This is a genomic window from Trinickia soli (assembly GCF_002879855.1).
In the GTDB taxonomy this organism is placed as follows: domain Bacteria; phylum Pseudomonadota; class Gammaproteobacteria; order Burkholderiales; family Burkholderiaceae; genus Trinickia; species Trinickia soli.
Map to the genome: position 1 here is coordinate 1 of NZ_PNYB01000005.1, position 115343 is coordinate 115343.

A 115343-nucleotide genomic window follows, 5' to 3' on the forward strand; every position below is an offset into this window, starting at 1 on the left:
TGATCAGCTTGACGATGATGTTGGACAGGAAGCCCTTGAAGACTTCGAAGCTCAGTTCGGAAGTAAGGCTCTGACTGAAGAGGTACAGCAGGAACGGAAGGAAAAGAAACAATGCAGCACCGCTGACACGATGCAGAATGGACACCTTCGCCGCCAACGGTAGGCGATATGTCATCGTAATGTCGCCAATTCCGATGTTCCGGAACTCCGGCCTCGGTTTTTTTACGGCTTCTGCCATGCTAGACCCCTACTATGTAGTCACACTAACCCGCGATTTTAGCGCCTTTTCATTCCGCGGCGCAGCGAAAACCCGAGAACACCGTTGCATTACGTGCAACGAACGCGCCCATTCCGAACGGGTTCGGCGCCGCCCGAGGGGCGCCCGCCCGCATCAGCTCAAGTCGTTCTGATAGTAGTACCCGGTTGTGACATACCAACCGCGGCGCACTTCGACCGGTCTATCGCCGTAGGTAAAGGACACGCGCTCGACCGACAGCAACGGAAATCCAGGGGGCACGCCAAGCAATTCCGCCACCGAAGGCTCGGCCGCGACTGCCCGTATCTTTTCGGAGGCCCGAATCATGCGCGTGCCGAATTCGGCTTCGAACATGGCGTAGAGCGGACCCTTGTAGTCGCTCAAACGCTCGAGCGTCAGCCCGCGGAACACCGCTCCGGGCAGCCAGATCTCGTCGAGCACCGTGCTGACGCCGTCGAACTGCAGCAAGCGCTTGATCAACACGACCGGGTCCGCCGGCTTCAGATCGAGTTGGCGCGCAATCTCGGCGGGCGCTCGCAGGCGCCGGCATTCGAGCAGTTTGCTGATGTGGGGATGTTCGGCGCCGTCGTCGGCCAGAAGGCGCAAGAAGCGAAACTGCGCGCGGTCCTCATTGTGCGTCGCAACGAACGTGCCCTTGCCCTGGCGGCGCACGAGCAGGTTTTCGGCAGCCAGTTCGTCGATGGCTTTCCTGACAGTTCCCTGACTAACCTTGTAGCGCGCGGCCAGCTCGACTTCGCTCGGGATGATTTCGCCGGGCTTCCATTCGCCGGATTCGAGGCTTTGCGTAATGAGCCCCTTGATCTGCTGGTACAGCGGGCTGAACGTAGGCGAAGCGCCGCCTGCAGCCGCGCCGTCGCCGGACGGGCCGTTCGGATTGCTTGCGCTTGCCTGGTTTGCATTCATGCGCGCATTTCAACACAAAGGGCCCGCGCCCGTCCAGGTTTACGTCTACGTATCATATGTCTTATATAAGACATATGATACGGTTGACTTGGAGGAATCGCGCTCCTACACTCCGTCGCGGGCACGGGTGGAGTGTCTTTGGACACTACGCCTACACGCTTCGCGTAACGCGCATAAAATAGCGTTTTTCCCAAGCGTAGTCGCACCAAACGCACCAACGCATCCCTGGAGAGTTTTCAATGGCTAAGTCCGCAAAGCGCGTTGCCGTCACCGGCGCCGCAGGTCAAATCGGTTACTCGCTGCTGTTTCGTATCGCCAACGGCGATCTGCTCGGCAAGGACCAGCCCGTCATCCTGCAACTGCTCGATCTCCCGCAAGCGCAAGCCGCGGTCAAGGGCGTCGTGATGGAGCTCGAAGACTGCGCGTTCCCGCTGCTGGCGGGCGTGGTCGTGACGGACGATCCGAAGGTCGCGTTCAAGGACGCCGACATCGCGCTGCTCGTGGGCGCCCGTCCGCGGTCGAAGGGCATGGAGCGCAAGGATCTGCTCTCGGCCAACGCCGAAATCTTCACGGTTCAGGGCCGCGCACTCAATGAAGTCGCGAGCCGCGATGTGAAGGTGCTCGTCGTGGGCAATCCGGCGAACACGAACGCTTACATCGCCATGAAATCGGCGCCGGATCTGCCCAAGAAGAACTTCACGGCCATGTTGCGCCTGGACCACAATCGCGCGCTCTCGCAGCTGGCCGCGAAGTCGGGCAAACCCGTTGCGTCGCTCGAAAAGGTCGCCGTCTGGGGCAACCACTCGCCGACGATGTATGCCGACTACCGCTTCGCGACGGCCGACGGCCAGCCGGTGAAGGCGCTCATCAACGACGAAGAATGGAACCGCAACGTGTTCCAACCGACCGTGGGCAAGCGCGGCGCGGCGATCATCGAAGCGCGCGGCCTTTCGTCGGCGGCGTCCGCTGCGAATGCGGCAATCGACCACGTGCGCGACTGGGTGCTCGGCACGAACGGCAAGTGGGTCACGATGGGCATTCCGTCGGACGGCTCGTACGGCATCCCTGAAGACATCATCTACGGCGTGCCTGTCACCTGCGAAAACGGCGAGTACAAGCGTGTGGAAGGCCTCGAAATCGACGCCTTCTCGCGCGAAAAAATGGACTTCACGCTGAACGAGCTCCTGGAAGAGCGCGACGGCGTGCAGCACCTGCTCGGCTAGTTGCCGCGCTCGGGGCGGCCCGCGTGAGCGGGCGCGCCCCATGCATGCATTCCGGGTCCGGCGCGGCGCACCGTGTGTCTGACACGTGGGCAGTCGGCGCCGGCCTCTTGCGCGGATTCGCGCGCGCTTTGCTTTTCCGCTGACAGCTCGACTTTTGGCGCCGCAGAGTCCGCTCGAATCCGGCTTTCACGTAACGACTGAAGCTCCTGACGCCGACGATGCGCGCCCTCACTCCCACGGAAGTGCTGTTTGACGGCGAAGCGCCCCCCGCGCTCCTGCCCGTGTGCGATCACTACGCGGGCAGCGAAAAGCTGATGCTGAAGTCGCTCGCGCTGCAAGCGCAGCTCGGCCCCGTGTTCGACGTGACGCTCGATTGCGAGGACGGCGCGGCGATCGGCCATGAAGCCGAACATGCCGAGCTCGTCGCTTCGTTGATCGGCGGCGAGCACGATCGCTTTGGGCGCGTCGGCGTGCGCATTCACGATTTCGCGCATCCTCATTGGCGCGACGACGTGCGTCGCATACTGCGCTCGGCGAGGCAGGCGCCCGCCTATGTGACCTTGCCGAAGGTGCGCAGCGTCGCCGATGCCGCCGAAATGTGCGCGTTCGTCGAAGCGACGCGCCGCGAATACGGCATTGCGAAACCCGTTCCCATCCAGCTTCTCATTGAAACGCACGGCGCACTGGCCGACGTGTTCCGCCTCGCGTCCTTGCCGACCGTCGAGTCGCTCTCGTTCGGGTTGATGGATTTCGTGTCGGCGCACGACGGCGCAATCCCCGATTCCGCCATGCGCTCGCCGGGCCAGTTCGATCATCCGCTCGTGCGCCGCGCGAAGCTCGAAATCTCCGCGGCCTGCCACGCCCACGGGCGCGTACCATCGCACAACGTCAGCACGGAGATTCGCGACATGTCGGTCGTGGCCGCTGATGCGGCGCGCGCACGCGAGGAGTTCGGCTACACCCGCATGTGGAGCATTCATCCCGAGCAGGTGCCGGTTATCGTTGCCGCATTCGCGCCGCGCGACGAAGCCATCGCGACCGCAGCCGACATTCTGTTGGCCGCCCAAGCTGCCCAATGGGGACCGACGCGCCACGGCGATACGCTGCATGACCGCGCGAGCTACCGCTTCTACTGGTCGGTGCTACGCCGGGCTCGCGCGACGGGACGGCCGCTGCCGCCCGAGACGGCGCCGCTGTTCGCGGTTTCAAAGTGATGGCGCTTGGACGGTCGGCTGGAGCGCGAACGGCAAGGAGCCTGAAAATCTGAAGTTTGTGCCGCCAAATAGGAGAAAATAGCGACCGCCGCGCGAAGACTACGCGCGCGCAGCCGGCGCCAGCTATTCCGCCCGCCGCGCCGTTCGAGTTCCATTTGTCTGATCGTCACCCAAAAGGTCTAGATTCCATGAAGAAACTGCTGATCGCCGCCGTCGTCGCCTCGTTGTCCGCCACGGCGCTCGTTAGCGCGAATAACGCGTTTGCACAAGATGGCAGCACGGCCACCAAGAAGAAGGCCGTCAAGGCGCCGGCGCCGAAGCACCGTCTCGTCAAGCGCAAGTCGACGAAATCGGTCGAGAAGACGGATCCGGTGCCGGAAGGCTCGGTGGTCTGGTCCTGCAACGAAGGCCATTCGTTCGATCTGAAGGGCGACATGAAGCGCGACCAGGTCGTTACGGTTCACTGGGGCACGAAGAATTACAACCTGCCGCGCGAAGCCACGACCACGGGCGCGGACCGTTTCCACGACCTGGCCACGGGTCTGGATCTCGTCGTGATCCCGACCAAGGCGATGCTGTTCTCGGATCACGACGGTTCGCGCCTCGCCGATGAATGCAAGACGGCCGAGATGATGCAGGGCGCACCGGCGCCGACGCAGTCGAACGCGCTGCAAAAGTCGACCAACTGATTTTCGGCCAGGAAGCCTCGCCCCATGGCTGCTCCGATCGTCAATGTCCGGCCCGCGCCGGACCAGGTGCTGGTCGATATCGTCGACTATGTCATGGACTACCGCATCGACAGCGCGCTCGCGCTCGAGACGGCGCGTCATTGCCTGATCGACACGCTCGGCTGCGGGCTCGAGGCGCTCTCCTACCCGGCCTGCACGAAGCTGATGGGGCCCATCGTGCCGGGCACGACCGTGCCCAACGGCGCAAAGGTACCCGGCACGCAGTTCCAACTCGACCCTGTGCAGGCGGCCTTCAATATCGGCGCGATGATTCGTTGGCTCGACTTCAACGACACATGGCTCGCCGCCGAATGGGGGCATCCTTCCGACAATCTCGGCGGGATTCTCGCCACGGCCGATTGGCTGTCACGCACGGCCGTGGCCACCGGCAAAGAGCCGCTCGTGATGAAGGACGTGCTTGTCGCCATGATCAAGGCGCACGAGATCCAAGGCGTCATTGCGCTCGAGAACTCGTTCAACAAGGTCGGGCTCGACCACGTTCTGCTCGTCAAGCTGGCCTCGACGGCCGTTGTCGGTCAACTCCTGGGCCTATCGCGCGACGAGCTCGTCAACGCCGTCTCGCTCGCATTCGTCGACGGACACGCACTGCGTACCTACCGTCATGCCCCCAATACGGGCTCGCGCAAGTCGTGGGCAGCCGGCGACGCCACTTCGCGCGCCGTCCGGCTCGCACTGATCGCCAGGACAGGCGAGATGGGCTACCCATCGGTGCTGACGGCCAAGACGTGGGGCTTTTACGACGTATCGTTCAAGGGCAACGCGTTCAGGTTCCAACGTCCGTACGGCTCGTATGTGATGGAGAACGTGCTGTTCAAGATTGCGTTTCCGGCCGAGTTCCACGCTCAAACCGCGGTCGAAGCGGCGATGACGCTGCACGGTCGACTGCAGGCGCAGGGCAAGCGCATCGACGACATCGCGAGGGTGACGATTTGCACGCATGAAGCCGCAATCCGCATCATCGATAAATCCGGCCCGCTCGCCAATCCGGCCGATCGCGACCATTGCATCCAGTACATGGTGGCGGTGCCGCTGATTTTCGGCCGCTTGACGGCTGCCGATTATGAGGACGACATCGCGGCCGATCCGCGCATCGACGTATTGCGTGCGAAGATCGTCTGCGTCGAAGATCCCAGCTTCACCGTCGATTACCATGATCCGGGCAAGCGCTCGATCGCCAACGCATTGACGGTCGAATTCAACGACGGTTCGAAGCTCGACGAAGTCGTCGTCGAATATCCGATCGGACACAAGCGGCGCCGTGCCGAAGGCATCCCCCTGCTCGTGGAGAAGTTCAAAACCAACCTCGCGCGGCGCTTCCCCGAAAAGCAGTGCCGCGCGATTCTCGATGTCTCGCTCGATCAGGCGCGTCTGGAACAGATGCCGGTCAACGAGTACGTCGATATGTACGTGATCTGAATGCTTCAGGCAATTTCGATTCAGGCAGGATTCAAGCAGGTCCGAACGATGTTCCAGGTTCAATAAAAACGCAGCAACGTCATTTCCTCGATCTAACCTAGGAAAAACCATGGCCCACAATCTGCACAACACGCTCAAGGAATTCGACAGCGGAGCCGGTACAGGCAAGTACTACTCGCTGCCCCAGCTCGGCAAGGCGCTGAACGTCAAGATCGACCGGCTGCCGGTCTCGATCCGTATCGTCTTGGAATCGGTGCTGCGCAACTTCGACGACAAGAAGGTCTCGGAAGAGCACATCAAGCAGCTTGTCAACTGGAAGCCGACCGCCGCGCGCGTCGACGAAATCCCGTTCGTGGTCGCGCGGGTCGTGCTGCAGGATTTCACGGGCGTGCCGCTTTTGGCCGATATCGCAGCCATGCGCGGCGTGGCCCAGCGCGCCGGCAAGAACCCGAAGACGATCGAGCCGCTCGTGCCGGTCGATCTCGTGGTCGACCACTCGGTGCAGATCGACTACTTCCGCCGGGCGGATGCGCTCGATCTGAACATGAAGCTCGAGTTCCAACGCAACAACGAGCGTTATCAGTTCATGAAGTGGGGCATGCAGGCGTTCGATACGTTCAAGGTCGTGCCGCCCGGCGTCGGCATCGTTCACCAGGTGAACCTCGAATACCTTGCGCGCGGCGTGCATAAGAAGACTGACGGCGACGACACGATCTACTACCCCGACACGCTCGTCGGCACCGACAGCCATACGACGATGATCAACGGCATCGGCGTCGTGGGTTGGGGCGTGGGCGGTATCGAAGCCGAAGCGGGCATGCTCGGCCAGCCGGTGTACTTCCTCACGCCTGACGTCGTCGGCGTCGAACTCAAAGGCAAGCTGCGCGAAGGCGTGACGGCGACGGACCTCGTACTGACGATCACCGAAATGCTGCGCAAGGAAAAGGTCGTGGGCAAGTTCGTCGAGTTCTTCGGCGACGGCACCGCATCGCTGGCGCTGCCCGACCGTGCGACGATCGGCAACATGGCACCCGAGTACGGCGCGACGATGGGCTTCTTCCCCGTCGACGAAAAGACGATCGACTACTTCAGGGGCACGGGCCGCACCGATGCCGAGATCGCCGCCTTCGAAAACTACTTCAAGGCGCAGGGGCTCTTCGGTATTCCGAAGGCCGGCCAGATCGACTACACGAAGGTTGTCACGCTCGATCTCGGCACGGTGGCGCCGTCGCTGGCCGGTCCGAAGCGTCCGCAAGACCGCATCGAAATCGGCAATGTCAAGTCGACGTTCGCCGATCTGTTCAGCAAGCCTGTCGGCGAGAACGGCTTTGCCAAGAAGCCGGCCGATCTCGACGCCGAGTACACGACGTCGAACGGCGTCAAGCTCAAGAACGGCGACATTCTCATCGCGGCAATCACGTCCTGCACGAACACGTCGAACCCGAGCGTGCTGCTGGCCGCGGGCCTGCTCGCGAAGAAGGCCGTCGAAGCCGGCATGTCGGTGGCGCCTCACATCAAGACTTCGCTGGCTCCCGGGTCGCGTATCGTCACGGAGTACCTGACGAAGACGGGCCTGCTGCCGTATCTGTCGCAACTCGGCTTCGAACTCGCCGCGTATGGCTGCACGACCTGTATCGGCAACGCCGGCGATCTGACGCCCGAACTGAATGAAGCGATCACGAAGAACGACGTCGTTGCGGCCGCCGTGCTGTCCGGCAACCGCAATTTCGAAGCGCGCATTCACCCGAACATTCGCGCGAACTTTCTTGCATCGCCGCCGCTCGTCGTCGCTTACGCGCTCGCCGGCACGGTCACACGCGACTTGATGACCGAACCGGTCGGCAAGGGCAACGGTGGCAGGGACATTTACCTCGGCGACATTTGGCCGTCGAGCGAAGAAGTCCACGCGCTGCTCAGGTTCGCGCTCGACGCCGATGCGTTCCGCACGAACTATGCGCAGCTCACGAAGCCGGGCGACCTGTGGAGCAAGATCGAGGGCGAAGAAGGTCAGGTTTACGATTGGCCGAAGTCGACGTATATCGCCGAGCCGCCGTTCTTCGGCCACGACTTCTCGATGAAGCCGTCCGATTCGATTCCGGCAATCAGAGGCGCGCGTGCGCTCGGCATCTTCGGCGATTCCGTGACGACGGACCACATCAGTCCTGCAGGCTCGATCAAGGAGGATTCGCCGGCTGGCAAGTGGCTGAAGGAGAACGGCGTGCAGAAGGCCGACTTCAACAGCTACGGTTCGCGTCGCGGCAATCATGATGTGATGATGCGCGGCACGTTCGCGAACGTGCGCATCAAGAATCTGATGATTCCGGTGAAGGCGGACGGCACGCGCGTGGAAGGCGGGCTGACGATTCATCAGCCGAGCGGCGAGCAGTTGCCGATCTATGACGCCGCGATGAAGTACATCGACGCGGGCACGCCGACGATGATCTTCGCGGGCGAAGAGTACGGCACGGGTTCGTCGCGCGACTGGGCGGCCAAGGGTACGCAGCTCTTGGGCGTGAAGGCGGTTGTGGCGCGCAGCTTCGAGCGGATCCACCGTTCGAATCTGGTCGGCATGGGCGTGCTGCCGCTGCAGTTCAAGGGTACGGACAGCGTGCAATCGCTCGGTATTACGGGCGATGAAACATACGATATCGAAGGCCTGGGCGATCACTTCAAGCCGCAACAGGAAGTCACGCTCGTGATCCATCGCAAGGACGGCAGCACGCAACGCGTGCCCGTGCTGCTTCGTATCGATACGCCGATCGAAGTCGACTATTACAAGCACGGCGGGATTCTGCCGTTCGTGCTGCGCTCGCTTCTCGCGGCGTAAAGCCACGCATTCAGCGTACGGCTGATTTGCAGGCGCCGCGCTTCTTCGTTGTTTGGGCGCGCGGTGGATTCAAGCCCGGCTTGGCCGGGCTTTTTTTATGGCTTTTCATCGACGAGCGGCACGACAGCACCGCACTACATTTTTTCCGTCCTTTACAAAACATCAACAAAACGATTTGTCGGAGTCTTCTATCGACACATTCCCCATGCGCATACGAATAAGTTCTAAAGAATTGCGCGTCGGCGGCCGTAAACCAGAAGCGGCGGAAGCAAGCGAAATCCGAGGTTCGCTCCGCCGCACACGTTTCTGTTTTGGTTAAGTGTCTAAGGAGACCTTTAAATGAAGAAGCTCTTTCGAGCGCTGTTGATTTCCGCCGGTGCAGCACTAGTGGCGACCGGCTGTGCGTCGGGGCCGCAGTATAAGGACGTGGCATCCGCCATCCCGACGCTCGCCGCCGATCATGGTCGAATCTATTTCTTCCGCTCGAGCAATTTCGGTGGTGCGGCAATTCAGCCTGAAATCAAGCTCAACGACAAAGTCGTCGGACGTTCGGTACCGGGTGGCTTCTTCTTCATCGATGAGATGCCGGGCGAATATACCGTATCGACTTCCACCGAAGTGAAGCGCAATATCAAATTCATGCTGCACGCCGGCGATACAAAATACGTGCGTACGTCCGTCAGCATGGGATTACTGGTAGGCCGTGTCACGCCGACACTGGATGATCCGGAAACTGCACCGCAGGAAGTCGAGCAACTCACCTATACGGGCACACCGATTAGTCCCGCGGCGAAATAAGAAGTTGACGCTGCCGATCGGTTCGAATGGGTCCAGCCACCGGTCGGCCGCGCGGGACGGATTGAATGCCCGCGCGAAACACTGCCGGTAAGTTGGCACCGCTCATCGCCGCACCGCTGCCCCGTCGTCCCGCATCAACCATTCGTCATCCGCCTGAGCAATTGCAACCCTTCGGTCCAATCGCCCAGGTTGCTGTCCGCGTTGAGATGGCCCTTCGCCCCGACCTCGACGAGTTCGCTGCCCCACGCAGCTGCGCATGCACGTGCATGTGGCGCGCTGCCATAGGGATCGTTGCTGCTCGATACGATCGTCGTCGGGAACGGCAAACGCTCGGCCGGCAGTGGCTCGAAGCCCCTGGCCGCGTTGCGCGGAAATGCAGGCGAGGTCGGATCGGGCACGGCCACGAGCAGCGCCCCGCGAATCTTCCTGCCGCATCGACGAGCCCAGTGCGCCACGGCCAAACATCCGAGGCTGTGTGCGATGACGATGGTTTCGTTCGCGGCTGCCGGTAATTGCCGATCGATAGCCGAGACCCACTCATCGCACGCCACGCGATCCCAATCCTCTACGGTAAGGCGATGCCAGTCCCGATGGGCGGCCTGCCATAGACTTTGCCAATGCGATGGACCGGAGTTGCCGATGCCGGGAACGATAAAAACGGGGCAATCCATCTGCTCGATCTCCGTGTGGGAACAGGCATCCAGTGTAAAAGCGCTTGAACTCAGGCAACATCGCAAATCGAATGTATTGATGCGCATGCACTAACGAATCAACCGAATTGGCCGGTGCTCACGAATGAAAACCAAGGCAATTGCGTTAGACAAACTTGACTGGCGGATTCTCGAGGCGCTGCAGAGCAACGCACGCGTCACCAACACGGAGCTCGGAAAGCAGATCGGGCTGTCTCAACCCGCTGTCACCGCCCGCATCCGGCGGCTCGAGGAACAAGGCGTCATCGAAGGCTATGCAGCCCGGATCAATCCCGGCCTCGTTGGCCGGCGCATTGCCGCCGTCGTGCGAATCTGCACGACCCACGCCGAGATCAAGCATTGTCTGAGCGCCTTCGCGGCGATGCCCGAAATCATCGAGGCGCATAGGATCACCGGGGAAGACTGCTTCCTCGTTCGCATCGTGGTCGAAGAAATGAGCCAGCTCGAAAGCGCAATCGACGCACTCGCCAGATTCGGGCCGGTCACGACGTCTATCGTACTGGCGAGCTATCCACCGAAGATCATCCGCGCCGGATAAATGAGAAGTCGTCCACTGCTCTGCGCGTACGCGCCATCACCCGAGCCCCGCGAACTGCATTCGCGCGGGCACATCGCCGTGAGACATCGATTCGCGCACACATCGGGCGAATTCCAGCGCAGTGGGCTGTGCCGTCGCGGGCAAGCGCAGGCAAATCGCGAACGGCGGCAACGCCGGCAACCCCATTGCATGCTGCGCGAGCGTTTCCAGGTCGGCCGGCACCGTCGACGCAAGCCAAGCCGTGACAGCAAGGCCGGCACGCACGGTCGCGGCGGTCGCCTCGATATTGCCGCTTTCAAAGACAGTACGCCAGGCAATGCCCTCCTGCGCGAGCGCGTCGAGCACGGCGTGCCGGAACGCACAGCGTTCGTCCACCATCGATAACGGCAGCGGCCGCTTCTGCCCAGCATCGCTATCGCGGCCCTTGACCCACACGAGCGGCTCGACGCGGATCACCTCGTCCTCGGCCTCGTCCACCACATATTCGACCAACGATAAATCGACGCGGCCGCCGTCCACCGCCTCTCTAAGCTCGGGCGATGTCGCGCACACGAGTGAAATGTCCACGCGCGGGTGAGCTTCGGCAAATGCTTTCATCGCCGGGGCGAGCGGCGTAACGAGATCGTAAGGCACGCCGACGCGCAAGCTGCCTTGCAACGTCTGCGATGCCACATCAGCCCAGATTTCATCGTTCAAGCGCAGCAGTTGGCGCGCCTTGACGAGAAACTGCTCACCTTGGCGCGTCAACTCCAACCTGCGCGCTTTTCGCACGAGCAGAGGGCTGCTCAACGCCTCTTCAAGGCGTTTCGTTTGCTGGCTCACGGCGCCTTGCGTCATATGCAGCCGATGTGCAGCGACCGTCATGCTGCCGCTGTCCACGACGGTGACAAAGGTGCGGATCAAAGCGAGGTCGAGGTTTCGGTTCATTGCCGCATTATGGTTCGTAATGGACGGCATCAATATTATTGGTTTTGCTGATTCGTCCGCTTTTCGTAAAGTGGAGCACTCACGCGCTGCTCGCCGCACGATCGCCCGTCCATTTTCCGGAGATATGCATGCCTGTCCCCCCCTTTGCCGAATCGTTCGACATCGAATCCGCGTTCGACGACATTGTCGAATACTGGTCGCCGAAAGTGGTCGCCCAGGTCAACGATCAATATGTGAAAGTCGCGAAAGTGCGCGGTCAACTGGTATGGCATGATCACGCGAACGAGGACGAGCTGTTCTTTGTCGTGCGCGGTCGTCTGAAGATCGAATACGAGGGCGGACGTTACGTCGATCTGCCGGCGGGGTCGATGCACGTCGTGCCACGCGGCACGTTGCATAATCCCGTCGCCGACGAGGAATGTTGGATTGTCTTGATCGAGCCCGTGCAAACGAAGCACACGGGTGATGTCGATTCACCGTTGACGAGGACGATCGACGAGCAGCTGAGCCGATTGCGCGGATAACCGCGGCCGCGGATCGTCGGGCCGGGTGTCGGCCGCTCAGTCCTGTGGCCCCGGATCGACGGATATGCCCAGTTCGCCCGCCATCCGTTCGACGAACGCGCGCAAGCGCGCGACTTCGTCTGCCAAGCGCTTTTGTTCCGCTTTCAGTGTCTCCCATTCCGAGGAAGCCACAGATCCTTCCGCGGGTTCGCGCGCCGCGGCCATCTGCTCGACGCTCACTTCGCCGCACATCAGATGCATCCAGCGGTTTTCTCGTTCGCCCGGGCTGCATGCCAACTTGATTGCCAGCGCAGGCGTGCGCGCGGCCAATTCGTCGAGAAAAGCTTCGACGGACGAGTTATCGGCAAAACTGTGCAGACGCGCGGCGTTCAGGCGCAATTCCGCAACCGTCTGCGGGCCTCTGAGCAGTAGCACGGTCAACAATGCAGCAGACTGGCTCGGAATGCCGAGCACGCGATTCATATTGTGCTCGTAACGCGTGACGCGACTACTGCTCGCTTCCATCACGAGACTGAGCCGCTTCAAACCATCGATTGCGGTTTGCACATCCGACTCGGTGACACTCATCACCGGATAGCGTGCGGTCTTCTGATTGCAGCCCGCCGCCAAGGCATTCAGCGAAAGCGGGTAGGTATCGGGCACGGTACGTTGCTTCTCGACCAGTACGCCGAGAACGCGGGCTTCGAGCGGAGTAAGGTCGCGCAGGGATTGGGTCATGGCCAGCGACTTGCTGTGAAGTGGGGTGCATATGATAAACGGCGACGAGCGTTTCGACGGGCTGCTCATGCCGTGCCGACATGGCATCGCGCCGGGACGTGCATCGCGCTGGCCTACGCTGGCGAAGCGATAGAAACGAAGGGGCGTGATCAGATTCCGGCTTTCGGCGCGGTCAGGATCAAGCGCAAGCCCAGCGCCGTAATGGCCCCGGCTGCAATGCGATCGACCCATTTCCTGGCACGCAGATACACCTCGCGCGGGCGCTTGCTCGAAAAGCAGAGCGCGACGATCGTGTACCAGCCGAACTCCACCGAAAACACGAGAGGGGGCAGCGCAAAGTAGCACCAAAGCGGCGGATGCTGCGGCAGCAGCGCGGCGAAGATACTGCCGTACCAGATGGCCGTCTTCGGGTTGCTCAACTGCGTGGTCAATCCGACCCAGAACGACTTGCGCGGGCTGCTCGCGGCTACGCCCGTTGCGTCCTGCATCGCGATCGGGCGATCGGCGCCACGCCAGATTTTCGACGCGACGAAGATCAGATAGGCGCCACCCGCGACCTTGAGGCCGATATACAACCATTCGACGGCCTGCAAAAGCGTGTAAAGCCCGGCTAATGCAATGCTGCCGAAAAAGATGCCGCCGGCGCCCATGCCGAGCGCGGTTGCAAGGCCATCCCTACGAGAAAGCCCAATCGCGTTACGAGCGACGAGAACAAAGCTGGGCCCCGGAATCATGGCGCCTAGCCAAAGCGAAGCCAGAATGGCGAAAATCGCGGCCGTTGCGGTCATTGGCATCTCCTCACGGTTAACGTTGGGATTCTGCATTCGAACGCGGATTTTCGCATAACGGTGTTACCGGCGCAGCGACGCAATGCTTGCCGCCCTACGTTTCCAAGGCCGTGCGTTCCTCACGCCACCGCACGCGCCGCATTCCTCCCGCGCAACCACTCGAGGGCGAGCAGCAATGTGGTCGAGAACACGATGAGGATCGTGGCAAGCGCCGCAATGGTCGGCGTGATGTTCTCGCGGATACCCGTGAACATCTGGCGCGGCAGCGTCGTCTGATCGGCGCCCGCGAGGAACAGCGTCACGACCACTTCGTCGAACGAAGTCGCGAACGCGAACAAGGCACCCGAAATGACACCGGGCGCAATCACCGGCAACGTGATTCGAAAGAACGTGCGCGCCGGATTGGCGCCGAGCGACAGGCTCGCGCGAACGAGGTTTCCGTCGAAGCCTTGCAACGTCGCGCCCACCGTCGTCACGACGAACGGCACGCCGAGCGCAGCATGCGCCATGATGAGCCCGATATAGGTATTCGCCAATCCAAGCGGTGCGAAGAACAAATACATGCCCACACCGACGACGATCACCGGCACGATCATCGGCGAAATCAACACGGCCATGACGATCGCCTTGCCTCGGAAGTTCGCCTTCGCCAACCCCAGCGCCGCAAGCGTGCCGAGCACCGTGGCCAAGGCTGTCGCCGAGGGCGCCACGATGAAGCTGTTCTTCGCGGCGAGGCGCCACTCGTCGGACGTGACGAGGTTGTGATACCAACGTAGCGACCAGCCCGGAATCGGATAGACGAGAAACGTGCTCGACGAAAACGACAATGGCACGATCGCAAGCACCGGCAGAATGAGGTACAGCAGCGTCAGCACGGCCAAGCCGCGCAAGAGGAAATACCATGCACGTTCGACGAGCGAGGTATGCGGCGCGAACAACGGTTTCGACAATTTCATGCTCGGCTCCGACTATAGGCTCGGTTGTGCGCGCGTAAAGCGACCGTACACCGCGTACAACACGAGCGTCGCCGCCAGCAGCAGGCCGCCGAGTGCGCAGGCCATGCCCCAGTTGATCGTCACGTTCGTGAAATAAGCGACGTAGTAGCTCACCATCTGATCGTTAGGACCGCCAAGCAATGCGGGCGTGATGTAGTAGCCGATGGCGAGAATGAAGACGAGCAGCGCGCCGGCTCCGACACCTGGGTACGTTTGCGGCACGTACACGCGCCAGAATGCCGCGAACGGATGACTGCCGAGCGAAATAGCCGCGCGTTGATACGTGGGCGGGATCGACTTCATCACGCTGTACAGCGGCAGAATCATGAACGGCAGCAGAATGTGCGTCATCGAGATATAAACGCCCATCCGGTTGAACAGCAGCTCAAGCGGCGCGTGAATCAGCCCGATCCCGCGCAACGCATGATTCACCAGGCCTTCGGTCTGCAGAATCACGATCCACGCGGCGACGCGCACCAGGATCGACGTCCAGAACGGAATCAGCACGAGGATCATCGCGAGGTTTGCGCGGCGCTCGCTCAACGTCGAAATCCAATAGGCCAGCGGGTAACCGAGCAGCAACGCAGCCAATGTCACCACGGCGCCGATCACGAACGTGCGCCCGAACACGCTCAGATAAATGCGTTGGTCGGGATCGGTCCGCTCGATGTGGCCGAAAGCATCTTGACGATGATCGAGTGCGGCCAGGAGATAGAACGGCGAATAACGCGAGCCGTTTTTGGCGATCGCGCGCCAATAGCGCGCTTCGCCCCAGCGCGGATCGAGCTCGATCAGCTTCGCGCGCACCTGGTCGGGCGACAGCGCGAGCGCGTGGCCCGCATCGTCGGCGAACGGTAATGCGCGCGCCGTCTTCGCCACGAGCGAACGAAAGCCCGGGATCTCGACATTGAGCCGCCGCGCGAGGCTCCCCATGACCTCGCCGTCTTGCGTGGCGGCCAGGTCGGTCGTCAGCGCTGCATAGGCGGCAGCCGGCGGTTCGCTCTTGCGGTCCCATGCATGGAGCTGCACGACGGTCTTGGGCAACGCGTCGGCCACCTCGGGATTCTGCACGGCGCGCGTCAACAGCGCCGCGATCGGCACGACGAAAATCAACAACAGGAAGATGGCCAGCGGTGCGATCAACAGCAACGCCGCCGCCCGTTTGCGCGCCTGCGCGGCCTTCAATTCCCGCTTCAGCGTCGCGCTCGTCGCGCCGCCGGGCTCGCTTGGGATCGTCATCGTTTGCACGCTTTTCTCCTGCCTCGCTTCCTGCTTCGTGCTGCTTGCTTGCTCTCGCCGCCCAATCGGGCAGATGCCTTTGCTGATCGGGCGGCGCAACGCTTGGTCGTCAGGCGACACCGTTTATACCGGTGCCGCCGTCAGCGCTTCCTGACTTACTTCGATGCCCACGAGGCGAAACGCTGCTCGAGTTCGTCGCCGTAATCGGTCCAGAAGGCGGCGTCCTGCAACACCGCGTTCTTGCCGTTCGCCGGCGAGTTCGGCAGCTTGGCCAGCGTTTTGGCATCGAGCGACTTGATCGCATCGCGATTCGCAGGGCCGTATGCGATGTGCTGCGCATACATCTGTTGCGGCTTCGACGACAGCGAGTAAGCGATGAACTGCTCGGCCAGCGCCTTGTTCGGAGAGCCCTTCGGGATCACCCAATAGTCCAGGTCGTAGATGCTGCCGTTCCAGACCACTTTCAGGTTCTTGCCTTCACGCTGCGCGGCATCGATGCGGCCGTTGAACGCAGAAGACATCACGACATCGCCCGCGACGAGGAATTGCGGCGGCTGCGCGCCCGCCTCCCACCACTGGATGTTCGGCTTCAATTCGTCGAGCTTCTTGAACGCGCGGTCTTGACCGGCTTTCGTCGCCAACACTTTGTAGACATCCTTCGGTGCAACGCCGTCGGCCATCAATGCAAATTCGAGGTTGCCGCGCGCACCCTTGCGCAGCGCACGCTTGCCGGGGAATTTCTTGACGTCCCAGAAGTCGGCCCAGCCCGTCGGCGCGGTTTTCAGTTTGTCGGCGTTATAGGCGATGGCCGTCGACCAAACGAAAAAGCCCACGCCGCAGGTGCTCGGCGCTTCGGGGATCAAGTCGGACTTCTTCGCGATCTTCGACCAGTCGAGCTTTTCATACAGACCTTCGTCGCAGCCGCGGCCCAGATCGCCCGATTCGACTTCGACGACGTCCCAGTTCACATGCTTGGCTTCGACCATGGCCTTGATCTTGGCCGTTTCGCCGTTGTATTCGACGGCCGTCACCTTGTCGCCCGTCTTCTTCTCGAACGGTTGGTAGTAAGCGACTTTCTGCGCATCGGCGTTCGCGCCGCCGAAATTGACGACGGTCAACTCGGCGGCCGCGGCGCCGGCCGTGCCGAGCATCGTGGAAAGACAGGCGACGGCCAGCGTCGTCGCCGTGCGGCGCGTCATGATGGTATTCGTCTTCATCTGGGTTCTCCTCTACGTGGTCTTTCGTGGATGCGTCCGCCGAACCGGGGACGGGGGCGATGCTGCGCTGCTCTTCGGAATCACAGTACCGGTTGACGCCGATCGATTACGCGAAAACGCGCAAATGCTCGGCGGCGAACTCGAGTGCAACGGGGGCGCCGGGCACGAACGCGTCGAGCGCTTCGGTGCCGAGCGGGACTTTGACGAAGCATTCGTCCTGCTCGGGCACGGCGCAGCGCATGCGGACGTGGTCGCCGAAGTAAATGAGGCCGCGCACTTCGCTCGCCAGTGCGTTGCCGCTTTGGCGTGCGCCCGCATGCGAGACCAGGCGAAGCCGCTCGGGCCGAATGCAGGCGACCGCAGGCGCGCCGGCTCTCGCGTTCGCGACGTTGCGACCCGTGACGTGCGTGCCGTCGCGCAGACGCAGCCGGCAAAACTCGCCGTCGACGTCGGAAATCGTGCCTTGCAGGCGGTTGCTGTCGCCGATGAAATTCGCCACGAACTCGTTGCAGGGCGTTTCATAGAGACGGTCGACGGTATCGAGTTGCTGGACGATGCCTTTATCGAAGACTGCGACGCGATCGGACATCGTCAACGCCTCCCCCTGATCGTGCGTGACATAGACGAAGGTCACCCCGAGCTTCTCGTGCAGTGCTTTGAGTTCGTACTGCATGTGCTCGCGCAGTTGCTTGTCGAGTGCGCCGAGCGGTTCGTCCATCAGCACGAGCCGCGGGGAGAACACGAGCGCCCGCGCCAACGCGATACGCTGCTGCTGGCCGCCCGAGAGCTGCGACGGGTAACGCTTGGCGAAGCTTTCCATGCGCACCATCTTGAGCGCCTCGGCCACGCGGTCGGCCCGCTCGGCGCCGTCCATCTTGCGTACCGTCAACGGGTAGGCGACGTTCTGCGCGACCGTCATGTGAGGAAACAGCGCGTAGTTCTGGAACACCATGCCGATGTTGCGCTTATGCGGCGGCACCGTGTTGAGCAGCTGCCCATCGAGCCGGATTTCGCCGCCGGTCGGAAATTCGAAGCCGGCCAGCATCATCAGACAAGTTGTCTTGCCGGAGCCCGACGGGCCCAGCAGCGTCAGGAACTCACCCTGGTAAATGTCGAGGTCGAGCGACTTCACGACGAGCGTCTCGCCGTCGTACGTCTTGCGCACGCCGCGAAAGCTCACGATCACTTGATCCGATTTCATCGTCTCTCCTCCAATTGGCTCCATCCACATGCGTGTACCGCATTGCATTTGCAATCCAATATAATCGTTTACGGTTCCACTGAACGGAACCATTTCATTATTCCGAAGGGAACCACTTTGGATACGATCATTTTGTCGGACTGGCTCGGGACCCGGCTCGAACGCGACGCGGCCGAGCCGATGTACCGCCAGGTACTGCGCCTCGTCCAGCATGCCATCCTGACGGGCCAGCTCGCCCCCGGCACGAAGCTGCCGAGTTCCCGAACGCTGGCGGACGATCTCGATATTGCCCGCAATACCGTCCTGCGCGTCTACGATCAGCTGACGGCCGAAGGCTATGTCCTGTCGACCACCGGCAGCGGCACCTACGTCGCCGACACGCGACCGGATACCGCAGCCGTGCGCCCGCGAGTCTTCACGCGTGCGAGCGAGGCCGGCGCGCCGGAGGAAAGCCGCGCGCATCGAAGCCTGTCGACGCGCGGCCGGCGTCTGATCGGCCGCGCCGGCGTGGCGCCAAAGCAATGGGGCGCCTTCATGCCCGGCGTACCCGACGTCACCGAGTTTCCCTCGCGCACATGGAGCCGCTTGCAGGCGCGGCTTTGGAAGGAAGCCAATCCCGACCTGCTGACCTACGCACCCGGCGGCGGCTATCGACCGCTGCGGCGCGCCTTGTCGGATTATCTGCGCGTTGCGCGTTCGGTCAAATGCTCCCCCGATCAAATCATCATCACTACGGGTATTCATCAGTCGATGGACCTCGCCGTCAGGCTTTTGACCGACGTCGGCGATCGCGCGTGGGTCGAGGAGCCCTGCTATTGGGGCGCGCGCAGCGTGCTGCAATCGGCCGGGCTCGAGCTCGAACCGATTCCCGTGGACAGCGAAGGACTGAACCCGCGCGAACTTGCGCAGGCCGCGCCGCACGCGCCGCCGCGTCTTGCGGTCGTCACGCCATCGCACCAGTATCCGCTCGGCATGGTGATGAGCTTGGCGCGACGGCGCACATTGCTCGAATACGCCCGTCAGCATGACGTCTGGATCGTCGAGGATGACTACGACAGCGAGTTTCGCTACGGCAGCCGGCCGATCGCATCGCTGCAAGGGCTCGACGACGCAGGGCGCGTCATCTATGTCGGCAGCCTCGGCAAGATCCTGTATCCCGGGCTGCGGATCGGCTACATGGTCGCGCCCGAGCATCTCGTCGATACGTTTCGCACGGGCGTAGCCGAGCTGTATCGCGAAGGTCAGTTGATGCACCAGGCGGTGCTTGCGGAATTCATCCTCGGCGGCTATCTGACCTCGCATGTGCGGCGCATGCGCGCGCTATACGGCGAGCGTCGGCAGATGCTGATCGATGCGATCACCTCGCGCTTCGGGGACGCGCTTCCCGTAATGGGGGACGAAGCCGGCCTGCACCTCGTGCTCGGTCTACCGGATTCTGCCGACGACCGCGCGGTAACCGCGGCTGCATTCGAAGCCGGCGTGATCGTGCGGCCGCTCGCGGCCTATTACAGCAGTGAGGAGGTGGCGCGCCGCGGCTTGCTGCTCGGCTATGCGTGCGTACCAAACGACAGGATCGGGCCGGCGTTCGAGACGCTTGCGCGCGTCATCGAACAGCACCTGAGCGCCGGGGCCATGCACGCGGCTTGAGCGGCGGCGCGAAACCGTTTCGAGAACCGGTCGATGCGACGAGGCCGCGCGTCGCCACCGCTGCTCGCCGCCGGCGCTGTCCGTAGTTGCCATTGTTCGCAGTTTCGCTCGAGCCCGCCGGCCAGCGACCCCGTGGGCGACATGCTTGCAAGATCGTCCAAGCCGTCGGCCCGCGTTGGCGTGGAAGCCCACTTTCAGATCAACCGGCGCGGCAACCACACGGCCATTCCGGAAACATTCGTCAAGGCCCTGCCGCCCGTCACGAAGCGGACCGTCGCCATTGCAACGCGGCTCGCCGAGGTCGGGATCCGCCTCGACAGCGGACTCTCGCAGGCGGTGCTGAAATACCTGTGAGGCGACCTGCGTCACGTCGACAACAGCATCGGCAGCGCGATCGAAGCACAGCCAGGCGGATCGCTTATCGTCCGTGCGGCTGTGCTTCGCCATCGCATTCAATGGGCCGATCCAAGATCGAGCGATGCCGCACGCAGCCGTTCCCCCACGTTCGCGAACGCGTGCTCTCGCAATTGCGCGATCTGCGCATCGCGCTCGGCCGCCGTCAATCCCATCGCTTCGATGCGCGCACGCTGCGACGCATAATCAGCGTACTTTGCACGCCACGCGTCCTCGTCTTGCTGCATCTTCACGATGCGCTCGGCCGCTTGCGGCCCCCACTCCTGCGTCGCTTTTGCACGCAACTGGTCCGTCGACATGCCTTGCTGGCGCAGCCGTGCGATAGCATCGACGGTTGCGCGAGAGCGCTCGCCGCGTTCGATGACGCCGCGCTCCTGCGCCGGCATCTGCGTATCGAGCGCCTGCAGGCGGGCAGCCTTCTGCGCGTCGGACAACGCGGGATCGCGCACGATTCGCAACCGCTCGATCGCGTAATGCGCGCGGCGCCAATCAGATCCGAAGAACGCTTCGCTCCAATCCGCCCCGAGCGTTCGGCTCGCCAGCGACACGCGTTCGTCGAGCGAGGATTGCATCGCATCGAGATCCAGCTGACTCGCGCGGCTGCCATCGCTCGCGGCGATCGGCGCAGCTATCGGGGCTGCAAGCGGCGCGAGCCGGGCCAGCGCCTGCCGATAGGACTGGTACCGCTGCCATACATCCAGCGTTTCGGCTTGCGCAACCGTGCCGTCGAGCTGCGCGGCAATCCGTTTGCGCACGAGCGCATCCAGTGCGTCGGGCGGCAACTCGTTTTGCGCGGTCAGGAAATAGTCGAAGAAGTCACGCACGCCGCGTACTTTGGCCAAGTGCCCGCGCGCATCGAGCGGCAGCCGCGGCGGCATCGAACCCGTCAGCGATACCGGCAGCGAGCCGGGCCGCGCGGCCGAAGCGGAGTCCGGCGCCGCCACTTCGACGGCCGGCAGCGCCATCGCGCTGACGGCCGGCCGCGCGGCAGCCTGCGGCGCCCGGGCCGGCGCAACGAAATGCCAGACCGCGGCTACTGCGGCAACGCCTGCGAGCCCGAATAGCGCGTACGTGACGACGGTCTGCTTTGCATCGGCTGGGCGCATCATCATTACAGCCCCTGGAGTTTCAAACGATTGGCATGCGTGCGAATGACGGCAACGGGATCTTCCGCGTCTTGCCCCAGCACACCGAACACCTGGTTGATCTCATCGACGTGATCCCAGTGATAGCTCGTACTGAGCACCTGGCCGAACAGCGCACTGCAGACCGAGACGAGCCCATCGTTCGGACCTGAATTGCGATTGATCATGACGGCGCCCGAGCCCAGCAGCGTCAGCGTGGACGGGTCCAGGACATTCGCCGCGTCGAACGGCCCCGATACGCTCGTATCGGCTGCGCCGCGCAGTCCGAGCGCCGACCACCTCGGTTCGATCGCGCTGCCCGCCCACGAGTAAAGGTAGTGCGTGTTGCCGTCGACCGTCTCCGTCGGCGCGCCCGTCTGGCACGAGCCGGGTGCGCCGAGCCCGGCGCTCGGCACCGCGTCGTTGAATTGCGCCGCGCCCGTGGTGGTCAGCGCGGTCAACGCGGCGATCGCATCCTGGTTCGTATTGAAGTTGCTGCTGAACAGCGTGCCGAGCAGGTTGGCGAACTTGCCGATCAACGGCTCCGCCAAGCCCGTGGGGTCTTTTGCGAGCACCTGTGCGACGTAATCGGCGAACTCGGAACCGCGGTGCGGCGTGCCGATCGTCGTCACCGACGCGACGAGGTCTGGCGCCGCCGCAGCCACGTAACGCGCACTAAGGCCGCCCTGGCTGTGGCCGATGAGATTGACCTTGCGAGCGCCCGTCGCGGCGAGCACCTGCCTGACATAGGCGAGCAACTGCTCGCCGCGCCCGTTCGGGCCCAGATCGCTCTGGAAGCCGGACAAGTTGGCGACGTAGACGTTCGCACCGTGCACTTCGAGATCGGACGCGATGCCGTACCAGTAGTCGAGCACGTTGGCATAGCGATCCGTGCCCGACAAGCCATGCACGAGCACGATCGGATACTGCGTCGAGGCGTAGTTGTCGAGCGACGGCGCGGTATCGGCCAAGGCGAGATTCGGCTCTGCGAGCGAAAGAAATGCGGCCAACCCGGTAAAGCCAGTGAAGCTCGCGCTACCGATCGCGAGTGCCGTCAAACTCGTCAACATTTTTTTCTTTAACGATCTGGACATACCGTTTCCTCCAATTCCATTTCGGCAAACTGCCGGTTGGATTCATACGTCGTTTTAAACAGAACCGCGACAAAACCACGTGCACACGGGTCGTGCGGCGCATTGGAGTGAAGCAGCAAATGCCGCTTTGCGTAAGAGGATTAATCCCAAATTAGACGGGTATAACTAATCGATTTATCGCGTCAGGTATGAATATTTTCAGAAAGATTACAAATTACGCCAATAACACAAAGCCCGTTCTTATTCATCAATGAAAGATTCGCATATCGGTGCAACTACCATTTTTCCGAGTCCCGAAAAAAAAGGCCGACGCAAGCGTCGGCCCTCGGATACGGGGGTAAGAGCGGTTACGCCGCCATCGCCGATCAGGCCTCGGCGGTGCTCGAAGCATCTCGCCGTGGCTCGCTAAGCGGTGCGTCGGCAAGCAGGCCTTTGGTCAGCTCGAGCGCCTGGCGTTCGAACAGGCGCCGATACAGCCCATGCTCGAGCCGGATCAACGCATCGTGATCGCCCTCTTCGACAACGTGCCCCTTATCGAGCACGAGCAGACGATCGAGCGAGCGCACCGTCGACAAGCGATGTGCGACGACGAGCGTGGTCCGACCCACCATGAGCCGCTCCATCGCTTCCTGGATCGATGCCTCGCTCTCGCTGTCGAGGCTCGAAGTGGCTTCGTCGAAGATGAGGACGGGCGCATCGGCCAGGAACGCGCGGGCGATGGCCACCCGTTGCCGCTCGCCGCCCGACAGCTTTACGCCGCGCTCGCCGACGAGCGTGTCGTAGCCGCGCGGCAGCGCCGCGATGAACTCATGCGCGTTGGCCAGTTGTGCCGCGCGTTCGATGTCGGCACGCGATGCGCCGGGCCGGGCATAGGCGATGTTCTCGGCCAGCGAGCGGTGAAACAACAGCGGCTCCTGCTGGACGATCGCAATCTGAGCGCGCAGCGACGCCTGACGAACGCCCGCAATGTCTTGTCCGTCGATCGTGATCCTGCCTTCCGTCACGTCGTACAGCCGTTGGATCAATTTGATGAACGTCGTCTTGCCGGACCCTGAATGGCCGATCAACCCCACGCGCTCGCCGGGCGCAATGCGGACCGAGAAGTCCGAATACAACGGCGTCGCGTGCGCGTCATAGCGGAAAGTCACGTGCTCGAAGCGGATCTCGCCGTGCTCGACGACCAGCGTGGCCGCGCCGGGTTTGTCGTCGATGCCGAGCGGCTGGCTTGTCAATTGAACGAGCTCTTCCATGTCGTTGACCGAGCGCTGCAACTGCCGCACCAGCATGCCGACGTCGCGCAAATACCCTTGCAGCACCAGGAACATCGTCAAAGCGAAGGCGATGTCGCCCACGCCCGCTCGATCGTTCAGCCACAGCACGATGGCAACGCCGAGCATCGCCGCTTGCATCGCGGCGAGCATGACGTTTTGCAGGCTACCGTTGAATGTGCCGCGCAGCCATGCTCGGCGCGTGCGGTGGCTCCATTTTCCGATCACGCGCGACAAGCGCTGCTCCTCGCGCATTTCGGCGCCGAACGCCTTGACGACGGAGTTGCAGGTGACGGCATCGGCCAGCGCGCCGCCCAACCGCGTATCCCAGGCGTTGCCCAAGCGCGCCGCGGGCGCGACGAGGCTGAGCGTCAAGGTAATCGTCACGGCGATGTAGAGCACCGCACCGGTGCCGACGACGACGCCCATGACCGGCCAGCGCGCGCCGAGCAGCGCCGTCGCTCCGACGAGCATGATGAACGACGGCAGCAGCCCGATCAGCAGCGTGTCGTTGAGCAGGTCGACCGCCCAGATGCCGCGCGTGATCTTGCGCACGGTCGAGCCCGCGAAACTGTTCGCGTGCCAATCGGTCGACAACCTCTGCACGCGGTGGAACGCGTCGCCCGCGATGTCGCTCATCATCTTCAGAGTCAGGCCGGTGATGCTGAAGTACGTGAAGTAACGCAGCAACGCGCCGGCCAGCGCCAGAGCGATCAACGATACGAACGGCGCGAGCACCGCATGTAAAGCGCTCGTTTTATCGTGGCTGCCGCTGGCCAGCGCGTCGACGAGGTGGCCGGCGAACCACGGCGTCATGATGTCGGCGAATGCGGTCAATAGCGCGACGAGGACGATCGCGGCAATGCGCGGACGCTGCCGGATCCAATGCGTGAAGGCGAAGCCGAAGACGTCCTTGAACGTCTGCCCGCCAAGATCGATTTTTGTGTGATTCATAGGCGTTCTGCCCCGAACGCATCGCGCTCAGGGTCCTGAAAATTGAAAGAAAAAGCTTCGCGGCGCGAACCGAACGGTCCGGCGCCGACGAGAGGCCGCTTACCGCGGCGGAATGACTTAGAAAATGCGAGAGCCGGTTTGCACGCCAGGGAGGCCCTGGCCGAACACGGCGAGAATCGAAGCTTCGGCAGCTACGGCGACGTCAAGGTCGCCGTTCGCCCTTGCGAGCAGATGCCACGTTCGGGACGGCTGTAAGCGTGGTGATAGACATCGAACGCCTCCCTTGGTGGTTAAGTGAATTGAACGGGAAACTAGTCTAACAGTATCTCAAAATGGGCGTGCGAAACCCGACACAGGCAACGAGGGATCGCCCGCGTTGCCCATTGCACCTTCGGCGCACCGCATGATGCGTTTCGAGTTGTTCGTTTCTTTCCTCAGTTCGTGGGCGTCAAATCCACACGCGTCGACGGGCCGTTGTCCTTCATCCCTTCCGTGCCGAAATGCGGCGCCACAATCGCGATCCGGCTGGCGTCGATTTTCTGGCTCAAATACTGGCGCACGCTCTGGGCGCGCTGCTCGGCAAGCGCGTGCAGGCTCGTGTCGTCGACGGGCGCGTGGTAAGCCAGCGAGCGTTTCATATCCTCGTCGGGCAACGTTTTGGTCAGGCCGATGAAGTTGCGAGGCTTCTTGAAATCGGCGTCGTCGTACGCCTTTTTCAAATAACGGCTGTACTCGTCGGGGGTCAACGTCACGGTGGACAAGTCGACACGTTGCCCGCCGCTCGTCGTCGCCTTCGCTTTCTCCTGCTTCACGAGGTCGTCGACGTAGGCGAAACGCAATCCCGACGTATCGACGTCCGCGTCCGCTCGTCCGCTCAACTCGAGCTTCACCTCCGTTTTATCCGTCATCAGCCTCGCAAGCGTATCGAGCTTCTCGCGTGCGCTGTCCGTCAATGCCGCAGAACCGGGCGCAAACGCGATGTATTGCAAGTGCTCCGCGCTGGGCTGACCGCTCGCGCCGCCGCCGAACGCGTTCGCCAACAGCGAGAACGGCGCCGTGACCGCGCGCTCGATAAGATGCGTGACCGCGCTCCAGATCAGGCTGCCCAAGCTGAATTGCGGATTCGACAGCGATCCCGAAACGGGAATGTTGACGTCGATCTGGCCGCGGGAGTTCTTCAGCAGGGCAATGGCGAGGCGGACCGGCAAGTGCGTTTCCGTATCGTTTTGGACATGCTCGCCGAATGTCAGCTGGTCGATGAAAAGATGATTTTCCGCGGTCAGTTGGTCGTTTGCGAGCTTGTAATGCAGATCGACGTTCAGCGTGCCCTTCAGGATCGGATAGCCCGCGTATTTCAGCGAATAAGGCGTCAGGTTCTTCAGCCCGATATCGTGCGCACTCGCGCTCAAGTCGAGCGTCGGTTTCGGCGCGAGCGGGTTGGCCGTGCCGCGAATAGCGACCGGGCCGTTATGGGCCAGGCTTGCGTTGATGTTGACCGGCGCCGGAGTCGCGACGTCGGTCCCGAACGTGCCGATCGTCCCGGTGATATCGACGAGGTCGGCTGTGTAGTTCGGTTTGACAAAGTCGTCGGTGTAGTTCACATGGCCCTGTTGCAGCACCACTTGGCCGATGCGGGCGCGCAGCGGGGTCGAGGCCGTGCCCGGCGGCGCCGTTTCGACGTGCGCCGTGCTCGTCGCCGCCTTCTGCTTGCCGGTGCCCGACGCGTCGGCGGCCGCACGCTGCTGGGCCAGCACGTCGTTCAGGTTCAGCTTGCCCTGAGCGTCAAGCACCACACGCCCGAAAAAGCGTGCGAACGTGACGCGCGCAATCTCCAGGTCGACGCCGTGTTCGTCGTAGCGGGCGTTGATGCCGCCGAGGCCAAGGGTTCCCCAGCCTGCAAGCGGCGCCGACGTCGTGCGATCGAGCAGACGCACGTCGACGAGCGCCGCCCCGCCCCGGTACGAATACGACGCGGCGCCATTCTTCGATATCGCAGCCTTGATTTGTCCTCGGGCGTTCAATTGAGCGCCCGCGATCTTCGCGTGCAGCCCGCTGCCGAAATAAGGCTCGACGGCCGAAAGATCGAGCCGGTTCGCCTGCACGTTCAGCGTGGCATCGAGCGGCGCCGGTACGATCGCGCCCTCGGCGTCGAGCGTGCCCTTGCCGTTAAGCGACGCCTCCAACTTGACCGCAAGCGGCCGGCTCATGTCTTCAGAAATGTTGCGCACGTCAAGTTGGACCGGCGCGAAGTGCAGCGTCGCGGGGCTGGGTGCGGCTTCATCGGTGATGTCCGCCGAGGCGTCGCGCAAAACGAGTTCGCCGATTCGATAGCGCCAGCCCGGTTGCGTTTCGTGCGTGGCTGTCTGGTTGCTTCGAGCCGGCTCATGAGTCCGGCGTTCGCGGGCAGGCTCGCGCGCCGTTTCGGCTCGCACCGCGCGCGATCGTTCGGGCGTCGACTGGCCCGGCGGCTGCGCCAGCTGCGTCAGGCTGATGCGGCCATCTTTGTCGCGCGTACCCGTCACCGACAACCCCGTGGCTTCGATCCGGTCGATATCGGCCGAATGCGCCGCCACGTCGATGCTTTTGATGGCGACGCGGCCTTGCGCGAGCGCGATGTCCGGCGCACCGCCTTTCGCCGCAGCGAGCCCGCTGATTTTCAATGACGTCAGCGTCAGATCGCCGTCGCCGACGCGCATTTGCATGCTTGGGTGCGACCAATCGGCATCGAGCGAGAGCGTCGCGCCGAGCGCGCCTTCGATGATCCGAGCCCGCGTCGCGCCATCCAGATACGGTTGTGCGACCGGCAAGGCGAAATGGTCGATCGTCACTTTGGCGTCGGCACGCTGGGCCGCCATCGCGAGCGCGCCCGTTGCTGCGATGGTCCCGCCTTGCTTCAGCGTCGTTTGGATCGCGTAGCGCGATTTCGCGGCGCCGCGCGTCGAAAAGTCGTCCAACGACGCTTGGAGGTTCGACAGGTCGACGGCGACCGGACGGTCCGGCACGCGGTCTTCGAACGCGACGGTGCCGTCGCTCAGCGCGAAATGCTTGATCGATACATCTATAGGGGCGGGCTTTGCTGCTACGGTCCCAGCGGGCGAAGCAGCAGCGGACGCCGAGGAGGCCGCAGAGGCCGAGACTGCGCTCGCCGCGTCCATCGCGCTCGCGCCCGCTGTCCGAGACGCTGTCGAGGACGCTGGCGTCGGGGCCGCGGCGGGCGACGCAAACGCGTGGGCAATACTGAGTTCGCCCGTATGCTCGCGCGTCAGATGCAGCGCGGGCTGGTCCAGGCGGATTTCGTCAAAGCGATAAACGCCCGCAAGCGGCTGGAGCCCTGCCGCTGCGACGTGCAGCGCGTGCGCCGCGAAAAGCGGTGCATGCGCCGCATCGACGATGCGCGCATCGGTCAGGTCCGCAGTGCCGGAAACGGTCAATGTCGGCTTGTCGGCCGAGATCAGGAAGCGCAGCTTCAGATCGCCGGCCAGCCTGCCGCTTTGCACCTCGAGCGGAAGCTTCGTCGGCACGTAAGACAACAGGCGCGGCACGTCGAGATCATTGAACGTCAAGGTGACGTCCGATTCCCGCGATTGCGCAAATGGCTTCGTTCTGCCACGGATCTCGAGGGGGCTGCCATCGACTCGCGCCGAAAACCGTGGATCGACGAAGATGTCGGTCTGCGCGGGCAGCGTCGCGATAAACGGCACGCCGAGCGACAACTGATCGACGACATGGCGCGCGCCGAGCAAGCGGTCGTCGAAATCGATGCGGCCGTTTTCGACGGCGATATTCGAGACCGAGAACAGCGTCGGGCCCGCTTGCGGCTTCGAAGGTTTGGCGAACTTCTCGGCGATGTCGCTGAAATTGAAGCGCTGCGCGTCATACCGCACCAGGTTGATGCGGGGCGAATCGATGCGCAGCTCGCTCACCATTGGCGCGAATCGTAGCAACGTGATCCACGACGCCCGCACGACCAGGCGTTCGACTGTCGCGAAATCGCCCGTGCCGCCGCGCTCGCCGACACGCAAACCGTCGACTTCGAGTCGAAGCGTGTAGGGATTGAGGGTGACGCGGCGAATCGATGCGGGCCGGTCGAGCGCCTGCCCGAGCTGCCGCTCGGCGATGTGTCGAATCAACGGCGGCGCGGCAAAAAAACCAATCAGTCCGTACAGCACCACGGCAAACACCGCGCCGATCGCCGCGCGCCGCGCACCGCGAGACCGCATCTTCTCCCTGAGACGGGACAGCGCGCCGCCTTTCGGTTCATCCGTCATCGCGCTGCTCCGCTCACGCTTGCTCGCTCCGCTCGATTCATTCGACGTCTTCGCCCTCGGCTACCGAGGCTCGATCTTGGGCGGCAGCCAGCTGCCGTCGGTCGCATTCGGTTGCGGCGCGTACAGCCGCATCACGAGTTCGAACGGACCCGCCGGCACGGGCAGCCAGTTCGATTGATGCACGCGGCCCGGCGATTTCGCCGACACGTAAATGTCGATGGAGCCGTCGCGATTGCGGCGCACGCGGTCGTGCGAGTCGATCGTATAGTGCGGGACGTGGCCCGGCACCAGCTCGCCGCTCGGCGTGTAGGCCGTAATCGTCCAATAGGCGCGCACGGGCGGCAACGCCTTCGGCGCAAAGTGCATCACGTAAGCATGACTGCCGTCGAGCGGCTGGCCCGCAGCGTCCACCAGGGCGGTCGGGAATGCTTCGTCCTGTTTCGTCGCTATACCCGGATGGGCATAGGCCGCATAGGCGCGCAGCGCATAGTCGTCACCGAATAAGCCGACGCCATCGCCAACCCAATTCCAGCCGTTGCCCGAAATGGCGTTGACGGGCGGCGTCATCGCGCGCCTAAGGCCCTCGGCCACGCCCGCAGCGATGGCATCGGCCGAGCCGTCGGGGAAGTGGACCGCTTCGCCGGGCTTCACGCCGATATCGGCCAGCACCTTGACCGCATGGGCATCGGCGGGCGCCGGGGGATTGTCGCGCAACGCATCCGCCAATCTGCCGAAGAACGCGTTGGCGTCGAGCTGAGCGACGGCCCCAGCGTTCGCGGCCAGCCCCGTCGTGGCCTCGGCCACGCTTTCGCTCGGATCGCTGCCGGCCCTCGCGACGTGCTGGCCCCGCTTCGCGTGCTTGCCGCGGACGGCATGCCGCTGGTGCTCTTCGGCGAGATAGGCCGAGAGCGGCGCGACGCGCACTTCGCTTTCGAGTCGCCGCGCCCACGGCACGGCGCGCGCGTCGAGCGCCGCGATCCGCACACCCAGCCACAGGTTGTTGCCCGGCGCATCGACGCGCTCGACGCCCGACGGCAGTTGCCCGTCCCAGCCCGGCGCAACGAACGCGATCGTCTGCGGCTTCGGCGCGCCGGTCCGCGCATTGGCGGTCGGTCCCGTCGACCAGACGACGTTCGTCCACATATCGAGCACGCGCGCGTCGAGAAAGCGGCCATGCGTCTCCGGCAAGGAGACGATGACGGGCTCTTGCGACAGATCGAGCCAGGCGTTGGCCGATAACGTGTCGACGTCGGCCAACGGCGGCGGCGTGTCGCCTTCGGGGTGGATCACGGGCACCGGACGCAATGTGTTCAGCACCGCGCCCGCGTCAGGCCCCGCGCCAGCCCCCGCCAGCGCCGCCGCACGCGCCGTGGACATCACGACGAGCGGATAGCCGAACACATATGAATCGACGACCCGGTCCTGAGTCCACCCACTCGCCTTCGGTGGAGGCGGCGCCTTGACCTGTGCGGCACACCCCGCAAGAACAATGGCGACACAGGCCAGCCAGGAACGCGTCCCCGCGGGCAACAGCAATGTTCGAGTTGTTGTTTTCATGTATGTGTACGGTCTGTTTGCGCGGCATCGGGCGGCCCACTCCGCCTTCGCCATTGTGTTGCGTCCGCCCCGGCCAGGGTCTCGCGCGACGTCGATTCTCTCGATAATCGCGAAAGCGTTGTATCGTATCCTCGGCCACGAAGCAAGGATGAACGAAAACTCCAGCATCAGGCGCGCAACGCTCGCGCCCGCCGCGACGACTTTCTGCGCCGAGCCGTCCGGTCTCACAGTCTGCCTGCCCGCGCCGTTGCCTGGGTGCTGGCGATCGGTCGAACACGACGCTTGACCTTCCCATGATGGGAAGGTCGATAGTACGTTGACAGTACGTTCTGTCGCAGCCTCGCCTGCCGTTTTCGTCGTTAGAGCCATCATGACCGAACTCGCTTCTTCCACTTCTTCCCGGGCCGCCGACGCGCCGAGCGCCGAGCTCGATATTCGAGGCATGACCTGCGCTTCGTGCGCCGCGCGGGTCGAAAAGGCGTTGGCGCGTGTTCCCGGCGTAACCGCCGCCTCCGTCAATCTCGCGACCGAGCGGGCATCCGTGCGCGCCTCGGTGCCGCTCACGCCGGCGGAGGTCGAGCGGCTCGTCAAGGCGGTCGTCGATGCCGGCTATGAAGCACAGCCTATCGTCGACGAACCGCAAGCCGCGGAGGCGGAAGCGGCGGCGAACGCTACGCCCGCCACCGCGGGGCGCGAGCGGCAGGCGCGGCGCGAGTTGGTCGCCGTGGCGCTATCGGCGCTGCTCAGCGCGCCGTTGATGCTGCCGATGCTGACCGCACCGTTCGGCGTCGAGGTCGCACTACCCGCGTGGCTGCAGCTCGCACTGGCGAGCATCGTCCAATTCGTCTTCGGCGCCCGCTTCTACAACAGCGCCTATCGGGCCGTACGCGCACGCTCGGGCAATATGGATCTGCTGGTTGCGCTCGGCACCTCGGCGGCATACGGGCTAAGCGTTTGGCAGACGATCGCCCAACCGGGCGACACCATGCATTTGTATTTCGAAGCTTCGGCGGTCGTCATCACGCTCGTGCGGCTCGGTAAGTGGCTCGAAGCCCGGGCCAAACGCGAAACGACCGACGCCATTCGCGCGCTGAGCGCGCTGCGGCCAGACCGGGCGCAAGTCAAAGACGAACGCGGCAACGAGCGCGAGGTGCCGCTCACTCAGGTACGCGTCGGCATGGTGGTCGTCGTCAGGCCCGGCGAGCGCGTGCCCGTCGATGGCACGATCGCGGCGGGCCGCACGCATGTCGACGAATCGCTGATTACCGGCGAAAGCCTGCCCGTGGCAAAAGGGCCGGGCGAGCGGGTCACGGCCGGCTCGATCAACGGCGAAGGGGCGCTCGAGGTAACGACGACAGCCACCGGCGCCGAAACGACGCTCGCGCGCATCATCCGGCTCGTCGAAAGCGCGCAGGCGGAGAAAGCGCCCATTCAACGGCTCGTCGATCGGGTCAGCACTGTCTTCGTGCCGACGATTCTCGTGCTCGCGGCGGCGACCTTCGGGCTTTGGCTGCTGGCCGGCGCATCGGCGCAAACGGCGATTCTCAACGCCGTATCGGTGCTCGTCATCGCCTGCCCATGCGCGCTCGGGCTCGCGACGCCTGCCGCGATCATGGCCGGCACGGGTGTCGCGGCCCGGCGCGGCGTGCTCATCAAGGATGCGGAGGCGCTGGAGCTGGCGCAGCGCGTGTCGATCGTCGCATTCGACAAAACCGGCACGCTGACCGTAGGCAAGCCGCAACTCGTGGCTTTCGAAGCGTTCGGGATGGCAGACGACGACGCCTTGGCACTCGCCGCCGCCGTCGAGCGCAGCAGCGACCATCCGCTCGCGCGCGCCCTGTTGGCCGAGTACGACGCCCGCGCCGTCGCAACGAAGGCCCCGGCAACGATCGGCGGCGCCGACGATAGCGGCCCGCGCGTGCCCGCCGCGGTCAACGCCAAAGCCGTGGCCGGGCGCGGCATGCGGGCCGAAATCGACGGCGCCGCCGTGTGCGTGGGCAACGCGCGCTGGCTCGACGAGCTCGGCGCCGAGCCGCCGGCCGCGGCACGCGCCCGCGCGGACGAACTCGAAAACGCCGGCAATACGATCTCGTGGCTGATGCGCCCGGCCTCGGGGCAGGCGCCTGCTCAAGTGCTCGCACTGATCGCGTTCGGCGACAGCATCAAGCCGAGCGCACGCATTGCCGTCGAGCAGTTGGCGGCGCGCGGCATCAAGAGCGTGCTCATCACCGGCGACAATCGGGGCGCCGCAGCGACCGTCGCGGCCGCGCTGGGTATCGACGAGTTTTACGGACAGGTGCTGCCGGAGGACAAAGCCGCTATCGTCGCGCAATTGAAGGCGCGCACGGGACAAATCGTCGCGATGGCCGGCGATGGCATCAACGACGCCCCGGCCCTCGCCGCGGCCGACATCGGCATCGCCATGGCGACGGGTACCGACGTCGCCATGCATGCGGCCGGCATCACGCTGATGCGAGGCGATCCGGCGCTCGTGGCCGATGCGATCGACATCTCCCGGCGGACCTATCGGAAGATCCAGCAGAACCTGTTTTGGGCTTTCGTGTACAACCTGATCGGGATCCCGCTTGCAGCGCTCGGGTGGCTCAATCCGATGCTCGCCGGCGCCGCCATGGCGTTTTCCAGCGTCAGCGTAGTGACGAACGCACTGCTGCTCAAACGGTGGAAGGGGGTCGAGAGGGGGTGACAGGCGGTCGAACGCCGCTTGTCAGCGCCCCCTGCGTCGGCCAGGCGGCTTCAGCAGGCGGCTTCGCGGCGGCTCAGTTGGCGGCCGCTGGTTTGACCTTTTCCCTGGCATGCCGGGCATGGGTGGCCTTGACACGCTTCATCGGTTCCTGCGCGGACTTTGCCAAGGCGTTCGCATTGCCCATCGCGGTGGACGCTGGCGCTGGCCGCGCGGCGGCCGATGCGGACAACGCCGAAGTGGCGCTTGCCAGATTGGCCAATGCGGCCTGCTGCTCGGACAGAGCCGCTTGCGCTTGCTGGCGCTCGGCCTGCGCACGATGGGCGAATGCGATCAGCGCCACCATCTGAGCGACCGACACGACGAGCAACAGTGCAAGACCGGCCAACGCGAGGGCAAACCAGCGCTGCGTCTGTCGCCAGCGCTCCTGGGCCGCGTGACGTTCCCCGGCAATCGTTTCTTGTAGCGACGCGACGGTCCGCGCAAGCTCGCTCGGTTCGGCGGTGCGAGCGGCGTCGGCTGAAGCCATAGGCTTCGGTTCGAACCGCTCGACAAGCGCCTCGGGCGCTATCGCTTGAAATTTCGTAGGGGCGACGGCTTTTTTGGGGCTCGCCGCCCTCCGAGGGGCGGCCTTTCGGGCGGCAGCCGGCTTTGCGCCACCCACCGATTGACCCGCAGAGGCCGACCGCGCTTTGATCGCGGGCGTCCGCGTCGCATCCGGCCCCTCCGCGGGAGTTGGCGTCTCCGGTACGGCCGAGATCTCTGCGACGGGCGACGCTTCCGTCACGGCCGCCTTCTTCGAGACGACCGGGGCATATACCGCAGCCGGCGCTTCCTCGACCGCCGCAGCCGCTCCCATCGAAACGCCGCTTGCCTCCAACACCGCAGACTCGGTATCACCCCGCGCGCCCGCGCCCGCTATCGACGCGAACACGTCCGCCGGCAACTCGAAGCCGACCAACGTGCCCTGACGCGGATCGAAGAGCGGCAGAGGCGCCTCCTCGCCCGCGTCGGTCGCATCGCCCCGCGACAGCCGCGGCTCGGGTTCGACCGCAGTGCGCGCCGAAAGGCGCTCGTCGCCCGACGAAGCGGCGCGCGTGCGCGCTTTCACAGTTGAGCCGCCTTGGGCACGGAGGGAAAAGGATGCTGCGGAATCTGCCATGGCGTGTGGTGACGGCCGCGGCCAAGCGCGGCGCATGCAATCGTGGTCGAGCGTGTTGCAAACGCGGCATTGTCTCACGATCGGTCCTTGCTGCGTCCCTCCAGCGAGGCCTCAACGCGCCGGCCCCGCCTGACGCGCAAGCTCAACGGCCATCCGGCCCCGTCTCGACATGGCCATTTGCGACGCCCTCACCGTTTTCGCTTTCCTCACGCAGCGAGTTCGACGTTGCTCAGCATGGTGCAGCCCTCCTTTCGTATCGGCCGGCATGCCTCGCAGCGCGCCTTTGCATTATCCTTTGCGCTTCGCACGGCAATTGAGCCGGCGCTCGGCCAGAGCGCCGGCGGCATGCGCCGTCCCGTCGTCAAGCCTATTCGCATCATGTCCAGTTCGATCGCCCGTTCGATCGCGGCGGAAGCCGCCGCCCTGCGCACGCACTATGCGCAAACCGTCCTGCCCATCTGGCGCGGGCCCGGATTCAACGGTACGTTGCAATTACCGTACGAGGCCGTTGCCGCCGACAACCACGCGCCGCTGCCCGTCGCTCGCTACCGCGCGATGGCCTGCGCACGGCAGTTGTTCGTGTTTTCGCACGCGGGCGAGGCGGCCCATGCCGGGCAACTCTTTCATGCGATGTGTCGTTATTTCCATGACGAAAAGCACGGAGGGTGGTTTTACAGCATCGACGCGCAAGGCGCCCCGCTCGACACAAGCAAGGATCTCTACACCCACGCGTTCGTGATTTTTGCGTGCGCGCACTATGCGTTCGCAACGGGCGATCGCGATGCATTGCGTGTCGTCGCGGAAACAGCTTCGCTCGTGCAGGAGCGCTTCGGCAGCGCGGCAGGGCTGCTGCACGCCGCGCTCGAGCGCGACTTCTCCACCGTGCGCACCGGGCCGCTGCAGAACCCGCTCATGCATCTGACCGAAGCCTTACTCGCTGCGTACGAGACGACGGGCGAGCCGGCCTATGAGTCGACGCTCGCACAGTTGGCCGACGCAGTGGCCGGCAGCTTCGTGCATGCCCCGACGGGCGCGATCGCCGAGTTGCCGCTCGGCAGCGCCGCTAACCGGCTCGAGCCCGGTCATCAGTTCGAGTGGTTTTATCTGGTGAAGCGCGCGGGGCCCGTCGTCGCGGCGTCGGGGCTCGAAGGCCATCTATCGCGAGCATTCGATTTCGCGCAGCGATATGGGATCGACCGAACGACAGGCGGCGTATGCGCCGCGCTCGACGAAAACGGCGGCGTCAAGGACCCGACGCAGCGAATCTGGGCGCAGACCGAATATCTGCGCGCGCTCGCCACGCGCGGTCGCGATGAAGATCTCGAAACGCTTGCGCTGCAGATTCCGCGCTTTCAGGCGCGCTTTCTACATGCGCGCGGTTGGTACGAATGCGTTACGCCGGCGGGCGACGTGGCGCGCGCCGACATGCCATCGACGACGCCCTATCACCTCGCCACCGCCTACGCCGCGTTACCGGCCAGCCCTCAATAAGCCAGGACCGGCTCGCAGACGGCCGCGTGGGCCGCGGCCGCAAGGCGCGAGTCGTGGAGCACGGCCGGTGAAATCTCGAAGACCGACACCGCCTCCTTGGGCTGGCGCGTTTGATCGTGCAGCGAAGAGGCGGCCGCGGCGGCCTCTTCGACGAGCGCCGCGTTTTGCTGCGTCAGCCGACCTGGTCGAGCTAAATGGCGGTCATCCGGGTTTACGGCAGTTGATGTTTTTGCTTGAGCACAATCGTAGATATCGACGAAGCCCGGTTTTCAGGCATCGAGCCCCCTTTGCAGCGGGCTTGCGGGTGCGGGCCCGCTGATACTTCCTTGACGCGGTCCGGCTTCCCTTCCTAGAGTGGTACGCGACAAGACACGGGGCCGTGCCCCGAAGGGGCTCCTGCATGACCGATCTATTCGATCTCGCGCGCGGCGCGCTGCACGCGCAACCGTTCAGCACCTTGCTCGGCACGGAACTCGTGAAAATCGGCGAGCGCGAGGTGACGCTTCGGCTTTGCATCCGCGATGAACTGCGCCAGCAGCACGGGTTCGTTCACGGCGGAGTCGTAAGCTATCTGGCCGACAACGCGCTGACGTTCGCCGGCGCGCTGGCGCTGGGGCCACGCGTCGTCACGGGCGAATACAAGATCAATTACCTGCGTCCCGCGGTGCGCGGCACGCTGCTCGCGCAGGCAGAACTCATCTATGCCGGCCGCGGCCATGCGATCTGCCAATGCCGCATCTACGTGATCGACGGCGAAAAGGAAACGCTCGTCGCACTGGCGCAGGGCACGATCAATCGTGTCGGCGACGGGCCAAACGCTTCGCTGCCGCATCACGAAGAACACGAAGCGCCGCACGGAGACGAGGGCGCGTAATGCGTCGCCGGCACTATCGGCAGGCTAAAGATCCGTGCGGGGTGGATCGCAAGCGCGAGGGGCGCTAGAATGGCGGCCCCTCAAAAAAGCGCGCGCGACCCCTGCCGTGCGCGCCGTCGTTCGAACTCATGGCAAAACTTCTGACCGATCCCGAATTCCAGCGCTTTTCCGAACTCCAGCAAAAGCAAGCCAGCTTCACCATCACGAGCGAAGAAGCCGACGAGCTGCGCGCCATCGTCGAACGTGCGCAGCAAAAGCGCGACGATCGCGCCGCGGCGATGCAGGCGATCGAGGCCTACATCGCTCAATTCGAAATCACGCCCGACGAGCTCTTTTCGCCCGATCAGATCGGCGAAGCGGCACGCGCTTACGGGCTCATCGCCGCAACCAAGAAGGAGCGCGTGCTGCCGCCCGCGCTGACGTTTGGCGGCAAGACCTACCAATGGACGCGCGCATTGCCCGACGATATCCGCGTGCCGCTGTTCGATGCATTCAAGGCGGGCCAGTCGGTCAAGCCGTTCCTCGCCACGCCCAAAGACACGGCGCGCAACGCGGCGACGATCGCGCGCCTCGAGCGCGAAACGGGTAGCGTCTATGCCGATGCCTGGCTCGAAGAGCTGTCGATTTCACGCACGCAGATCGACGAAGCCGCCGCGAAGCTGGCGGCCTGAAGCGATAGGGCGTCCCGGCGCGGCCGGCCTACGGCCGCGCCGTTTCGCAACCGATCGTCCCGCCCCATTGCCAAGGCGCGCTGCCTTCGCCAGAAAAGCAAAGGGAATCCCTATCGCTTTGATCGATCGGCCTGCAAAGGCATCTTCACTTCGACGACTGCAGGGTCCGCTGTCGGCCCGATCGTGAAGCCGCATGCCTTCACGAGTCCCAGCATCGGCGCGTTCTCGCGCAATACTTCTCCGACGATCCACCGCGTGCCGCGTGCGCGAACGTACGCCACCATCCGCTCCATCAGCATCCGGCCAAGTCCTCTTCCCTTGAGGTCCGACCGCACGGCCACGGCGAACTCGGCGTTCTCGTTGTCGGGGTCGGTAATCGTGCGCACGACGCCGAGCGTACGAGCGTGACTGCCTTCGCCCATCGTTGCGATCAAAGCCATCTCGCGGTCATAGTCGATCTGCGTCATGCGCGCGAGCTGCGTATGATCGAATCCGCTGATCGCGCCGAAGAACCGCAATCGCAAATCGTCGGGCGTCATCGCGGCGATGAAGGCGCTATGCGCGGGCTCGTCTTCGGGACGAATCGGCCGTATCGTCAATCTTTCGCCGTGCCAATCGAGCGTCTCTTCGAGCTGCCGCGGGTAAGGCACGATAGCGAGCCGGCCGCGCGTGCGTCCAAGCGTGATCCGCGGCGCAATCAACCGCGCATGAATCCGCGTCACCCTCAGCACCGCAGTCAGGCCGACGATCAACTCGATGCAGCAGACGGCCTCCGATAGCGAGGTCAACGCATCGAGCACAGGCCCGACCGGCGCACGGCGCGCATACGGCGAATGCGAGACGATTTCGCGCGCGAGTATCGGGTTCAGCGGCGGCAAGCCGTAAGCGCTAAAGGGCGCCGACACGCCGTCCGCCGAGGGCGCCGCGAATTCGAACACGGGGCCGAAGTCCGCATCGTCACGCAACGTCACGGTCACATCGACGACATGTTCGTCCCCTTCGGCCACCGTCGCCGCCGCTTCTGCATCGACGACCACATCGAGCCCGAAGCAGCCGAGCAACGAAGCGGCTTCGTCACCGCCCACGCTCGATTGCCCCTTATCGAGCGTGGCTTTCGCCTTGCGTTGCGCCGCCTCGATTTCAGCCGGTATTTGAGCGGGCAACCCTTGCGGCGTTTGCATGAGCAATTCACGCGAGAGCCGATAGTCGACGAGGCGCGCAAATGCGCGCGCCAACCGGTGCGGCGTCGAATGCAGCGCGATGCCGTGCGCACGCAGCGCATCGCGGGTCTCCTCATCGACCCCGCCGAAAAAGCAGGCGAGCAAACCGCGGTAGGCGAAGCGCTGACGCTCGATCAATACCTGTGCGACCTCTGCAACCGGTGCGCTCAACGTCGACGCATGAACGACGAACGCGGTCCCCGTCTCACGATGCGGCGCCAGCGCTTCCAACGCCAAGCCGAAGTGTTCGGGCTTGGCGTCATCGCCGAGCACGAGCGGATTGCCCGCCGTCACGCGCGGTAGCGCCGAGGCAATTGCAACGCCCGCGGCGGCGGGCCAATGCGCGAGCGCCGTATTGGCCGCAGCGAACGCATCGGCCGCCAGCGCGGCGACACCGCGATCGCTGGTGACGAGCGTGGCAGACGAGCTCGCCGCAATGCGCCCCACCCCGAGGGTTTCGATCTCGTCGAGCAGATCGTCGAGCGAATCGACGCGCACCATGCCCGCGCGCCGAAACGCCGACGCGTACAACGCACCGGCGGGATCGGATCGCCCCGTGCGCAGCACGAGCACGGGCTTGTTGCGCGCGGCTGCGCGCGCCGCCGACATGAACTTGCGCGCGGCGCGCACGGTGGACAGTTCGAGCAAAATCGCGCGCGTGTTGGGATCGCTCGCAAGATAGTCGAGCACATCGCCCGTATCGACGTCCGCTTCGCCGCCCAGCGCAATCGCGTGCGAGAACCCGAGCCCGCGCGCCGACGCCCATCCGAGCACCGCGTTCGTCAGCGCGTTCGACTGCGATACCCACGCCACGCCGCCCGTCTTCACCATCGACGACGATGCGCCGAAGTGGGCCCGCAGCGCCGGCGTGATGACGCCGAGGCTGCCGGGCCCGACAATGCGCAGCAAGTGCGGCTTGGCCGCAGCGAGCGTCTGCGAAATAACCCGCGGCACGACAGGTTTCGCCGAATCGCTGACGATCACGGCTGCGCGTGTGCCAAGCCGCCCGAGCTTACCGACGACGTCCACCCACGTCTCGCCCGGCGTGCAGATCAGCGCGACGCTCGGCGCTTCAGGTAAGTCGGCAGCATCGGAGAACGCGACGCACCCGTCGAGTTCGGTGTACTTGGGATTCACCGGCCAGATCGGGCCTTCAAAGCCGCCCTCGCGCACGCGCCGCCAGACCTTGGCGCCCACGCTGTCCGGGCGAAGCGATGCACCGATGACGGCGACGGATTTCGGTTGGAACAGCGCATCGAGATTGCGGACAGTCATAGCAGCACGCACCTGACGAACGTGAAGACGAAGGTGAAAGGAAAGGCGCCCTTGATCGGCAGCGGCGCCGCGATCCATGCCGCTTCCGACTTCGTTAGCATAGGCGATGCCGCGGCGATTGCGTGGACATCTCTTCAATCGAGCGATTTTCGAAACCGCATCACACTCGCGCCCAGCATGGCGACGGCCAATACGGCCATGGCCGCGAGCTGCGGCCAAAGCGCCGCGAAGCCAACGCCCTTCAGAAACACCGCACGCATCACGACGAGAAAATAGCGCAGTGGATTGAGGTATGTCAGCCATTGCAGCACGGGCGGCATCGACGAAATCGGAAATGCGAAGCCCGACAAAATGAAGATCGGGTTCAAGAGAATGAAATTGAGGGCGAATGCCTGCTGCTGCGTCCGTGAAAACGTCGAGAGCAATAAGCCGAGTCCGATCACGGCGAGCAGAAACAGCATGACCCCGGCCATCATGACGAGCCAGCTGCCGACCAAAGGCACGTGAAACCAGGCAATGCCGAGCGAGGTCACGATTGCCACGTCGCACAGGCCGATCAATAACGACGGCGCCGTCTTGCCGAGTATGAATTCGACCGGGCGAATCGGGCTCACCATGATTTGTTCGAGCGTGCCGACCTCGCGCTCACGCACGACGGCGAATGCGGTCAGGCTGACCACCTGCAGCAACGTGAGCGTACCTATCACGCCGGGGATGAAGAACCACCTGTCGTCGAGTCCCTCATTGAACCACGGCCGCTCTTGCAAGGCGACGGCGATCGTCGGCTGAGCGGCGCCCGCGTGCGTGGGCCACGCGCCCCGCCGCCAGTCGTTCTGATATTGCGCCACGATTTTGCTGATGTAACCCAATGCGATCAAAGCCGTATTCGAATTCGTCCCGTCAACGAGCACCTGCAGCGGCGCGCCGCTTCCTTGGCCGAGCGCCTGCGCAAAACCGGCCTGCACGACGACGGCCACTTCCGCGCGGCCCGCATCGAGTTCATGCGCAATCTCCCGTTGCGAATGCGCGAAATTGACGATATCGAAGCGGCCATTTGCCGTGAAGCGCGCAATCAGGTCGCGGCTCGCCTGGCTGCCGTCGAGATCGAGCACGGCCGTCGACACATGGCTGACCGTGAACGTCGCCGCGTAACCGTAGATGAGTACCTGCAGCACGAGCGGCACGACGATCCGAAACATCGCCCACGGGTCTCGTTTCAGTTCGATAAACTCTTTGACGAGCATGGCGAGCACGCGGTCGAACATCGTCGGCTCCTGGTTGCTTCGTTGTCCTAAACACGTTGACGCCGCGCTCGATTGTCTCAATCGAGGTATTTGCGAAATGCGCGAACGCTCAGCCAGCCGATCGCGAAGGCATAAAACGCCAAGGCGGCGAACGGAATCGCAAGATCGGCCAACGTGCTGCCTTTCAGAAAAACCGAGCGCAGGATCGTCACGTAATAGCGCGCATAAACGAGCAGCGTGACGGCGCGGATCGGCGCCGGCATCTGCTCGATCGCGAACGTATAGCCCGATAGCATCGTCGTCGGCAGCATCGTCAGCAGCAAAGCCACCTGGCTTGCACCCAATTGGCTTCGAATGCGCACCGACATCAAATAGCCGATGCCGAGCACCACCAGCATAAACATCGCCGTCGTCACGGCAAGCGTCAGCAGGCTGCCGCGAAACGGCACATCGAACCAGTAGACCGTGCCCACGAGACAGAACACGGCATCGACGAAACCGATTGCGAAATAGGGGATCAGCTTGCCGACCATCAGTTCGAGCGCGGTCACCGGCGTCGAAATCAGTTGCTCCATCGTGCCGCGCTCCCATTCTCGCGCGACAGTCAGCGAAGTGAGCTGCGCGCCTACGAGCGCAAGGATCACCGCCACCACGCCGGGGATGATGAAGTTGCGGCTGTCCAGACCTTCGTTGTACCAAACGCGCGGTTCGAGATCGACCGTCCCCACCTTGGACGGGGCTGCACCATGATCGGCCGCCCAACGGGCCTCGAAGGCGGCGGTGGTTTGCGCGATCACGCCCTGGGCATAGCCGATCGCAATGTTCGTCGTGTTTGTATCGGTCGCGTCGAACACGGTCTGCAGTTGCGCAACGCCTGTCGCGGTCAGCACGCGAGCGAAGTCCACGGGGATCGTCACGACGCCGGCGCACCGCCGCTGGTCGATTGCCTCGCGCACGGCCTGCTCGCTATCGAGCGCGCGCTGTGGCGCGAACCAGCCCGACGCGACGAAGCGCTCCACAAGCTCGCGGCTCACCTGGCTGTGAGCCTCGTCGCGCACGCAAAGCGGCACGCCCCGAATGTCGAGGCTGACGCCGTAGCCGAGCAACAACATCTGCATCAACGGCATCAGCAATGCGATGGCGAGGCTGCGCGGGTCGCGCCAGATCTGCAACGTTTCCTTGCGCGCGATGGCGAGCAGACGGCGCAGTTTCATGCGGTTGCTCCCCGAGCGCGCCCGGCCTCGACGCGCCGGTTCTCGCGCGTGACAAGCTGCACGAATACGTCTTCGAGACCGGGACGAATCGGCACCGGCGCGGGCGCGTCAATACCCGCTTGCGCGAGCCGGGCCGGCAACGATGCCGCCACCGAAGCGGCCGAAGCGGCCGAAGCGGCCGCGTCGCCCGGCTGATCGGCCACGAGCACATGCAGCTTGTCGCCGAAGATTGCGGCGTCGAGCACGGCCGGCGTCGCACGCAAGACCGTGACGGCCTCGGAGAGCGCCGCGCATCCAAGCTCGAACAGCTGCCCGCCCAATTGCTCGCCGCGCAACTCGCTTGGGCTGCCGACCGTGATCAAACGGCCCGCGTCGATCAGCGCAATGCGGTTGCAATATTCCGCTTCATCCATGTAGTGCGTGGAGACGAGCACCGTCACGCCATCGCCGGCGAGTCGATGAATGAGATCCCAAAACCGCCGGCGCGCTTGCGGTTCGACGCCCGATGTTGGCTCATCGAGAAACAACACGGGCGGGCGATGCAGAATGGCGCACCCGAGCGCGAGCCGTTGACGCCACCCGCCGGCCAGCGTCTTGACGAGCGCATCCTCACGCCCTTCGATGCCGGCCATGGCGATCGCAAAGCGCAGGCGCTCGTCGAGCAACGCGCGCGGCACGCGGTAAATGCCCGCAAAGAACCGCAGATTTTCACGGCAGGTCAGATCGTCGTATAAAGAAAACTTCTGCGACATATAACCGATGTGAGCGCGCACCGACTCGGGTTCGCGCGCCACGTCGAACCCCGCCACGGTGGCGATGCCGGCACTCGGCGCGAGCAATGCACAGAACATGCGGATCGCCGTCGACTTGCCGGCGCCGTTCGGGCCGATGAAGCCGACGACTTCGCCCTTGCCGATCGTCAGATCGAGTCGATCGACCGCCGTGAATGTGCCGAAGCGTTTCGTCAGCCCGCGCGCAACCACGACGGGCTCGCGAGCGTCCGTCGGCGTCGACGGTGAGAACACGCTCATGACGATTGCCCCACGAGCGCAACGAATACGTCTTCGATTCCGGGTTCCACCGTCTCGATCGGCGCATGTGCGATCGCGTGCGCGGCCAACCTCGCTTCGAGCTCCGGGGCGCGTCGTGCGCCGTCGTCGACGTGGACATGCACGCGATCGCCCATCAGCAACGTGCCTTGTACGCCGGGCGCCGACGCCAACGCTTCACGAATCGCGCGCGGATCCGTGCCGGCGATGGCAAGCAGCGCGCCTTGCAGGCTTTGCTTGAGCACAGCAGGCGTTGCGCATTCGCGCACCTCCCCCGCGTGCAACAGCGCAAGCCGGGTGCAGCGCTGCGCCTCGTCCATGTAAGCCGTCGACATGACGATCGTCACGCCCTCGTCGCGCAGCCGATACAGGATCGCCCAAAAATCGCGCCTCGAAACGGGATCGACGCCTGTCGTCGGCTCATCGAGCAACAACACCTTCGGCGTATGGATCAGCGCACAGACGAGACCGAGTTTTTGCTTCATGCCGCCCGAGAGCTGTCCGGCCCGGCGGTGTTCGAACGGCGCCAGCCCCGCCGCATCGAGCAGCTGCGCGACGCGTTCGCGATACCGCGCGCGCGGCACCTCGAAAACCTCTCCGTAGAAGAAGGCATTTTCGGCGACGGTCAGATCCTCATACAAGCCAAACCGTTGCGGCATGTAGCCTAGTACCGTCTTCGCCTGCTCCGGGTTTGCCGCCACGTCGATGCCTTCGAGCACGATACGCCCGCTATCGGGGCGCAATATACCGGCCAGCATGCGCATCAACGTCGTCTTGCCCGCGCCGTCGGGTCCCACGAGCCCGAAGATTTCACCGCGCTCGATCGCCAGCGTAACGCCACGCACGGCATCGATCGCGCCGAAGCGCCGACCGACCCCCTCGGCAGTGACGGCGGCATCGCTCATTGCCCGCTCGCGCGCGCAACGATCGACGCATCCGCAGGCATACCGGGCAGCAGTTCGTGCGTCGGATTGTCGATGTCGACTCGAATGCGATAAACGAGCGTGACGCGTTGCGCGTGCGTCTCGACGGTCTTCGGCGTGAATTCGGCCTGCGGCGAAATGAAGCTGACCCGTCCGCGATAAACCCTCGACGGATAGGCGTCAGTTTTCACATCGACGCTGTCCCCAAGCCGCACGCGGCCCACATCGGGCTCGTTCAGGTAAGCGCGCAACCAGACGTGATCGAGCTCGTCGATCGTGAAGATCGCGACGCCGGGACCCGCAAGCTGGCCGAGCTCGGCTTCCCGGACCGCAATGACGCCGTCGAACGGCGCGCGCACCTCCGTGTAGGACAGCGTGGTCTCGTCGAGCGCGAGTTTGGCGCGCGCCGCTTCGACATTCGCCGTCGCCAACGTCACGGCGTTGCGCGCGACCTCGACGAGCGCACGATCGTGCGCGAGCAAAGCAGCCGATTGGTTCTTTGCCGTCAACGCAAGATCGCGCGCTTGTTGCGACACGGCGTCGTGCCTGGCCAGCGTATCGGCCCGCGAGAAGTCGAGCTGCTTTTGCGCCAGGTCGAATCGATCGCTCTCGACACTGCTCGACGTGGCTTCGAGCGTGCTGCGATTGGCGCTCACTTGCGCCGCCTGCACGTCCAGATTCGCGCGGTCGATGTCGACCTGCCGTCGATAGAGCCGATCGTCCAGGCGCGCGAGCACCGTCCCTCGCGTGACGTGCGCGCCTTCATCAAACGGAAGAAAGACGATCGGCGCCTGTACCTGCGTCACACTGAGCACGCTTGCATGCGCCTCGATGTTCCCCGACACGACGATCAGGCCTGCCGTATCCGCGGGCCTGAAGATCGGCGACCAACGCCATAGCGCGTACGCGCCGATTGCCAGCGCGAGCGTAACCAACACGAGCATCGAAACCCGCGTCGAACGCGAACCGAGCCGCGCGCGCCAGCGCGCCAAAAGGTCGAGAGCCATTTCAGCACTTTACGCAGATGAGAACAGCAATCGTTTGATAAGCATCAAGCCGCGCAAGCATAGGCGAGTCGAACATGTCCGTATCGGGCCGCGGAGCCTCGCCCGGCCATCGACGTCGGCTCCTTCCGGACCGGACCCTCGCCAATCAGGAGCAAACGCGTGCCGAAGCTGTACCCCTCCATCGTGGCTTATCTGGCTGCCGCCGCAGCGGTGGTCGCGTTGGGGCTCGTCAGTTGGCGGCATTTCACGCGCCCTGCCGCGCCGCACTATGTGACGCAGAAGGTCGATCGCGGCGACATCGTTCATTCGATCATCGCGACGGGCACGGTCAATCCCGTGCTGACGATCATCGTCGGAACCTACGTATCGGGCGTGATCCAGCAACAGTATTGCGACTTCAATACGCGCGTGAGCAAAGGGCAACTGTGCGCGAAGATCGACCCGCGCCCCTATCAAACCCTCGTCGATCAGGCACGCGCCGAACTCGACAATGCGCGTGCGCAGCTCGGCAAAGATCGTGCAGCGCTCGTCTATGCCAAGAGCGCTTTCGAGCGCAGCACTACGTTGCTGCAACACGGCATCATGTCCCAGGATGCCGCCGACAACGCCCGCAGCGCATACGATCAGGCGCGTGCGCAGGTGGCCGTCGATGCAGCCGCCATCGAGCAGCGAAGCGCTGCGCTGAGGACAGCCGAGGTCAACCTCGGTTACACGAACATCGTGTCGCCCGTCGACGGCACCGTCGTGTCGCGCAACGTGACGATCGGGCAAACGGTCGCGGCCAGTTTTCAAACGCCGACGCTGTTTCTGATCGCCGCCGACCTCACGCAAATGCAGGTCGATACCAACGTCAGCGAAAGCGACATCGGCGGCTTGCATGAAAACACCGAAGCCACCTTTACCGTCGAAGCATTCCCGAAGCGGCAGTTCGCGGGGCGCGTCATGCAGGTTCGCCAAGCGCCGCAGACGGTGCAAAACGTCGTCACCTACGATGTCGTGATCAGTGCGCGAAATGCCGACCTGAGCCTGAAGCCCGGCATGACAGCCACGGCACGCATCGTGATCGAAACACGTCGGCGGGTGTTGCGCGTGCCGGACCAGGCGCTGCGCTTCAACCCGTCAGGTCTGCCTGCCCAGCCGCAGGTCGCGGCCGGCTCCGCTCGCGTCTGGGTAGAGCGCAATGACCATCTCGTCGCGGTGACCGTGACAACGGGCCTCGACGATGATTCGTACTCCGAAATAACGAGCGGCGACGTACGCGAAGGTGACGCGGTCGTAATCGCCGAAACAACCGCCAGCGCCAGGGCGACCTCGGTCGCCGCGCCGCGCCTGCGTATGTAATCGCAGCGAGGCCGACCATGCGCGACACGGTAGTCGATCTGAGCAACGTAACAAAGGTCTACGCGGCTGGCGGCGCGGAGCTGCGCGCGCTCGACGACGTCAGCCTGACGATCGAACGCGGCGAGTTCGTCGCGATCATGGGCTCGTCGGGCTCGGGCAAATCGACGTTGATGAACGTCCTGGGCTGCCTTGACCGGCCCACGGCCGGGCGCTACGTGCTGGAGGGCGCGGACACCGCGCGTCTGACCGAACCGGAACTCGCGCGGATCCGCAGCAGCCGTATCGGCTTCGTCTTCCAGAGCTTCAATCTGCTGGCCCGCACGAGCGCGCTCGAAAACGTTGCGCTGCCGCTGTTCTACAGCGTCGACGGCCCCGTCAATCACGTCGAAAGGCTTTCTCGCGCGCGCGAGGCGCTGCGCTTCGTTGGACTGGCGGAACGCGAAAGCAATTGGCCGAGCCAGTTGTCGGGCGGTCAGCAGCAACGCGTGGCGATCGCTCGCGCGCTGATCGGGCAACCGGCCATCGTGCTTGCCGACGAACCGACCGGCAATCTCGATTCGCGCACCTCGCACGAAATCATGGTCATGCTGCAAACGCTCAATCGCGAACAAGGCGTCACCATCGTCGTCGTGACGCACGAGCCCGATATCGCGCCGTACATGGACCGGATCGTGACGATGCGCGATGGTCGCATCGTCTCCGACGAGCACCGCACGCCGTCGCAAGGCGAACCGACCCAGCACGGCACCGCGCCATCTCCATCGCCGCCTTCACCGGTGAAGAGCGGGCAGCGCACCGCGCCGACATTGCCTCCCGCTTCCGCGGCCCACGCAGGCTTCGCGAAGATGACGCTCTCGGCCGCGGCCCTCGCGCTATGGCGCAACAAGATGCGTTCCGCGCTGACCGTGCTTGGCGTGTTCATCGGCGTCGCGGCGTTGATTGCCATGGTGGCGATCGGCCAGGGCGCGAATGAAGCCGTGCGCAAGCAGATCGAAAGCCTTGGCACGAACCTGCTCGTCGTCGTCCCCGGCGCAACGACCTCGACCGGCGTGCGGGCGGGTTCGGGCAGCGCATCGACGCTGACCGTCGACGACGCGCGCGCGCTCAAGCGCGAAGATCCGGCCGTCGGCGCGGTCAGCTATCTGATCAGGCAATTGGGGCAAGTCGAGTACGGCGGACACAACTGGTCGACGAGCATTCAAGGCATTGCCCCGGCCTACCTCGATACGACAGGCTGGCATATCGCATCGGGCCGCGCCGTCAATGAGAACGACGACCGCGACGGCGCCATGGTCGTTCTGATCGGACAGACCGTTTATCAACAGCTCTTTTCCGTCGGCGAAAACCCCATTGGCGCGACGATTCTCGTCAAAGGCAAGGCGCTGCGCGTGGTGGGCCTGCTTGCCGCCAAAGGACAAACGGCGTTCGGGCAAGATCAGGACGACGTGGTCATCATTCCGTTCAGTAGCGCCGAGCGCAAAGTCCTCGGTGTGGCCGTCCCCAGTCAGGCGCAGTCGAGTGCGAACCCTTACTTCCCGCCGGTCCCGAATCCCTACGGCACGCCGCCGCGCCTGACGGGCTACGTCAATCAGATTTACGTCGAAGCCGCCGCCCCCCAACTCGTGCAGGCAGCCATCGCGCAGGTGACGCAGACGCTGCGCCGACGCCACCGCCTGCGCCCGTCCGACGACAACGATTTCGCCGTGCGCAATCTGAGCCAGATCGCGCAAACGGCCGCGGGCAGCAGCCGCATCCTGGCGCTGTTGCTGGCCGCAATCGCCTCGATTTCGCTGCTCGTCGGCGGCATCGGCATCATGAACATCCTGCTCGTATCGGTGACCGAACGGACGCGCGAGATCGGCTTGCGCATGGCAGTCGGCGCGCGGCGGCTCCATGTCCTTCTCCAGTTTCTCGTCGAAGCCGTGTTCTTGAGCGTGAGCGGCGGCATCGGCGGCATTGTGTTCGGCATCGCCGCCTCGAAGCTCGTGACCGTCATCGCCCACTGGCCCACGCTGCTTTCGCCCGCCGCCATCGTCGGCGGCTTTGCGTTTTCCGCGGCCGTCGGCGTCTTCTTTGGCTACTACCCTGCCAAGAAGGCTTCGCGGCTCGACCCCATCGAGGCCCTGCGCTATGAATGATCCCGCTATGCTCACGATGGCTCGCGCCGTGGCGCCAACGGCTCGCGCGGTATTGGCCGCCTGGCTGGCCGCTGCTTTGGCTGCGCTCGCAGGATGCGCCGTCGGCCCGGATTTCGCGCGGCCGTCGAGGCCTGCCGTCACCGATTATGTGGCTCAACCCGCGGTATTGCCGACGGCCGGTCCGACCGACGTCGGGCAGCATCTTCAATGGGGCGCCAACCTCGACCAACATTGGTGGACGGCATTCCATTCGTCGGATCTCGATGACACCGTATCGCGCGCCATCGCCGGCAGCCCGACGCTCGATACCGCGCGCGCGACGCTGGCTCAGGCGCAGCAGGCGATCCTCATCGCGCGGGGCGGGCTCTATCCGCAGATCGACGCAGGCGCGAGCGCGCAGCGCGATCGAGCGCGTGGCGCGAGAGGCGGCGACGCGGGCCTTGCCACGACGAACCTGCTGACGGTCGGCCCGACGGTCAGCTACACGCTCGACTTGTTCGGCGGCACACGCCGCGCAATCGAAGCGCAGACGGCAACGGCAGACTATCAACGCTATCAACTCGCCGCGGCCTATCTGACATTGACGGGCAACACGGTGACGCAGGCGCTGACGGCAGCCAGCGCGCGCGAGCAACTGCGTGCGGTCCAGGACATCATTGCACTCGACAAACGCAACGTCGAACTCGTTTCGATCGAACGCGAGGTCGGCAAAGCGGCGTTGAGCGATGTGCTCGCAGCGCGTAGCCAGCTCGCGGCCGATCTCGCGCTATCGCCTGCGCTTGCGCAGCAACTCAGCGCCGCCGATCACGCGTTGGCCGTGTTGGTTGGACAAACACCCGCACAATGGCAGGCGCCGCCGTTCGACTTCTCCATGCTGACGCTGCCGGCCGACATTCCTATCGCATTGCCCTCCGTATGGCTGGAGCAGCGCCCCGATATCAAAGCCGCCGAAGCGCAGCTCCATGCGGCCAGCGCGGCGATCGGCGTCGCGACTGCGCAGCTGTATCCTCACGTCACGCTGAGCGCCGCATGGACGCAAGCCGCTGCATCGATGGGACCGCTGTTCCAATCGTCGAACGGCTTATGGACCGTGGCCGCTGCATTGACCGCTCCGCTATTTCACGGTGGCGCACTGACCGCACAGAAGCAGGCAGCCGTCGACGCATTCGACGCGCAACTCGGCATTTACCGACAAACGGTCTTGCAAGCGTTCGGGCAAGTGGCCGATACGCTGCGGGCGTTGGAGCACGATGCCGACGAACTGGCCGCGCAGCGCGCGGCGTTGGATGCGGCGCAAACCTCGCTCTCGCTGTTGCAGGAAAGCTATCGCGTCGGAACGGCAAGCCTCGTCGATCTGCTGTTTGCGCAACGCTTGTTTGCTCAAGCGCGTCTCGGTTACGCAAAGGCGAAAGGCCAGCGTTACGTCGATACGGCACAGTGGTTCGCCGCCATGGGCGGCTCGGCGCAAGCGTGGGTCCAGGAATCGGGCAGCCGATAGCCGCTCTCGCTGCCTGACGGTGACACGGTGCACCCTCACACCGTCACGACGATCGTCCCCAACTGCTCGTTCGATTCCAGAAAGCGGTGAGCGGCGACGATATCGTCGAATTCGAACGTCTTGGCGATGACCGGCCGCAGTGTGCCCGCTGCGAGCCCATCGAGGATGAACGCTTTTGCGGCCGCCAGTCGTGTATCTCACGGCAGAAAACGGCGCCAAAAACCAACCCGCAAAGGCGCCCCGTTACATGTTCTTCCGGAACGGCGCGCCCGAATGTTCGCGCAACTCGTTGAAGACGATGTTGGGCCATGCCTTTTGCGCGACCTCGATCTCCGAGATATGGGAGGCCAGGTACGTCGGCGCATTGGCGGCGTCGAGCGCCATCCGCGCAGCGTAGGCGTCCGTGAAGCGGCGCAGCTCCGCGGGGTCGCTGCAGGTGATCCAACGCGACATCCGATAGCGGGCCGGCATGATGCGCACGTCGACCTTGTACTCGGCCGAAAGCCGGTGCGATACGACTTCGAATTGAAGTTGCCCCACTGCACCGAGAATCATCGAGCCGCCGTGCGCAGGTCGAAACACCTGAATCGCGCCTTCTTCGCCGAGTTGCTTCAACGCTTCCCCAAGCTGCTTGGCGCGCATCGGGTCGACGACTTCGACGGTCTGAAAGATCTCGGGTGCGAAGAACGGCAGGCCCACGAATTGCAGCAGCTCGCCTTCGGTCAGCGTATCGCCGAGGCTCAGCGTCCCATGGTTCGGAATGCCGATGATGTCGCCGGGATAGGCTTCGCTGACGGTCTCGCGCCGTTGCGACAGAAACGTCACGACGTTGTTCGCGCGGAACGTCTTGCCCGAACGCGTGACCTTCAGCGCCATGCCACGCTCGAAGCGGCCCGAGCAGACGCGAATGAACGCGACGCGATCGCGGTGCGCGAGGTCCATGTTCGCTTGCACCTTGAACACGACGCCCGTGAACTTCGGCTCGTCGGGCTGCACGGGGCGCTGCACGGCCATACGCATCGACGGCGGCGGCGCCAGTTCGACGAGCGCATCGAGAATTTCCTTCACGCCGAAGTTGTTGATGGCCGATCCGAACAGCACCGGCGATTGCTGGCCCGCCAGGAATGCTTCGCGATCGAACGAAGGCGTCGCCGCGCAAATGAGGTCGATCTCTTCCTTGGCCTTCTTCCAGGCGAAACCAAAGCGCCGTTCGCCTTGCTCATTGTCGGGTGCCGATAACGTCTCGACCTCGCCGCCGGCCGTATCCTGCCCCGCGCGAAACACACGCACCTGATCGCGAATGATGTCGTAGACACCCTGAAATTCTTTGCCCATCCCGATGGGCCACGTAAACGGCACAGCCGACACGCCCAGATGCTGCTCGATTTCGTCGAGCAGATCGAGCGGTGCGCGCACTTCGCGATCGAGCTTGTTGATGAAAGTGACGATCGGCGTGCGACGGCTGCGGCAGACTTCGAGCAGCTTCAACGTCTGCGCCTCGACGCCGTTTGCGCCGTCAATCACCATGACGGCCGCGTCGACGGCCGTCAGCACACGATACGTATCCTCAGAGAAATCCTCGTGGCCCGGCGTATCGAGCAGATTGATGACGGCGTCGCCGTATTCGAACTGCATGACGGAGCTGGCCACCGAGATACCGCGCTGCTTCTCGATTTCCATCCAATCGGAAGTCGCATAGCGATTGCTCTTCCGACCCTTGACGGTGCCCGCAATCTGGATTGCGCCCGAAAACAGCAGCAGCTTTTCGGTGAGCGTGGTTTTACCCGCGTCGGGGTGCGAAATGACCGCAAACGTGCGGCGGCGCTTGAGTTCGGCGACTGACATCGTAATTGGGGGGCGTATCGGGATTAGAGCGGTGCGGGGGCGATGATACACGGTCCCCCGCCCATGCGCCCAGTCGCATGCGGCAGCGGCGGTTTCTTGCTGAACGAAACCGCCGCTGCGATCATCTGCTCCCGAAAACGCTCACCCGTCAAAACAATGCGACGGTCGCTCCCTGCGGGCGGATCGCATCCTCGGCAATCGAGACCGCGCCACGCGGGCGGCCGATCGAGTAGTACTCGATGCCGAGCTCTTCCATCGCGATCGGCTCATACAGATTGCGTCCGTCAAACACGATCGGCTGCTTCAGACGGGCTTTGAGGCTGTCGAAGTCGGGGCTCTTGAACGCTTTCCATTCGGTCATGACGATGAGCGCATCTGCGCCGGCCACCACGTCCATCTGATCCTCGACGAACGAGAGTCGCGCACGGGCTTCGGGTTCGCCCCGCAAATCGGCCGCAAACGCGCGTTTGGCTTCCTTCATGGCCACCGGATCGAACGCGACCACGCGTGCGCCGCGTTCGAGCAGCGCAGCCACGACGACCCGGCTCGGCGCTTCGCGCATATCGTCCGTGCCCGGCTTGAACGCCAGGCCCCAGACGCCGAATACGCAGTCACTCAAATCATCGCCGAAGCGCTCGACGATCTTGTTGACGAGCACCTGCTTCTGCGCGGCATTGACCGACGAAACCGCATCGAGAATGCGCAGCGTATCCCCATACTCATGCGCGGTCTGCATCAGCGCGCGCACGTCCTTCGGGAAACACGAGCCGCCGTAACCGCACCCCGCATAAAGAAAGTGATACCCGATGCGGGGATCGGAACCGATGCCGCGCCGCACGGCCTCGATGTCGGCGCCGACGCGCTCCGCCAGATTTGCGAGCTCGTTCATGAACGAGATTCGCGTCGCCAGCATTGCGTTTGCGGCGTACTTCGTGAACTCGGCCGAGCGCACATCCATGAAGAGCATGCGCTCTCGATTGCGGTTGTACGGCGCGTACAGGCGCTTCATCGTCTCGCGTGCGCGTTCGCCGGGTACGTCGTCATCGCATCCCACGACGATCCGTTCAGGCCGCGTGAAATCTTCGATAGCGGCGCCTTCCTTCAGGAACTCGGGATTCGATACGACCGAGAACATGCAGTCGAGGCCGCGCTGCGCCACCTGTTCGGCAATGGCTTCGCGCACACGTCGCGCAGTGCCGACCGGCACCGTCGACTTATCGACGACAACCGTGAAGGTTTCGATGTGGCGACCGATCTCGCTTGCAGCCGCAAGCACGTACTGGAGATCGGCGGAGCCGTCCTCGCCGCTGGGCGTGCCGACGGCAATGAAAATGGCTTCGCGCTGTGTCATTGCGCGATGCGGATCGGTCGTAAACGACAGCCGACCCGCAGCCTTGTTACGCGCCACGATTTCGTGCAGGCCGGGCTCGTGAATCGGAATGCCCCCCGATTCGAGGACGTCGATCTTGTCCCGATCGACGTCGAAGCAGCAGACATCGTTACCGACGTCCGCCAGACAAGCCGCCGTCACGAGGCCGACGTAGCCGCAGCCGATGATGGTCACATTCATGGTGGTGGCCCTTCAAGAAACAACGAGAATAGGGATAGCGATGTTGATCGGGGCGGCGCAGGGAGGCGACAAACACGAAGGAGGAAGACGCGCCCGCCCACCGGCAGAATGCTTATCAGGCAATAACAAAAAGCCGACGGCAAGCGAGGCAAAATTGCGAAAAATTCTGGAAGCTCGCATGCCCCGATAATTTTTCTGATTTTTTTGTGGCAGGCGCAAGGAACGGTGCGCATGCGCATGACGCATGCACCGTAAGAAGCAGGTGGCGGTTTTTTGTCGATTTACTTCTTGTCACACTCTGATCGTGCTCACTGCTACCGGCTAAGCCCTCGATCGAGACTGTGACTACCGCGCTCTCCCCGTCGCCGCTCCGAACCCCGCGCCGACCTCAGATATACCTGGGACACCTGGATCGCCGCGCTCGCACGCGGCGATCCGAACGCCGAAGGTCGTATGCACCGCTCACTGGCGCGCACGACCCGGGGACACGCTCGAATGGTGAAGCGCGCGAATCGCGGCCGGCGCGATTCAGGCGTGATACAGCACCTCGGGCGGCTTCGAATCGCTGCGGCCATCCGGCGCGTGGCGCAGCCAATCAGGGGTGCGGCTGCGGATCACGCCAGCTTCGATCGCGCGCTGCGCGCTCTGCGCGGACGATGCAGCAGCCACCACCGCCGCAGCAGTGTCGACTGTCGGCTGAACGTCAGCGGGCTGATCGGCCATCGCCTCTTCGGCGAGCTCGGGGCGAGGCTGGGCAGCGGCCTCGTGCCGGTCGATCCAATCGCGCGCCCAGTCGAGCGCAAAGCGCACGGCGCTATCGCTATCGGCAAAGCGTGGGCCGATCAGACCGGACCGCTCGACACGCCGGCCGTCCTTGACGATTTCGGCCGACGCGCGGTAACTGAGTTGCGATTGCTTTGCGACCGGCTGCGCAGACGCGTGAATCGTATGGTCAAGATAGTCTTCTGAACGTTTCGTCTCTGTCATCGAATCAACCGGTTGCATCTCATGCGAATAGTCTCCGTTGGCGCGCATCGGGACGCCGGGCGTCGGCGCGCGCCGCGATGAGGCCACAGGGGCATCGCCGCGCACGATATGCGTGCAAAGGGGCGCATTCATCGCGCTCACGGCTTCGCTTGCGCCGTCCTGATCGGCGCACCCGTTCGTCGATTGCCACGATTCGGGGTTGGTCCAAAACACACCGCGCAAACGCGGCGATTCGGGCGCAGGTACCGGCGCGGCTTTCGGGGCGGGTTGAGCGGCCGCTTCCGGTTGCGGCACATAAGCAAACGTCCGACCGAACTCCGACAGCACCTTCACGATCTCAGTCAGGGTGCCATCGGCCAGCCAGTCGTCGAAGCGGCGCCGGCAGGTGGGTCCCGACGGATACCGCGCCGGCAGTTTCGACCAGCGTTCGCCCGTGGTCAGAATCCAGAGCACCGCGTTCGCGACGACACGCGGCTCGGCGCGCGGCCGGCCCCGGCGGTGCGGATGAATGGGTTCGTCGGCCGCTAACGGCGCAAGGCGTGCCCATTCGTCGTCAGTCAATTCCTCAAAGAACATGTTTTTCTCCACGCAGCCTGGCCCGGCTGCGACACTTGGTCGACGGAAATGGCCCACTCCCGACGACCGCCAGGTTGCACACATTGTTTTGTTCTCGTGTTACTGCGAATCAAAGCCGCACACAGGTCGTGCGACTTTGCCCTCGGTCGACGCAAAAATCGCGTCCGCGCTCGTGCATGGGAAAATAGAGCAGAAAGCATACCATCGCGAAAGCGTAACAAAAATTGTGCCACGCCTAAATGTCGCGCATAACAATCACCCGAGCGAGGGTACACGCTCCGATGTAAACTCCTGAGAGAGGTCACAATATTAGAATATTTTTTGCGGACCGCCATCGGGCGATATGTAACGAAGTGATTCTGAAACGATTTCAACCTACATAATCGCGTGTGAATCTGTCATCTTGCGCAATAAGTCGATTGCGCAATCGTTTGCGCGATGCAAACGCGCCCTAGTTCCAACGCAGGTCCGCCAGCAGGGATCGGACCACCGGCTCGGGCACCGGACAAGGCGGGACGGGGTACTGCGGGTGATCGCAGCCGAGCAGCAACGGCGTGCCGGCTCTCAGAGCCTGTTTCATCGAATCGGTCAATTCGAAACGCAGGAAATGGACAGCGGAAGTTTTTTCACTATTTTCCCGCGGCAGATCCTCGTCGGCGACAGCGTAGACCGGCGTCTCATAGCCGATCAGCATAAATATCCGATCTTCAATGCCAATCAGGCGTGACAAGGCAGCACGGCGTTCCACCTCCTTCTCGTACTCAATTTGCATGGTCGCCTTGAAATTATTACCGTCTGGCACCAGCGGTAAATATGCCGCCAGCTCGGCATCAATTCCCTCCTCATCGAAAATTTTTTCTATATGAAGCATTTCCTGTATCTGATACCGAATGGTCGTTTCATCTTCGAACAAAATCGTCAGATGATTACCGAGCTGGACACAACGCTTCTTCTTATGCTCGATAACTTCGCTTCGTGTGACGTTACGAACTTTCGCATACGCCTCAAGCGTCAAAAGGGAATTGCGTGAGATGGTCATTTACATTTCCTCGCAAATGCATAAAACCATGGCGGCTAAATTCCATATGCCTTACGCAGAAGCGTCAACGGATGCGCCAGCTCGGCATGGGGAAGCCCCGCTTCTTCGATGCCCTGAGCAATGTGATGCCCCGCGAGTTGGCAATCCGAGGCGATATAGGCCGGTGACGGCTCGGACATCGCCTTGAAGACCGGTTTGCCGATCCGCATCGCCGTTTCATGAAACTCTTTCTTCACACCAAACGTTCCCGCGTGCCCCGAACAGCGCTCCACGACCTTGAGCACGGTGCCTGGAACGAGCGACAGCGCGTCGTATGTTTTGCGGCCGAGGTTCTGCACGCGCCCGTGACAGGGCACGTGATACGACACGGTGCCGAGCGCCTGCGTGAAGTCCGTTCTCAAAAGGCCGTCCTTGTGGCGCGAAACGAAGTACTCGAACGGATCCCAGAACGCCTCGGCTACTGCGCGAACATCGGCATCGTCGGGGAACATCAGCGGCAACTCCTGCTTGTACATCAGCACGCAGCTCGGTATCGCGGCCATCAGCGCGAACCCTTCGCGCGCATAGCGCACGAGCGTGGGAATGTTCTTCTCTTTCTTCGCGGCTACGCCTGCGAGGTTGCCCTGTTCGAGCAGCGGCATGCCGCAGCACGCTTCTTTCTCGACGAGTTCATAGGGAATGCCGTTGTGCTCGAGCACGGCGAGCAGGTCATGGCCGATGCCGGGCTCGTTGAAATTGACGTAGCAGGTCGCGTAAACGGCGACCTTCCCGGGCGTGCGCTCACCCTCTCGCACCGGCGCCTCGGGAGAACGCTTCGCATGCGGGCGGAATTTGCGCGCCGCGAATGACGGCAACCAGGCATTGCGGTCGACGCCGAGCGCGCGCTCCATGGCGGCGCGTGCCGGCTTCGTCTCGTTCACGGCATTGACGGCTTGCGTGACGATCGGAATCCCGGCGAAGTGCCCGAGCGCATCGGTGTTGGACAGCAATCTGTCGCGCAGGGCCACCTCGCCGCGTTGATAACGCGCCGCCTTCGCGCGCAGCATCAGATGCGGAAAATCCACGTTCCAAGGATGCGGCGGAACGTAAGGACATTTCGTCATATAGCAAAGATCGCAGAGATAACACTGATCGACGACCTTCGGAAAGGCGCTATGGTCGACATCGTGCGCTTCGCCGCTGTCGGTCGCGTCGACGAGATCGAACAACGTCGGAAATGCGCCGCACAACGCCACGCAGCGGCGGCACCCTGCGCAAATGTCGAAGACGCGAGACAACTCGGCGTCGATCGCCGTTTGATCGTAGAAATCGGGATCCCGCCAATCGAGCGGGTGACGCGTGGGCGCCTCAAGACTGCCTTCTTTGTGGGGCATGGATGACGCTCCGTAACGGTCAGGCGCGGCTCATCGCGCACCAAACAGCCCATGGCGGCGCCGCAGGCGCGCACGCCTCGCCGCGTGATTCGTGCGCGCCGCCGGCCGAACGAACGGCGCGCGTTCGAGCGACGGGCTGGCCGACCCTCAATCCGACAACGCCTCGAGCGCTTTGGTATAGCGATTCGCGTGACTGCGCTCGGCTTTCGCGAGCGTTTCGAACCAGTTTGCGATTTCGTCGAATCCTTCGTCGCGCGCCGTTTTAGCCATACCGGGGTACATGTCCGTGTATTCGTGCGTTTCACCCGCGATCGCCGACTGCAGATTTTGTCGCGACGACCCAAACGGCAGCCCGGTAGCGGGGTCGCCTACGGCTTCGAGGTATTCGAGGTGACCATGTGCGTGTCCCGTCTCGCCTTCGGCCGTCGAGCGAAACAGTGCGGCGACATCGTTTTGACCTTCGACGTCGGCCTTTGCCGCGAAATACAGGTAGCGCCGATTCGCTTGCGATTCCCCTGCGAAAGCAGCCTTGAGGTTGTCTTCCGTCTTGGAGCCTTTCAACTGAGCCATTGTGAGCCTCCTTCGTGGACTGGACCGGCATTGCGCGCGGCCGATATCTTCTACGGTGTGTGGGGCGCGCACAAATGCGCGGCGAGCCGCAGCCCTGTGCGTCGCGTTTTCAAATCTAGGATGTCCGCGAACCCTTCCCCAATTGGCATTTTCTATGTGGGCGATAGGCTTGGACTCTTTCCCGCAGGCACACGCTCGCAAGCGAGGTCCCAGCACGTCGTGGCACGGCAAATGGCTTCCAGCGACAGTCACACGGCTGACATTCCTGCCAGTTTCACCCGGCGATCGTCACGCATACAGTGCACGCATTCAACCCCGTTTGACGCCTTGCGCGGATCTGCCATGGACTTCGCCTATACCGAACGCCAGACGAAACAGAGCCATCGCTTCCGCGAAATCGGCCTGGAGCACGCTCGATACACGGACAGCGCAGGCTTCAATTGGCGCGCGTGGCAGGCGGTGACAGACGCCGGGCTCTGGCACCTGACGCTCGCCGAAGGAGACCCTTTCGAATTCGTCGCGGCGTTTGAAGCCCTATCGAGCACGATGCGCTCGGTCGGCTTCGCGATGGCCGTCGCCAATCAAGCCTCTTTGATCGACAGCGTCGGAGCGATCGGAACGTCGGCGCAGCAGGCCGCTCTGTTGCCGCGGCTACTCAATGGCGAGCCGGGCGCCACGGCTATTTCCGAACCCGGTACCGGCACCGAGATTCGCGCGCTGCAAACGCGTCTGGTCGACACGGATAGCGGCTATCGGCTTGACGGCCACAAGTACAACATCAGCCTTGCGCCGCACGCATCGCTCGTGCTCGTCGCCGCGCGCTACGACGCCGAAGCGCAACCTCAAACGGCGCTCGCGCTGATCGACCCGGCGACGGCCGGCGTTGCCCGGAGCAAGCCGCAGAGCACGCTCGGCGTTCGCGACTTGCCGATCGGCGAACTTCGGTTCGACGCCGTCCGCCTCAGCCCCGGCCAGCTGCTCGGTGCGCCGCGCGATGGGCTTCGTTCGCTGATGCGTATCGCCTCGATGAATCGTGCCTATTTCGCGCTGATGTGTGCGAATGTCGTGCAGCCCTTCCTGACCGACGCGCTGATCTATGCAGCCGGGCGCAAGATACTCGACGTGGCGATCGATACGCACCAACACGTGCAGCGCAGGCTCGTCGACGTGCGCATGCGTGCGGAACGATCGCGTTGGCTGGCGCTCGCGGCGCTCGGCCAACTTTTCAGCGCGCAACCGGAAGCGCTCGAGCGCTGCTCGATCGCGAAGATCACGGCCGCGCAAGACCTGACGCAATCGGCGCTCGACCTGATGGCGATCCATGGGAGCGACGGCTACCGCAGCGGCATACTCTCGGCCTTCGTGGCCGATGCACTGGCCATGATCAGTGCGGGCGGGACCGAAGAAATGCACCGCAAGCATATCTTCGCGCACATGCAACGATACCGCGAGCGCGCGACACACGATGCGCACATGCCTGCGGATGCAATCAAGACGGCCGAGCGAGAGTCCCTCGATCGGCCGTCGGCCGCCGCGACAAGCGCGGCGCATTGATTAGGACTCCTTGACGATCTGCTATTGCTCGAGCCGGATATCGCGCGAGGACGCGCCGACGTAGAACCGACCGCCCTTCGCGATCCGCCAACCGTTCTGGCTCGTATCCCAGATGCGCCGCATCTGCGCCGGCACGAGCACGCGCACGCGCCGCGTTTCGCCCGGGTTCAGGCTCACCTTCTCCCAACCGACGAGACGCTTGGGCGGCTCGACCGGATCGTTGAGACCGGCAAGGTAGATCTGCGGCACTTCGGCGCCGGCTACGGAGCCGTCGTTACGCAGCGAGAACGACACGATCGTCGACCCGTCGAATTTCGGGCGAACGCGTAGATCCGAATACGCGAAGTGCGTATACGACAGACCATGCCCGAACGGGAACATCGGTTGGATGTTGTTCGCGTCGTACCAGCGATAGCCCATCTTGAGCCCTTCCGCATACACCGGATTTTGTGCGGGCGTGCCGTTGTTCCAGGTAGGGGTGTCCGCATCGCGCAGCGGGAACGTCACGGGCAGCTTGCCCGACGGATTGACCTTGCCGAAGAGCACGTTGGCGATCGCATTGCCGCCACCTTCGCCCGGATACCATGCTTCGACGATGGACGCGACCTGATCCTTCCACGGCATCAGCACAGGATTGCCGTTTTCGAGAACGACGACGACATGCGGATTGACCTGGGCCACGGCCTCGACGAGGGCGTCCTGGTTCGACGGATTGGAAAGACCGAGGCTATAGAGTTCGCCGAAGTCTTCACCCGACGGTTGCGTCACGACCACGATGGCGACGTCCGATTGTCGCGCGAGATTCACGGCCGCGTCGATTTCCTGCTGCGTGTAGGCTCTGAACGGCGATTGCAAGTCTTCGCTGCCTGCGAAGGTGACCGTCGCACCCGGTGCGAGGTTCTTGATGGCTGCCGTAAGCGGCGTCGGCACCTTGATCCAGGGATTCGGCCACCAGCTGCAGCCCGTCGAAGTCGGGAACGTCAGACCTCCGCAGCCGGGGAACGCGCCCGTCACGGGATCGCGCGTATCGCCAGAGCCGCCGCCCGTGATAACACCGACATCCGCGTGGCCGCCGATGACGGCGATCTTCTTCACGCTCGACGCATCGAGCGGCAACTGACGATCCTGATTCTTCAGGAGCACGATCGATTGCTCCTCGGCGTGCTGCGCGAAACTGCGGGCCGCGCTGAAATCGATCGGCTCGCCGCCTTTCGCGGGATCGTCCATGACACCGGTGCGGATCATGACGTAAAGCTTACGCCGGACCATGTCGTCCAAACGGGCCTGCGTGATCTGATTGCTGCTGAGCGCCTGCTTGACGAGATCCGGCGTGAGGAACACCGTCGGACCGACGTCTTCTTCCTCGTCGAGGCCCGCGTTGATCGCCTTGGCCGTGCTGTGCGCGGCGCCCCAATCCGACTGGACCTGGCCGGGGAAATGCCAATCGCCCTTCAAGACGTCATTGAGCACGTGGGAGTTCTCGCACGCATAGTCGCCGTTGATCTTGTTGTAGCTGCACATGACGCTACCGGGCCGGCCCTGTTCCACGGCGATTTCGAACGGCAGCAGATAGAGCTCGCGTAACGTGCGCTCGTCGATCGTGTCGTTGCCGCCCATCCGATTCGTTTCCTGCTCATTGCCGACGTAGTGCTTGATCGTCGCGATGACGTGACGATCCTGCGTCGCGCGCGTGCGTGCCGCGAGCATCTCGCCGGCAAGCACGGGATCCTCGCCGAGGTATTCGAACATGCGGCCGCCGCGCGGATCGCGCGCGAGGTTCGTCCCGCCGCCGAGCCCCATCGAAAAACCTTGCGCACGGAGCTGATCCGCGATGGTGCGGCCGAAGCGATAGGCCAAGAACCGGTCCCAGCTTGCCGCGAGCGCGATCGTCGCGGGAAAGGTCGTACTCGGTTGCACGGTGCTGCCCGAGCCCGTGGCGGAATCGACCATGTTGATATCGGGGATGTGCAGACGCGGCACGCCCTGGATGTAACCGGCCCCGCCGCCGGGCACGTCGCTCATCTGGTATTTCGAGTGAATCAGTTGCAGCTTCTCGTCGAGCGTCAACTGCTTGACGAGCATGTCGGCCCGGCGGTGCGCCATGTCGTCCATGAACGGACTGTCGGCGACAGGCGAGACCGCGTGTGCCGCCGATTGCGCGAAGAGGCACAGGGCCGCGGATGCGACAGCGAGGGATAGTCGTTTTGCCTGCATGGGGCTTGTCTCCGTGATTAATGCGTGATTAATGCCTTGATCCATGGCTCGGTCATGCACCGCTTTGCGACGGGCGCAATTCGCCGCGAGCGCGAGCGAACGCACGGGACTGAAATCCCGGCACAAAGCGTCTTACGGATGAAACTGGGTCATGCGGCGCGGGCCGCCATTGAAGCCGACGGAATAGACCGGCGACAACGGCTTACCGCGGGATGTAGCGAAACTCCGGGTCTAGTAATAGCGCATAAGTAGCCTGACTACAAGAAGGATTTCGAATTATTTCGAATAGTGTCGAATGCCGCGATGAAATAGGCATTCTTTACTGATAAGCCACGAAAATCTGGGACGCATAAAATCCCGTCGGAAAAATTTATAGCGAAGGGATCCGATGCAAGCGCGGTCCGGGCGGCAGCAGCCTTGTGCGGCGGGCCGCACCCGTTTCTGAGGGAGCCTGGGCATGCGCCTCCTGGTGGAGGGCAACTGTAAGGTCGTGGCTTGCGACGGCTTGAAATTGTTTTGTAGTCGCTTTATATGGTCGGACTTTATGTTGTTACTGAAGAGCTGTTTTGTGAAATCGGCTACATGAGGAATCGATAAGGATGGCGATCTGTCACCTCGACTGTGGAGCGCCCTTCACTTCTTGTCTCTCTCATACAGTTTGTTCTTGTAAGCGTCGTCAACCGATTTATTTTCATCCCACTTTTTATACAGGCAGCACCATGGCCTTTGATATTGGTGTTCGTTTCGGACTCAACGCCCTTGATTGGACGATGAACTGTTGCGAGCGTCAGATTGACGTTTTCGCTAAACGACAGATGAGGGTGATTGCGCAAAACATCAGTTCACCCGGGATGACACCTGAAGGCGCCGTCGGCCGATGCGACCGCCTGCCCCCCCGCCGCGGCAACGGCGGCAGGGAGGCTCGTCTACGTTTTACCAACCGGACTTACTGGCAGGCAAACACGATGACTCCGTTGATATCGCCCGTGTTCGTCAGCTTCGTGCCGTAAGCGAGTGCGATCAGCGGCTTCGATGCGTCGTTGCCCATCGGCTCGGCCATCGCGGTGAAGCCGTTGCTGAATTGCATGCCCTTCGCCGTCACGCTCGATTGCGCGATCGTCGCGTTGACGTCGCTGCCGATGGTGACCGTTGCCGACAGGTTGCTCAATTTCATCGTCGACAGATCGAGCGTGGCCGTTGCGGCCGAGAGCTTGCCCGGCGCAACGCTGCCGGTGACGGCAGTGGGCGACGTCGACATCAACGCCGAGCATGAGAGCGTGCCCGAGGTCGCGGTCAAGGTCAGCGGGTTGCCGACGACGTACGTGCCACCCTGATTGGCAGTGTAGTTGCCGCCGCTCGAATCCGAACCCTGGGTCCAGCGGCCAATGGCGACGTAACCACCGGCGCCATTGATATCGGCAATCGTGCCGCCCTTTGTCAACGTGACCGCGCCATTGGCCACGCCGCTGTTCACCGTCGTAAATGCGCCACCGTATGCTGCTTGCTGGGTGAACGTGGACAGCGACACGCTCGGCGCTGAGAACGACGTGCCCGTCATCCCGTTGGACCGCAGAGCGTTGGCCGAAAAGAGAACCGAAACCGAGCCATTGACGCCCGTCACCGTCGGGGCAGAACCGACAGCCACATAATCGGTGCCCGCCTGCGTGCTCGTGCCTTGGCCATTCGTCGACGTCTGCGTGCTCGTGCCCGAACCGCCGCCCCCGCCCCCGCAGGCCGCCAGCGTCAAAGTCAGAATGGCCGCGGCAATGGCTTGATATTTAGGAGTACTCATTATTTTGATTCCTCGATGAACTACGTTGTATGACTCCGGAATTCGTTGTTCCGAGAGCGTGGTGAAAACGCTTTGTTGCCCGCTTGGCCATTGGCGACCGCCGACGGCTCGCGTCGGCGATTGGTTTGGTCGCGTTAGGAAGCGGCAAACGCGCCGCGATCAACGATGCCTGGCGGTCACTTCCGGCGGGGAGAGCGTTAACGCATCGACACGTCGGACGACAGCCCAGGAGAGCGTGTGCGTAGCGTGCGCGAACGGTGAGAAAGCGGGCGGACATGCCCGGCTTGGCGGCGTTGCATGGAGATGCGAAAGCAGCGGAGACGTCGGCTTTGATCCGACGGTGCTATCCGTAGACCCCGCACGGGATATCAGCACATTCATTGGTCTTGTCTGGCCGAGGCGCGGGCGCGGTGATATGGCGCTCTCTCGCTCGACGTTTTATTTGTTGGTTCATCTTGCCTCGCCGTTCAATGAGTGAATAGCGGAGCAGCCCTTGGAAACTCGTTCGGAATGCTAGCAAGAATCCGCAGACTTTTCGATTCGAAAATGCGTTCGACGCGACGGATGTCGGCGTGTGGGGGCCTGATTGGCGCGATCGCGTAAGGGAATGAAAGGGGCGGCGAAGTATGCGCAGAATCCGCGCTTTGGCTTGCTGCCGCGCGGTTTCGTAGGGGACAAACGGTGGTCGGATGGTAAGCGGCGCAGAGCAGCATGCGCGGCAGTCTTTCTGTTTTCTTTCAATTTCCAGGGCGGCTGCCGCGCTGAGAGCTGTTGCAAAACGTCAACGGTTTTCGAAGTTTTCGAAGGTGATAGGGCCGGGCGTTTCAGGGGCACATGCGCGAAATCGTTTGCCCCTTTCGCTATGTCGTTTCACGGACGAGGCGCATCGCATGCAATGCGCCTCGACATCCGCAATCCGCGCATCGCTATCGCCTACGCGTTGTTCGGTACCGTGTTGCCGGCCGCACGCTTGAGGGTTTCCTGCATCATTCCCGACGACTCCATCAACGCGCGGACTGAGGACTGCATCGCAGTGTAGGCGGCGTCGGAACCGAAGGGAGCGGCCTGCCCAAAGTTGGCCGACCACTGGTCGCGGATGGCGTTGCATTGGCGATGCACGTTTTCGCCCGCTTGTGTCACGGCTTCCATGTACCGCGATTCGATCTGTCGGACCTGCTCACCATACGACTGAGCGTGCTCGATGAATTGCTGCGACTGATCGACCGCGCCAACCGAAGCCGGTAGTCCGGAAGGCAAAGCGGAGAACGCAGCCTGTCCCTCCGCCAGCATTGCCTTGAACGCGGCGAGATTGAGTTCGGTCAGCTTTTGAAAGCGCTCGAACCCGGCACTCTGCAAGCCAAAAAACGCCGGCAAGGTGCGCAGGCCGAACTCAGCGGATTGCTCAAAAACAGTGGTGTTCATTAAATTCTCCTGTATCGACCCGGGACGCGCGTCCAAAGGATTTCGGAGGCGAGAGTCTTGCTAATAAAACAGCAGGTCGGAGCGACCCGCATCTTCAATGCTGCGCCGCAACAATATGCACTGTATACCCTTCCGCTCAGATGTACAGCGATTTCGGAAAAGTGCTGCAGGGCGACCAGGACAAGATGCCGCCGCCGACTTGCGCCGGCCAGATCGCTAGCGCTTTGCATCGGAAATGAGCGCATACTGCCTGCACGCTCTCGCTATTTTGGCGAGCATCGATACCACCGGAGCAGTGTCATGGCAAAAGGTCAGTTGCGAGGCAATCGCGAAGCAAAGAAACCAAAGCAGCCGAAGAAGCCGCCGCCGGTTTCCACACCGTCCAGATCGGCTCCGCCCATCGTACGGTCGAATGCCGAGGAAGCGCTGAAAAAGCGTTGAAGATGAGTTTGGCGAGGCAGGCCGTCGGCATCGCATCGATGCCCGACGACGTTGTCGCGCGTTCGCCCGTTCGCGCCCTGCGACACGCCGCGAACGTGTCAGGTTGCCCCACCCTTCGGCCGTAACGAGCCGGAGCACGTCGATGAGTACACCTGTCGGAAGCTTGGCGAACTGCCAGCCAGGCAAGACAAGGCGCACGCTGGCCATGTTGGTGGCGGGCTGCCTGCTGTGCGCAGGACCGGCGGCGAAGGGCGCGGATGGTGCGGCTGACTTGCTCAACGCGTACCAAAGCCTGCTGCCCAGGCTCGAGCACAACCCGTTCCGGCGCGAACTGTACCTTGATTCGCAGGAATCGCCTTCGATGGTCAAGGGCGAGGTGTATGCCGTGATGGCCTACCCGTTCGCGACCGTTCACGACGTATTCACTGACTCATCTCGCGGCCCGGCCAACTGGTGCGATGTATTGATCCTGCACCCGAACATCAAGTACTGTCGTGCCACCAGCGGCAGCGATCACAACACGCTGCTCGTGAAGGTCAGTAAGAAGGAGGCGGCCGAAGAACCCGGCGCCACATACCGGGTGCAATTCCAGTACGCCGCAGCCACCACGGGCCCAGGATATTTGCAGGTGAAACTGCACGCCGACCGCGGGCCGTTGGGCACGCGCGATTATCGGATCGCTCTGGAGGCGGCGGCGCTGGGTGACGGCCGGACGTTCCTGCATCTGACCTATTCGTATGGCTACAGCACGATCGGGCGTCTTGCCATGAAAGCGTATCTGGCCACCTTCGGTCGCGGCAAGGTTGGGTTCACCGATGTTGCGGATCCGTCAGCGACACGTCCCGAGTATGTCGGCGGGATGCGAGGCCTCATGGAGCGCAACACGATGCGCTATTACCTGGCTATCGATGCCTATCTCGGTGCGCTGTCGAGCCCGCCCGACCAGCAGCTGGCGCGGCGCCTGAACAACTGGTTCGACGCCAGCGAGCAATACCCGCGGCAACTGCACGAACTGGATCGGCAGCAGTATCTGCAGATGAAAGGCGACGAGTATCGGCGTCAGCAGGCAATGCAGTAGCTGAGGGCGCGATGCAGTCGAGCTGCCGCAAGAGATCAGCGGCAGCCTGTTCACGGTCGTAACAAGGCTCGCCCATTCAGCAACGCTCGACGTATCCCCTCTGCATTCGCTCAATCAGTGCGAGCACTTCGGGCCGGCTCTCCCCCTTCGCATGCACGAGGTAAAACCGAACCGGTGATGCCACTGCGTGGCGGCTCACACGGACGAGTCCGCTGCGCCTCAGATACGAATCAGCCAGCGGCGTGCGCGCCAGCGCCGCACCCAATCCTGCCTCCGCAGCGGCCAACACGACCGTGTAGTCTTCGGAACGGCGATCCTGTGTGCGCGGCTTGAGCTGCACGTTCAGCGCTTCGAACCAGGCCCGCCAGCCGGTCGCGTCGGAGTCGTGCAGCAGTGGCACGTCGCCACCAAGCTCGGATCGCAGACTCATGGCAGCCGTCTGGCATCGGCGTTTCCAGAGAATCCGCTGGCTACAACGACATTTTATTCAGCACTCCCATTTCCTCGCGAATGACCGGGCGCGCTATCTGTGCAAACGCACTGACCAGGCGCGTCTGAGTCTGGTAGGGCGGGAAGAGCAGCGCAACCTCGCTCGGTATATTCACCGCAAACGGCCGCATTTCGATTCCTCCATTAAGAATTTCATCGCGCGCTGCCAGCGGGTTTACCAGACTTATGCCCATACCTGTGCGCACCAACGCGCAAACTGATGAACCAAGACTCGCCTCGGCGACGATCTGGCGCGGCACATGCTCGGCCGCAAATACATCGTCAATTGTGGATCTAAGCGCACTTTCTCCGGTGGGCGCTATGAATCGCTGATTTGCGAAGTGCGCGGGCTTCAGCCTGCGCAGACGGCAGAGCGGGTGCCCCTTTGGCAGCACCGCCACGCACCGTAGGGTCGCAATCGTCTCACGGCGGATGCGAGGTGCATCCCCAGTCAACAGGGCCAAGCCTGTATCGCAGAAACCGGAACGGACCCACTCCTCCACATTCACCGCGTTGCCAGAGTGAATTGACACCAGGACGTCCGGGTGCGCAGAGTGGAATTCTGCAACGATCTTAACGAGCAGATCGCCTGCCAGCCGCGGCATCGCGGCGATGCTCAGCCGCGCGGCGCTGAACGAACGGATATTGGCAGCCACCGATTCGAGTTCCGCCAGCCCGGCGAAGGTACGCTCCACTTCGCGATGGAAACGCAATCCATCCTGGGTTGGAGTGAGCCTGCTACCGTTCCGTTCGAAAAGCGGAAATGCCGTGATCGTTTCGAGCTGCGATATCAAGCGGCTCACCTGCGGCTGCGATGTGTGCATCGCGCAAGCGGCGCGAGTCATCGAGTTTGACGACATGACAGCACGGAAAGCCTCAACGTGGCGAAACCCTAACTTTAGCTTCTGCATATCAATTGTGTATCGAACGATGCGAGAGACGCATTGGACTTTAGCATAGTGGTGACCGATATTTGTTCGCAGTTCAGCCAGTTCCGTTGTTTTGAATCGCACCACGCCTGTTCGAAATCGCGGTCAAAAATTCTCATTGAGGGACGCAACATGAAAGTTTCTTCTATCCTGACCGCTGCGATGACGCTCGCCGGTGTTTACGCAGGACTTGGCCTGACAACCGTAGCTTCCGCGGATACCGCCAGCCGGCTGGACCGGATCAAGGAAACCCGCACGATAACGCTTGGCTATCCGACCACGTCGCTGCCCTTCGCGTATCTCGACAATGCACATCAGCCGGTCGGTTACTCGGTCGAAATATGTCAACGTATAGCTGCACGTCTGAAGAGCGCGCTCGGCCTTGCCGATCTGAAAATCCGCTATCTGCCCGTGACGTCGGCCACGCGTCTGCCGCTATTGGCGAATGGGACAATCGATCTGGAATGCGGCAACACGACGAACACGGTCGAGCGCCAAAAGCTCGTGTCGTTCGCGCCGACCACGTACATCGCGAAGGTCGTGCTCATGGCCCGGAAGGACAGCGGGCTTGACGTGAACGTGCCCGCTGCGTTCAGCGGCAAGACCGTAACGAGCCTTGCGGGTGGCCTGGATCTGCAGGTCATCCAGCAGATCAGCTCGCAACAGCATCTGAACATTTCGGTGCTGCCAGTCAACGACGCGGCCGCCTCTTTCATTGCAGTCAAGACCGGCCGCGCGATGGCTGTCTCGACGGACGACGGACTCGCCTACGGTCTCGTTGCAACTGCAGACCGACCACAGGACTATGTGATCGGCACAAAGGCGATGCTCCTCGCGCCTTATGGCATCGTCGAGCCCAAGGACGATCCCCGTTTCAAGAAGGTCGTGGACGGCGCAGTGCTCGACCTCATGAAGTCCCGACAGATCTATACGATCTACGACAAATGGTTCAACGCGCCGGTGCCGCCAAATGGCATCAATCTGAAGTATCCGATGAGCGCCGAACTCAAACGTGCCATCGAGCATCCCTCCGATTCGGGCGATCCTGCGGCTTATCAGTAAGCCACCTGAGCAACCACACTTCGAGCCTGCGCAGTCATGAACTATCAGTGGAACTGGACAAGTTTCAACGACCTGTCGCCTGACGGTGTCCACACCTATCTGCAGACACTGCAGATAGGCGCATGCTGGACCATCGCACTCGCGTTGAGCGCTTATGTCATCGCACTGCTCCTTGGCTCGATGATCGGCGTAATGCGCACGGTCGATTCGAAGATCGCGCGCGCTATTGCGGCAACGTATGTCGAGTTGTTCCGCAACGTGCCTCTGCTGGTGCAGATGTTTCTCTGGTATTTCGTGCTGCCCGAGTTGCTTCCCAAGCCACTCGGCGCCGCAATCAAACAAATCCAGCAGCCGTGGGGCCAGTTTTTTCCCGCGCTGCTCTGCCTCGGCTTCTACGGCACTGCGCGTATCGCGGAGACCTTGCGCTCCGGTATCCGGTCGCTGCGCGCAGGCCAGCGGCAGGCGGCGCTCGCGCTCGGCCTATCCGGCTTCCAGGTGTACCGCTTCGTGATCCTGCCGCAGGCATTTCGGGTCGTCGTGCCGCCGCTCACCTCTGAGTTAATGGCGACGATCAAATACTCCTCAGTCGCGATGACGATCGGCTTGCTTGAACTCACAGGTGCAGCGCGATCCATGCAGGAGTTCAGTTTTCACACCTTCGAAGCGTTCAGCGCCGCGACGATCGTCTACTTCGCAATCAACAGCGTGGTCGTCTATGGATTGATGCTCGTCGAACGCAAGCTGGCCGCGTCATCGTCCAGACCGCGCAAGGCACCATCCGCGTTGCCACTGTCCGAAGTCGAACAATCTTAGGAGCGACACGATGACCTTCCTCGGACTGAAAGAGATTGTCGCTTCGTTGCCATATCTGCTGAAAGTCGGCCTGACTTTTTCCGTGACGCTCACCGCACTCGCTGCCGTGTTCGGCCTGATGCTCGGCACGCTGCTCGCGCTCTGTCGCATGTCTCCCTCCAGGCTGCTATCCGTTCCCGCAACGCTATTTGTGAACGGCATGCGCTCAGTGCCGCTGCTGCTGGTTATCTTCTGGTTCTATTTCCTCGCGCCCTACGTCGGCGCCTGGATCATGCATTCGCCTACGCCTGTCGAGGTGGGTGCCTATCGTTCCGCCGTCATCACGTTCACGCTTTTCGAGTCGGCGTACTTTTGCGAGATCATGCGCGCCGGCATCGCGTCCATTGCAAGGGGACAGGTGGAGGCGGGTCTCGCGCTCGGCCTTACTTATCGACAGACGATGATTACGGTAGTGCTGCCTCAAGCGGTGCGCAATATGGCGCCGGCATTGTTGACTCGCGTGATTACGCTGTTCCAGGACACATCGCTCGTTTATGTGCTTTCGATGACTGATTTCTTCGGCGCAGCTTCCGAGATCGCCGCTCGCGACGGCAGCACCGTGCAAATGTATGTGTTCGCCGCAGTCGTCTATTTCGTTATCTGCTTCGGCGCATCCCGCTTCGTCAAGCGTTCCGAAACCGCGCGGCACGCGCACTGATCCGGCCGAGGAATCCCAATGATCCAGATTGAAAATGTCAGTAAGTGGTACGGCACCTTTCGCGTGCTGACCGACTGCAGCACACAGGTGGCCGTAGGCGAGGTGGTCGTCGTGTGCGGTCCGTCCGGTTCGGGAAAATCGACGCTTATCAAAACCGTCAATGGACTCGAAACTGTCCAGCGAGGCGAAATCCACATCGATGGAATCGGAGTCACGGGACCGCGCGTCGATCTCGGCAAGATCCGCTCGCGCGCAGGCATGGTCTTCCAGGGTTTCGAACTGTTTCCGCATCTAAGCGTCCTCGATAACCTGTGCCTTGCTCAAACCCGCGTACTTAAACGGGATCGCGGCACGGCGCAGAAGCGGGCCATGCAGCTTCTCGAGCGGGTCGGTCTCGCGGCGCATCGGGACAAATATCCTGCAGCGCTTTCGGGCGGACAGCAACAGCGCGTGGCGATCGCTCGGGCGCTCGCTATGGATCCCGCAGTCATGCTGTTCGACGAGCCCACTTCGGCGCTGGACCCCGAAATGGTCAACGAAGTGCTCGACGTGATGACCGATCTTGCCCGCGATGGCATGACGATGATGGTCGTCACCCACGAAATGGGTTTTGCCCAACGCGTCGCTGATCGCGTCATATTCATGGACGGCGGGCGCATCGTTGAGGATTGCACCAAGGACGACTTCTTTGGCGACACCGTCGGACGCAGCGAGCGCTCGCGCCATTTCCTGTCGAAGATTCTCCGTCACTAGCCTTTCAAACGAGCCGACATGCTGGACTTTCCCATTTTTGATTCCCGTCACGCGCGTCACGCGAAACTGACCGATCTGCGCAGCGATACCGTCACCCGACCCACAGATGAAATGTATGCGCGCATGCGCGAGGCGCCGGTCGGCGATGATGGCCTTGATGGCGACCCGACCGTACAGGCGCTCGAAGAGGCTGTGGCGACGATGCTGGGCAAGGACGCCGGGCTCTATGTGCCCACCTGCACAATGGCGAACCTTCTCGCGGCGCTCGCTCACACGCGACGACACGAGCAGGTACTACTCGAGTCTAACGCCCATATGTTCGCCACCGAGCGCGGCGGCTCGTTGCTGGCTGGCCTTGCTTACACGCCAATCGAAGGCAAGGCCGGCGCGATGGATCTGGACCGGATCGAGGCGGCGGTCCGGCCGGGATCGTACAGGATCGGTGTTGGCCTGATCGCGATGGAGACGTCGCACAACAACGCCGGTGGCGCTGTATTGCCGCTCACGCATATGCAGGATGTACATGAGATTGCGCGGAGGGCCGGCGTGTCCGTGCATATCGACGGAGCGCGCCTGATGAATGCAGCGGCCGCGCTCGAGGTACCGGCCGCGACGCTTGCGCAACATTCGGAATCCGTTTCATTATGTCTCTCCAAAGGCCTGAGCGCTCCAGTTGGCGCGGTGCTCGCGGCGAGCGAGGCGGCGATCGCTACCGCAAAGGGATATCGCAAGATGCTCGGCGGCACGCAGCGCCAGGCAGGCATCATGGCCGCCGCCGGCCTTGAAGCCCTGCAAACGATGAGCAAGCGACTTCGAGACGATCACGCCAGGGCACGCGTGCTCAGTACCCGCCTGAACGACCTGGGGGCATCCTTTGCCGCAGGTGAGCCTCAAACCAATATCGTGCAGGTACAGGTCGGTGGTACCGGCATGCCGAGCCATCAATGGGTCAGAGCGCTAGCTGAATTCGGTGTACTGACGCGCCCGTGGGGCGAAAAGGTTATCCGGTGCGTGACCCATCGGCATATTGACGATGCCGATATTAGCCACGCCGTCGAAGCGTTTGCGCAGGTGTTCGAAAAGCGGGGGCACGCGTGAACAGACAGGCCGCTCAAACTCCGGTTCAGGACGACGTGCCTGCCGACGCATGTGATGCTCACATCCATATCTTCGACACCAGGTTCAAGCAGACGCTTGCTGCCGATGACATGTCGGGCGTGCCGACAACCGTTGATGACTATCGGCAGGTTCAGCCGAGTTTCGGCACGACCCGAACGGTGATTGTCACCCCGCGGAATTATGATGTAGACAACGCCGTGACTCTGGACGCTATACGCCAGCTAGGCATCGACCGGGCGCGCGGCATAGCGACCATTCGGCCAGACATCACAGATGGCGAACTTGATACGCTTAACGCCGGCGGCATCCGCGGCATCCGGTTCACGCTCTACACGCCCGATGATGCTCCCACCAGTTTCGAAATGGTCGAAACTTTGAGCCACCGGGTGCACGAGCTCGGCTGGCATCTACAGCTTCACTGGACCGCCGCGCAGATCGTCGAGTACAGCCATTTGCTGGATCGCATCCCTACCGAGTTCGTTTTCGACCACCTGGCCCGCTTGCCGGTGCACTCTGGACTATCGCACCCTGCCAGTCGACTTGTCGAACGATGGCTGACTACCGGCCGCGCGTGGCTCAAGCTGTCAGCACCTTATCTCGACTCAGTCGTCGGAGAGACCGGCGCCTTTTCAGATATGGACGCCATGGCTCAACACTGGGTCAATGTTGCTCCGGATCGTCTGGTCTGGGGCAGCGACTGGCCGCATACATCAATGAAGCCAGGTCCGCAGCCGTCAAACATCATTGCGAGTCTGAACCGATGGACCGGATGCGCCTCGACCCGCCATCAGATCCTCATAGATAACCCCGAAAGACTTTACGGCTTCCGAGAACCTGCACCGCACCGAAGTTGATCCCGTTGCCCGAGGCCACCTGACTGGCCAGGCTTCCCGCCATCCCACTCGCGATGCCGACGACGATCGACCCGCCAAGGGTCATCGTCGCCAACGTGGTGCCCATCGCTGCTGCTGCCGCACCCGCCGTCACAACCGACGCGGCGACCTGGGCGAGATGTTGCAACAAGCGCGCGAGACGATCGACAAGCTCCCGCCGAAGGCTGCGGGCAAGCGCGTCGAGTTCCTCCGCAACGTTTTCTACGTCCAGACAGTCGAGCCGGCCTGACCGCAGCTTTGCAGCCTCGTCGCGTGCCCAAAGGATAAAGTCCGAGTCGTAGGCGGCGGCCGGTTGTGAGGACCCACTTCCCACACTACAGTTCGGCAAAGCTCCATGCCCGGCCAGATGCCCTACGATGGAAATATTGCTATCGTCATTCCCTTGGCGTCCCACGGCGACTCACTGGAGATGTCGAGCGTTGTTCGTGCGTTGCCACTTCCAACCGGGGCAACCACGCGAGCGGCACGCCGACCGAGTCAATTTCTCACGATCCTGCGCATGATGCGACTGGGTGGCATCTCGCCGCGCAACGACTTTCACCTCGGACCGAAGATCCCTTTCAAGTTCCGGCATTCGCGTGCCTTTTGATAGCAGCGACGTCATGTGTTGGCATCATATCGGCGATCGAAGAAAGCCACTTCAGCGCCCCCAACTCCTTTTTGCTCACGTTATAGCCTGCTCGAATTTCGACGCGTGAGAGCGCCGCACATCGATTCTTTCGCACTCCTAATCTTTGTTCGCCACTTCGTCGAAAGTTGGTCAGATTCGAATCGGCGTTGACATCGAAAGGTCGCGAATCAACGATGGCGTGCTAACCCCGACGGGCTGATTGTATCGGCCCCTCGGGGTTAGCTGGAAGGGATGGAGAGTGCCGGACAAGCGCGGCTAAGGGGGAAGCGCCGTCGCCAGCCCGTCAGACCAAGACGGCACAGCAAGGCCTTACAGCAGGGCTTCCAAGCCCTTGCGATCAACCAAGTCGAGCAGTTTCAGCGACGGGCCGTTCGGATGCTTTTGCCCCTGCTCCCATTTCTGTACCGTCGAGATGCTCGTGTTCAGGCACGCCGCGAACACTGCCTGACTAGCCTTCGCGCGCTGGCGCAGTCGCCGAATCTGCGCCGCGCTGTATTGCTTGATCGGTGGCAGGCACAACGCGTCGAACTCTCGCATCGTCACCGCATCCATCGTCCCAGCTCGATGCAATCCTTGCGCCGTCTCGTGCAACACCTTCAGCAGTTTGTCACCCATCGCTCTCTACCTGATATAGCTCGCCTGCGCGCAGGTCCTTGAGCAACGCCCGAGCGTCATAGCCGAACAACTCCGATGCCATCCACTTCAACGCTCGCAGTTCCTTTTCGCTCACATTGGCCCGCTCGTTCTTCGCGAAGCCAAACACGAAGAAGGCTCAATCGCCCACCCGAAACGCCAGCAACGTGCGCAATCCGCCACCCTTACCTCGTCCGCCGATACCTACCCGCTTCTTGAACACTTGACCGCCAAGATTCGCATCGATCAACCCCCGGCTCATCTCGTCCACCGCATCCAGCAGCACCGCATCTGTCACACCTTCCTTGTCGCCCCAGCGTGCAAACCACCTAGTCTTGAAGACCCGCATTCTGCTCTGTTTTTCTGTCTCACATTGTAGCACTCTGTGCTATAGATCATCACCGCCCTCGCTAGCCGCCTCCTCATCGAGTGCGGCCAGTAAATGTACCGCCGTAGGCTCGCCGTCTCCGAGATCGATCCGATTTTGCCACTTGAGCAGGTGCGCCAGCAGCACAGCCATGCGGTTCCCCAGTTCACGCTGTTGGCTCTTACCCACGTCCTCGATTTCCTCCGCGATGTGTTTTCGATGTCCAGCGCCGAGAACTTACCCGCGCGCAACAACGCAGCCTGTTCGTTGGCCGATGCCACCACGTCCTTTCGTAGCTCGTTCCCATTTTTCGGCCCCTAATGTCCAGCGACAATTACTTTTGCCGGCGCATTGACTCAGGTTTTTTGCTACCAGGCGGCGGCTGTTGCCTCATGTAATTTGCTACCCGTCAGAATGCTGGTGGGAGCGACTTATGACGAGGTGACAACACGACGGGAATTGACTGAGGCAGTTGGTGAGCGGTACCGCCGTTCTGACCGGGACGAGAAACGCCAGATTCTGGACGAATTCATTGAATTGACGGGTTATCACCGCAAGCACGCGATCCGCGTGCTGTGCCGGGAGCCCCAGCCATCAGGTAAGAAGCCCGGACCTCAGCGACGCTATGACGACGAGGTGCGTGCCGCGCTGATCACGCTGTGGGAGACTGCCGACCGGATCTGCGGCAAGCGGCTGAAAGCGCTCATCCCGACGCTGCTCGAATCGATGACACGGTATGGTCACCTGACGCTATCAAAGGACGTGCGCCAGCGGCTCAAGCAGATCAGCGCCGCCACAATTGACCGGCTGCTGCGTGACGTACGCGAGCAGGCATTCAGCGGCCAACGACGGCGCGCTGGGGGAATCGGCAATGCGATTCGCCGTGCGGTCCCGATCCGCACCTTCACTGACTGGAATGATCCTCTGCCCGGTTATCTCGAGATCGATTTCGTCGAGCACTGCGGGGGCACCAAGATTGACGGCGACTTCGTACACAGCCTGGTCATGACGGATATCGCGACAGGCTGGACCGAATGTCTGACCATGCCATTTCGAAGCGGTGCGTTTGTCGTCGAGCACATCAAGCGGGTCAGTCATGCATTACCGTTTCCACTGCGCGGTCTCGACTGCGACAACGATTCCGCTTTCATGAACGAAACCGTATTTGACTTCTGCAGGGCCACGGGTATCGAGCTGACGCGATCTCGTGCTTACAAGAAAAACGATCAGGCGTGGGTCGAGCAGAAGAATGGCGCCATCGTGCGCCGCCTCGTTGGCTATGGCAGGTTGCAAGGCCTCGAAGACACGGAAACACTTGCCTCGCTTTACCAGGTGTCGCGGCTCTATATCAACTTCTTCCAGCCATCATTCAAGCTGAAATCGAAGACACGTCACGGCGCGAAGGTGACGAAGCGCTATGAAGCACCCCTGACGCGCTTGGAGCGCGTCCTGCGCGCTGCCTCGATACCAGAGGCAACGAAACGCAGTCTGCGTGCGCGGTTTCGTGTGCTCGATCCTGTGGACTTGCTGCGTCAAATGCGCAAAGCGCAGCAGCGCGTTGCCGAATGCAGCGCTACCGGCGGTGTACCGACGGAGGCCAGGACAGGGAGCGACGTTCCACTCGCGGACTTCCTGGCGAGCCTCGGGACAGCGTGGCAGGCAGGTGAAGTCCGGCCGACGCATCACCGAAGAGCGCGAATCCCGCATGACTGGCGCACTCGCGAAGATCCGTTCGAACATACGTGGCCGAAAATACAGCAATGGCTCGAAAGCGAGCCTGGCATCACGGCGAAGAAGCTACACGAGCGTCTCACCGCGATGGCTCCCGCCATGTATTCCACCGCCCAGTTGCGCACCCTCCAGCGGCGCGTGAAGGCATGGCGATCGAACCGCGCCAGAGAACTGGTGACCCGGATACTCGGTGACGCCGACGCGATGAAGGCTGGCGCCGCTACGCAGCGCCAGCCTTCATCGCAAAACAATCGGACAGTGACAATTACCCGGGGGTAACATCATCCCGTGAGGCAACACGGCGGCGGTTGTAGTTGACGCCAGACACCCTAAGCTCAGTCACGCATGGCGCCATTTTATCCACTCCCGTAAGTTCATCTACTCTTCCGTCTCACCCCCGGCTTTGCAGCCCGTCTTCGCCTAGGCGAGGTGCTGCGATGGGGATTTTTTGCCCAGACGCGGTTTTGCAGCCCACCGACGCGTCGGCGAAGGAAGTTAAAGCGCGATGGCGCGCGAAAACCGCGGCGCCGATTCTATCGGCCGATGGGCAGAGCGCGGAAGGGAGTGAGCCGCCCTATGCGGCTATGCCCGAGCTAATCGAGGATGCCACCAATGAGTTGACGGGTTCCTTCCGGCTGCTCATTCAACGGCTCCTAGACCATCTGAAGGACCTCGAGCGTCAGGTCCGCGAGCTCGAGCAGCAGATCCAGGCCTGGCACCGTAGCGACGCCGCCAGTTGCAAGCTTGCAAGCGTGCCCGGCATCGGACCGCTCACGGCCAGCGCACTGGTCGCGTCTATCGGCGACGCAAAGAGTTTCAAGAACGGACGGCAACTCGCGGCGTGGCTTGGCCTGGTGCCCAAACAAAACTCCAGCGGAGGAAAGAACGTTCTCCTCGGCATCAGCAAGCGTGGGGATACCTATCTGCGAACGCTCCTCATTCACGGCGCGCGTTCCATCATGCAGGTTGCCGAGCGCAAGCAGCAAAAGGACGGCTGGTTGCACGGACTGCTACAGCGACGAAATTCAAATGTCGCGGTCGTCGCGCTCGCGAACAAGAACGCCCGGATCATATGGGCACTTCTCGCTCACGACCGAGAGTTCCGACTTGATTACACGTCTGGCGCTGCGGCTGCGTAATCAGGTCGGCCGATAAACAACTGACTGAAGCGAGGCGCAAACCACCGATTGCTCGGGCAATCATGACGTGATGGCGAGACCGGTAAGACCGTGGTCGGGAAACTCTGAGTACACCACTGTGCAAAGAGCACGCGAATCTGATGAGGGACCGACCAGCATATTCCATCAGGGACCGCCGGCCTACGCCGGATAGCGAAGTCCGGATGCATGGCTGCAATCGTTACCTTGATCCCGTTACAAATGACAGCTTGGCAAGCCGGGGGCGTCCATGCATGGTGTACGGGGGGAGTTGAGGCGGGAAGTTGAAGGCGGTGGAGGTTTCAGCTGAGAATCTGATTGTCGAAGTCGGAAACCAGCAAAAAAGCAAACCATCCACCATGAGCAAGGATACGGAAAAAGCAGTCGTCGGTCTATCGGGAGCCGGGCTTGGTCTGGACGAATTGGTTCGTCACGGGGCGCGGCAAGTGATTCAACAAGCTTTCGAAGCGGAGTTGGCAGAGCTGATGGAGCGGTTCGCGAACGTCAAGACTTTGCACGGGCAACGCGCCGTCGTGCGCAACGGTTACTTGCCAGAGCGCGAGGTGTTGACGGCCGCCGGGCCGATCGCAGTGAAGGTGCCGAAGGTGCGCGATCGATCGGGATCGGGCGTGAAGTTCAATTCGACGATCGTGCCGCCGTACGTGAGGAAGTCGCCTCGCGTGAGCGCGGCGCTGCCGTGGCTGTATCTGAAGGGCATCTCGACCGGCGACATGGGGAAGCGTTGAGCGTGCTTGCTGGGCGATGACGCCAAGGGCTTGTCGGCCAACGTGGTGAGCCGGCTCAAAGCGCAATGGACCGAGGAGCACGTGGCTTGGAGCCGGCGTGACATGCCCGAGTCGCACTACGTCTACTGGTGGGTCGACGGTATTCAAACGGGGCTGCGCAGCGAGAACTCTGACGGGCAATGCTTGCTTGTCATCATCGGCGTGAAACCGGACGGGACCAAAGAGCGTGTGGCGATCGGCGATGGGTATCGCGAGACGAAAGCGTCGTGGCAGGAGCTACTGCTCGACCTGAAAATGCGCGGCCTGAAGGCAGGGCCACGGCTGGCGGTCGGTGACGGCGCCATGGGCTTCTGGGCCGCCCTGGAAGAGGTGTTTCCGGCCACACGTGGCCAGCGCTGTTGGTTTCACAAGATGGGCAACGTACTGAACGCGCTGCCCAAGTCGCAACAGGCTCGCGCGAAGGCCGACATGCAGTCGATCTGGAGGGCGGCGACCCGCGCCGACGCGCACGCCGCGTTCGATCGTTTCGTGTCGATCTATGCGGCGAAATATCCGAAGGCGAGCGAGACGTTAAAGAAGGACCGGGAGAGCTTGCTCGCGTTTTACGAATTCCCTGCCGAGCACTGGCAGCATTTGCGCACGACCAACGCGATTGAATCGACGTTCGCGACGGTGCGCCACCGTACGACGCGCACACGTAACTGCGTATCGCGCCCCACCTTCCTCGGACTGGCATTCAAGCTGATCGAGGAAGCCGAGAAAACCTGGCGCCGTATCAACGGCCCTGAAAAGATTGTGCTGTTGCTCGAGGGCATCGCCTTCAAGGACGGCGAACCGGTGCAAGACGATCGACCGGTTCAGCAGAAACTCGCCGCTTGAAATCGACCGTCACGATGCTGCCCATACACCAGACTTGACGTTAGCTCTGGCTCACGTCGATGGCTTCCACTTAGCTACTGCCCTGCTCGTCCGCCTCTTCGGCGTCGAGCGCAGCTAGCAGGTCAGCCGCCGTCGGCGATTCGTCGCTCTCATCACAGCCTCTCGGCACCGTGCGGCTCAGCCGCGCCCGACGCGTTGCCGAATGGATATCCTTCAGTGCCCGGATGCTCAACCGAGCGTTCAGGCCCGGTGTATCCGCACGACGCGTCGTGTGGATACATTCCCTATCCTGTCCGGAAGGTCTCTCGCTTTTTAGTGAACGATTCCGTGGATTTCCGAGTGGACGACGCCGAGGCCCGATCGTGGAACAGCACGCGGATGAGGCGCGCACCTTCGCGCGGCACGTCGTCCATGCCGGCTGGATCGCGTGCGCACACGACGATGGACGAACTGGCGCAACGAACCCGGCACCGCGTCCACGCCGACCACAACGCGTTTCAATCTGAAACACCCGGCCAGGCCCTACACCGTAAGGACTTCGGGCGATTCAGCCGCTCCCGGCGCGCCCACCTGCTACACTTTTTCGTGTAACGCATCAAACCCAGTACCAACAAGGCTTGCAGACCGATCAGCACGCGTTTTGTTGCGTGCGTAATGTCTGTGGCTATTCAAGGGGGACTTTCAGAATGAAACACCACCAGCAATTGCGCAATTCGATGCCCGCACCGGCCGATCGGCAACCCGGCGAACATCGCGCTATTGCCGATGCGTGGCTGCGCAGCGCGCTCGACGGAATCCGGCAAATGCACCTCAACGAGAACACGCGTCGCGAGGTCGCAAAGCGGCTTTTCTAGTGCTCAAGCACCGGCGCGCAACCACCAACGAATAGCACAAGCGCCGTCACGCTCGCCGACGCCACAAAGCACGAACCCGGCCGGGTTCGTCTCACACAACGAATCCCGACTCCAGGGGAGTAGATCGTGTATATCGCTAATGTTGGTCACGTAGCTGACGAGCAAGAATTACTTCATAAGCATCCTTCTCACTACATCGAGCCCTAGTCGCCTCATCTTCAGTTATCTCGATTTCAACCATCTTCACAACGAGTTCGCCCGCGTCATATCGTAAATAGTAACGCTCTGACCGCTTGATGATCTCAATGCCGAAGCCAGTAAATTGGATCTCGTCACTCATAGCTGCCTCAATCAGAACAATGGACCAACGGTGTAAGTACCCGGGTGGGCGGGATCAATTGTGGCTTCAGGAATTCCACCGCTTGTAACCCCTCCAGGAATCCACTGTGAGTTTGCACCAAGTTCGTTCCCACTTGGCATGCGCAATCCATAGGGGTTCGGTATGTCTATCCGAACCGGCGATGTGCCCAGCGTACCCGCGTCCAGTCCAAGCAAACCCTCCAGCTCAGGCACGCTGCCGCCAGCCTGCCCGATGATTTGATTAGCTACTGACGTCGGCATTACAAACGTTCCGCCCGGCGGCCCGACAACCCCCGTTGGGGCAGCACTGGATATTTTTGTCACGCCGCCTTCGAATTGAGATTGTTGGCTGTCTATGTAGTCTTGCGAGAGGTAGGTACTCGGGTCTGGTCGCGACCCTTTGGGCGTCGACAGAATTGTTTCAATCGTCGATTGGTCAAGGGCTCCGCTGTCTGTGGCCGCCGTACTCGGGCCGGCTCCGGCAAGTCCCGCTGCCAACGCCCCCGCGCCTACCGTGACCGTTTCCGTCTCGACGCCGGTCGATGGACCGATGCTGTCCTGCTCGCTGCCCTCCATCGGCGGCTCTAGCCGTACCGGCTTTACGGTGTCATTCGGGTCCTCTCCGCATCCGTGCGCACAAGCATTATTCAGTGTCTCGTTTGCAGCAGAATTCACCGCCCCGGCTGCGTTCTGCCCCAACGCGGCCGCGATGCCCCCACCCAACAGCGTCGTGCCCGCCGTAATAATTGCCAGTTGCGCGGGATCCGTCACCCCTTGGCCGTTGGTCACCGCCTTAGCGATATCGTTGGCAGTCAGGGCCGACACCGCCCCGCCAATCGCCCCATATCCAACACCCGAGGCAACCTTCGTCTGCAACGCCCGCAAACCTAGACGCAGCTTGGCTTTGCAGCCCGTCTTCGCCTAGACACGGTTCGGCCAGGGGGATTTTTTGCCCAGACGCGGTTTTGCGGCCCACCGACGCGCGGGCGAAGCAAGTTAAAGAACGATGACGCACAAACGCCGACGGGCCGATTGTATCGGCCCGTCGGGATAGTAAGAAGGGATAGAGATGCCGCACAAGCGCGGCTAAGAAGGAGGCGCCCGCCATACATGCTCACGGACGTTAAAAAGCCAGCCCGAAGGCTGGCTTGCAGATTTCGGACGCCCCAGGACGACTGCCCCGAGACCTCCAATCAGTCCGGCATAAACTCTTCATCCAACACCTGCTCCATGGACCACGGGCAGGTTTCGGGGAACACATCGAGTCCAGTTTCGCTGACTGCCTGTGCGAGAGCCTTTGCCCATACAACGCGCATCCACTCGGCATCGGCTAGCTTCGGTTTCAGGCTGGGAGCCTCGTCCAGAAGGTAAGCAACGTCCAGCCGTTGAGCCTTGATAGTTCTTTGCCAACTTGCGCCCCGCCGCGCGGACTGGAACTGCCACTTGAGCAGATGCGCCAGCAGCACGGCCATGCGGCTGATCAGTTCGCGTTGTTCGCTCTTACCCACGTCCTCGATTTCCTCCGCGATGTGTTCGATGTCCAGCGCCGAGAACTTGCCCGCGCGCAACAACGCAGCCTGTTCGTTGGCCCATGCCACCACGTCCTTCTCGTAGCTCGTTCCCATTTTTCGGCCCCTAAGCTCAGTCACGCATGGCGCCATTTTAACCACTCCCGTAAGTTCACCTATTCCTCCGTTTCGCCCTCGGCTTGCGCCTCGGCGTCCAGTGCATCCAGCAAGTCGGCCACCGTCGCCGACGGCTCATCCTCCGGTTTCAGTGTCGCACGCGTGAGCCGCGCCGGATGCGTCGCCGAATGGATATCCTTCAGCGCCCGGATACTCACCCGCGTGTACACCTGCGTCGTCTTGATGTCCGCGTGCCCCAGCATCGCCTGGATGAACCGAACGTCCGCCCCGTTTTCCAGCATCTGCGTGGCCATCGCATGCCGGAACAAGTGGCAACTGCCGATGTTGCCCAGCCCCGCCGCTCGCACGTGGTTACGCACCATCTGCGTCATCCGGTTATCCGAGAACGCCTGGCCCGTTACCGTCAGGAACAGCGTGCCGTCATCGCTCGCGATCGCCAACTCAGGCCGCACCTCGTCGCGGTACCGGGCCACCCACGCCAGCGCCCGATCGCCGATCGGAATCATCCGATCTTTCTTGCCCTTACCCTGTCGGACCATTAGCGTGCCGCGATCGTAATCGACGTCGCGCTGCTGTAGTCCGATGATCTCCATGCGCCGTATCCCCGTGCTGTACAGCGTCTCCAGCATCGCTCGATCGCGCACGCCCAGCGCCGTCGTCGTGTCGGGTAGGCTCAAGACCCGCTCGACCTCCTCGATCGTCAGCACGTGCTTCGGTAAGCGCTCCTCCACCTTCGGCAGATCCAGATCGGCCGCCGGGTTGTACAAGACCCGGTTATTACGCGTGAGCCACCGGAACCACTTCCGAATCGGTGTCACGCGGGACGCCTGCGTCGTCGCCGACAGCGGCGCGCCGTTCTTCTTGCGCTTCAGGAACAGGTGTCGTTGATAGCGCTCAAGGATCGGCCTTGTCACCTCCGCCGGCCGCGTCAGGCCTCGCTCGTCGCACCAGCTCACGAAGTACCGCAGATACAGTTCCCAATGCTTGAGCGTATGCCGCGACGTGTTGCGCTCCTCCAGCCACATCAGGAAGTCCATCATCTGCCGATACAAGCTCAGCGGATCGTGCGCCGGCCCGATCGGCGGATACGGCTCTCGCCTCCCAAGGTTCGGCATCGTTAGGACAGCTGGGCAACCGCGGCTAAAGAGAGGAGGCCGCCTTCGTGGTTAACCGCACTTCGCACTGGCCCGACCGGATCGGCCGCCTCGCCTTGTTCAGTAAGGCTTTTCGGCCTCTCAGCCGCATCCAACCTCCCACCGACCACGGCCCGACCAGACCCCGACCGATCATCGCTTAACCCCGACCGCGTGCCGTCGTCTGTAAGCGCAGTCGGGTCGATCAACCCGCACAGGTGCGGCTTACCATCGTCCTCGGCGCTGTACAGCAACTCGTATTCGAACACGCCGTTGCGTCCACGGTGCGCAATCACGTACTCAAGCTCGACCAGGCGCGACAGATGGATTTTCAGCTGCGTATCGCCCCAACGCGTCGCCGTGCGTACCTCGCGACGTGTAAAGCGCAACGCCTCGCGTGTCTCGTCTCGGGCCTCGCATTCCTGTTTGACCCAATCCACCAGCAACGTCAGCAACCGCCGCGTCTGCGGCGGCAGCTCATCGAGCGTGCGGCCCAGCACGTCATGCGCGATGCGGTTCGCCAGCGCAATGTCCTCGCACATCACCTCGATGTATTCGATGCTCTGGCCTCGATGCTCGACGCGCTTCACCTCGCGCTGATGCTGGTGCAACAGCGCAATCGAGCGGATCAGCGTCAGGTATTTCACATGGTCGCGCCGCGTTCTCGTCTTGTCATCGAGGAACGTCAGTCGATGCGCGTACGGATTGACCACGTGTATCGGCTTGAGCAACCTCTGTGCGTTGCGGTGCAACGTCGTGATCGCTTCGCGGTCCGCCTCGGCCAGCAGCCCCTCAAGCGTCTGCGCCGCTCGCTGGCGCGCATGGATCGCTCGCGTCTGCTCGCGCGTCTCGTTGATCGTCAGCACCAAGCACCGATTCAGCAGTTCCTCGTCGATGTCGATCGCCGTCGTCGTCAGCATCAGCATCACCGGGCCCTTAACGCGGTATTGCTTGGTCACCAAGTTTCCCGTCGTCTCGTCCTTGCCCGTCGAGGCGATCGTGAGTTCGCCGTCGCTTTGCAAGAGCTTCAAGGCGTATGCGGCCTGCCGCACGCCCTCTTCCTCTGCGATCGCCAGAATCTTGTGCTGCAAGTCCGTCTCGCCCAGGTAGAACAGGCTCTGCCCTGTCATCGCGCTGTACTGGATCCGCTCTTCGTCGGGCATCAGGTTCAGCACCGCATCCATCAGCGAGCTTTTACCGGCCGCGCTCGTCGACTGGATCAGGATCGCCAGCGGCGCATCGAGCTTGCGCGATACCGCCGCAAGATAGCCGGCCAGCAGATTCGTCGATTCGCCCACGATCCCGCAGCGCTCCATGTCCTCCACGATCCGCTCGACCAAGTTCGGCGCTTTCAGCAACTCCAGCGCCGCGCGCTGCTGCGCCTCGTCGATCGGCGGTGCCGCATCCTTCGGCGCCAGCGCTGCCGTGATCGCCTCGTCTTGCAACGTCTCGAGCTTGAGCAGTACTCGCCCAAGGTCACGCTTGACCGTATCGTCCTGCGTGCCGAGCTCAGCTGCAGCCATCTTGATGAACGCCGCGCGCTGCTTGGCGCTGTACACGTCCAACGTATCGACGTGATAGCCCGCCTCGCTTCTCACCTGCACGTTCACGCGCATCTGGTCCGGGCCGAGGTTCTTTTGCCAACCGCGCACACGCCAATGCCGATCGCCGAAGCTCAGCAGCAACTCGCCTGCGGCGCCCTCGGTTGCCGTCGGCTCGTCGATCGGCTGCGCCAGCGTCGTCGCCGGCACAGGCGACAGCGGCTCATCAGGCTCGGTTGTAGCGGCTAAAGAAGGAGCGCTCGGACTCGGTTCCGGCGTCGGCTCCACCTCGGGCGTGGCCGGCGCCGGCGATGCCGACAGGATCGGCTCGCTCGATACCACTTCTTCTTTAGCCGCAAACTCAGGCTCATGATGCACAGGCATCGCCACGCCGGGCCGCTTGCCCTTGCCCAGCCACTCGGATTGCTGCAGCAACACGCCCAGGCCTTTTTGCGCAGGCTGTACCTTGCGCGCGTACTCGTTCGCATCCATCCCCTTCGGGAACAGCACGCGGAAGCACTCGATGCCCGCCTCCAGCAACTGCAGCGCCAGCTTCTCAGCCGCAGCATTGCCGGCGTCGTCACGGTCATACGCGATCAGCACCCGACGCGTGCCGTGGCGCTTAAGCGCAGCCCAATGATCCTCGGTGAACCCATTGACCCCATACGCCGCGATCACGTTGCGATAGCCCACGCACCAGAACGTCATCGCGTCGATCAGCGCCTCGCACACGATGATTTCCTTGTGCGCCACCAGCGCCGATGCATTCCACACCCCGCGCAGCGGCGCGCCAAGGTACAAGTGCCTCACATCGTTGCGGCCCAGCTTCGCATCCGCCGTGCGCCGTCCGTACAGTTGCCACACTCGCCCGCGATCGTCCTCGTCCTCACCGAGGATCGGCACCACGATGCACCCGCCCAAGTGCTCGAAGCCCGTCGAGCGCGTCACCCCCACCCGCTGCAACTGCTCGCGCACCGCCTTGCCCGCAACGGTGTATTTTTTCGGGAGCTGGTAGGCCAGCGTCGAATTCGCATGCCCGAGCTTGAACCGATCGATCAGCTCTGGATGCATCAAGCCTCGCTCCGTCAAATACGCCTGCCCTTGCGGACTCTCCTTCAGCGTCGCGTGGTAGTAGCTCACCACCCGCGCAAGCAGCACCTGATCATCGGCCTCCGGCTCGACCACCGACGGCAACGGCTGCGCTTGCGTCTTCACCAAACCCACCCGCATCCCATCGAGCGGCGCATCTTGCTTGAGCAACTGCACCGCGTGCGGCAACGACACCCCTTGCGTTTTCATCACCCAATCGAGCACCGAGCCGGCCGCGCCACACCCGAAGCAGTGGTACAGGTTCTTCGATTCCGTCACCACCAGGCTTGGCGACACGTCGTCATGGAACGGGCAGCGCATCACCCAATCCTTGCCCCGGCGCATCAGGTCGTGCCCCTGGCCTTCGATCAGCCGCTTGAGCGACACCTCGCTCTTGAGCCGCTCCAGCTCTTCCTTCGCGATCGCCATCGGCATCGTTTTCCCGACCTCCGCTAAAAACCTGTCAAGAGGGTTAGAGTAAAAAAACTGCGTTGCAGAGTACTCTGTTTACGAGTATTGTCAAGCCTGCTTTCCGAAACCAGGGTTATCGTCATGGCTCTCATCACCTCGCTAATTACCGGCGTGAAGACCAAGGACGAGCAGCTTTTCAAGGAGATGGGCGCGCGCATCGCACAGGCGCGCAAGGCCCGCGGACTGACCCAAGTGCAGCTGGCCGAGCAGCTCGGCATTGCACAGCAGACCCTCGCGCATTACGAGGGCGGTCGGCTGCGTCTGCCCGTTCCCACGTTGCTCGCGCTCGCCACGGAGCTCAAGGTCAGCGTGACCGAGCTCATCGGCGAGTCGGCCGCTCTTCCGCACAAGCCCGGCCCGGTTTCTCGACTGCAACGTCAAGTCGAGCAGATCAGTCGCTTGCCTCGCTCCAAGCAGAAGCTCGCCTCCGACCTGCTCGATACCGTGCTCGCTCAGGGCTAATCGAGCGCATCTCTGTTAGCGCCGATGTAAAAATGACCCACCTCGCCGAAGTAAACCTGACCCACCTCGGGGATGCAAGATGGCGGTTTTTTGCCGCCGATGCTGAGTCAGGAGCAAGCAGTGGAAATCAAGGTGTTGGCAAGACGTGGGATGGGTGTGCGGGAGATAGCGAGGCAGCTGGGCATCTCGCGCAATACGGCGCGTCGCTATCTGCGCGACGAGCAGGCCGCGCACTACAATCAGCGCGAGCCGCGTGCGACGAAGCTCGAGCCGTTTAAGAGCTATGTACTCGAACGCGTGGCGGCGGCTCGTCCGCACTGGATTCCGGCGACGGTGCTGCTTCGGGAACTGCGCGACGTCGGGTACGAAGGCGGCATCAGTCAGTTGAAGGCGTTTCTAGCTCCGCACAAGCACGCTGCCGCCGAGCCAGTAGTTCGCTTCGAGACGGCGCCGGGCAAGCAGATGCAGGCTGACTTTACGGTCATTCGCCGGGGTCGCTCACCGCTGCTGGCGTTGGTGGCGACACTGGGTTACAGCCGTGCGAGCTTCGTGCGCTTCACCGCCGGCGAGGATGCGACGACGCTGTGCGAGTGCCTTCGCGAAGCGTTCTTCCACTTCGGTGGCACGCCGGAGCAAGTGTTGTTCGATAACGCGAAGTCGGTGATTGTCGAGCGCGATGCATTCGGCGAAGGGCAGCACCGATGGAATACGCAGTTGCTCGCACTGGCGGAAACGTACGGCTTCACGCCGAAGGTATGCCGTCCCTATCGAGCCAAGACCAAGGGCAAGGTCGAACGTTTTAACCGCTATTTGAAGGAGAGTTTCGTCGTGCCGCTCGCTGCCACCCTCAAGCAATCGGGGCTGACGTTGGACGTCGACGCCGCGAACGCACATGTCGGGCGGTGGCTCACAGAAGTCGCCAACGTGCGCGTGCATGCGACGACACGCGAGCGACCGGCAGCCAGGCTCAGGCTCGAACACGCAGCGTTGTTGCCGCTGCCAGCAACAAACATGGCACCCTTGCCGGCGGCGCCTCGGCCACGCCGTGTGTTGCCGCGCGAGAGCCTGCAACATCCGCTGGCGGTGTACGACGCGCTGCTGGAGGTGGTCGCATGAATTTGCAGCATGAACGCATTGCTGGTCTATGCACGCAGCTCAAGCTCGACTGTATGGCCCGCGATTGGGGCTCGCTCGCACAGCACGCGGCAACGCGCGATGCAAGCTTGGCCGACTTCCTGGAGCAACTGCTGCAGGCGGAATTCGATGCGCGCGAAGAACGTAAGCGGCAGACGCTCACGAAGCTCGCGTCGTTGCCGAGCATCAAGACATTGGAGCAATACGACTTCGCCTTCGCCAGCGGCGCACCGCGAGCGCAGATTCAAGAGTTAGCCAGCTTGGCGTTCATCGAGCGCGCCGAGAACGTGGTGCTGCTCGGGCCCAGCGGCGTTGGCAAGACGCATGTTGCAAGTGCGCTTGCCTATCGCGCGACGCAGGCGGGCATCAAGACGCGGTTCATCACGGCCGCCGACCTGATGATGCAACTGGCGACGGCGCGGCAGCAGAATCGACTGAAGGAGTTCTTCAATCGAGCGGTTGTCGGGCCGAGACTGCTCGTGATTGACGAAATCGGCTATTTGCCGTTCGGGCGCGAGGAAGCGGACTTGTTCTTCAACGTCGTTGCCAAGCGCTACGAGCGCGGCGCCATCGTGTTGACGAGCAACTTGCCATTTACGCAATGGGCCTCGGCGTTCGCCGACGACCAGACGCTGACGGCAGCGATGCTCGACAGGCTGTTGCATCACGCGCACATCGTGCAAATCAGCGGCGAGAGCTACCGCTTGAAAGACAAGCGCAAAGCTGGGCAAACGAGCACGCGGGCGGGCGCGAAGGCCGCCGCGTGATAAGGGCCCGGGTGGGTCAGTTTTACTTCGGCGATTCGCCGGAAAGTGGGTCAGATTTAAATCGGCGTTGACAGCTAGGTGTTTGCACCCACTCCACGATCCACGCAAGGGGCCCCCACTGCTGTACCAATGCCTGCCTCTTGGTCAAATACACGGTCGTCCCGTGATTGTTATACGGGACCACGTTTCCCGTCGTCAAATTGGGCGAATGTGGGGCAGTTAAAACGTCTCGATTGTAGGTTTCGACGTTATAAATTAAGCCGGCAGCCGCAATGGCAGCTGATACCCAGTAGATCAGCGGTTTCAATTCTTGCCTACGCATCAATTTTTCACGCTTCCAAACGGGTGAACGGTTGTACTGGGGCGGGTCACAGATCCGCCACCTCCAAGCCCGAGACCAAACGTAAAGCCACCTCCGTAGCTAGATGGATTCCAGGGCGACTTCGTTGGATCCTGATACACATCAAAACCTGCGTACGGCCCTAATCCGACTCCGAAACTTGCCGTGTTGAACGGACCGCCTAGATCCATGATCGTATTTGCACCAGGATACGATCCCACGCTGATCCCAACTGAACCAGGTCCTCCGAACCCTACGCCAGGGACCTTATTTTGATTGAACGCTGTGTACCAGCCGAGATTTCCCTTGTCGTCTGTTGCAAGGCCAACCCCGCCCGTATAGGCAAGCCCGTGGAAAGTTACGCTACCGGACAACCCAATGTGAGCGGCCCAATTGTTCAGCGTCTCGTTCTGCGCAGCCGTCATCGCACCCAGCGGATTTGCTCCAGCGAGCCCCGCAAGCACACCACCGGTCATACTCGTGATGGCCGCCTCAAGCGGCGCCGGAATGTTCCCCGTCGGATCAATGATCGGATTCATCAGCGCCCCAGCCGCTCCCCCAATCGCCCCACTACCGCAACGCTTGAATTTGCATTGTTATTTCCGCCGCGACTTTTCGAGTCGCTCCGCAAACGCTGCACCAAGTAGAACTAACGCGAAACCAGGTGCGACAATCGAGAAGTCGGGTTGCCCAGCCCCCAAGACCCCGAAGCCAACGACAACGACGAACATCAACAGCACCATGGGTCGTACAAAGAGATTCATTAGCAGGTGCGGTGCGGGAGGGCGACCCACAAGACAAGCGCAAAAGACAAAAAAAGACGAAAGACCCGCGAAGAATGCGGCTCTTCGAGCGTCCACCATGTAGACGAAAGCAAATGCAAGCCCGTAAAAAATCACGAATTCAACAGCGTATAGAACACCTGTGCGCGCGATTGACACCAGTTTGTCAGTCATTTCTTCCCGCCCAAAAGATCGCCCAACGAGGGCGAGACGTACGTCGTTGTCTTTGACAGCCCCGCCCCAACTCCCGCGCCAAAGCCAACACCCGGGAACACCTTCGCCGGGGCCGCTCCACCGATGCCTCCGATTGTCCCATCATCGTTAATGGCAGCGTTCGCGCTACCCGCAGCTCCGAAACCAGCGTCCATCTCCGCATATCCCGACGTACTCGTCCCAGAAAGAATCTGCCCATTGGAATGACTGATCCCGACGCTTCCGCCAACTCCCGCGAAGAAGCCCGCGCCGGCCATCCCATTGGCTTGAGCCTGAACGTAGAACGCAGTATTGCTGAGCGTCCCATCCGTGGACAGGCCAACATTCCAGCCCCCGCCTCCCGCGACAAATGGGAGCATCAGCGTGCCGGAAACACTTGCCCCAAATTGCGTGTATGCGTTTGTTGTCGCTTGGTACGTCATACCAGTCGTGCCGCTCATTGCGTTCGCGTTTTGCACAATGAAGCCTTGAATGCCCGCATCACCGGATGAAAGAGCCTGCGCCCATACCTGCTGACCCGCCTGGTTGGTACCGTACATTTGCCAGTTCGTACCGTCAGCGGGTTGGTCGCCCGTCGCAACGCGTACGCCTCCATCGAACGCTTGCCCGTTTTGTGTCATGTTCATCTGGGCCATCTGATCTTCAATCTGCTGTGTCGTATAGCGACCTCCACTCTTATCGGCAAGCTGTTGGGCAAGCGTTTGCTCCTGAGGATGCAGCACGCGATTGTTCAACGTCTCGTTTTGTGCCGCCAATGCTCCGGCCTCGGCATTCTGCCCTGCCAACCCTGCCGCGAGTCCACCAATAATCGTAGATGCTCCGGCCAATGCGGCTATTTGCCCTTGAGACCATGGAATTCGATTGCCATTGTTATCGGTCGGATCGGGAACCATTGATGTAAACGCCGCACTAGCCGCCCCCCCAATTGCCCCATATCCAACACCCGAGGCAACCTTCGTCTGCAACGCCCGCAAACCTAGACGCAGCTTGGCTTTGCAGCCCGTCTTCGCCTAGACACGGTTCGGCCAGGGGGATTTTTTGCCCAGACGCGGTTTTGCGGCCCACCGACGCGCGGGCGAAGCAAGTTAAAGAACGATGACGCACAAACGCCGACGGGCCGATTGTATCGGCCCGTCGGGATAGTAAGAAGGGATAGAGATGCCGCACAAGCGCGGCTAAGAAGGAGGCGCCCGCCATACATGCTCACGGACGTTAAAAAGCCAGCCCGAAGGCTGGCTTGCAGATTTCGGACGCCCCAGGACGACTGCCCCGAGACCTCCAATCAGTCCGGCATAAACTCTTCATCCAACACCTGCTCCATGGACCACGGGCAGGTTTCGGGGAACACATCGAGTCCAGTTTCGCTGACTGCCTGTGCGAGAGCCTTTGCCCATACAACGCGCATCCACTCGGCATCGGCTAGCTTCGGTTTCAGGCTGGGAGCCTCGTCCAGAAGGTAAGCAACGTCCAGCCGTTGAGCCTTGATAGTTCTTTGCCAACTTGCGCCCCGCCGCGCGGACTGGAACTGCCACTTGAGCAGATGCGCCAGCAGCACGGCCATGCGGCTGATCAGTTCGCGTTGTTCGCTCTTACCCACGTCCTCGATTTCCTCCGCGATGTGTTCGATGTCCAGCGCCGAGAACTTGCCCGCGCGCAACAACGCAGCCTGTTCGTTGGCCCATGCCACCACGTCCTTCTCGTAGCTCGTTCCCATTTTTCGGCCCCTAAGCTCAGTCACGCATGGCGCCATTTTAACCACTCCCGTAAGTTCACCTATTCCTCCGTTTCGCCCTCGGCTTGCGCCTCGGCGTCCAGTGCATCCAGCAAGTCGGCCACCGTCGCCGACGGCTCATCCTCCGGTTTCAGTGTCGCACGCGTGAGCCGCGCCGGATGCGTCGCCGAATGGATATCCTTCAGCGCCCGGATACTCACCCGCGTGTACACCTGCGTCGTCTTGATGTCCGCGTGCCCCAGCATCGCCTGGATGAACCGAACGTCCGCCCCGTTTTCCAGCATCTGCGTGGCCATCGCATGCCGGAACAAGTGGCAACTGCCGATGTTGCCCAGCCCCGCCGCTCGCACGTGGTTACGCACCATCTGCGTCATCCGGTTATCCGAGAACGCCTGGCCCGTTACCGTCAGGAACAGCGTGCCGTCATCGCTCGCGATCGCCAACTCAGGCCGCACCTCGTCGCGGTACCGGGCCACCCACGCCAGCGCCCGATCGCCGATCGGAATCATCCGATCTTTCTTGCCCTTACCCTGTCGGACCATTAGCGTGCCGCGATCGTAATCGACGTCGCGCTGCTGTAGTCCGATGATCTCCATGCGCCGTATCCCCGTGCTGTACAGCGTCTCCAGCATCGCTCGATCGCGCACGCCCAGCGCCGTCGTCGTGTCGGGTAGGCTCAAGACCCGCTCGACCTCCTCGATCGTCAGCACGTGCTTCGGTAAGCGCTCCTCCACCTTCGGCAGATCCAGATCGGCCGCCGGGTTGTACAAGACCCGGTTATTACGCGTGAGCCACCGGAACCACTTCCGAATCGGTGTCACGCGGGACGCCTGCGTCGTCGCCGACAGCGGCGCGCCGTTCTTCTTGCGCTTCAGGAACAGGTGTCGTTGATAGCGCTCAAGGATCGGCCTTGTCACCTCCGCCGGCCGCGTCAGGCCTCGCTCGTCGCACCAGCTCACGAAGTACCGCAGATACAGTTCCCAATGCTTGAGCGTATGCCGCGACGTGTTGCGCTCCTCCAGCCACATCAGGAAGTCCATCATCTGCCGATACAAGCTCAGCGGATCGTGCGCCGGCCCGATCGGCGGATACGGCTCTCGCCTCCCAAGGTTCGGCATCGTTAGGACAGCTGGGCAACCGCGGCTAAAGAGAGGAGGCCGCCTTCGTGGTTAACCGCACTTCGCACTGGCCCGACCGGATCGGCCGCCTCGCCTTGTTCAGTAAGGCTTTTCGGCCTCTCAGCCGCATCCAACCTCCCACCGACCACGGCCCGACCAGACCCCGACCGATCATCGCTTAACCCCGACCGCGTGCCGTCGTCTGTAAGCGCAGTCGGGTCGATCAACCCGCACAGGTGCGGCTTACCATCGTCCTCGGCGCTGTACAGCAACTCGTATTCGAACACGCCGTTGCGTCCACGGTGCGCAATCACGTACTCAAGCTCGACCAGGCGCGACAGATGGATTTTCAGCTGCGTATCGCCCCAACGCGTCGCCGTGCGTACCTCGCGACGTGTAAAGCGCAACGCCTCGCGTGTCTCGTCTCGGGCCTCGCATTCCTGTTTGACCCAATCCACCAGCAACGTCAGCAACCGCCGCGTCTGCGGCGGCAGCTCATCGAGCGTGCGGCCCAGCACGTCATGCGCGATGCGGTTCGCCAGCGCAATGTCCTCGCACATCACCTCGATGTATTCGATGCTCTGGCCTCGATGCTCGACGCGCTTCACCTCGCGCTGATGCTGGTGCAACAGCGCAATCGAGCGGATCAGCGTCAGGTATTTCACATGGTCGCGCCGCGTTCTCGTCTTGTCATCGAGGAACGTCAGTCGATGCGCGTACGGATTGACCACGTGTATCGGCTTGAGCAACCTCTGTGCGTTGCGGTGCAACGTCGTGATCGCTTCGCGGTCCGCCTCGGCCAGCAGCCCCTCAAGCGTCTGCGCCGCTCGCTGGCGCGCATGGATCGCTCGCGTCTGCTCGCGCGTCTCGTTGATCGTCAGCACCAAGCACCGATTCAGCAGTTCCTCGTCGATGTCGATCGCCGTCGTCGTCAGCATCAGCATCACCGGGCCCTTAACGCGGTATTGCTTGGTCACCAAGTTTCCCGTCGTCTCGTCCTTGCCCGTCGAGGCGATCGTGAGTTCGCCGTCGCTTTGCAAGAGCTTCAAGGCGTATGCGGCCTGCCGCACGCCCTCTTCCTCTGCGATCGCCAGAATCTTGTGCTGCAAGTCCGTCTCGCCCAGGTAGAACAGGCTCTGCCCTGTCATCGCGCTGTACTGGATCCGCTCTTCGTCGGGCATCAGGTTCAGCACCGCATCCATCAGCGAGCTTTTACCGGCCGCGCTCGTCGACTGGATCAGGATCGCCAGCGGCGCATCGAGCTTGCGCGATACCGCCGCAAGATAGCCGGCCAGCAGATTCGTCGATTCGCCCACGATCCCGCAGCGCTCCATGTCCTCCACGATCCGCTCGACCAAGTTCGGCGCTTTCAGCAACTCCAGCGCCGCGCGCTGCTGCGCCTCGTCGATCGGCGGTGCCGCATCCTTCGGCGCCAGCGCTGCCGTGATCGCCTCGTCTTGCAACGTCTCGAGCTTGAGCAGTACTCGCCCAAGGTCACGCTTGACCGTATCGTCCTGCGTGCCGAGCTCAGCTGCAGCCATCTTGATGAACGCCGCGCGCTGCTTGGCGCTGTACACGTCCAACGTATCGACGTGATAGCCCGCCTCGCTTCTCACCTGCACGTTCACGCGCATCTGGTCCGGGCCGAGGTTCTTTTGCCAACCGCGCACACGCCAATGCCGATCGCCGAAGCTCAGCAGCAACTCGCCTGCGGCGCCCTCGGTTGCCGTCGGCTCGTCGATCGGCTGCGCCAGCGTCGTCGCCGGCACAGGCGACAGCGGCTCATCAGGCTCGGTTGTAGCGGCTAAAGAAGGAGCGCTCGGACTCGGTTCCGGCGTCGGCTCCACCTCGGGCGTGGCCGGCGCCGGCGATGCCGACAGGATCGGCTCGCTCGATACCACTTCTTCTTTAGCCGCAAACTCAGGCTCATGATGCACAGGCATCGCCACGCCGGGCCGCTTGCCCTTGCCCAGCCACTCGGATTGCTGCAGCAACACGCCCAGGCCTTTTTGCGCAGGCTGTACCTTGCGCGCGTACTCGTTCGCATCCATCCCCTTCGGGAACAGCACGCGGAAGCACTCGATGCCCGCCTCCAGCAACTGCAGCGCCAGCTTCTCAGCCGCAGCATTGCCGGCGTCGTCACGGTCATACGCGATCAGCACCCGACGCGTGCCGTGGCGCTTAAGCGCAGCCCAATGATCCTCGGTGAACCCATTGACCCCATACGCCGCGATCACGTTGCGATAGCCCACGCACCAGAACGTCATCGCGTCGATCAGCGCCTCGCACACGATGATTTCCTTGTGCGCCACCAGCGCCGATGCATTCCACACCCCGCGCAGCGGCGCGCCAAGGTACAAGTGCCTCACATCGTTGCGGCCCAGCTTCGCATCCGCCGTGCGCCGTCCGTACAGTTGCCACACTCGCCCGCGATCGTCCTCGTCCTCACCGAGGATCGGCACCACGATGCACCCGCCCAAGTGCTCGAAGCCCGTCGAGCGCGTCACCCCCACCCGCTGCAACTGCTCGCGCACCGCCTTGCCCGCAACGGTGTATTTTTTCGGGAGCTGGTAGGCCAGCGTCGAATTCGCATGCCCGAGCTTGAACCGATCGATCAGCTCTGGATGCATCAAGCCTCGCTCCGTCAAATACGCCTGCCCTTGCGGACTCTCCTTCAGCGTCGCGTGGTAGTAGCTCACCACCCGCGCAAGCAGCACCTGATCATCGGCCTCCGGCTCGACCACCGACGGCAACGGCTGCGCTTGCGTCTTCACCAAACCCACCCGCATCCCATCGAGCGGCGCATCTTGCTTGAGCAACTGCACCGCGTGCGGCAACGACACCCCTTGCGTTTTCATCACCCAATCGAGCACCGAGCCGGCCGCGCCACACCCGAAGCAGTGGTACAGGTTCTTCGATTCCGTCACCACCAGGCTTGGCGACACGTCGTCATGGAACGGGCAGCGCATCACCCAATCCTTGCCCCGGCGCATCAGGTCGTGCCCCTGGCCTTCGATCAGCCGCTTGAGCGACACCTCGCTCTTGAGCCGCTCCAGCTCTTCCTTCGCGATCGCCATCGGCATCGTTTTCCCGACCTCCGCTAAAAACCTGTCAAGAGGGTTAGAGTAAAAAAACTGCGTTGCAGAGTACTCTGTTTACGAGTATTGTCAAGCCTGCTTTCCGAAACCAGGGTTATCGTCATGGCTCTCATCACCTCGCTAATTACCGGCGTGAAGACCAAGGACGAGCAGCTTTTCAAGGAGATGGGCGCGCGCATCGCACAGGCGCGCAAGGCCCGCGGACTGACCCAAGTGCAGCTGGCCGAGCAGCTCGGCATTGCACAGCAGACCCTCGCGCATTACGAGGGCGGTCGGCTGCGTCTGCCCGTTCCCACGTTGCTCGCGCTCGCCACGGAGCTCAAGGTCAGCGTGACCGAGCTCATCGGCGAGTCGGCCGCTCTTCCGCACAAGCCCGGCCCGGTTTCTCGACTGCAACGTCAAGTCGAGCAGATCAGTCGCTTGCCTCGCTCCAAGCAGAAGCTCGCCTCCGACCTGCTCGATACCGTGCTCGCTCAGGGCTAATCGAGCGCATCTCTGTTAGCGCCGATGTAAAAATGACCCACCTCGCCGAAGTAAACCTGACCCACCTCGGGGATGCAAGATGGCGGTTTTTTGCCGCCGATGCTGAGTCAGGAGCAAGCAGTGGAAATCAAGGTGTTGGCAAGACGTGGGATGGGTGTGCGGGAGATAGCGAGGCAGCTGGGCATCTCGCGCAATACGGCGCGTCGCTATCTGCGCGACGAGCAGGCCGCGCACTACAATCAGCGCGAGCCGCGTGCGACGAAGCTCGAGCCGTTTAAGAGCTATGTACTCGAACGCGTGGCGGCGGCTCGTCCGCACTGGATTCCGGCGACGGTGCTGCTTCGGGAACTGCGCGACGTCGGGTACGAAGGCGGCATCAGTCAGTTGAAGGCGTTTCTAGCTCCGCACAAGCACGCTGCCGCCGAGCCAGTAGTTCGCTTCGAGACGGCGCCGGGCAAGCAGATGCAGGCTGACTTTACGGTCATTCGCCGGGGTCGCTCACCGCTGCTGGCGTTGGTGGCGACACTGGGTTACAGCCGTGCGAGCTTCGTGCGCTTCACCGCCGGCGAGGATGCGACGACGCTGTGCGAGTGCCTTCGCGAAGCGTTCTTCCACTTCGGTGGCACGCCGGAGCAAGTGTTGTTCGATAACGCGAAGTCGGTGATTGTCGAGCGCGATGCATTCGGCGAAGGGCAGCACCGATGGAATACGCAGTTGCTCGCACTGGCGGAAACGTACGGCTTCACGCCGAAGGTATGCCGTCCCTATCGAGCCAAGACCAAGGGCAAGGTCGAACGTTTTAACCGCTATTTGAAGGAGAGTTTCGTCGTGCCGCTCGCTGCCACCCTCAAGCAATCGGGGCTGACGTTGGACGTCGACGCCGCGAACGCACATGTCGGGCGGTGGCTCACAGAAGTCGCCAACGTGCGCGTGCATGCGACGACACGCGAGCGACCGGCAGCCAGGCTCAGGCTCGAACACGCAGCGTTGTTGCCGCTGCCAGCAACAAACATGGCACCCTTGCCGGCGGCGCCTCGGCCACGCCGTGTGTTGCCGCGCGAGAGCCTGCAACATCCGCTGGCGGTGTACGACGCGCTGCTGGAGGTGGTCGCATGAATTTGCAGCATGAACGCATAGCTGGTCTATGCACGCAGCTCAAGCTCGACTGTATGGCCCGCGATTGGGGCTCGCTCGCACAGCACGCGGCAACGCGCGATGCAAGCTTGGCCGACTTCCTGGAGCAACTGCTGCAGGCGGAATTCGATGCGCGCGAAGAACGTAAGCGGCAGACGCTCACGAAGCTCGCGTCGTTGCCGAGCATCAAGACATTGGAGCAATACGACTTCGCCTTCGCCAGCGGCGCACCGCGAGCGCAGATTCAAGAGTTAGCCAGCTTGGCGTTCATCGAGCGCGCCGAGAACGTGGTGCTGCTCGGGCCCAGCGGCGTTGGCAAGACGCATGTTGCAAGTGCGCTTGCCTATCGCGCGACGCAGGCGGGCATCAAGACGCGGTTCATCACGGCCGCCGACCTGATGATGCAACTGGCGACGGCGCGGCAGCAGAATCGACTGAAGGAGTTCTTCAATCGAGCGGTTGTCGGGCCGAGACTGCTCGTGATTGACGAAATCGGCTATTTGCCGTTCGGGCGCGAGGAAGCGGACTTGTTCTTCAACGTCGTTGCCAAGCGCTACGAGCGCGGCGCCATCGTGTTGACGAGCAACTTGCCATTTACGCAATGGGCCTCGGCGTTCGCCGACGACCAGACGCTGACGGCAGCGATGCTCGACAGGCTGTTGCATCACGCGCACATCGTGCAAATCAGCGGCGAGAGCTACCGCTTGAAAGACAAGCGCAAAGCTGGGCAAACGAGCACGCGGGCGGGCGCGAAGGCCGCCGCGTGATAAGGGCCCGGGTGGGTCAGTTTTACTTCGGCGATTCGCCGGAAAGTGGGTCAGATTTAAATCGGCGTTGACACATCTCGATTTAGCTGCCCCATGCACCCCCACCGCAACGCTGGGGTTGGGGCCGCTTTTCCTCTTCTCTTAAACCCTCCCCTCTCCCGCCCGGTTTGACGGCGGCCGCAGGCCGACGGCAAACCGGGCGGAACCGGGCCTCGGCATACCTCAGCCCGGTTCTCCTGCCGCTTACGGCTTGTACCGCTCAGGGAAGTTCAGCCGCATGAAGTAGCCCCAGGCGTACTGCCGCAACTGCTCCATCACGCTATGCCCCGCTTCCGGGCGCTGCCCCTCGCCGGCAATCATCACGTCCCACATGAAGCACTTGAGCACCACCTCCGGCCGCGTGCCCGCCCTCTCGCACATCTCGTTGAACACCTTGTCCACCTTCAGCGTGATTTCCATCTCGCAACTCCGGTTCGCCCGGCGCGACACTCGCGCTGTTGGCCTCACCCAGCCAACGCCGCGCGCAGGCGCGTCAAGGGCGGGCGCAGCCCGGCGAAGCGAACCCTTGATGCAACGAGCACGGCGTTACACTCGGCAGGCCAGCAGCGTGAGTCCCTCCCACCTACGCAGAACGTCCGGCATCAACCCCGTCAAGGCCGCGCGCCAGCGCGCCCGCAGGGCTTGGCCTTGACGGCGATCGGTTTGCCACGCTCGGGCTCTGCGGTGCAAGACGACTCGGCGGCTTGCACCGCACGCCAAACCGCGCTTTTTCGTTCAGGGGGTGTTTTCCGCCGAAGGCGGCTAGGTAGGGAGCCCCTTGGGGGCGGACGGGAGGCAGGCTGCGAGCACGCAGCGTAGGCCGCCAAGCGGCCGTAGCCCGCGCGCAGCAGACAGCCGGGAGGGCGGGGCTCATCATCCTTGCGCGCCAGCGCCTAGTTAAGATTACTTCGTACTCCTAACCTTGGCCGCATAGCGGCCCCTAGCATCGTCTGTGCGCAGCACTTGCATCAGGGCCGGGGGCGCAAGACATAACGCTGCGTTATCACTGGCCGGGCACCGGCCAGTGATAATGGCCGTGTTATGTTCAATCGGCTGATGGATGACGGCGGCCCGCCCCAGGCGGGACGGCGGCAGCCGGCAGACGATTTACCCCCGGCCCTTCGTTACCCTCGGCCCACCGGGCCGCACGAACTATCTTCGTCACATTCTCGGGCCCACTGGCCCGCTTGAACCCCTTCGTGTCCAATCCTGGCCCCAGGCCAGGATTTCCGGGCCGCTCCGGCACGGCACTTCTTCTCTTCGTCTCGCTATCGGGCCGCATGGCCCGCACTGCATTACCCAGCGTCCTAGGCCGATTGGCTAATGGTTAGGACTACTGATTTTTAATACAATCAAAGACTTAACATCGCAGCTAACAGGAGAACGGCTACCCCTTCCAGCGCCGTAAACGCAGCGCGGGCCGCGAGTGCTACCAACACTCACGGCCCGCTGACCACCATCAACTCGCACTAGGAGTCGATATGGCTGACGCCAATCTTAAAGCATTTGACGACGCTCACCCCTCGCGCAGCGTCACGATTCAGCAATCGCCCCGCTGGCGCCCCTACTCGCCTCGCCGACGGCCCGCACCGCCTCTCGTCCCTTGGTTCAAGCTCTCCGGCCGTTGGATCGAAGAAGCTGGCTTCATGCCTTATCAACGGCTTAAGATCGAAGTCCAACAACAGCGGCTTGTGATCACGCCCGCATAAGCGCCCTTCTTATTCATGGAATCCGCCCAAGGGCGGGTTCCTACCTCACCCCGACAGCCTCAGCAGACGCCTATCGTCTCGCAGTGCCTCGTATTTGCGACGTAACAATGTAAGCCGCCCCGAGTTCGTCCTGTAATTGGTGTGCCAACGTCATCCCCTCATTTCTGAATTCATTGGCCGCCGTTTCGCTTGCGAACCCGGAGTTTGCCGGATCATCCATATCAAGCGTTGCATCAAACTTGGCAGCCCACATCATCAGCCGCTCTTTCAGCAAGGACGATATCGGTAACTCACCTGGATCGATGTTCCCCACCTCCCCCGGAGAAGCCTCCCAAAGAGGGTAACACTGGTAGTCTGCCATCAACTTGATCATTCTCATTTTCCTCTCCCCGCAGGATTCGCCCCGACTATAAAGCCGTTGCTGCCAACTGTAACTGCAATACGCTGGGGTTGACCGTTAATCGTCACCTGATAGATTGGCCGCCCAGTACCGCTCCCTTGATAGCCGACGATATTGCCTTCGGTAACCGCTTGCATCACGACGCTCGATATATCACGCTGTGCTACCCCTATATTCGCAAAGTCATCGGCGTGTTCGTCAATGATATGTTGCAGCCCCGCAGTCGCATTGCCAGTTTCCATAAACACGATCTGGCCGCTAGGCGTCCTACCCGTGGAGATAACATTCTGTGAGGTAAATTTCACGCCGTTCGCAGCAAGTGCATCCAGGTCCGCTTGACTGACCGCACTGCTTGTAGCGCCACCAAGCGACGTTGCCGTGCGACTGCCACTTGTCGTCGGCAACACCTCACTCTGAGACGCCCCGCCCGGCAACGGACCCTCTCCGCCTCCACTGAAGGCCATCGAAGCGATCGCAGCCGACACAAGCGATCCCGCATCGTTCGGCGTCAATACTCCCGCTTGAACTCCGGACTGAAACGCCGATACCGATGCACTAATGAGGTACCCGCGTTCGGTCGCCGTCAGGTTCGGATCGTTTTGCGCCAACCTCAGTTCCGCCAAGGTAGTCACGGCGTCTGACCGCGTGATCGTGGCTCCCGGCATTTCGAAGCCATACGCGTGGTTTAGGAGCTGCTTCTCTTTCGCGCTCAGCGTATTGTTCAGCACCTCGTTTTCAGCCGACGTCGCTCCGGCCTGCGCATTCTGTCCCGCGAGCCCTGCTGCTAACCCACCACTCAGCGTCGCGATCCCCGCCGTAATCGCATTAAACGCCGTGTTGTTATAGCTCGTCGTCTGCGTGAGCGTTCCGTTGCCGTTGTCCGTCGTGGTGACGGTCTCCGAACCGTTGTACAGACCGTCGCGAATCAGCGGCGCGACCAGCGCACTAGCCGCCCCGCCAATGGCCCCACCGCCGCACCCGGTGCCTTCCGCTGCACTGGCGGCACAGCCCAATACGCCATGCGCAGTAACATACGTGACTTCGCGCATCGCCGCGTTGAGGGACGTGTTGTCCGCGTGCCAAGCCCCGATAGCACCCGCCCCAACGGCAGCAAGATTGCTCAGCACCCCGTCCTCAAACTGTTGTCCGAAGCTTCCCCCGTAGACTGCCGTATTGACCGCTGACGAGACCAGCCCCTGCCCAATGACCTCCTCCGCGCCCTTCGCCACTTCTGCGGTCGTCGCAATGCCACTCTCCATGTCGCCACCAACTTGCGACAACGACACGCTGTTCAGCTGTAAACCACTGTCCAAACCTTCGGTGGCCAGCGCGACTGCCCCGGCCTCTAAGACCTGGCCAAAACTAAAACCCTGCCCGCTACCCAACTGGCCCAGGGTTGATGCGAGCATCGCTCCGAGGATAGGCATGCCCAAAGCCGTAAGCGCCACCGCCGCAACCATCGACACAATCTGCTGCATCCCGAACCCGCCGGCCGCCACAAAGTGCGTGTGCAAATCGTCGCTCACCGATGTCTGCGAGAAATTGCTACCCAGATCCTGCAGCACCTGCCCCAGCAACTGTTGCGTCGCCGCGTTGTTCACCGACCCGTCCGGGTTCACCTCCTGCAACAACCCGCCGATCTGATTGAGCTGCGACACGTTCAGCGTCATCTGCCCCGCCGCCGCACTCATGAACCCGCCAGGCTGCACCGTCGTACCCGTCGTCTCCACATAGCCCGATTCGGGATCGTTGCCCGCGTTGTGCCAAATCTCCCCGACATCCACCTGGTTCTGCTGATTCGTCAGCGTCCCCGTGTTCACCGTCAACGAGCCGCCCGATGCAATCGTCCCCGTGTTCAGGATGCTGCCGCCGCTGGCCTTGTCGCCAAAGTTCAGCTTGATGCTGTCGCTCGCAACGATGTTCCCGTCCGCCGAAAGCGACGACGTATTGGCCGGCAAATACACCTGCGGCATCAACGCCGTGATCGTCGGGCAACTGAGCGAGCCCGTCGCCTTGCACCCCGGCTCCGGCACCGTCTGCTCCACGTACCACAGCATCGGCTGCGTCAACTCGCCAATCTGCTGCTGCGTCAACGCTTGCCCCAGTTGGAGGTTGTTCGCCTTCGCGTACTCCGTCGCGTTGGCGTACAACACCACCTTCTCCTGGTCCGTCACCGACAACTGCAGTTGGCTGTCGCTCGACAAGCCATTGACGAACGTCGCCTGTCCCGTCTGTTTCAACGCCGCCGCCTGCAGCGCCGCATCTTCCGCCTGCGGGTTGTAGTAGAACAGCGACGTGCTCGGTTGAAGGTTCGACGGCAGGTTCGAGAGCAGCAGTTGCGGCGACACCGGATCGAGCGTCGTGCCCGTGCCGCCCAACACGTAGTTCACGCTCGGCAACGCGCTGTTGCTCGAGGGCGTGGCCCCTTGCGATCCAGCCGCGCCGCCCAGCGAGGTCGGAATCGACAAATCCACCGATGCACCCGGATGCGCATTCAACGGCACATTCGCCACCACTTGCGAGCTCACAGGCGGGGCCAACTCAGGACCCAGCGTCTGCTTCATCTGCGTGAGCGTGTAACCGCCCAACGTCGCCGGAATCGACAGGTTCAACCCGCCCGCGGCCGGCGCAAGACTGATCACCTGCGGCGCATTGCCCACCGTCGGCGTGTACGTGTTCGACTTCGTGATGCCGTTGGCCAGGTTCGTGCCCGTGAGCGTGACCGATTGGCCGATCACGTTGCCCACGTTGATGATCTTGCCGCCCGAGGTCACCGTCAGGTTCGGCGCCTCGATCGTCGCCGCTATGTTGCCCACCGGCGTCGGCGGATCGATCGCGCCGCCAACGTTCGTGTAGGCGCTGCCGTAAAGCGCCGTGCATTCGGCCGCGCTGCCGCACCCCCACTGCTCGTGGCGCTTGTCCGAGCTGAACATGCCCGTCTCTTGCACCCAGTGCGAGTGCCAGTACGCGTTCAACGTCTGCTCCTGGTTCACCACAGGACCGGCTACGTTGACCGTCGCTTTTACGCCCGCGGTGATCAGGCTGCCCACGTTCGTCAACGTGCCTGCCTGCATGTTCAGGTCGTGGCCCGCGCTGATGATCGAGGAGTCGCCCGATTGTTGGTCGACGTAGGCCTCGCAGTAACTTTCCTTGTAGCCGCCAGCGGTCATACACCCCGAGTACTGCTCGGCCGAGCCGTAGTTCTGGTGCACCGGCACCGGCGGGGGCAACGTGTTCGTGATCGCGCCCGAGACGTTCAGCGTGATGTCGTTGCCGGCGAGAATGTTGCCCGACGTGTTCGTCAGCGTTTGCGCAGCGGTCGTCCCGCCCGCGCTTGTGCTCACGCCCGTGACCACGATGTTGTGACCGGCAATCAGATTGCCGTACGTGTTATCAATCGTACCGGCCGAAATCGTGAGGTCATTGCCGGCGATGATGGATGCGTTGTCCTGCGTGTAGACGAACGTTGACGTATTCGGGTTCTCGCCTCTCACGTGGCCATCGTTCTCGCACGCGACATTGCTCGTCCCGGATGCGCAACCCGCTTGGCTTGAGAAGCTCTGTGTGTGACCGCCCTGATCGACCACGTGCGCGCCGCTCAGATTGACGTTGTTTTGCGCGTAGAGCGTGCCCTCGTTCACCAGCGAGCTTGCGCCGCCCTGCACGTCTAAGTCGTGGCCAGCGGCGATGAGCCCCGTAGCGGTGGACCAGGTCACAGTGGACACGGCTGTCGGAGCAGCGCCGGCCGACAACGTGAAAAGTGTGGGTGGCATGGGCGTGCAACCGTAGTCCCACTGGCTGCAGGTCGTCGCGCTCGCGTAAACGCCAACCATTCCAAGTGACTTGACTGAGTTGACGAACGCCGCAAACTGACCGGGATCGACCCAGTCCACAGTATGCACGGTCGTCGTCGGAGACACCGCGCCGTTGCTCAGCGACTGGATACGCAACGCGATATCACCCGCCGCACCGATCTGGCCGCCACGATTCGACAGAGAATTCGCGACGAGGGAGATCGCGTTACCGGCCGAAATTACGCCTGATACTCCTGGCTGTTGACTGGTCGTTGTTTCATAAACCGTGGGGAGCGTAAGGGTGACGACCCCGGAGTTCCGTTGCGCAACAGGAGTCGAAACGGCAGACCAAACTGTGCCGTAATGATCGTTCCCCCAGTTATCCGTACCCAGGTATTGGCCAAAAGCCCCGAATGTCACGGTTCCAGATCCCGAGATCGGGGTTGCGGAGGGCAGCGTGCAGTCGACACGGCAAGGCGACGTACCGCCTGCCGTCTGCACGTTTTGAAGCGCCCCCCATGCACCTGTCGGCGACAGCAGATTTCCGAGCGTCGCCGTGGCATGCGCAACACCCACCCCGTAGTCGCACTCGCCGCAGCCGCCATAGGAGAAGGCCCAAGTCTGCGTCCCAACAACCCCAGACCACAGCAAGGCGGAGTCATTCACGACTTGCGTAACGGTGGACGCCCCTGAGGGCAGGGTCTGGTCATTGACGATAGAGGCCGCATTAATGTTGACGTTGCTCGCCGCCACGATCTTCCCGCCGGTGTTATTCACATCCCCGGAGAAGTTGAGCGTGACGTTCCCCTGCGCCTGCGTTGTCGCGCTGGCGTTATAAAACGACGTGCCCGAGGCATTGATGTTTCCCTGCGCTTCGAGCGTGCCGAGGTTATCCACGACCCCACTCAGATTCAAATCCCCGTTCGCATGAACGAGCGCGCTGTGCCCATTCTCCAGGGCGCCGTTCAAAGCGACGGTCGAACCACCGACGATTTGTCCGTAGTTCAGAATCAGCCCATTCGAAGCCAGCGAAAATGCACCCGAACTCTGAATCGCGCCGGTAATCGTTGCGCCATTAAGCGCAGTGATCGAAGCCCCTCCGGCATTGACGTTCCACGTCCCCCCGACCGACAGCGAGTTCACCGTCATCGACAACTGCCCACCCGCATAAATCCCGCCACTCACCGCCGCCGACGGATCCCACGCCATATTCGCGAGCGAGAACGCGGCATCTTTCGCCGCACTCATCTGGCCGCTGGTGTTGTCGAAGGCGCCTGCCCCTCCGGTAACAGTCAACGACAAATTGCCCGTGGTCGCGCCGGTCTGGAACGGGTTGCCTGCAATCACCAGGCCATTCGCGTTGCCGATTGTGGCCGCTCCGATCGCGACGGCATTCGAGCCAAGAATCGTCCCGCCGCCGTTGGCGAGGTTCCCGCCGACATTGATCGTCGTAGTCTGCCCGTTGATCGTCCCGGCGTTCGTCATGTTCGACGTCGCAGTCAACGCGGTCGTGCTCGTCGAAGCGAGCGCTGCGCCCGATCCGTTTGTGATCGTTCCTCCATTGACCGTCAATGCACCGCCGGCCAATACCTGATTGTTCGCCGAGTTCGTGAATGCGCCGCTGCCCGCATTGAACGTCGCCGCACCCGAAACCAGCGTCTGCCCCGATGTCGCGATCGCTTGCGTAGCCGTTTCAGTCAGCGAACCGCCTACGATCATCGAACCGCTCTTCACCGTCGCGCCGCTCAACGAGGCATCGTGCGTCACGTAGATCTGCGCAGCACTCGTATCGACGGTGCCCTGCGCGGACGCCGTGAACCCTTGCGAAGCGGTGGTCGTGCCCGACACCGTCACGTTCGCGCCCGTCAGCGAGACGTTACCCGCCAACACGTTCGTGCCGCCAAGCGTCAAGCCCCGCCCCGCCGACAGCGTCGCCGCGCCGTTGCCTTGCAGATTGGCCGCAACCAGGCTGCCGTTTGTCGCGCTCAGCGTAAGCGGCCCACCAGCCGATATTCCCGAAATCGCGGTCAGGTTCTGCGAAGCCGTCGCGTTCAGCACCCTCAACGCCTTGCCCCAGCGAGAACGCGCCGCCTGCCGTAGCGTTGATCGCTTGACCGAACGCAAGCCCGCCCGCGCCTGTCATGTCTCCATCGGCTTGGAACGTGCCCGTTCCGTCGCCCCAAAGCGTGCCCCCGATCGACATTGCGCCGCCCGACGTCAGCCGCGTGTTTCCGTTGATCTGCGCCGCCCCAATCGACAATGCGCCCGCGGCAGTAGCCGTAAAGTTCGCCACGGCCGATACGGCGCCGTTCAATGCCATTGCGCCGTTCGTTGCCGCGAGGACGATGTCACCATTCGCGCCGAGCGCCCCGCCCATCGTCAAATCTCGGCCCGCAGTGGCGTTGAATGCGCCGCCCGCGGTGGCCGCGCCGGCAACCGTCAGATTGCGAGCCGCAGACAACGTCGCCGCACCGCCAGCCTGCAGCGGTCCTGCAACGCTCAGATCGCCAGCACCGTTATGTCCAAGCGCCTGCAACGAAAGCGTCGCGGCTGCTTGCACGCCGCCGAACGATGCGTCGTTCGCCGCCGTCGCGTTCACGGCCGCTCCCGCTGTCAGCGCTCCCGTCACGCCGATCGAGCCGCCCGCTTGCAAGGTCGCCGCGCCGTTGCCCAATGCGATCGAAGTCGCATGCAAATCGCCGCCCGCTTTGAGTGTCCCCGCCGTGGCGTCGGATGCTTGACCGGTCACTGCGCCAAGCGTCATCGCGCCACCGGATGTCAGATTGACGTCCCCGTTTGCGGTCGTCGCGCCACTGATTGCGAGCGATTGCGCCGACGATGCAGTCAACGCACCCTGCGTCGCAACGCCGTTCGCAGCCAACGAACCACTTCCCGCGGTCATCGATACGTTGCCGACGGAGTTCAACCCGCCCGTTTGCGTCAGGTTGCGCCCGGCAGTCAACGTTGTCGTCGCACCGCCGTTCGTCGTGCCGGCGACGGCGATGTCGCGAGCAGCCGATACCTGCAACGCACCGAGAGCCGCGACGTTGCCCGCGAACGTTGCATCTCCTCCGCCCGCATGACCTGAAGCCGTGACAGTCAGTGCCTCGCCCGCTTGAACGGTAGCCAAGGCCACGTTGTTCCCGGCCGCCACATCGATCGTTTGCGCGGCAAGCGCGCCGGTCAACGCTGTGTCGTGTCCGGCATTGATCGTCACCGCATTCCCGAACGACAGGGCGCCCGCGCCGGTGACATCGGTGCCGGCCGCCAATGAGCCGTTACCTTGCCCCGTCATCGGACCGGAGATCGTCAATGCACCGCCAGCGGTTGCGTTGATATTGCCCGCCACCGTAAGCACTGCGCCGAACGTCACATTTGCGCCTGCCGAGGCGTTCAGCGCGCCCCCGACCGTCGATGCGGTCGTTGTCGTTAAGTTACCGGCCAACGCAGAAAGCGACACATCACTCGACGCCGTCAGCGCCGAGGCCAGCATCACATTCCGACCAGCCGTCACCGAACACGATGCACCGCAGGCCAACGCACCATAGACGGTGGCATCACGTGCAGCTTGAACCGTGAACGCACCCGGTGAAGCAATCGCTCCGTTGAGCGTCACATCACCCGGGCCGCCCACAGCTGCTGTTGGGCTGCCCTTGGCGGTCAGCGCGATCGTCGTCGCCGATGTCAACGCGCCGAGCGCCATACTGCCTGCCGCCGTGGCTTGAATCGCATTCGCCTGTAGCGCACCCGCCAGATCGACATCCGCGCCTGAAAGAAGCGTCGCCGATCCACTGAACGCAGCAACGCTCGTTCCGTTCGCCGCATCGAAAATAGTTGTTCCCGCACCCAACGATCCGTTCTTTCCGACAAGCGTGCGCCCCAGCGTCAGGTTGTCGCCTGCCTGCAGCTTGACGTCGCCGGTTGCGCTCGTCGATGCGCCCAACGTCAGGTCTTGCGCCGTCGCAATCGTCAGATCGCCGCCGCTCTCGATGCCGCCTGTCGCGCTCAACGCGCCTTGCTGCGCGTTGATGGTCAGATCGCCGCCCGCGTTGATTACGCCGGGCACCGCGACGCTTCGCTGCGCCGTGAGCGTCGCCGTCGCGCCACTGCTCAGCGTGCCTTGAATCACGATGTCCTGCGCCGCCTGCGCAGTCATTGCGCCTGCTGCACCGACTGCACCATTCACGGTAATCGTGCCGCCGCCTGCCGCACCGTTCGCCCGCAGCGCCATCGCCCCGGTCGACGCAACGTTGTTCAGCGCGAGATCGTTCGCGGCCGTCATCGTCAGACCGGCGCTCTGCGCTGGCCCCGAGAGCTGAATATCATGGCCCGCGGTAAACGTGGCGCTCTGGGCGAACCCGGTGCTGCCGCTGCCATTCAGATCGTGTCCTGCCGTGAGCTGCCCCGTGCCTTGTCCGTTGAACGTACCGGCAAGCGTCAGGTCATTCCCTGCTGCCAACGAAGTCGCATTCGCCACCGCGGTCTGACCGCCAAGCGTCAAGCCCGTGCCGGCCGATACGGTCAGATCATGTTCCGCATTGAGGGTGCCGCTCGACGTGAAGCTGCCCGACGACGCCGTGAGTGCCAGGTCGTTCGTCGCCTGTATGCCGCCCGTCAACGAGAGGTTGCGCGCTGCCGTGAACGTCGCCGTATCACCGCCGACAAACGCGCCGGTCACTGCAATATCCTTCGCCGCCGTGAAGGTGGCCGCCGCAGTCGCGGCAATCTGGCCGTTCAACGTGATCGTCCCACCGCCAGCGGCGCCTTTGGCCGTCAAATCGAGCGTCGATGTCGATTGCGCATTGGTCACCGTCAAGTCGTTGCCAGCTGTAAGCGTGACGCCCTGGCCCTGAACGTTGCCACCAAGGTCGATGTCGTGGCCCGCATCAAGCGCAGCACTTTGCACGAACACAGCGCTGCCCGCGCCGTTCAGGTCATGCCCTGCGTTCAACTGCCCGGCGCCCTGCCCGGTTACCGATCCTGCGAGCGTGAGATCGTTGCCGGCCGTCACCGCGGTCGCGCCCACCGCCGATACCTGTCCGCCAAGCGAGACGTTCGTGTCGGCTTGCACCGACAAATCGCCGTTCGCCGACAAGGCACCGCTCGTCGTCACATTGCCGGCCGTCGCGGTCAGCGAAACGTTTTTCGCCGCCTGTATCTGACCCGTGACGTTGACGTCACGCGCCCCTGTCAACGCGATGGCGTCGTTGCTCGTAAGCGTGCCATGCACGACGACGTCCTGCGCCGCGCTCGCGCTCACCACACCGTCGGCGTTCGCCTTGCCGTTGATCGTGATCGTTCCTGCGCCCGACAGACCGTTGGCCTTCAACGTCATCGCGCCCGTCGACGATGCATCGGTAAGCGAAAGGCTATTGCCGGCCGTCAGCGCAACGCTCGCGCCCTGCACCGCACCCGATAGTGCAATGTCGTGGCCAGCCGCAAACGTCGCGCTTTGCGCGAACGCTCCCCCCGCTCCCGTCAAATCATGGCCCGCGCTGAGTTGCCCCGCGCCTTGGCCGCTCAACGCACCCGACACCGTCAAGTCGTTGCCGGCAGCAAGCGTCGTCGCCTGGCCGACATGGGTGGGGCCGCCCAACGTCAGGTTGCCGCCGGCAGTTGCATTGAAATTGCCGCCGACATCGAGCGGACCGCTTGCCGTCACGTCTGCGCCGGCCGCTGCAAGCACCAGGTCCGCGGTGGCATTGATTGCCCCCGTTACGCCGATGTTGCGCGCGCCGGCGATCGTGACCGCGCCGCCGCCCGTCAGCGTGCCCGAAACGTTCGCGTCGCGAGCCGCATTGAGTACCGTTGCGCCCACGACCGTCGACGTCCCGTTCAGCGTAATGTCGCCAGCGCCAGCGAAGCCGAGCGCCGCAATTGCAAGCGTCGACCCCGATTCGACGTTCGCCAGCGTTGCCGAATTGCCGGCCTGGACTTGCATCTGCCCAGCTTCCAGCACGCCGCTCAAATTCACGTCCCGACCGGCAACCAGCGTAGCTGCATGCTCGAATGCAACCGCGCCGGAGCCGGTCATGTCCACGCCGGCCGCAATCGTTCCGTCGTTCGCGACAAATGCGCCTGCGAGCGTGACGTTTTTCCCCGCGGTAAGCGTGGCCGTGCCCATGGCGCTCGTCTGGGCCGAACCGAGCGCAAGCGTTTGTCCCGCAGCGAGCGCAAGGTTGCCGTTCGTCGAAAGACCCGCGCTCGTCGAAAGCGTGCCCGTACGCGCTTGCAGCGAGGCATCCCCGACGGCGTTCACCGCGCCGTTCGCATTCACGTTACGCTGCGCCACCGCATCGAGCGTGCTGTTGCCAGCGAAGCTGCCCGATATGGTCAGGTCGCGCGCAGCGGAGAATGTCGCAGCGCCGAACGATGAAACGGCGCCCGCAAGCGTTACGTCACCCGCGCCGAGCAATCCGTTAGCGGAGACACTCAATGCGGCATTCGCTTGCACATTGCCGAGCGTGGCGGAATTGCCAGCCGTAATTGCAACGTTCGCGCCTTGCAGCGAACCCACGATGTTGGTGTCTGTCGCCGAAGCCAAAGCCACATCGCCGACGAAGTTGGCGCTGCCCGTCACGTCGAATTCGCCACCGGCCGATAGCGCGCCCTTACCCTTACCGCCAAGCGAACCCGTCAAGGCGATATCGCCGAGCGCAGCGAGCGTCGTGTCGCCGACCGCCGATGTCGTACCGCCAAGCGCCATGCTGCCCGCCGCGATAGTCAACGCCGCGCTCGCAGCCAACGTCCCTGTCGAAACGTAAGCGCCGCCTGCCTGGATTGTCAGCGCTTGGGAGGTACCTGCGCTCTGCAGCGAGCCCGCGATGGTGACGTTGTGCTGCGCGGTCAGTCGCAGGGCATCCGCGGCAGCGAACGCACCATTGACGGCGATGTCATGCGCTGCGGTCAACGTGGTTCCGCCGATCGACGAGCCATGGCCCGCCATCGTGATATCGCCACCACCCGCCACACCATTCGCCCTCACCGAAAGCGCGCCCGCGGCCTGCAAGTCGTTGATCGTCGCAGAGTTGCCGGCAGTCACCGCAACGTTCGCTCCAAGCAGTGCGCCTTTGATGTTCGTATCACCGCCCGATGTCACCGCTGCGTCTTTGGCGAAGCCCGCGCTGCCCGCGACGTCGATCTCGCCACCGGCCTTCAAAACGCCGCTTCCCTGACCCACGATCGTGCCGTTCAACGTAAGATCGCTGCCTGCGCTCAGCGCCGTATCGCCTTTGACAGACGCCGCGCCGCCGATCGTCAGCGCATTGCCAGCGCTCGCCGCCAGGGTTGTGTCCGATTGCACGCTGCCCGTCACACTGATGTCGTGCATCGCCGAGACGGAGACCGATGCCGCGGCGAGCGTGCCCGCGACCGTCGCGTCCTGCCCGGCAGACATCGTAGCGCCGCCCAGCGCGCTCACCTGCTGTGGCCCGACCGCAAGCGAGCCGCCTGCCTTCAGCGCGAGGTTGCCGTTGGTCGAGAGCGTCGCGGCAGTCGAAAGGTTTCCCGCACCCGCAGTAAGCGATACGTCGCCGACCGATGCGACCGCGCCATTCACGCTCACGTTGCGGCCTGCGTTACCCGTCACCGTATTGCCACTCGTGAAGCTGCCGTTGACGGCGATATCTCTGGCAGCCGTCATGTTGACGGCGTTCGTCGCGCTCGTCTTGCCAATCAGCGCAAGGTCACCGCCACCCGCGTTGCCGTTCGCGCTTACGGAGAGTGTCCCGGGCGTCTGAATGTCGCCAAGGCTCGCGGAATTGCCTGCCGTCACTTGCAGAGCCGCACCGTACAAGCTGCCGGTCAGCGAAACGTCATGGCCTGTCGTGAGTGAGGCCTGATTCGCAAACGCGATCGAGCCGCCGCCGGTCAAGTCGGAGCCGGCCGTGATCGTTCCACTCGATTGGCCAACAATCGAACCGGCCACCGTCAGTGCATCGGCCGACGACAACGTCATCGCGCCATTGGCTTGAACGGTGCCATTGACGAGCAGGTTTCGCTGCGCGTCGATCCTCGCAGTCGTCGACGAGGACAATATCCCGTCTACCTTTACGTCGAGCCCCGTCGTGACCGTCACGGCCTGCTGCGCGATCACTTGCGCCGCGCTCGCGACATTCACGCTTGCGCCGGCAGTCAGCGTCAACGCGGCCGCAGCGTTCGCATTGCCGTTGAATGTGATATCGCGTGCGGCTTGCACGGAGAATGCGTCACCGGCGACGATCGGTCCGTTCAACACGATGTCCGTTGCGTTCCCACCCTGAGTCACGACAGACAGCGCGCCGCCAGTCTGCACGTTACCTAGCGTCATTGCACCACCGGCAGCGAGCGCCATCTTGCCGTCGGTCGAAACGTTCCCGGTGGTCGTCAGGTTTCCGGAGCTCGCCGTTAGCGAGACGGCCCCTACCGATCCCACGGTATTGCCGACGCTGACATTGCGTCCAGCCGTACCAGTCAGCGTGTCGCCGCCGGCATAGACGCCATCTATCGAAAGGTCCCGTGCGGCAGCGAGCGTCACGGCATTCGCTGCTGTGGTCTTGCCGTTAAGCGCGATATCGCCGCCGGATGCCGCACCGTTCGCGGCGACAGCCAGCGTTCCGGGCGTTTGCACATCGCCGAGTGCCGCGGAATTGCCGGCGGTCAACTGCACGGACCCGCCGTACAACGTGCCCGTCAGCGATACGTCATGCCCCGTCGTCAGCGTCGCCTGGCCCGTGAATGCAATCGAGCCAGCACCCGTCAAGTCCGTACCCGCCGTGACGGTTCCATTCGATTGCCCGGCGATCGACCCGGCTACCGTCAAGGCACCGGCCGACGACAAAACCATCGGCCCCTGCGCTTGCAGCGTTCCGTTGACGGTCAGATGGCGTTGCGCATTCACGCTGGCATTCGTCGACGAAGACAATACGCCGTCGACTTGCACGTCGAGCCCCGCACTCACCGTCGCGGCTTGCTGCGCAATCACCTGCGCCGTACGTACGATGTCGACGCTGCCGCCTGAAGCAAGCGTCAGCGTCGTGCCAGCGTTGGCATTTCCGTTGAACGTCAAGTCGCGCGCCGCCTGCGCAGAGAACGCGCCGCCCGCCGCGATCGGTCCGTTGACCACAATGTCGGTGGCGTTGGCGCCTTGTGTAGTGATCGACAGCGCGCCGCCGGTTTGCACATTGCCGAGCGTCATTGCGCTACCGGCATCGAGCGTCATCCTGCCGTTCGTCGTCACGCTTCCCGTGGCCGTCAGATTGCCCGCGGTCGCTGTCAACGCGATATCGCCAACCGCTCCGACCGCGTTGTTCACGTTGACATCGCGCCCGGCCGTGCCCGTGAGCGTATTACCGCCTGTGAAACTCGCGTTTATAGCGACGTCTCGCGCGGCAGTAAGATTGGCCGCACCTGTTGAAGACGTCTTGCCATTGAGCGCAATGTCCCCACCGCCGGCAGTACCGTTCGCGGTAATGGCAAGCGCCCCCGGCGTCTGCACATCGCCGACGCTCGCCGAATTGCCCGCGGTCAATTGCAGCGCCCCGCCGTACAAACTTCCCGTCAGCGCTACATCGTGCCCTGCCGTCAGCGCTGTTTGACCCGCAAACGCAATCGCGCCACTGCCGCTTAGATCGGTCCCGGCCGTGACCGTCCCGCTCGATTGGCCGACGACCGATCCGCCCACGGTCAATGCATCGCCCGAGGACACCGTCATCGCATCCTGCGCCTGCAGCGTTCCATCGACGAACACGTTGCGTTGCGCATTCACGCTCGCATTCGCCGACGAAGACAATACGCCGTCGATCTTCACGTCGAGCCCGGCCGCCACCGTCGCCGTCTGCTGTGCAACGACCTGCGCCGCACCTGCCACGGTCAGGTTGCCACCGGCATTGAGCGTCAGCGCAGTACCCGCACTCGCGTTGCCGCTGAACGTCAAGTCACGCGCCGCCTGCGCAGCGAACGCACCGCCGGTGACGATCGGCCCGTTGATGACGATGTCGGTCGCGTTGACGCCTTGCGTCGCGATCGACAACGCGCCGCCGGTTTGGACGTTGCCCAGCGTCATCGCCCCGCCGGCGGTCGCCGTCGTGTCGCCGTTGGCTTGCAGCGTCGCGACATTGACGTTGCCCTGCGCCGCAAGCGAAAGATCCTTCCCCGATTGCAGCGTGCCGGTCGACGTCAGATCGCCGCCGGACGTGAGCGTATAGCCGCTGATGCCAAGCCCCGTCCCCGACAGGGTTGTATTGCCGGCACTCGTGATCGAGACACTCTGCTGCGCAGCGTGGTTGCCGGCCGTCAGGTCGCCGTTCGACGACAACGTCAGATTCCCCGCCGTCGAAGCGAGCGCACCATCGGTGCGCACGCCCATACCTTGCGCCGTCCCGATCACCGAGATCTGCCCGGCCGTCATTGCGCCGAAGTTCGTCGCATCGATCGCATAACCCTGCGTCGCGTTGCCGATCGCCGCAGCCGTATTGGCGCTTCCGTTCGCCTGCGTCGCGTAGGTCGTGCCCGTTGCATCGGACGCAGCGGGGCTCACGACC

At 62.8% G+C, this 115343-nt stretch carries 84 protein-coding genes and 5 pseudogenes (1 of these 89 running past the window's edge); 36 read left to right on the forward strand and 53 right to left on the reverse strand.

Translation table 11 applies throughout. The annotated features are described in order from the left end of the window. Both sdhC and C0Z19_RS07305 read right to left on the reverse strand, forming a co-directional pair. Positions 1–238, reverse strand: a 238-nt coding sequence (gene sdhC / locus C0Z19_RS07300) for a succinate dehydrogenase, cytochrome b556 subunit (protein WP_102609157.1), incomplete at its 3' end; no start/stop codon positions are given. Between the two features lie 153 nt (positions 239–391). After that, positions 392–1180: a GntR family transcriptional regulator gene (locus C0Z19_RS07305; protein WP_102609158.1), complete on the reverse strand. Its 789-nt coding sequence runs from the start codon at positions 1178–1180 to the stop codon at positions 392–394. A gap of 239 nt (positions 1181–1419) precedes the next feature. Between C0Z19_RS07305 and C0Z19_RS07310 the strand changes: the two genes are divergently transcribed. From C0Z19_RS07310 to C0Z19_RS07335, 6 genes are all read left to right on the forward strand, one after another. Next, positions 1420–2403, forward strand: coding sequence for a malate dehydrogenase (locus C0Z19_RS07310; RefSeq protein WP_102609159.1), 984 nt, complete (start codon positions 1420–1422; stop codon positions 2401–2403). A 218-nt stretch (positions 2404–2621) separates the two neighbouring features. Beyond that, a complete protein-coding gene (locus tag C0Z19_RS07315) occupies positions 2622–3617 on the forward strand; it encodes an HpcH/HpaI aldolase/citrate lyase family protein (RefSeq protein WP_102609160.1) in 996 nt (331 codons plus the stop codon). 188 nt (positions 3618–3805) lie between these two features. Next, positions 3806–4306, forward strand: a complete 501-nt coding sequence (locus tag C0Z19_RS07320) for a hypothetical protein (protein WP_102609161.1) — start codon at positions 3806–3808, stop codon at positions 4304–4306. Positions 4307–4330: 24 nt separating this feature from the next. Beyond that, positions 4331–5782, forward strand: coding sequence for a bifunctional 2-methylcitrate dehydratase/aconitate hydratase (locus C0Z19_RS07325; RefSeq protein WP_102609162.1), 1452 nt, complete (start codon positions 4331–4333; stop codon positions 5780–5782). 109 nt (positions 5783–5891) lie between these two features. Further along, the gene (gene acnA, locus C0Z19_RS07330) at positions 5892–8609 is read left to right on the forward strand and encodes an aconitate hydratase AcnA (RefSeq protein ID WP_102609163.1); all 2718 of its coding nucleotides are present in this window, start codon (positions 5892–5894) and stop codon (positions 8607–8609) included. A gap of 339 nt (positions 8610–8948) precedes the next feature. Further along, complete coding sequence (locus tag C0Z19_RS07335; RefSeq protein WP_102609164.1) at positions 8949–9407, forward strand: DUF2846 domain-containing protein; 459 nt, start codon at positions 8949–8951, stop codon at positions 9405–9407. Positions 9408–9541: 134 nt separating this feature from the next. Here C0Z19_RS07335 and C0Z19_RS07340 read toward each other — a convergent pair whose 3' ends face one another. Then, a complete protein-coding gene (locus tag C0Z19_RS07340) occupies positions 9542–10078 on the reverse strand; it encodes an RBBP9/YdeN family alpha/beta hydrolase (protein WP_102609165.1) in 537 nt (178 codons plus the stop codon). Between the two features lie 124 nt (positions 10079–10202). Here C0Z19_RS07340 and C0Z19_RS07345 point away from each other — a divergent pair, with 124 nt between their 5' ends. Next, positions 10203–10655, forward strand: coding sequence for an Lrp/AsnC family transcriptional regulator (locus tag C0Z19_RS07345; RefSeq protein WP_102609166.1), 453 nt, complete (start codon positions 10203–10205; stop codon positions 10653–10655). A gap of 36 nt (positions 10656–10691) precedes the next feature. Here C0Z19_RS07345 and C0Z19_RS07350 read toward each other — a convergent pair whose 3' ends face one another. Then, complete coding sequence (locus tag C0Z19_RS07350; RefSeq protein WP_102609167.1) at positions 10692–11582, reverse strand: LysR substrate-binding domain-containing protein; 891 nt, start codon at positions 11580–11582, stop codon at positions 10692–10694. 128 nt (positions 11583–11710) lie between these two features. Here C0Z19_RS07350 and C0Z19_RS07355 point away from each other — a divergent pair, with 128 nt between their 5' ends. After that, the gene (locus C0Z19_RS07355; RefSeq protein WP_102609344.1) at positions 11711–12106 is read left to right on the forward strand and encodes a cupin domain-containing protein; all 396 of its coding nucleotides are present in this window, start codon (positions 11711–11713) and stop codon (positions 12104–12106) included. Between the two features lie 36 nt (positions 12107–12142). Here the strand turns inward: C0Z19_RS07355 and C0Z19_RS07360 are convergent, their stop codons facing one another. The 6 genes from C0Z19_RS07360 to C0Z19_RS07385 form a co-directional block, all read right to left on the reverse strand. After that, positions 12143–12823, reverse strand: a complete 681-nt coding sequence (locus tag C0Z19_RS07360; protein WP_102609168.1) for a YceH family protein — start codon at positions 12821–12823, stop codon at positions 12143–12145. Between the two features lie 149 nt (positions 12824–12972). After that, entirely contained in the window at positions 12973–13611 is a 639-nt protein-coding gene (locus C0Z19_RS07365; RefSeq protein WP_102609345.1) for a LysE family translocator, read from the reverse strand. A 119-nt stretch (positions 13612–13730) separates the two neighbouring features. Further along, positions 13731–14567, reverse strand: a complete 837-nt coding sequence (locus C0Z19_RS07370; protein WP_102609169.1) for an ABC transporter permease — start codon at positions 14565–14567, stop codon at positions 13731–13733. A gap of 12 nt (positions 14568–14579) precedes the next feature. Beyond that, on the reverse strand, positions 14580–15845 hold the full coding sequence (locus tag C0Z19_RS07375; protein ID WP_102609346.1) for an ABC transporter permease: 1266 nt from the start codon (positions 15843–15845) through the stop codon (positions 14580–14582). 155 nt (positions 15846–16000) lie between these two features. Beyond that, on the reverse strand, positions 16001–17044 hold the full coding sequence (locus tag C0Z19_RS07380; protein WP_175084020.1) for an ABC transporter substrate-binding protein: 1044 nt from the start codon (positions 17042–17044) through the stop codon (positions 16001–16003). A 124-nt stretch (positions 17045–17168) separates the two neighbouring features. Next, positions 17169–18263 (reverse strand): ABC transporter ATP-binding protein, encoded by a 1095-nt coding sequence (locus tag C0Z19_RS07385; RefSeq protein WP_102609171.1) that lies wholly within the window; start codon positions 18261–18263, stop codon positions 17169–17171. A gap of 117 nt (positions 18264–18380) precedes the next feature. Between C0Z19_RS07385 and pdxR the strand changes: the two genes are divergently transcribed. Both pdxR and C0Z19_RS07395 read left to right on the forward strand, forming a co-directional pair. Then, positions 18381–19910, forward strand: coding sequence for a MocR-like pyridoxine biosynthesis transcription factor PdxR (gene pdxR / locus C0Z19_RS07390; RefSeq protein WP_102609172.1), 1530 nt, complete (start codon positions 18381–18383; stop codon positions 19908–19910). A gap of 141 nt (positions 19911–20051) precedes the next feature. Then, a complete protein-coding gene (locus C0Z19_RS07395) occupies positions 20052–20264 on the forward strand; it encodes a hypothetical protein (RefSeq protein ID WP_146012013.1) in 213 nt (70 codons plus the stop codon). Between the two features lie 98 nt (positions 20265–20362). Here the strand turns inward: C0Z19_RS07395 and C0Z19_RS07400 are convergent, their stop codons facing one another. From C0Z19_RS07400 to C0Z19_RS07420, 5 genes are all read right to left on the reverse strand, one after another. Continuing rightward, positions 20363–21433, reverse strand: a complete 1071-nt coding sequence (locus C0Z19_RS07400) for a lipase secretion chaperone (protein WP_233196055.1) — start codon at positions 21431–21433, stop codon at positions 20363–20365. 2 nt (positions 21434–21435) lie between these two features. After that, complete coding sequence (locus C0Z19_RS07405; RefSeq protein WP_102609174.1) at positions 21436–22542, reverse strand: esterase/lipase family protein; 1107 nt, start codon at positions 22540–22542, stop codon at positions 21436–21438. Between the two features lie 365 nt (positions 22543–22907). Then, a complete protein-coding gene (locus tag C0Z19_RS07410) occupies positions 22908–24764 on the reverse strand; it encodes an ABC transporter ATP-binding protein (protein ID WP_102609175.1) in 1857 nt (618 codons plus the stop codon). Between the two features lie 434 nt (positions 24765–25198). Further along, positions 25199–29032, reverse strand: a complete 3834-nt coding sequence (locus C0Z19_RS07415) for a DUF748 domain-containing protein (protein WP_102609176.1) — start codon at positions 29030–29032, stop codon at positions 25199–25201. Between the two features lie 60 nt (positions 29033–29092). Then, positions 29093–30589: a DUF1254 domain-containing protein gene (locus tag C0Z19_RS07420; protein ID WP_102609348.1), complete on the reverse strand. Its 1497-nt coding sequence runs from the start codon at positions 30587–30589 to the stop codon at positions 29093–29095. A gap of 442 nt (positions 30590–31031) precedes the next feature. Here C0Z19_RS07420 and C0Z19_RS07425 point away from each other — a divergent pair, with 442 nt between their 5' ends. Further along, positions 31032–33293 (forward strand): heavy metal translocating P-type ATPase, encoded by a 2262-nt coding sequence (locus C0Z19_RS07425; protein ID WP_425330268.1) that lies wholly within the window; start codon positions 31032–31034, stop codon positions 33291–33293. 73 nt (positions 33294–33366) lie between these two features. Here C0Z19_RS07425 and C0Z19_RS07430 read toward each other — a convergent pair whose 3' ends face one another. Beyond that, positions 33367–34401, reverse strand: a complete 1035-nt coding sequence (locus C0Z19_RS07430) for a hypothetical protein (protein WP_102609178.1) — start codon at positions 34399–34401, stop codon at positions 33367–33369. Between the two features lie 429 nt (positions 34402–34830). Between C0Z19_RS07430 and C0Z19_RS07435 the strand changes: the two genes are divergently transcribed. The 3 genes from C0Z19_RS07435 to C0Z19_RS07450 all read left to right on the forward strand — a co-directional run bounded on the left by C0Z19_RS07435 (position 34831) and on the right by C0Z19_RS07450 (position 37488). Further along, entirely contained in the window at positions 34831–35943 is a 1113-nt protein-coding gene (locus tag C0Z19_RS07435; RefSeq protein WP_102609349.1) for an AGE family epimerase/isomerase, read from the forward strand. Between the two features lie 400 nt (positions 35944–36343). Beyond that, a complete protein-coding gene (locus C0Z19_RS07445; protein WP_102609179.1) occupies positions 36344–36817 on the forward strand; it encodes a PaaI family thioesterase in 474 nt (157 codons plus the stop codon). A 128-nt stretch (positions 36818–36945) separates the two neighbouring features. Beyond that, positions 36946–37488 carry a hypothetical protein gene (locus tag C0Z19_RS07450; protein ID WP_102609180.1) on the forward strand — a complete coding sequence of 181 codons (543 nt, stop codon included), beginning with the start codon at positions 36946–36948 and terminating at the stop codon, positions 37486–37488. 110 nt (positions 37489–37598) lie between these two features. Here the strand turns inward: C0Z19_RS07450 and C0Z19_RS07455 are convergent, their stop codons facing one another. The 6 genes from C0Z19_RS07455 to C0Z19_RS07480 all read right to left on the reverse strand — a co-directional run bounded on the left by C0Z19_RS07455 (position 37599) and on the right by C0Z19_RS07480 (position 45357). Beyond that, the gene (locus tag C0Z19_RS07455; RefSeq protein WP_102609181.1) at positions 37599–39983 is read right to left on the reverse strand and encodes a bifunctional acetate--CoA ligase family protein/GNAT family N-acetyltransferase; all 2385 of its coding nucleotides are present in this window, start codon (positions 39981–39983) and stop codon (positions 37599–37601) included. Between the two features lie 134 nt (positions 39984–40117). Further along, a complete protein-coding gene (locus tag C0Z19_RS07460; RefSeq protein ID WP_102609182.1) occupies positions 40118–41248 on the reverse strand; it encodes an ABC transporter permease in 1131 nt (376 codons plus the stop codon). A gap of 56 nt (positions 41249–41304) precedes the next feature. Beyond that, positions 41305–42441 (reverse strand): ABC transporter permease, encoded by a 1137-nt coding sequence (locus C0Z19_RS07465; protein ID WP_102609183.1) that lies wholly within the window; start codon positions 42439–42441, stop codon positions 41305–41307. Continuing rightward, a complete protein-coding gene (locus tag C0Z19_RS07470; protein WP_102609184.1) occupies positions 42438–43472 on the reverse strand; it encodes an ABC transporter ATP-binding protein in 1035 nt (344 codons plus the stop codon). Before C0Z19_RS07470 ends, C0Z19_RS07465 begins: the two co-directional genes overlap by 4 nt. Then, the gene (locus tag C0Z19_RS07475; protein ID WP_102609185.1) at positions 43469–44395 is read right to left on the reverse strand and encodes an ABC transporter ATP-binding protein; all 927 of its coding nucleotides are present in this window, start codon (positions 44393–44395) and stop codon (positions 43469–43471) included. Before C0Z19_RS07475 ends, C0Z19_RS07470 begins: the two co-directional genes overlap by 4 nt. Continuing rightward, the gene (locus tag C0Z19_RS07480; protein WP_102609350.1) at positions 44392–45357 is read right to left on the reverse strand and encodes an HlyD family secretion protein; all 966 of its coding nucleotides are present in this window, start codon (positions 45355–45357) and stop codon (positions 44392–44394) included. The genes C0Z19_RS07475 and C0Z19_RS07480 overlap by 4 nt, the downstream gene beginning before the upstream one ends. Before the next feature lie 222 nt (positions 45358–45579). On the opposite strand from C0Z19_RS07480, the gene C0Z19_RS07485 reads away from it, so the two are divergent. From C0Z19_RS07485 to C0Z19_RS07495, 3 genes are read left to right on the forward strand one after another with little or no spacing between them, the layout of a single operon-like run. Continuing rightward, on the forward strand, positions 45580–46761 hold the full coding sequence (locus C0Z19_RS07485; protein WP_233196040.1) for an efflux RND transporter periplasmic adaptor subunit: 1182 nt from the start codon (positions 45580–45582) through the stop codon (positions 46759–46761). 17 nt (positions 46762–46778) lie between these two features. Then, positions 46779–48899 (forward strand): ABC transporter permease, encoded by a 2121-nt coding sequence (locus C0Z19_RS07490; protein WP_102609186.1) that lies wholly within the window; start codon positions 46779–46781, stop codon positions 48897–48899. Then, positions 48892–50397, forward strand: a complete 1506-nt coding sequence (locus tag C0Z19_RS07495) for an efflux transporter outer membrane subunit (protein ID WP_102609187.1) — start codon at positions 48892–48894, stop codon at positions 50395–50397. Before C0Z19_RS07490 ends, C0Z19_RS07495 begins: the two co-directional genes overlap by 8 nt. A 35-nt stretch (positions 50398–50432) precedes the next feature. On the opposite strand, the pseudogene C0Z19_RS07500 reads toward C0Z19_RS07495, so the two are convergent. The 7 genes and pseudogenes from C0Z19_RS07500 to C0Z19_RS07530 all read right to left on the reverse strand — a co-directional run. Next, positions 50433–50588 (reverse strand): annotated as a pseudogene (locus tag C0Z19_RS07500) (zinc-binding dehydrogenase); the annotation flags it as partial. Positions 50589–50640: 52 nt separating this feature from the next. Beyond that, positions 50641–52242: a peptide chain release factor 3 gene (locus C0Z19_RS07505; protein WP_102609188.1), complete on the reverse strand. Its 1602-nt coding sequence runs from the start codon at positions 52240–52242 to the stop codon at positions 50641–50643. A 148-nt stretch (positions 52243–52390) separates the two neighbouring features. After that, positions 52391–53812: a UDP-glucose dehydrogenase family protein gene (locus tag C0Z19_RS07510; RefSeq protein ID WP_102609189.1), complete on the reverse strand. Its 1422-nt coding sequence runs from the start codon at positions 53810–53812 to the stop codon at positions 52391–52393. 528 nt (positions 53813–54340) lie between these two features. After that, the gene (locus C0Z19_RS07515) at positions 54341–55375 is read right to left on the reverse strand and encodes a DUF6566 family protein (RefSeq protein ID WP_102609190.1); all 1035 of its coding nucleotides are present in this window, start codon (positions 55373–55375) and stop codon (positions 54341–54343) included. Positions 55376–55826: 451 nt separating this feature from the next. Next, entirely contained in the window at positions 55827–56414 is a 588-nt protein-coding gene (locus C0Z19_RS07520; protein WP_102609191.1) for a DUF3501 family protein, read from the reverse strand. Positions 56415–56449: 35 nt separating this feature from the next. Further along, a complete protein-coding gene (locus C0Z19_RS07525) occupies positions 56450–57787 on the reverse strand; it encodes a heterodisulfide reductase-related iron-sulfur binding cluster (protein ID WP_102609192.1) in 1338 nt (445 codons plus the stop codon). Between the two features lie 147 nt (positions 57788–57934). Further along, positions 57935–58357, reverse strand: a complete 423-nt coding sequence (locus C0Z19_RS07530; RefSeq protein WP_102609193.1) for a rubrerythrin family protein — start codon at positions 58355–58357, stop codon at positions 57935–57937. 342 nt (positions 58358–58699) lie between these two features. Between C0Z19_RS07530 and C0Z19_RS07535 the strand changes: the two genes are divergently transcribed. Next, positions 58700–59911 carry an acyl-CoA dehydrogenase family protein gene (locus tag C0Z19_RS07535; protein ID WP_102609194.1) on the forward strand — a complete coding sequence of 404 codons (1212 nt, stop codon included), beginning with the start codon at positions 58700–58702 and terminating at the stop codon, positions 59909–59911. 21 nt (positions 59912–59932) lie between these two features. On the opposite strand, the gene C0Z19_RS07540 is transcribed toward C0Z19_RS07535, so the two are convergent. The 3 genes from C0Z19_RS07540 to C0Z19_RS07550 all read right to left on the reverse strand — a co-directional run bounded on the left by C0Z19_RS07540 (position 59933) and on the right by C0Z19_RS07550 (position 65375). Then, positions 59933–62125 (reverse strand): beta-glucosidase, encoded by a 2193-nt coding sequence (locus tag C0Z19_RS07540; RefSeq protein ID WP_102609195.1) that lies wholly within the window; start codon positions 62123–62125, stop codon positions 59933–59935. 946 nt (positions 62126–63071) lie between these two features. Then, entirely contained in the window at positions 63072–63917 is an 846-nt protein-coding gene (locus C0Z19_RS07545) for a hypothetical protein (protein ID WP_102609196.1), read from the reverse strand. Positions 63918–64850: 933 nt separating this feature from the next. Then, the gene (locus C0Z19_RS07550; protein ID WP_233196041.1) at positions 64851–65375 is read right to left on the reverse strand and encodes a phasin family protein; all 525 of its coding nucleotides are present in this window, start codon (positions 65373–65375) and stop codon (positions 64851–64853) included. A 547-nt stretch (positions 65376–65922) separates the two neighbouring features. Between C0Z19_RS07550 and C0Z19_RS07555 the strand changes: the two genes are divergently transcribed. Beyond that, the gene (locus tag C0Z19_RS07555) at positions 65923–66858 is read left to right on the forward strand and encodes a hypothetical protein (protein WP_175084016.1); all 936 of its coding nucleotides are present in this window, start codon (positions 65923–65925) and stop codon (positions 66856–66858) included. A gap of 76 nt (positions 66859–66934) precedes the next feature. Here C0Z19_RS07555 and C0Z19_RS07560 read toward each other — a convergent pair. Next, positions 66935–67261: pseudogene (locus tag C0Z19_RS07560) on the reverse strand (LysR substrate-binding domain-containing protein); the annotation flags it as partial. Between the two features lie 67 nt (positions 67262–67328). Next, positions 67329–68363, reverse strand: coding sequence for a LysR substrate-binding domain-containing protein (locus C0Z19_RS07565; protein ID WP_233196042.1), 1035 nt, complete (start codon positions 68361–68363; stop codon positions 67329–67331). A gap of 45 nt (positions 68364–68408) precedes the next feature. Here C0Z19_RS07565 and C0Z19_RS07570 point away from each other — a divergent pair, with 45 nt between their 5' ends. The 6 genes from C0Z19_RS07570 to C0Z19_RS07595 are packed head-to-tail and all read left to right on the forward strand — an operon-like array spanning position 68409 to position 73574. After that, positions 68409–69338 (forward strand): amino acid ABC transporter substrate-binding protein, encoded by a 930-nt coding sequence (locus tag C0Z19_RS07570; protein WP_102609201.1) that lies wholly within the window; start codon positions 68409–68411, stop codon positions 69336–69338. Positions 69339–69374: 36 nt separating this feature from the next. After that, positions 69375–70151: an amino acid ABC transporter permease gene (locus C0Z19_RS07575; protein WP_102609202.1), complete on the forward strand. Its 777-nt coding sequence runs from the start codon at positions 69375–69377 to the stop codon at positions 70149–70151. Between the two features lie 10 nt (positions 70152–70161). Then, positions 70162–70848: an amino acid ABC transporter permease gene (locus C0Z19_RS07580; protein WP_102609203.1), complete on the forward strand. Its 687-nt coding sequence runs from the start codon at positions 70162–70164 to the stop codon at positions 70846–70848. Between the two features lie 18 nt (positions 70849–70866). Next, positions 70867–71601, forward strand: coding sequence for an amino acid ABC transporter ATP-binding protein (locus C0Z19_RS07585; protein WP_102609204.1), 735 nt, complete (start codon positions 70867–70869; stop codon positions 71599–71601). Positions 71602–71619: 18 nt separating this feature from the next. Next, on the forward strand, positions 71620–72699 hold the full coding sequence (locus C0Z19_RS07590; protein WP_102609205.1) for a threonine aldolase family protein: 1080 nt from the start codon (positions 71620–71622) through the stop codon (positions 72697–72699). After that, positions 72696–73574 carry an amidohydrolase family protein gene (locus tag C0Z19_RS07595; protein WP_175084015.1) on the forward strand — a complete coding sequence of 293 codons (879 nt, stop codon included), beginning with the start codon at positions 72696–72698 and terminating at the stop codon, positions 73572–73574. Before C0Z19_RS07590 ends, C0Z19_RS07595 begins: the two co-directional genes overlap by 4 nt. Here C0Z19_RS07595 and C0Z19_RS28195 read toward each other — a convergent pair. The 4 genes and pseudogenes from C0Z19_RS28195 to C0Z19_RS07615 form a co-directional block, all read right to left on the reverse strand. Beyond that, complete coding sequence (locus C0Z19_RS28195) at positions 73516–74007, reverse strand: DUF29 family protein (protein WP_199180763.1); 492 nt, start codon at positions 74005–74007, stop codon at positions 73516–73518. The two genes, C0Z19_RS07595 and C0Z19_RS28195, sit on opposite strands and share 59 nt — an antisense overlap. A 546-nt stretch (positions 74008–74553) precedes the next feature. Then, positions 74554–74859: a helix-turn-helix domain-containing protein gene (locus C0Z19_RS07605; protein ID WP_102609206.1), complete on the reverse strand. Its 306-nt coding sequence runs from the start codon at positions 74857–74859 to the stop codon at positions 74554–74556. Beyond that, positions 74852–75226: pseudogene (locus C0Z19_RS07610) on the reverse strand (type II toxin-antitoxin system RelE/ParE family toxin). The gene C0Z19_RS07605 and the pseudogene C0Z19_RS07610 overlap by 8 nt, the downstream one beginning before the upstream one ends. Before the next feature lie 135 nt (positions 75227–75361). Further along, positions 75362–75551: pseudogene (locus C0Z19_RS07615) on the reverse strand (DUF29 domain-containing protein); the annotation flags it as partial. 107 nt (positions 75552–75658) lie between these two features. On the opposite strand from C0Z19_RS07615, the gene C0Z19_RS07620 reads away from it, so the two are divergent. The 4 genes and pseudogenes from C0Z19_RS07620 to C0Z19_RS28445 all read left to right on the forward strand — a co-directional run bounded on the left by C0Z19_RS07620 (position 75659) and on the right by C0Z19_RS28445 (position 80611). After that, a complete protein-coding gene (locus C0Z19_RS07620; RefSeq protein WP_102609207.1) occupies positions 75659–77254 on the forward strand; it encodes an integrase catalytic domain-containing protein in 1596 nt (531 codons plus the stop codon). 158 nt (positions 77255–77412) lie between these two features. Beyond that, positions 77413–78114, forward strand: coding sequence for an IS110 family RNA-guided transposase (locus C0Z19_RS07625; RefSeq protein ID WP_233196043.1), 702 nt, complete (start codon positions 77413–77415; stop codon positions 78112–78114). Between the two features lie 377 nt (positions 78115–78491). Further along, positions 78492–79757: pseudogene (locus C0Z19_RS07630) on the forward strand (IS256 family transposase). Between the two features lie 686 nt (positions 79758–80443). Continuing rightward, positions 80444–80611 carry a hypothetical protein gene (locus tag C0Z19_RS28445; RefSeq protein WP_175084013.1) on the forward strand — a complete coding sequence of 56 codons (168 nt, stop codon included), beginning with the start codon at positions 80444–80446 and terminating at the stop codon, positions 80609–80611. A 136-nt stretch (positions 80612–80747) separates the two neighbouring features. On the opposite strand, the gene C0Z19_RS07635 is transcribed toward C0Z19_RS28445, so the two are convergent. From C0Z19_RS07635 to C0Z19_RS07655, 5 genes are all read right to left on the reverse strand, one after another. Further along, positions 80748–80951, reverse strand: a complete 204-nt coding sequence (locus C0Z19_RS07635) for a hypothetical protein (protein ID WP_102609208.1) — start codon at positions 80949–80951, stop codon at positions 80748–80750. 11 nt (positions 80952–80962) lie between these two features. Further along, positions 80963–81847 carry a hypothetical protein gene (locus C0Z19_RS07640; protein WP_102609209.1) on the reverse strand — a complete coding sequence of 295 codons (885 nt, stop codon included), beginning with the start codon at positions 81845–81847 and terminating at the stop codon, positions 80963–80965. 317 nt (positions 81848–82164) lie between these two features. Further along, the gene (locus C0Z19_RS07645) at positions 82165–82596 is read right to left on the reverse strand and encodes a DUF29 domain-containing protein (RefSeq protein WP_102609354.1); all 432 of its coding nucleotides are present in this window, start codon (positions 82594–82596) and stop codon (positions 82165–82167) included. Positions 82597–82655: 59 nt separating this feature from the next. Next, on the reverse strand, positions 82656–83732 hold the full coding sequence (gene xerC, locus C0Z19_RS07650; RefSeq protein ID WP_102609210.1) for a site-specific tyrosine recombinase XerC: 1077 nt from the start codon (positions 83730–83732) through the stop codon (positions 82656–82658). A gap of 2 nt (positions 83733–83734) precedes the next feature. Continuing rightward, positions 83735–86809: a CHC2 zinc finger domain-containing protein gene (locus tag C0Z19_RS07655; protein WP_102609211.1), complete on the reverse strand. Its 3075-nt coding sequence runs from the start codon at positions 86807–86809 to the stop codon at positions 83735–83737. Between the two features lie 123 nt (positions 86810–86932). Between C0Z19_RS07655 and C0Z19_RS07660 the strand changes: the two genes are divergently transcribed. The 3 genes from C0Z19_RS07660 (at position 86933) to istB (C0Z19_RS07670) (ending at position 89214) form a co-directional block, all read left to right on the forward strand. Then, positions 86933–87313, forward strand: a complete 381-nt coding sequence (locus C0Z19_RS07660) for a helix-turn-helix domain-containing protein (RefSeq protein ID WP_102609212.1) — start codon at positions 86933–86935, stop codon at positions 87311–87313. A 99-nt stretch (positions 87314–87412) separates the two neighbouring features. Beyond that, positions 87413–88429 (forward strand): IS21 family transposase, encoded by a 1017-nt coding sequence (istA, locus tag C0Z19_RS07665; protein ID WP_102609355.1) that lies wholly within the window; start codon positions 87413–87415, stop codon positions 88427–88429. Then, entirely contained in the window at positions 88426–89214 is a 789-nt protein-coding gene (istB, locus tag C0Z19_RS07670) for an IS21-like element helper ATPase IstB (RefSeq protein ID WP_102609213.1), read from the forward strand. Before istA (C0Z19_RS07665) ends, istB (C0Z19_RS07670) begins: the two co-directional genes overlap by 4 nt. A 321-nt stretch (positions 89215–89535) precedes the next feature. Here the strand turns inward: istB (C0Z19_RS07670) and C0Z19_RS28450 are convergent, their stop codons facing one another. The 6 genes from C0Z19_RS28450 to C0Z19_RS07700 all read right to left on the reverse strand — a co-directional run bounded on the left by C0Z19_RS28450 (position 89536) and on the right by C0Z19_RS07700 (position 96476). Then, positions 89536–90093, reverse strand: coding sequence for a hypothetical protein (locus tag C0Z19_RS28450; RefSeq protein WP_175084012.1), 558 nt, complete (start codon positions 90091–90093; stop codon positions 89536–89538). 57 nt (positions 90094–90150) lie between these two features. Continuing rightward, the gene (locus tag C0Z19_RS07680) at positions 90151–90510 is read right to left on the reverse strand and encodes a hypothetical protein (protein WP_102609214.1); all 360 of its coding nucleotides are present in this window, start codon (positions 90508–90510) and stop codon (positions 90151–90153) included. Then, positions 90507–91442: a hypothetical protein gene (locus tag C0Z19_RS07685; RefSeq protein WP_146012014.1), complete on the reverse strand. Its 936-nt coding sequence runs from the start codon at positions 91440–91442 to the stop codon at positions 90507–90509. Before C0Z19_RS07685 ends, C0Z19_RS07680 begins: the two co-directional genes overlap by 4 nt. A 389-nt stretch (positions 91443–91831) precedes the next feature. Next, positions 91832–92263 carry a DUF29 domain-containing protein gene (locus tag C0Z19_RS07690; RefSeq protein ID WP_102609354.1) on the reverse strand — a complete coding sequence of 144 codons (432 nt, stop codon included), beginning with the start codon at positions 92261–92263 and terminating at the stop codon, positions 91832–91834. Positions 92264–92322: 59 nt separating this feature from the next. Then, a complete protein-coding gene (xerC, locus tag C0Z19_RS07695; protein WP_102609210.1) occupies positions 92323–93399 on the reverse strand; it encodes a site-specific tyrosine recombinase XerC in 1077 nt (358 codons plus the stop codon). Between the two features lie 2 nt (positions 93400–93401). Then, positions 93402–96476: a CHC2 zinc finger domain-containing protein gene (locus tag C0Z19_RS07700; protein WP_102609211.1), complete on the reverse strand. Its 3075-nt coding sequence runs from the start codon at positions 96474–96476 to the stop codon at positions 93402–93404. Positions 96477–96599: 123 nt separating this feature from the next. Here C0Z19_RS07700 and C0Z19_RS07705 point away from each other — a divergent pair, with 123 nt between their 5' ends. The 3 genes from C0Z19_RS07705 (at position 96600) to istB (C0Z19_RS07715) (ending at position 98881) form a co-directional block, all read left to right on the forward strand. Beyond that, positions 96600–96980, forward strand: a complete 381-nt coding sequence (locus C0Z19_RS07705) for a helix-turn-helix domain-containing protein (protein ID WP_102609212.1) — start codon at positions 96600–96602, stop codon at positions 96978–96980. A 99-nt stretch (positions 96981–97079) separates the two neighbouring features. Then, positions 97080–98096, forward strand: a complete 1017-nt coding sequence (gene istA / locus C0Z19_RS07710; RefSeq protein WP_102609355.1) for an IS21 family transposase — start codon at positions 97080–97082, stop codon at positions 98094–98096. Further along, entirely contained in the window at positions 98093–98881 is a 789-nt protein-coding gene (gene istB / locus C0Z19_RS07715) for an IS21-like element helper ATPase IstB (RefSeq protein WP_102609213.1), read from the forward strand. Before istA (C0Z19_RS07710) ends, istB (C0Z19_RS07715) begins: the two co-directional genes overlap by 4 nt. 243 nt (positions 98882–99124) lie before the next feature. Here istB (C0Z19_RS07715) and C0Z19_RS07720 read toward each other — a convergent pair whose 3' ends face one another. Continuing rightward, positions 99125–99340 (reverse strand): hypothetical protein, encoded by a 216-nt coding sequence (locus C0Z19_RS07720; protein ID WP_102609216.1) that lies wholly within the window; start codon positions 99338–99340, stop codon positions 99125–99127. Positions 99341–100401: 1061 nt separating this feature from the next. Between C0Z19_RS07720 and C0Z19_RS07725 the strand changes: the two genes are divergently transcribed. Further along, the gene (locus C0Z19_RS07725) at positions 100402–100629 is read left to right on the forward strand and encodes a SymE family type I addiction module toxin (RefSeq protein WP_102609217.1); all 228 of its coding nucleotides are present in this window, start codon (positions 100402–100404) and stop codon (positions 100627–100629) included. Between the two features lie 70 nt (positions 100630–100699). On the opposite strand, the gene C0Z19_RS07730 is transcribed toward C0Z19_RS07725, so the two are convergent. The 3 genes from C0Z19_RS07730 to C0Z19_RS07740 all read right to left on the reverse strand — a co-directional run. Beyond that, on the reverse strand, positions 100700–101008 hold the full coding sequence (locus C0Z19_RS07730) for an immunity protein CdiI family protein (protein ID WP_102609218.1): 309 nt from the start codon (positions 101006–101008) through the stop codon (positions 100700–100702). After that, positions 101005–106542 carry a beta strand repeat-containing protein gene (locus C0Z19_RS07735; protein WP_332882208.1) on the reverse strand — a complete coding sequence of 1846 codons (5538 nt, stop codon included), beginning with the start codon at positions 106540–106542 and terminating at the stop codon, positions 101005–101007. Before C0Z19_RS07735 ends, C0Z19_RS07730 begins: the two co-directional genes overlap by 4 nt. Positions 106543–106699: 157 nt before the next feature. Then, positions 106700–115343: the 3' portion of a two-partner secretion domain-containing protein gene (locus C0Z19_RS07740; protein ID WP_158242952.1), read on the reverse strand. Its footprint extends 959 nt past the window's final position; the window shows 8644 of its 9603 coding nt (coding positions 960–9603); its start codon lies off the right edge, out of view; the stop codon is at positions 106700–106702.

What these genes read in the sequence shown, in the direction of transcription:
- C0Z19_RS07480 (WP_102609350.1), bottom strand. Translation starts at nt 45,357, where the DNA reads ATGCTCGTGTTGGTTACGCTCGCGCTGGCAATCGGCGCGTACGCGCTA.
- xerC (WP_102609210.1), bottom strand. Translation starts at nt 93,399, where the DNA reads ATGCCGAACCTTGGGAGGCGAGAGCCGTATCCGCCGATCGGGCCGGCG.
- C0Z19_RS07445 (WP_102609179.1), top strand. Translation starts at nt 36,344, where the DNA reads ATGACCGATCTATTCGATCTCGCGCGCGGCGCGCTGCACGCGCAACCG.
- C0Z19_RS07605 (WP_102609206.1), bottom strand. Translation starts at nt 74,859, where the DNA reads ATGGGTGACAAACTGCTGAAGGTGTTGCACGAGACGGCGCAAGGATTG.
- C0Z19_RS07385 (WP_102609171.1), bottom strand. Translation starts at nt 18,263, where the DNA reads ATGAAATCGGATCAAGTGATCGTGAGCTTTCGCGGCGTGCGCAAGACG.
- C0Z19_RS07460 (WP_102609182.1), bottom strand. Translation starts at nt 41,248, where the DNA reads ATGTTCGACCGCGTGCTCGCCATGCTCGTCAAAGAGTTTATCGAACTG.
- C0Z19_RS07685 (WP_146012014.1), bottom strand. Translation starts at nt 91,442, where the DNA reads ATGGTTCCCGATCCGACCGATAACAATGGCAATCGAATTCCATGGTCT.
- C0Z19_RS07540 (WP_102609195.1), bottom strand. Translation starts at nt 62,125, where the DNA reads ATGCAGGCAAAACGACTATCCCTCGCTGTCGCATCCGCGGCCCTGTGC.
- C0Z19_RS07495 (WP_102609187.1), top strand. Translation starts at nt 48,892, where the DNA reads ATGAATGATCCCGCTATGCTCACGATGGCTCGCGCCGTGGCGCCAACG.
- C0Z19_RS07735 (WP_332882208.1), bottom strand. Translation starts at nt 106,542, where the DNA reads ATGATCGTAGGCGGTTCGCTGACTGAAACGGCTACGCAAGCGATCGCG.
- C0Z19_RS07585 (WP_102609204.1), top strand. Translation starts at nt 70,867, where the DNA reads ATGATCCAGATTGAAAATGTCAGTAAGTGGTACGGCACCTTTCGCGTG.
- C0Z19_RS07470 (WP_102609184.1), bottom strand. Translation starts at nt 43,472, where the DNA reads ATGAGCGTGTTCTCACCGTCGACGCCGACGGACGCTCGCGAGCCCGTC.
- C0Z19_RS07645 (WP_102609354.1), bottom strand. Translation starts at nt 82,596, where the DNA reads ATGGGAACGAGCTACGAGAAGGACGTGGTGGCATGGGCCAACGAACAG.
- C0Z19_RS07575 (WP_102609202.1), top strand. Translation starts at nt 69,375, where the DNA reads ATGAACTATCAGTGGAACTGGACAAGTTTCAACGACCTGTCGCCTGAC.
- C0Z19_RS07380 (WP_175084020.1), bottom strand. Translation starts at nt 17,044, where the DNA reads ATGACGCGCCGCACGGCGACGACGCTGGCCGTCGCCTGTCTTTCCACG.
- istA (WP_102609355.1), top strand. Translation starts at nt 87,413, where the DNA reads ATGCTGAGTCAGGAGCAAGCAGTGGAAATCAAGGTGTTGGCAAGACGT.
- xerC (WP_102609210.1), bottom strand. Translation starts at nt 83,732, where the DNA reads ATGCCGAACCTTGGGAGGCGAGAGCCGTATCCGCCGATCGGGCCGGCG.
- C0Z19_RS07700 (WP_102609211.1), bottom strand. Translation starts at nt 96,476, where the DNA reads ATGGCGATCGCGAAGGAAGAGCTGGAGCGGCTCAAGAGCGAGGTGTCG.
- C0Z19_RS07535 (WP_102609194.1), top strand. Translation starts at nt 58,700, where the DNA reads ATGGACTTCGCCTATACCGAACGCCAGACGAAACAGAGCCATCGCTTC.
- C0Z19_RS07450 (WP_102609180.1), top strand. Translation starts at nt 36,946, where the DNA reads ATGGCAAAACTTCTGACCGATCCCGAATTCCAGCGCTTTTCCGAACTC.
- C0Z19_RS28445 (WP_175084013.1), top strand. Translation starts at nt 80,444, where the DNA reads ATGAAACACCACCAGCAATTGCGCAATTCGATGCCCGCACCGGCCGAT.
- C0Z19_RS07370 (WP_102609169.1), bottom strand. Translation starts at nt 14,567, where the DNA reads ATGAAATTGTCGAAACCGTTGTTCGCGCCGCATACCTCGCTCGTCGAA.
- C0Z19_RS07420 (WP_102609348.1), bottom strand. Translation starts at nt 30,589, where the DNA reads ATGAAAACAACAACTCGAACATTGCTGTTGCCCGCGGGGACGCGTTCC.
- C0Z19_RS07435 (WP_102609349.1), top strand. Translation starts at nt 34,831, where the DNA reads ATGTCCAGTTCGATCGCCCGTTCGATCGCGGCGGAAGCCGCCGCCCTG.
- C0Z19_RS07625 (WP_233196043.1), top strand. Translation starts at nt 77,413, where the DNA reads ATGGGGATTTTTTGCCCAGACGCGGTTTTGCAGCCCACCGACGCGTCG.
- C0Z19_RS07340 (WP_102609165.1), bottom strand. Translation starts at nt 10,078, where the DNA reads ATGGATTGCCCCGTTTTTATCGTTCCCGGCATCGGCAACTCCGGTCCA.
- C0Z19_RS07410 (WP_102609175.1), bottom strand. Translation starts at nt 24,764, where the DNA reads ATGAATCACACAAAAATCGATCTTGGCGGGCAGACGTTCAAGGACGTC.
- C0Z19_RS07405 (WP_102609174.1), bottom strand. Translation starts at nt 22,542, where the DNA reads ATGTCCAGATCGTTAAAGAAAAAAATGTTGACGAGTTTGACGGCACTC.
- C0Z19_RS07315 (WP_102609160.1), top strand. Translation starts at nt 2,622, where the DNA reads ATGCGCGCCCTCACTCCCACGGAAGTGCTGTTTGACGGCGAAGCGCCC.
- C0Z19_RS28450 (WP_175084012.1), bottom strand. Translation starts at nt 90,093, where the DNA reads ATGAATCCGATCATTGATCCGACGGGGAACATTCCGGCGCCGCTTGAG.
- C0Z19_RS07395 (WP_146012013.1), top strand. Translation starts at nt 20,052, where the DNA reads ATGCTTGCAAGATCGTCCAAGCCGTCGGCCCGCGTTGGCGTGGAAGCC.
- C0Z19_RS07415 (WP_102609176.1), bottom strand. Translation starts at nt 29,032, where the DNA reads ATGACGGATGAACCGAAAGGCGGCGCGCTGTCCCGTCTCAGGGAGAAG.
- C0Z19_RS07305 (WP_102609158.1), bottom strand. Translation starts at nt 1,180, where the DNA reads ATGAATGCAAACCAGGCAAGCGCAAGCAATCCGAACGGCCCGTCCGGC.
- C0Z19_RS07400 (WP_233196055.1), bottom strand. Translation starts at nt 21,433, where the DNA reads ATGATGCGCCCAGCCGATGCAAAGCAGACCGTCGTCACGTACGCGCTA.
- C0Z19_RS07365 (WP_102609345.1), bottom strand. Translation starts at nt 13,611, where the DNA reads ATGACCGCAACGGCCGCGATTTTCGCCATTCTGGCTTCGCTTTGGCTA.
- C0Z19_RS07705 (WP_102609212.1), top strand. Translation starts at nt 96,600, where the DNA reads ATGGCTCTCATCACCTCGCTAATTACCGGCGTGAAGACCAAGGACGAG.
- C0Z19_RS07375 (WP_102609346.1), bottom strand. Translation starts at nt 15,845, where the DNA reads ATGACGATCCCAAGCGAGCCCGGCGGCGCGACGAGCGCGACGCTGAAG.
- C0Z19_RS07335 (WP_102609164.1), top strand. Translation starts at nt 8,949, where the DNA reads ATGAAGAAGCTCTTTCGAGCGCTGTTGATTTCCGCCGGTGCAGCACTA.
- C0Z19_RS07580 (WP_102609203.1), top strand. Translation starts at nt 70,162, where the DNA reads ATGACCTTCCTCGGACTGAAAGAGATTGTCGCTTCGTTGCCATATCTG.
- C0Z19_RS07730 (WP_102609218.1), bottom strand. Translation starts at nt 101,008, where the DNA reads ATGAGAATGATCAAGTTGATGGCAGACTACCAGTGTTACCCTCTTTGG.
- acnA (WP_102609163.1), top strand. Translation starts at nt 5,892, where the DNA reads ATGGCCCACAATCTGCACAACACGCTCAAGGAATTCGACAGCGGAGCC.
- C0Z19_RS07425 (WP_425330268.1), top strand. Translation starts at nt 31,032, where the DNA reads ATGACCTGCGCTTCGTGCGCCGCGCGGGTCGAAAAGGCGTTGGCGCGT.
- C0Z19_RS07655 (WP_102609211.1), bottom strand. Translation starts at nt 86,809, where the DNA reads ATGGCGATCGCGAAGGAAGAGCTGGAGCGGCTCAAGAGCGAGGTGTCG.
- C0Z19_RS07660 (WP_102609212.1), top strand. Translation starts at nt 86,933, where the DNA reads ATGGCTCTCATCACCTCGCTAATTACCGGCGTGAAGACCAAGGACGAG.
- istB (WP_102609213.1), top strand. Translation starts at nt 88,426, where the DNA reads ATGAATTTGCAGCATGAACGCATTGCTGGTCTATGCACGCAGCTCAAG.
- istA (WP_102609355.1), top strand. Translation starts at nt 97,080, where the DNA reads ATGCTGAGTCAGGAGCAAGCAGTGGAAATCAAGGTGTTGGCAAGACGT.
- C0Z19_RS07325 (WP_102609162.1), top strand. Translation starts at nt 4,331, where the DNA reads ATGGCTGCTCCGATCGTCAATGTCCGGCCCGCGCCGGACCAGGTGCTG.
- C0Z19_RS07465 (WP_102609183.1), bottom strand. Translation starts at nt 42,441, where the DNA reads ATGAAACTGCGCCGTCTGCTCGCCATCGCGCGCAAGGAAACGTTGCAG.
- C0Z19_RS07475 (WP_102609185.1), bottom strand. Translation starts at nt 44,395, where the DNA reads ATGAGCGATGCCGCCGTCACTGCCGAGGGGGTCGGTCGGCGCTTCGGC.
- C0Z19_RS07555 (WP_175084016.1), top strand. Translation starts at nt 65,923, where the DNA reads ATGAGTACACCTGTCGGAAGCTTGGCGAACTGCCAGCCAGGCAAGACA.
- C0Z19_RS07350 (WP_102609167.1), bottom strand. Translation starts at nt 11,582, where the DNA reads ATGAACCGAAACCTCGACCTCGCTTTGATCCGCACCTTTGTCACCGTC.
- C0Z19_RS07680 (WP_102609214.1), bottom strand. Translation starts at nt 90,510, where the DNA reads ATGACTGACAAACTGGTGTCAATCGCGCGCACAGGTGTTCTATACGCT.
- C0Z19_RS07590 (WP_102609205.1), top strand. Translation starts at nt 71,620, where the DNA reads ATGCTGGACTTTCCCATTTTTGATTCCCGTCACGCGCGTCACGCGAAA.
- C0Z19_RS07620 (WP_102609207.1), top strand. Translation starts at nt 75,659, where the DNA reads ATGCTGGTGGGAGCGACTTATGACGAGGTGACAACACGACGGGAATTG.
- C0Z19_RS07690 (WP_102609354.1), bottom strand. Translation starts at nt 92,263, where the DNA reads ATGGGAACGAGCTACGAGAAGGACGTGGTGGCATGGGCCAACGAACAG.
- C0Z19_RS07345 (WP_102609166.1), top strand. Translation starts at nt 10,203, where the DNA reads ATGAAAACCAAGGCAATTGCGTTAGACAAACTTGACTGGCGGATTCTC.
- C0Z19_RS07720 (WP_102609216.1), bottom strand. Translation starts at nt 99,340, where the DNA reads ATGGAAATCACGCTGAAGGTGGACAAGGTGTTCAACGAGATGTGCGAG.
- C0Z19_RS07355 (WP_102609344.1), top strand. Translation starts at nt 11,711, where the DNA reads ATGCCTGTCCCCCCCTTTGCCGAATCGTTCGACATCGAATCCGCGTTC.
- istB (WP_102609213.1), top strand. Translation starts at nt 98,093, where the DNA reads ATGAATTTGCAGCATGAACGCATAGCTGGTCTATGCACGCAGCTCAAG.
- C0Z19_RS07545 (WP_102609196.1), bottom strand. Translation starts at nt 63,917, where the DNA reads ATGAGTACTCCTAAATATCAAGCCATTGCCGCGGCCATTCTGACTTTG.
- C0Z19_RS07520 (WP_102609191.1), bottom strand. Translation starts at nt 56,414, where the DNA reads ATGACCATCTCACGCAATTCCCTTTTGACGCTTGAGGCGTATGCGAAA.
- C0Z19_RS07515 (WP_102609190.1), bottom strand. Translation starts at nt 55,375, where the DNA reads ATGTTCTTTGAGGAATTGACTGACGACGAATGGGCACGCCTTGCGCCG.
- C0Z19_RS07320 (WP_102609161.1), top strand. Translation starts at nt 3,806, where the DNA reads ATGAAGAAACTGCTGATCGCCGCCGTCGTCGCCTCGTTGTCCGCCACG.
- C0Z19_RS07505 (WP_102609188.1), bottom strand. Translation starts at nt 52,242, where the DNA reads ATGTCAGTCGCCGAACTCAAGCGCCGCCGCACGTTTGCGGTCATTTCG.
- C0Z19_RS07725 (WP_102609217.1), top strand. Translation starts at nt 100,402, where the DNA reads ATGGCTGACGCCAATCTTAAAGCATTTGACGACGCTCACCCCTCGCGC.
- C0Z19_RS07310 (WP_102609159.1), top strand. Translation starts at nt 1,420, where the DNA reads ATGGCTAAGTCCGCAAAGCGCGTTGCCGTCACCGGCGCCGCAGGTCAA.
- C0Z19_RS07530 (WP_102609193.1), bottom strand. Translation starts at nt 58,357, where the DNA reads ATGGCTCAGTTGAAAGGCTCCAAGACGGAAGACAACCTCAAGGCTGCT.
- C0Z19_RS07525 (WP_102609192.1), bottom strand. Translation starts at nt 57,787, where the DNA reads ATGCCCCACAAAGAAGGCAGTCTTGAGGCGCCCACGCGTCACCCGCTC.
- C0Z19_RS07490 (WP_102609186.1), top strand. Translation starts at nt 46,779, where the DNA reads ATGCGCGACACGGTAGTCGATCTGAGCAACGTAACAAAGGTCTACGCG.
- C0Z19_RS07455 (WP_102609181.1), bottom strand. Translation starts at nt 39,983, where the DNA reads ATGACTGTCCGCAATCTCGATGCGCTGTTCCAACCGAAATCCGTCGCC.
- C0Z19_RS07360 (WP_102609168.1), bottom strand. Translation starts at nt 12,823, where the DNA reads ATGACCCAATCCCTGCGCGACCTTACTCCGCTCGAAGCCCGCGTTCTC.
- C0Z19_RS07635 (WP_102609208.1), bottom strand. Translation starts at nt 80,951, where the DNA reads ATGAGTGACGAGATCCAATTTACTGGCTTCGGCATTGAGATCATCAAG.
- C0Z19_RS07570 (WP_102609201.1), top strand. Translation starts at nt 68,409, where the DNA reads ATGAAAGTTTCTTCTATCCTGACCGCTGCGATGACGCTCGCCGGTGTT.
- C0Z19_RS07510 (WP_102609189.1), bottom strand. Translation starts at nt 53,812, where the DNA reads ATGAATGTGACCATCATCGGCTGCGGCTACGTCGGCCTCGTGACGGCG.